Genomic DNA, 115,343 nt, shown 5'->3' with positions numbered 1-115,343 from the left:
CACCGTCGCATATATTGCATTGAATGATCCTTCTTTTATTGTAAATAATTTCTAAAAAATTGAAGTGGTCTAATATTTAGTTAATTAAAATCCTCTGTAGCCCAGTATTTACCGATCGGAGTTAAGAAAATAGCATCTGAGTAGCTCAATTCCTCTTCTGAGTAAGCAAAATACCCTTTTGAGTAGCCCCAATACCCGTCTGAGTTAACAAATACCCCGTCTGAGTAGCTAAAATACCCATTTGAGTAAGCTGTTACCCCGTCTGAGTAGCCAAGATACCTATCGGAGTAGCCAAACTACCCATCGGAGTTACCAAAATTGGTGTCTGAGTTAACTCATATTAGGAAAGATTAAACTCAGAAAGGTAAAATCCTAACTCAAATTGGAAAAAAGATTACTCAGAAGTTAAAAGTTGGTACTCAAAAAGCAAAATCCATAACTCATTCAACTAGAATATCAACAAGAAGACTATTGTATTAACACAATAAGCTACTTATTTATAATAATTCTAGCAAAAGTTTCATAAAATGATAAAGATAGGATGAATGGGAATTGTTAAATTTAGGGCTTATTCAACAACTTAATGATAATGTATTTGGTATTTGCCACAAGTCAGAGATTTGCAATAGTTGGCCTCAGGTTCTATTCTGTGATGAATTAATTCTTCTATCATTCACTGATGCTGTTGTTCAGTAAATTAAGGTACGCAATGAAGTATAATGATAAAATATTAAATGTGGTTTATACTACAATTATTATAGTCTCAATTATAGTAATTCTGATATATAAGCCATTATTAAGAAAATATAAGCTAAATAAGTTGGAACATGAAGGAGTTTATACAATTGGTTATATCTATGAAATAAGCGATCCGATTCGCTCTACGCCGTTTATATCATATTATTACTATATAAATGGTGCAAAGCTAAAAGGCATTAAGCCTATCGAGAAATATAGAGATGAATTTGTTGGTCATAAATACTATGTAAAAACATTAAGAGGTGACTTTAGTTTTAGTGAAATTCTTCTTTACAAGCCTGTGAAGAAAAAATACTTAACAGTTCCTTTGTATGGGTGGGAAGAACTGCCGGAATAAGTAATAATTGTCCTAGTTGGTGCGAATTTGCATTGCTAGCTTTAACTACCGCAAGTCTGCGACTTGTGGTAATAATGGCACAATGTAAAAATATATTTAAGAGAGCATAAATTTTGCATTATATAATAAAGGACAAAGAAATTAATAATACTTGGTAGCCACAAGTCTCAGACTTGCGGCAGCTAAGGATAATCGCAAAAAAATAAAACACATAACTACTGATTAATGAGAAACCTATTACTACTAATTGCCCTATTAACCACTTGCAATGTCTTGGCTCAGCAAAAACAAGCAACACTTTATCTTAGAAATGGTGAAGTATTGAAAGGTCTGGCCAGAATGAAAGCAGACCAAACTGTAAAGTTCAGAAAGGATAAGGAAAGCGAACCAGTAATTTATAATTTTCGAACTCTGAAAGGCTTGAAAATAAACACCACGCTGACCAAAAGGAAGGATGTAATTTTACTTGGGAGTTTTACCCTTTACAACAAGGATTTTTACACTTTTCATTACAAAATGATTAAAAAGAAAAGGTATACAACAAAACCCAAATTGTTGCGATTACTTGTTGAAGGCAAAATGGCATTGTATAGCGAAGTTTCTGCAGGTGCGCCACGAATGAATTCATCGGGAACGGCTATGGGTGGAACCGCAGGTGCACCGGTGGAACGATTTTACATCTGCAATGAGAACAAAGACTTTGTTACTTTCTTTTTGACTGATGGCGGAGGAATTGGAAAAAGCTTTAAGAAGGCAGCTTTGGCCGTATTTAAAAATTATCCGAAAATAGCAGATCGCATTCAAGACAAAACCTACAAGAGACGCGATATAGTTAAAATGTTTGAGGATTTTAATCGAATTTATGGAAGCGAATAAAGCGAGTTTGTAGCTCGTGCATTAACAATGTAAAAGAGAATTAGAAAGATGATCTAGATCTCATGACCAAATAACAAAAAATGACAAACAAAACAAAATTATTACCATTAATACCAGCCCTTTGGGCCAGTGTGTTCGATATTTTTATTACCACAGTTTATCAGCCAAAAGAATATTGGCAAGGAAACTTAAGCATTGCTAACGAGGGAAATCCCATAGGCGCTTTGTTCATGAAGCATCATGTTTCGGGATTGTTTGTAATATCAGGCATTTGGTTGATTTTGATTGTGCTTTTAGGATACCATCTGCCAAGGAAATTCTCAAGGGTATTTTTACTTTTTGCACTTATTGCTCATAGCTTTGGAGCATCTACCTGGTTGAGCATGCATTTGGGATTTACAAGTACAATGTTTTTTATTCTATTGAATAGTATTTTGTATCTGGCTGTTGATGAATATGTGAGAAAAAATGAAGAGGTTGATCATTATCGCGCCAATATAAATGTCACTGAGTAGAGATAACAGAGGTTTTTGAGATGGATAGAACAAAAATTATAGAAAATTTAATTGTTACGCTGGTATTAATTCTTCTATTACTGAAATTGGGAGTGGGAATTTATGAACAGGTAGATTATGTGCGAGCTTTTTATTCGGTGAAATATTTAATTGAACATCCAATGATCATTTTGAGATCTAACTTATTTTTTGATCCCATTGTTTGTGTGCTTGCAATAGCTGGTTTATTCATACGTAAACCAATAGGTTTTGTGTTGATGCTAATACTGCCATCATTGATGTTGTTTTACAGAACAATTCCGCTTTTATCGATTACTTTTTGGGTATTAGCATTACCTGTAATCCTATTTGTGTTGATCAACTTAAGTGTAATGCAAAAAAGATATCATATAGCATCGACAACCAAACAGGTGAAATTAAATGGAATTGCTTTAGCTATTGGTTTCTCAATTGCCTTGATAATGTTCTATTTTAAAGGAAATTTAATGTGGATGATTGAGAATGTTTTAAATTAAAAACAGAACAAAAAAATTAAAAAACTTATTGGCAGAATTTGAAGAATTGCTTGTGAGTTAGGTGTAAAAATTGAATAACCCATATATAAAATCCATAAGAAATGATAAAAAACCAAGTGAAACTATCCAAAGAATTTAAATCTCAAACTACCAAAGCAATTCTTTCAATTGCCTTTTTTACAATCACCTATTTTATATTATTAGTGCTTGCTTTGGGCATTACAGCATTGTGTGTGTTTGGCGGCGTAATGTTAATTATTACAATACCAAAGTTTATCACATTGGCATTGGGTGTAGGATTGGCTAGTTTAGGTTTTTTGATTCTGATTTTTCTTGTAAAGTTCATGTTTAAGTCGCATAAGGTTGATATGACTCATTTGAATGAAATAAAGAAAAGTGATGAGCCGGAATTATTTAATTTGATTGAGGAAATAGTTACAGAGGTAGATACAAAATTTCCCAAGAAAGTGTTTTTATCAGCAGATGTAAATGCATCAGTGTTTTATAATTCAAGTTTTTGGAGTATGTTTTTACCAGTTCGAAAGAATTTACAAATTGGGATGGGTTTAATGAATACCGTAACAAAACAAGAATTAAAGGCAATTCTTTCACACGAGTTTGGTCATTTTTCTCAAAGAACTATGAAGGTTGGGAGCTATGTTTACAATGTGAACCAGGTTATTTTTAATATGTTGTTCGATAATGAATCGTATGATCGATTGATTGAAACCTGGGCCAATGTAAGTGGTTATTTTTCGGTTTTTGTGGTAATAGCAGCCACAATAAATAAAGGGATTCAATGGGTGCTTCGAAAGTTATACAATGTGGTTAATAAAAGTTATATGGGACTTTCGAGAGAGATGGAGTTTCATGCTGATGAAATTGCTGCAAATGTTACGGGTTATGAGCCGTTAAAAAGTTCCTTGTTGCGTTTTTCTCTTGCCGATCATTCATTAAATACAGTAATGAATTTCTATCAGCAAAAATATGATGAGAATTTACGCAGTTCGAATATTTTTAAGGAACAGTTTTTTGTAATGAATTTTATTGCAAAAGATGATAATATTAAGATTACTGAAGAGTTTCCAGAGATTGAAGTGGAAGATTTAAATAAATTCAACAAGTCTAAATTGGTAATAAAGGACCAGTGGGCTTCTCATCCTAGTGTGGAAGATAGGATTGAACGATTAAGGCTTACTAAGCTTAGTATGAAAGATACTGATAAAACTCCTGCTGTTGATATATTAAAGGATTACGAAAATACACAAAGAGTAATAACAGAAAAGATATTTGCTGATATACAATTCAAAGATACTCCTACTAGCTTATCACTTTCCGACTTCAGTAATTCATTCGTAGAAGATTTTTCTAAGAATACCTTTGCCGAAATATACAATGGATATTATGACTCTAAAAATCCTGAATGTTTTGAAGTAGAATCTATTGGAGAGGGAGAGAATGTTTTGTTTGAAGAGCTGTTTAATGCTGAAAAACGAGATTTAATTTATAGGTTTTATGCCCTTGAAAATGATATAGAGGTGATTAAACAAATCATAAATAAAACCATTCCTAATAAATCATTCGATTATGATGGAATAAAGTATACTCGTAAAAAAGGGAAAGAATTAGTAGAAAAGTTAGAGCAGGAAAAACAAGCATTACACAAACAAATAAAAGAAAACGATATTGAAATCTATAAATACTTCTTCAATTTAGAGAAATCATTAGATCTTCCAAGTGCAATTAAAAATCTTTATATCAATTACTTTAAGTTTGATAAAGAACACAATAGGAAGTTTGATGTATATGCCAGAATAACTGAAGCGGTTCAATTTATGAATGTTGTAACACCTTTCGATCAGATAAGGGAGAATTTTAGACGAATGCACAGGTTAGAGCTTGACTTTAAAACTGAAATTCAAGATTTACTTAATGATCCATTATACACGGAAGAAATAGACTCAGAAATGAAGGCAAATTTCGAAAGGTATATTTCAAAGGATTGGCAGTATTTTAGAGAAGAGAATTATATTGATGACAATTTGGATATGCTCTTTAATTCAATTCATGCTTATGTGTATTTGATTACCAGGGGGTATTTTTTTACTAAGAAAGAGCTACTCGATCATCAAGCGAATTTGTTGCAAGTGAGTGGGGTGATGCAAAAAGAAGTCTATTAAATAAACATTAGTACCATGCAAAAAGATAAAAGCCCAGTAGTAACAGAACAAATCTTTACTAAAAGCAAAGAACAAGTTTGGAAAGCCATTACCGATCCAATTGAAATGAGACAATGGTTTTTTGCTGAAATGCCGGATCATAAGGCCGAAGTTGGTTTTAAAACCCAGTTTAATGTGGATGCTGGTGAAAGAGAGTTTATGCATTTGTGGAAAATTACCAAAGTTATTCCATTCGAGAAATTGGTTTGCCAATGGGAATACGAGGGATACGATGGAATTGCCATGGTAAGTTATGAACTGTTCGAAGAAACCGAAGGTTGCAAAATAAGAGTTACAGCAAGTGGAATAGATACCTTCTCAGATGATGTTCCTGAATTCAGAAGAGAGAGTTGTGAAGGTGGCTGGAGATATTTTATCAACCAGAGGTTAAAGGAGTATTTGGAGGAATAAAAAATCCGGGTCCCCACCCGGATTTCAATCTAACCACTAAATGTAACCTAAATCTAATCTATGAAAAAAACGTTTAAGGCTTTTTACAATACAAATATATGATCGCTTAGAGCGAAATGCATTAAGCTGATGTTAAGTAATTATAATGTTATTGTTTGATACCATATAACAAAGAAAAATCCCGAACGGGCGTCCGGGATTCTCTCTAACCACTAATTACTAACCTAAATCTTTAATCTATGAAAATACTATCTATTGTAGTACATTACAAAGGTATGGCAAGAATTGGTTAAGACCTGAGAATAAGTGTTAAAAAACCTTAAAGAGGTTTGATCTTCAAAGATATAGTGGTTAATAAGGGAGCTGAAAGTCTTTATTTGTGGGGAATTCGAGAAATTATTAAATAAAAATTTTTTTTTCATTGAAACTTAGAGTTTTAAATGATTACTTAAGACAATGCTAAATTTCTCTTTAAAACAGGAGTTTCCATAGCTCATTTTATTTATCTAAATTAGGCCTTGTCAAAACCAAATCAATTCCAAACCTAGACTATGAATGAATCATTACTGAAAGCCTTAATGAGACTTTTTGCCATTATTGTTGATGAGCAAAAGTTGGGATTTGAAACAGCAGCGAGAGATGTTGTGGAGGTATGGCTTCAGAAACAGTTTAGCAAGGAGTGGACCAAGAAATATCTACAGGATTTTGAGCGATACTTAAAAGATTCTCATTGTGATGAAACGGGAGAGGTTTGCTTTGTAAATAAGCATCCTCAGGTAAAAGATGTTTGTGAAAAACTAGTAGAAGAAGTAGAGCAGGAGCAGAAGGTTTGGATCATGCTTCAACTGCTCGAATTTATAGATGAAACAGAATACACGGGCCACGATGAATTGGATTTGGTAAAAACCGTTTCGAAGACCTTTAATATTCCTAAAAAAGAGTTCGAATTAGGTCGTCAATTTCTGATTGGCGATGAATTGTCTATTCCCTTTAACGAGCATCTCCTTTTAATTGACAATAATGAGGAATGGTCGCATGAGGTTGTGAAGCACATTTTCAGTGAAAAGCTTCGAGGGCGGATTTTTGTTCTGCATTTGGAAAGTACCAATACCTTCCTGATGAAATATTTTGGAGAGTATAACCTTTTCTTGAATGGACACAATATTAAAGTGGATAGGGCTTATATTCTATCGTATGGTTCTGTTGTTCGAAGTCCTAGAATTGATCCGATCTATTATTCACAGATTTCTTCCATTTTTATCGAGAAGAAAAACTTATCCGATCTTCAGTTTATTGCAAAAAATATAGAATTTAAGTTCCCTGGTTCTAATAATGGGATTCATCCGGTAAGCTTGGAAATGAATTCCGGACAATTGGTAGGAGTAATGGGGGGCAGCGGTACCGGAAAATCAACTTTGCTAAATGTACTAAATGGAAACTTATCCCTGCGTCAGGGAAATATCTATATCAATGGTTATGATCTTCACCTGGATAAAGATAAACTCGAAGGTGTGATTGGATATGTTCCTCAGGATGACTTATTGGTTGAAGAGCTTACCGTTTATGAAAACTTGTATTTTAATGCCAAACTTTGTTTCGATGGCACTTCGGATGAGAAAATAGAGGAAATCATTGACAAAACCATTGAGGATTTTGATTTGGTAGAAGCTAGAGATTTAAAGGTTGGTGACCCGATTAATAAAGTTTTAAGTGGAGGGCAAAGAAAGCGTTTAAATATCGCATTGGAATTAATGCGTGAACCTTCGGTGCTTTTCGTTGATGAACCTACTTCAGGTTTATCGAGCATGGATTCTGAAAAGGTAATGCTTCTTCTAAAACGTCAGGTTTTAAAAGGCAAGTTGGTGATTTGTAACATTCATCAACCGTCGTCTGATATTTTTAAGCTTTTGGATAAGCTAATCATGATGGATCAGGGAGGGAAGGTAATTTACTTTGGGAATCCTATTGATGCCGTTGTTTACTTTAAAACCCAATCGCATTACGTAAAAGCAGATGAAAGTGAATGCCTAACCTGCGGTAACGTTAACTCTGAACAGATTTTGCGAATTGTTGAAGCCAGAATGATGAACGAATATGGCAAGCAAATTCGTAAGCGCAAAAGAAGTTCTGATGATTGGTATGAACTCTATAAGGAGAATATTGAGAAGAAAAACAGGGTACATAAACCTGGCAGAAAAAAGCTGATTCCCAAGAATTTTTTTAGTATTCCAAAGCGATGGGAGCAATTGAAAATTTACCTATCAAGAGATTTTAAAGCCAAACTGAGTAATAGGCAGTACATGCTGATTACCTTGTTGGAGGCACCACTTTTAGCCATTATCTTGGGATATTTTACCAAGTACATTAGTGGTTCTGAGTCTCATCATCTGGATTATATATTTGCCAAGAATGAAAATATTCCCTCTTTTATTTTCATGGCAGTTGTTGTTGCCTTATTCCTTGGATTGATTATTTCTGCAGAAGAAATTCTTCACGATCGGAGAATGATGAAGCGTGAGAAGTTTCTGAATTTGAGTCGATCGAGCTACCTGAACTCCAAGGTTATTATCATGTTGATCATTTCGGCAATACAGAGTTTTCTTTTTGTTGTCCTTGCCACCTATATTTTGGAAATTAAAGGTTTAACCTGGGAGTATTGGTTAATCTTGTATACAGCTTCGGCATGTGCCAATTTAATCGGTTTAAACCTTTCGGCAGGATTGAATACTGTTGTGGCTGTTTATGTATCGATACCTTTTATTTTGGTTCCACAATTGTTGTTCTCAGGAGTAATTGTAAGCTTTAATAAATTGCATCCTGCCATTACAACACAAAAGTATGTTCCAATTGTTGGTGATTTAATGACTTCGCGATGGGCTTATGAGGCTTTGGTGGTTGAACAGTTTAAGAATAATCAATTTGAGAAGCAGTTTTTTCCATATGAGAAAGCAATGAGTGAATCATCTTTTCGTTCATCCTTCTTGATTCCTGCCATGCAACAGAGTTATAAGTCATGGTTGAAAGAAAATAACGACAGACATTATAGAGTATTTAAAAATGAACTGTTGAAGCTTTCTGATATTTATACCTTTCCAGCAGATTTGGAAGTGTCGAAGCAAGTTTTGCGGGATTCATCGGAAAGAGTGCAAATTTGGCTTGAGCATGTAAAGCAGGCTGGCTGGAAGGAATACAAAGAACAATCGAAGCATAGGGACCAGGTTTATGAAGAGATTATTGATGAGCTTGGTGACAGACAGAAAATCCTTGATTACAAAAATACCCATCACAACGAAGCTATTGAGCAAATTGTAACGAACAGAAGAGAAATTAATAAGCTGATAAGATACGAAGACGAATTTATTCAACTGAAAGATCCTATTTTTCAGACTCCTATTAGTCAGAATGGACGAGCTCACTTATTTGCCTCGCAAAAGCGAATAGGCAACTATTTGATTGATACCTTTTGGTTCAATGTGACAATAATTTGGTTAACAAGTATCATTTTCTATTTCTCATTGTACTTTGATGTGCTTCGTAGATTCCTACTTCTGATTGAAATTTTATGGGTGACCATATTGCCTGAAGGAGATATCCGAATTAGAAGAAAACGTCAGAAATAATGAAATATGTTGGGGATTAATCATGAATTAATCAAAATCTTAACCATGTAGGGTTTTATTTGCAGAATAAATGTAGAGGTATTGTATCCTAAAGCAATTTATTCATGAAGAAATTAATTCAAATATTCCTTTTGTTGTTTATTACATCTAGTCTTTTTGCGGATAATAAGCAACTGATTCAGTATGTCGATCCCATGATCGGAACCGATGGTCATGCCCATACATTTCCGGGGGCAACTTTGCCTTTTGGGATGGTCCAATTAAGCCCTAGTAATGACTTTAAAGCCTGGGATTGGTGTTCGGGTTATCATTATAGCGACTCTATATTAAAAGGATTTGCACATACCCATATTAGTGGAGCTGGTTTGGCTGGCTTAGGAGATATTTTGTTGATGCCAACTTTAGGGGAAGCAAAGGTACAGGCAGGTACAGAGGAAAATCCTGACAGTGGATTTCGCTCAAGATTTTCACACGAGAGAGAAGAGGCCTCTGCAGGATATTATTCCGTTGTTTTAGACGACTACAATGTGAAAGTGGAACTGACCTGCACTTCCAGAGTTGGATTTCACAGGTATACTTTTAATACCGCGGGGCAAGGAAATGTAATTCTTGATCCTACCCACAATATCATGGAGAATGTTCAGGAAACAGAAATTGAGATTTTATCGGATACTGAAATCAGAGGTTGGAAGCATTGCAATGGAGAAGGAGGAGACAGAAAGGTGTATTTCTATGCGAAATTTTCCAAAGCATTCGAAGAAAGTGGTATTGCTATATCTGATAAAATACAGGATGGTGAAAAGAGGGCAAGCGCTAAGCGAGTGAAGGCTTTTGTTAGCTTTGATGTGAACTCAGGGGAAGCTGTAGATGTTAAAGTGGCGCTTTCGCATGTAAGTTATGAAGGAGCCAAAGCCAATTTCGAAGCAGAAGCAAAAGGAGTATCATTTAAAAAAGTGCTTAGCAATGCTCAGAACCTTTGGGAAGAAAAAATGAATAAGTTTCACATCGAAACGGATCAGTTATCAGACAAAAGAAATTTCTACACGGCCCTTTATCACTCTATGATATCACCAAACTTGATATCAGATGTGACCGGAGAATACATGGTGGAAGGTGAAAAGTACCAGTCTGATTTCGATCAGTACAGTAACTTTTCTACTTGGGATACCTACCGTGCAGTTCACCCTTTGATGGCCATTGTGGAGCAGGAAAAAACCGTTGATTTTGTGAATTCACTTTCATCAAGATATACAGATTCAAAAGTTGGCTTGCCAGTATGGGAATGTTTGGGACATGATAATGTTTGTATGATTGGATACAGTACCGTTTCGGTAATGGCTGATGCCATATTAAAAGATATTGAAGGGATCGACAATCAGGCTGCCTATGATGCGATGAAGGATGCAGCTTTTAATTTGGAAAAGCATAGTAATAGCTACGATGTAAATGGAATGAACTTTTATATAGATATGGATTTTGTTCCAGGTGAAATTGGCAGTTCTGTTTCGAAAACTACCGAGTACAATTACTACGATTGGTGTTTGAGTCAGGTGGCTCATAAACTAGGAAAGACTGAAGACTTCTACTTGTTCCAGCAAAGATCGAAGGGATATCGAAATTTATTTGATGAGAAAACGGGATACTTATTACCTAAGCTGCAAAATGGAAAACTGGTAAATGTGGACAAAAGCAAGTGGGATGGATTGGTGAAGAATTATGTGTCGGGTAACATTTGGGGATACTCTTCTTATGTGCCTCATGATATGGCATACTTAATGCAATTGCACGGAGGAAAGGAGAAATTTGCTTCTTGGTTGGATACAATTTTTGCTGATGATTCAGAAATTGGAGGTTCACAGCATGTAGATATTTCGGGGTTTATTGGGAAGTATGGTCATGGTGATGAGCCATCTCACCAAATGCCTTACCTATATGTTTATGCTGGTCAGCCTTGGAAAACTCAGAAGTTGGTAAGGGAAATTCTTCCTCGCTTTTATCACGACCATCCTGCAGGTTTGGATAATAATGATGATTTGGGTCAAATGTCATCTTGGTATATTTTTGGCTCATTGGGATTTTATCCTGTTTGCCCAGGTAGTAACCAGTATCAAATTGGCTCTCCAGCCTATCAAAAAGCAAGCATCAATCTTGAGAATGGAAAGGTGTTTAGTATAGTTGCCAATAAGAATTCCGAAGAGAATGTTTACATCCAATCGGCTAAATTAAATGGTAAAGAATTTACCAAACCATTTATTACTTACGATCAAATTAAACATGGAGGTGAATTGGTTTTTGAAATGGGCAGCAAACCAAATAAAGAATGGGGTAATACAAAGGCTGATTTGGCAGACTTAAATGGTATGAAGCCATCAGAAGCCTACAAATTGCATGAGGAAAAGCAAGTTTTGATGCCATACGTAAATGATATCACTTTTAGTTTTGAGAAGAGAAAAACGGTGGAATTGCTATGTGACACAGAAGGAGCTGAGATTAGATATACAGTGGATGGATCTGAACCCAATGGCAATTCTAAAAAATATCAAAGTCCAATACACATCAGCGAAGATACCTTTATTAAAACAAGGGCTTTTAAAGCGGGATTAAAAGAGAGTGGAAACTTACATTTGCATTATCTGAAAGGAATTCCATTTAATTCCCAAACAGGTTATCCAAAAGTTCGGGTGGAAGGTAATGATATTGGTTATGGTGAAAAATCAGGAACTCAACTGATAGATGGAGGCTTTGGCTCAACCACTTTTAATGATGGATTTTGGACAGGTCTTGACTTGAAAGATCTACATGTTGAAATTGATCTGGGAGAATCCCAAAACATTTGTGAGGTGAAACCTGGAATTCTAATTTATCCAGGAGCATGGATATTTAATCCAGCTGAAATTGAGGTGCATGTTTCAAATGACCAAGAGAATTATCAACTGGTAAAAACCATACATATGGAATCTCCAAAAGATGAACGCAGATATGTTAGCAGACCTGCTATCAAATTTCCATCCGTTAATTGCCGATACTTGAAAATAACTTTTAAAAACGGCCCCATACCAGAATGGCATATGGCGGGAGGTAGAAAGCATTGGATTTTTGTTGATGAAATTCTAATCAATTAATTTTTTTTCATGGATTAACCAGTTTTTTACAGTATTAATCAGGAATTAAATCAGACTTAATCGACTTGGCTTTACTTTATTCCTAAATTAAGAAAACGAGGTTCAAAGCCTCCGAATAAAGAAAACCTGTATATCATGAAAAAACGAAATTATTTGTTGCTTGTTTTTGCTCTTGTCTTTGTTGCATGCCAACCTAAGCAAAGCAAAAAAGAAGAGGTGAAAATTAGTCCTTTGGCCGAGGAAGTTAAGAAGGAGTTTGTGCGTACCTGGGATGCTTATAAAAAGTACGCATGGGGACATGATGTGTTATTGCCTTTGTCAAAATCACATCAGGATTGGTACGAGGAATCGCTGCATATTTCTCCCATTGATGCCTACAGTACCATGAAGGTAATGGGGCTGGATGAACAAGCTAAAGAGGTTGAAGATTATTTGATTGATAGCATTAGCTGGGATAAAGATTTGTATGTAAAAACCTTTGAGGTGAACATTAGAATCATGGGAGGTTTGCTTGCTATGTATGAGTATACTTACGATCCTAAAATATTATTGAAAGCGGAGGATTTTGGAAAAAGAATGTTGAAGGCATTCGACTCGCCAACTGGATTGCCTTACTACTGGGTAAATCTGAAAACCGGTGAAACCAAAGGAGCGAAAATCAACTTGGCCGAAGCTGCTTCGTATATGATGGAGCTAGGAATTTTGAGTTATTATACTGGCAATCCAATTTATTATCAAACTGCTAAGAAGGCCAATATGGCCATATGGGAAAGAAGGTCAGACCTTAATTTAGTAGCCGATTTAATTGACGTTGAAACAGGAGAATGGTTGAATGATCATTCGAACATTTGTGCTGGAGCTGATTCATACTATGAGTACTTGTACAAAAGTATGTTATTGTTTGGCGATAAGGATTCACAGAAAATGTGGGATAAAAGTATTGAAGCCATTAATACCTATGTTGCAGAAGAAGACGAAAAGAGTTTATGGTATGGCCGTGTGAATATGCATACTGCGGCGCGCGATTGTATTGATCCACATTCTGGTCGTCAGTTTGCAAGTGTTGTAACCCTTTATGATGCATTTTTTCAGTCGATTCTTGCATTGGATGGAGATTTAAGACGAGCAGAAAAAACACAGGATACCTGGAACAACTTATGGAACAAGTATGGCTTGGAGCCAATGATTTACGATTATAAAGCAGGTGAGCCAACCTATCCAGTATATGATTTGAATCCAGAAATTATTGAGTCGGCTTACTACTTGTACCACATTACAGGAAAGCCAAAATATTATGATATGGTTGAGAAATACTGGTCGGACATTAAGAAATACTGTAGAACTGAGGTCGCATTCTCGTCGGTTGAAGATGTTAGAACCATGAAGAAAAAGGATTACATGCCAACATTCTTTTTTGCAGAAACATTTAAATATCTTTACCTAACATTTACAGAAGAAACTGGCGAGTTTAATTTGGATGATTACGTATTCAATACTGAAGCGCATCCTTTCGCTAAAAAATCTTTTGAGCCTGAGAAGGTGAAGAAGAACCTAGGTTTGAAATAAAACTTAGAAATTAGATTTTAATTTGGGGCTGTTTTAGAAATGCAGCCCCATTTTTGTTTACAAATGCTGCAATATATCTTTTGCATTTGATCTGCTTTTGTAATCAGGATCATATTGAACATACTTCACCTTACCGTCTTTTCCTATAATGTAAGTGGCTGGTACAGGTAAGAGTTGATCATTATTACCATTTGTAACACTAAGATCTACACCATAGTTCTTATATCTTTTTTGCAAGTGTTCAGGTAGCATGAATTCAACTCCAAATTTTTTCATGATTTTGCTGTTTTCATCAAATAATACCGGATAATCGGCATTTGTTTTTTCAACGGTTTTATCCACGTTAACTGGAATTTCAGGAGAAACCGCTACCAATTGTCCTCCTGCTTTCTTGAATTTACCAACGTTTTCTTGTAGGTGTGAAAGGTGTTTGTTACAGTATGGACACCACTCACCTCGGTAAAACACAACAATCAATTGATCATTTTTTAAGATGTCGGAACTTTTAACAAGATTCCCATTCTGATCTTTGGCTTCAAACACAGGCGCTTTATCGCCAACTTTAAGGGAGCTTGTTTCTCTTTGAGCATAGCTTGTAAGGCTAATTAGTAATATTAATAATCCAAATATTCTTTTCATGATTTAGAATTTAAAAATAAAATACAAAATAGTCTTTTATTCTTTGAATAGGCAAACAGTACAGGGAGTTAGAGCGTTAAAGATTTGTTAATTACAAATTTGATGTTTGCGGAAATCCATAATTGTGCAGATTATCAAAGCATAGATACGTTTGTGTTTTCTCTCAAAGCCTGTAGGTGTTTCAAACATGTTTCTAGGATTTTCATCCTAGGCGATTTCCAAATTGTAAAATGTGCTTGTATTTTCATCCGAGCCCCCTCTGTGTAACACTTACCCCCTTCGGATATTCGTCCGAGGTGATTTTTAAATTGTGAAATGTGCTTGTATTTTCGTCCGAGCCCCCTATGTGTAACACATACCCCCTTCGGATTTTCGTCCGAGGTGATTTTTAAATTGTGAAATGTGCTTGTATTTTCGTCCGAGCCCCCTATGTGTAACACATATACCCCTCGGAATTTCATCCGAACCCCCTGTGTGTGCTTTGAAAGGCTTGTAAATAAAGGAAAGTTATTATAATTGATGGTTAAGTACGATTATGGGAATCTACTTTCAGAGATATACAAAAATAAATCCCTCACCAAAAGGCAAGGGATTTAAATATTGTGATACAGACTGCTTATGCTTTCTGCATTTTTTCAATCTTATAAGTGGTGTTTACACCTGCTTGGTGGAAAAGAACTCCTACTGGACACATTTTTAAAGTTTGCTGAAGACATTTTTCGATTTTTTCGTCACTAGCTTCAGAATCAATTTTTAATTCAACTTCAACATCAGTAAAAGTTGGAGCACCATCTTTTTGAGAACCGATGGTATCTACAACCAATGCTTCGAATTCAATACGCATTTTCTTTGCTACAATGTTAAAGATTGTGTTTACACAACCAGAGTAGCTCATCAAGCATACTTCGAATGCTGTTGCACCTAGGTCTTCACCGCCTTTTGCTTCAGGTAAATCAATTGTGATTTCGTGACCTCTATTGTCTGTAATTACCGATGACATTCCTTTTGTCCAGGTAGTTGTTGCTTTCATATAATAATATTTTCTAATTGATTTTTGAATTTCAGTTGGTAAATATATATAAATATCCAGATATATCAGGTTTGCCTTCGGTTAAATTGTGTTAACATGAAAAAGTTTCATGGGAAAATTCAATAATATGTCAAATTGACTGAGAGCTAAGGTGTTTATGCGACATTATTTCAGCTTTTGTGGAATGGCAAATTATTTGAAATCCAATTGACGGATTAAAACAGAGAAAAAGAATAAAACAACATAGAATATGAACTTTAATAATTTCACAATTAAATCGCAGCAGGCAATCGAGAAAGCATTTCAGATTGCTCAAGGAAATCAGCAACAGGCTATCGAAACAGCACATTTGTTGAAAGGGATATTTTCGGAAGGAGAGAATGTTGCTGGTTTTTTGATGAATAAGCTTGGGGTGAATGTCCAAAACTTTAAAATGGTTTTGGATAAGATTCTGGAATCATTGCCTAAGGTAAGTGGTGGAGAACCATTTTTATCGAGAGAGGCAAGTGCTGTTTTGCAGGAAGCGGTTAGCGTATCAAGTAAAATGGGCGATCAGTTTGTTAGTGTCGAGCATATTTTATTGGCCTTGGTAAATGGCAAAGATCAAATTGCACAATTGTTTAAGGATAATGGTGTGTCGGAAAAAGATCTTACTGCAGCCATTCAAGACTTAAGAAAAGGAGCAAAGGTTGATTCACAAACGGCTGAGGATACTTTTAATTCTTTGAGTCGATTTGCTGTTGATTTGAATGAGAGAGCACGAAATGGAAAACTCGATCCGGTAATTGGTAGAGATGAGGAGATCAGAAGGATTTTGCAGATTCTGTCGAGAAGAACCAAGAACAACCCTATTCTAATTGGTGAACCAGGAGTTGGAAAAACAGCCATTGCAGAAGGTTTAGCACATAGAATTATAAAGGGTGATGTACCGGATAACTTAAAGAGTAAGAAAATCTTTTCACTTGATATGGGGGCTTTGGTGGCTGGTGCCAAATACAAAGGTGAATTCGAGGAACGTTTAAAATCGGTAGTGAAAGAGGTGGTTGAATCAGATGGAGAGATTGTACTCTTTATAGATGAAATTCACACTTTGGTAGGAGCAGGAAAAAGTGAAGGAGCCATGGATGCTGCCAATATTTTAAAACCAGCATTGGCCCGAGGTGATTTGCGTGCAATTGGGGCAACGACTTTAAATGAGTATCAAAAATATTTCGAGAAGGATAAGGCTCTTGAGCGTAGGTTTCAAAAGGTGATGGTTGATGAACCAGATACTCTTAGCGCGATTTCTATCCTTCGGGGATTGAAGGAGCGTTACGAAAATCACCATAAGGTTCAAATTCGTGATGAGGCTATTATTGCGGCTGTTGAGCTATCGCAACGTTACATTTCTGATCGTTTTCTTCCAGATAAGGCAATTGACTTGATAGATGAGTCAGCTGCCAAGCTTCGTTTGGAAATGAATTCATTGCCTGAAGAATTGGATGAAATCGAAAGGAAGATCAAGCAGTTGGAAATTGAAAAGCTGGCCATTCAGCGTGAGGGAGATTCGAAAAAACAGGATGAGTTGGCAAGAGAAATTGCTGAACTGAATGATGAAAGATTAAAATATCGTGCCAAGTGGGAAGCAGAGCGTGAGGTGATTGATGGAATCCAGAAGAATAAGGAGTTGTTGGAATCTTTGAAGTATGATGCTGAAAAAGCAGAGCGTGAAGGTGATTATGGTAGAGTTGCTGAAATCCGTTACGGAAAGCTTAAAGAGGTTGAAGAAGAAATTGAAGCTCTGAACGAAAAGTTAAAGCAAAACCAGAATTCTGACGCTTTAATCAAAGAAGAGGTGAGAAATGATGATATCGCTGAAGTTGTTTCCCGTTGGACAGGAATCCCTGTGAACAGAATGCTGAAGAGTGAACGTCAGAAGTTATTGTCCTTGGAAGAGGAATTACATAAAAGAGTTGTAGGGCAAGAGGAAGGAATTACTGCTGTGGCTGATGCAGTAAGAAGAAGTCGCGCTGGTTTGCAAGATGCGAAAAGGCCGATTGGTTCATTCATTTTCTTGGGTACAACAGGTGTCGGTAAAACCGAGCTGGCCAAAGCTTTGGCTGAATTTCTATTTGATGATGAGAATCAGATGACTCGAATTGATATGTCGGAATATCAGGAAAGACATTCTGTTTCAAGATTGATTGGAGCGCCTCCAGGGTATGTGGGATATGATGAGGGCGGTCAGCTAACAGAAGCTGTTCGCAGAAAACCGTACTCAGTTGTGCTTTTAGATGAAATTGAAAAGGCTCATCCTGATGTTTTCAATATTCTACTTCAGGTTTTAGATGATGGTAGGCTAACAGATAATAAAGGAAGAGTGGTTGATTTTAAGAATACCATTGTAATCATGACCTCAAATGTTGGATCTCATCTGATTCAAGAGAAAATAGAAAAGATGAATTCAATCAACAAAGAGGAAATGCTCTGGCAAGCCAAAAGTGAAGTCTTAGAGTTGTTGAAGAAGAGCATTCGACCAGAGTTTTTAAATAGAATAGATGAAACTATTGTGTTTACTCCTTTGGACAGAGAGGAAGTGAAAAGAATAGTTGGCTTGCAGTTTAAAACAGTTCAACAGATGCTTTCCAAGAATGATATCAGCATTGATTTAAGTGAATTGGCAGTTGAATATCTTGGAAATCTGGGCTTTGATCCGCAATTTGGTGCCAGACCAATTAAGCGAGTGCTGCAAAAACAGGTACTAAATGAACTGTCAAAGCAAATACTGTCCGAAAACATTACAGCCAATCAAAAAATAATGGTGGATGTAGAAGGTGAAGGTCTTGTGTTTAAGAATGTTTAGAGACTTTGTATAATGAGAAAACTTATAGAACAAGAAGCTCATCCTTATGGTGAGCTTTTTTGTTTTTAGTATAACATGTAAAAAAACAGGTTTCACGGTGTAAAAATTGTCTTAATCGAAAACGAACATAAAAATAATAGAGCTTTCAATTATAAATTATACTTTGGTCCTTGAATTAGAAAATCAATTAAACCAAATTAATTTATGATTGTATTAGGAGTTATTATTGTATTAGCGGGATTGGCAATGCTATTGTTAAAGCCATTGTTAGTTAGTAAAGCGCAAGCTTTTTCGAAACTTACTTCCAGATTTTCTCTTGGAGTTATAGGTTCGGGAGTTGTTATGATTATTTTGCCATTTATGTTTTTCTGGGCAGAGCCAGGGTATCAGTATTTTGTTGTTTATCCTAATGGAGGGAAAGATGCTGTAATGACAGAAGGGATTAAATGGAGAGGATTTGCAAAAATTATTCCTTGGCAGAAATATATTGATGTTAAGGTAGTAAGCAAGGGAGAAAAGAATGATGATATTGAAGGAGTGATGAATCCTATTCCTATTCGTTTTATCGATCAGGTAACTGCTTCTGCAAAATTGTCTACTCGTTTCCAATTGCCTACAGATAAGGAGTCATTTATAGAAATGGCAATTGAATTTAGATCATTGCAAAATCTTGCTAACAATACCTTGATTCCAACTGTTCGTGAGGTGGTATCAAATACAGGTTACATGTTTGCAGCACAAGATTATATTTCTGGATCTGCATCTGATTTTAGAGTAGCTATCGAGGATCAGTTGAAGGATGGTGCTTACAGTGTAGAAAAATTGGAATATCGCGATACCATAGTTTCTTCTATTGAGGATAGCAGTCGTGAGATTAAAGAAATCCAAACACGTTATGAGGTTAAGAAAAGAAAAGATCCGAATGGTAAATTTATTCGTATTCCACATGATATTAATGAGAATAATATTATTGTAGCTCAGGTGATTGTTGATGACGTGATACTTGAAGCAGTATTTAAGAAAAGATTGGAAGCACAGCGTGATGAATCTGCAAAAAGACAGTTGGAGCAACAGAAAATTAAGACTGCGAAAGATGCTCAGGCACGTATTGTAGCTGAAGGGGAGAGAGATAAAGCTGCAGAACGTGTTGCTCAGGAAAAAGAGCAGGTGAAAGCCTTGATCTCTATTGAAACAAAATTGAAGCAAGAAGAAACAAACAAAAGACTTGCAGCCATTGCATTAGAAACAGAAAAGCTTAAATCAGCGGCTAAAAAAGTTGCTGCCGATGCAGAATCTTATCAAAATGCGAAACTGGTTTCGGCAGGTTTAACACCTCAGGAAAGAGCTCAAATCGAAAAAGAAATAGCAATTGGTGTTGCCAAAGAGATTGCTAAAATTAAATTCCCAGATGTAATGATTACTGGTAATGATGGCAAAAATGGAAAAACACCACTTGAATCATTAATTGGTGCAGCTATGGCAAATCAGTTAATGGATACGAAATTGAAAAAATAGTCCTTTTAATTTTCGAAATTCAGTTATGGCCTTCGCAGAGAAATCTGCGGAGGTTTTTTTATTTGATTACTGCAAACCGTTGCGGTAAAATTTTGAACGAAAATTACTACGAGATTAAGTTTTTGATCAATAATTACATTAATTTGCTAGTTAAACTTGTGATTATAACTGAATAATAAAATAAAACATCTCAAATGTCAAAAAGTGAATTAAAAGCTGCCTGGCTTAAGAATTATAGTACAGCGCCTGAGCAATTGGAGAAAATGGGAGAGATTAAAGGTTTAATTAGTGCCTTTAATGCAAATGTTGATGCTGTAATTAAGGTAAGTGGAAAGGATGTAGAGAAGTTGGTTGAAAACAATAAGCTTGACACAAATTTAATTATATCTGAAGAAGAGAAGGCAATCAGAAAAAACGAGGATGCAATAAGAGGTATTCTTCACTGCTTCAAAGGTGGTATTGCTGAAGAATGGTTAATTGAAGATGTTGAAGTGTTTTATTGGTTGAATAAGAATGTTGGCTACGATAAATTGCAAATGGGAGGCCAGGGAGGAATTGTTGCCAATGCAATGGCCGTATGTGGTGTGCAAAATGTTTATGTGCATTGTGCATCTGCTCCTGAAGAGCAATCTCAATTGTTTTTGGATTTACCAAATTTATTAACAACTGATGAGAATGGAGAGCTAAAACAAGCCTTTAATGTAGATCGTAAGGATGACAATGCATTAATTCACTGGATTATTGAGTTTAATAAAGGAGATACTTTAACCATTGGAGGCGAAACTTACACTTGTCCTAAAGCAAATCGATTCATTGCAACCTATGATCCGCTGAACTTCAAACTTCATATTGATGATAACTTTAATAAAAGAATGGCTAAGGATGATGTAAATCCTGAGTACATCATTTTGTCTGGTTATCAGATGTTGCATGAAACCTTAGCTGATGGAAGTAAAGGAGCAGATCGCATTGAATTATCGAAAAAGATGATTGCTGAATGGAGAAAATCTTGTCCAAATAACCTTCTTCACCTTGAAGTTGCTTCAACTCAAGATAAAGTAGTAAGAAAACATTTGATTGATAGCTTGGTTCAGGATGTTGATAGCCTTGGGTTTAATGAGAGAGAATTAATCGATATTCTTGAAGTTATTGGGGAAGAAGAGCTGGCACACGAGTGTGATCAGAATACCAATGCATCAAACCTATTTAAAGGAATGTTAAAAGTATATGATTATACCAAGTGTCCGAGAATGCAATTGCATATGTTTGGTTTGTATGTAACTCTTCAGCAAAAAGGATTTAAGGTAACTCCATTGCAAAACAGAAACGGAATGCAGTTAGCAGCTACGGTTGCGGCAGCTAAAGCTGGAACTGGTGCAATTAACAGCAAAGATGTATTAATGTGGGCCAAAGATCATAAGGTATCAGATGTTGGTCTGAACGAATTGGAAGGGTTGAGCAATACGGTTAATAGCATTTTTGGCGAAAATGATTTGTTGTCTTCAGGTATATATTCTAATGAAGAAATTGAAGTAATTGCTGTTCCAACAATTTTAATTGAGAAACCTGTTACTTTGGTAGGAATGGGTGATACCATTTCATCAGTATCATTGGTTGGCGCTGTGTAAATAAAAATATAATTGTCAATGAAAAGGAGTTTTTGGGTTAATACCTAATTGCTCCTTTTTTTGTAAATAAAAATAGCCCATGTTGTGGTACAGGGCTATTCTAACTTTCATTCAAAACTGTTTGTGTGGAACAGTTTTAGCTAACTCTAACTTAATTATACTAATCTAATTTAATCTGTCATTTACTTATTTTTCTAGTACGAAATTAGATTCAGCACCTTAATTTTTAGCTTAATTGTTGATTAATGATATTATAAAAGCATTAATCAAGGACTTTATTTTAAGAATTGGATGAAAAATATGATGTGTAGTTTTTTTCTGAAAATATTAGAATTGACAATATTAACAGAAATATTTCTTTAATAGATACTTAAAAGCGGACAAGTAATTTTTTGAGTTAAAGACTAAATAAAAATAAAAAATACAATGAATAATTTTTCAGAAAACGTTTGCGGAAATAGAAAAAATAAACTTATATTGTGGCGTATTTAAAAAGTAAACACAATTACCATTTGTAACTTTACTAATCACACAACTGATTTTCTTGTTGTTAGACAAGTAAATTCTAACCACTAACTAATCACTAACAATTAAGGCTTCGCATTCGCGAAGCCTTTGTTGTTTTGTTCGGATTTATAATATTTCCATCTAAAATTGATAAATAACTTACATTTATGAGGGATAAATAATGATTTTTCATATTTAATCGAAAAAATAATTACCTGTTTAATTATGCGAATAGTAAGAAATGTAAATACTTACAAAGAATAGGTTGTTAATAACAGACTGATATGCAATCGTTTCCTGATTGTGTTTTATAACACTAACTAATTAACTACAAAAATCTTTAAAAGTGCTTTGATTTCTATCGAAAGACATTAAAATTTGCAAAATCAATTATTATAATTCTTACGGAATAACTAAACTAATATCATTAAACAATGACACCTAAGTTTAAAGCGCAAGCCGGAACTTTCGAATCAAGCGATATCATGGTCTTGATCGAACCTGTATCAGAGGAAGCCGGTCGCCAAATTGATATTTCATCTACTGTGATGTTGCAGTTCGAAGATGATATCAAAAATACAATTAATCAGGTATTGGATGATTTGGATATCCAAAATGTACACCTGATTGCAAAAGATAAGGGAGCTCTTACGCCAACTATTAAGGCTAGAGTTGAAGCTGCTGTTAAACGTTCTTTAGGTATTCAGGAGGGTACAATGTAATGGCTAGAAAGAAAAGAAGATCAATGTTGTACATTCCGGGAAATAATCCTGCAATGATTCAACAGGCCGGAGTTTATGGTTGCGATGCTGTATTGTTAGATTTGGAAGATGCCGTGGCATTGAATCAAAAAGATGCAGCAAGAATCTTGGTTCGTAACATGTTACAAACCGTTGAATTTTACGATACTGAAGTTTGCGTGCGTGTAAATAACATGCATACTCCTTTTGGTTTGGCAGATTTGGAAGAAATCGTGCCATTGCAACCTGATAATATCAGATTTCCAAAAACTGAGTCTGTTCAGGATGTGAAAGATTTCATGAAAGAAGTTCGTAGAATCGAGAAGGAACATGGAATTAAGAAGCCAACTATGACCATCCATGTAATGATCGAAACAGCTAAAGGTGTTGCAAATGTATACGAAATTGCAGGTGCTGATCCACGAATTGATGCAATTACAATTGGAGGACAGGATTTAACTGCAGACATGGGTATCGTAAAAACTCCTGATGGAGTAGGTATTGATTATGCTCGTAAGCGCATTGTAATGGCAGGTAAAGCACACGGTTTAGATGTTCTTGATACTGTATTTGCTGATGTTAACGATGAGGAAGGTCTTCGTGAAGAAACTGAGTACATTAAGAAGATTGGTTTCGCTGGAAAAGCATTGATCAATCCTCGTCAGGTAGATGGTGTACACGAAGTGTTTAATCCAACCGAAAACGAGGTAAGAAAAGCTTACCGTGTTTATTCAGAATTTATTCGAAATAAAAACGCTGGTATTGGAGTATTTGCAATTGACGGAAAAATGGTTGATGCTCCAGTTGTTCAGAGAGCAATTACAGTTCTTGAATATGCCAATATCGATTTAAAAGAAATCGAAGAGTCGGTTGCAAGTTAACAGTTATTCCTGTTTACAAAATTGATACTAATAAAGAAACAAAATGAAGAACGCATTAGGAGTTGAAATTCCTGAATATATAGAAGGTCTTGGTGAGTTGAAACCTTTCCAGGGCGTATGGGAAAGCATTATTGGTGATGAGATTCCATCAACTAATATTGTTCGAACATTAAAAGCAAAAAAAGCTCATACTTCAAAATTGTGTGGCGATTTAAAAGAAGCAGTACAAAAATGTAATCCTTTCGATGGAATGACTGTTACATTTCATCACCACCTTCGTGGAGGAGATGGTGTTTTGATGCAAACCATCGAAATTTTAGATGAAATGGGAATCAAAGACATTACTTTGGCTTCTTCTTCATTAACATCTGCGCATGATGGATTGGTTCCTTATGTAGAGAAAGGAATGATTACCAGAATTTTCTCTTCAGGTATTCGTGGTCGTTTGGGTGAGATTATCTCTATGGGTAAATTAAAGCATCCTGCAATTATTCACTCTCATGGAGGTCGTGTTAGAGATATCTTGACCGGACGCATCAAACCAGATTTGTCTGTTTTGGCTGCTTCAGCTGCCGATGAGGAAGGTAATGCTACCGGAGCTCACGGACCATCTGCTTTTGGTTCAATGGGATATGCCGATATTGATGCTCGTTACTCTAAAAATGTAATTATTGTAACAGATAACCTTGTAGATTATCCATGTGTTCCTGGTTCAATTCGTCAGCACTTTGTTGACCACGTTGTAAAGGTTGACAGTATTGGTGATGCTACCAAGATTGCATCGGGTACTACTCGTATTACAAAATCTCCAATGGATTTACGTATTGCTCGTATTGCTGCAACAGTTATCGAGCATTCTGGTTTGTTCAAAGATGGTATGTCGTTCCAGGTAGGAGCGGGTGGTGCTTCTTTGGCTGTAGCTAAGTTCCTTCGCGAGGATATGAAACGCAAAGACATCAAAGGTAGCTTCATGATTGGTGGTGTTACTTCTTACGGTGTTGATATGTTGGAAGAAGGATTGTTCCAGGCAATTTTTGATGTACAGTCTTTCGATGCTGCAGTAAGTACTTCAGTATTGAATAATCCACAGCACATCGAAATTACATGTGATCAATATGCAAATCCAAACAACTGTGGTGCAATGACCAACAAATTGGATGTAGTTGTGCTAGGTGCTTTGGAGGTAGATGTTGACTTTAATGTAAATGTAATTACAGGTTCATCAGGTGAGATTCGTGGTGCTTCTGGAGGTCACTCCGATACAGCTTCAGGTGCAAATCTAAGTGTAATTGTTTGTCCTTCTTTCCGTGGTCGTTTGCCAATCGTGAAAGATCGTGTTCACACAATTGTTACTCCTGGTGAAAGTGTTGACGTAATTGTTACTGAACGTGGAGTTTGTGTAAATCCTTCTAAACCAAACCTTGCAGCTGCATTGAAAAAAGCAGGTGTTAAAGTTGTTGACATTAAGGATTTGAAAAAAGAAGTAGATGCAATGACTGGTATTCCAGCGGAAAAACAATTGGGTGATAAAGTTGTTGCCTTGGTTGAATATCGCGATGGTACCATTATTGATGTGATTCACAATGTTGAAAATCTATCTTAACAGATAGTTGATATAAAGAAAAGTACACCCTAATTGTAATTTTACTTTTAGGGTGTAATTTTATAAGTCTTTAAAGAGATTTGCAGGAATGAGTGATGTGTTAGGGAAAATATTAAAGGCAAGAGATCAAAGATCTGTTTTGCGAAAAGGAATTTCAGAGTCTGGACAAGAATCTTTAAGTTTGAACCTGAATATTCCAGGATTTCCAAAGTCTGATGATAAAATTCATTCTTGTTTTAAGCAGGTATTGGCTGAACTTAAGCGCCATTTGTTATCGCATAGAATCTTGATTGATTCAAAGCAAGAGCACTGTGCTGTTGATGTAGCTGGCGATTTCTACTTGGTTCCACTTCTTGAAAATTCCTATTCAATCGATGAAATAAAGCAAATCACCGAAAAGTTTGAAGAAACACATTCTTTGGGTCGTTTGTTGGATGTGGACATCACCAATTCCAAAGGAGGTCCGGTATCTTCGGGCAAGGCAAAGTTGTGTTATTTCTGTAACGAAAAGCCAGCTTTGGTATGTATGCGAGAGCAGAATCATTCTTATGCTGACATTCGACAGAAGATTACTGAGGATATGGATCAATATCTATCCTTGATAAGGAAAGATGAGGTTTGTAAAAGTTTAGCATCGAATGCTTTGAAATCTTTATTGCACGAGGTGGCCTTATCACCCAAACCGGGTTTGGTCGATAGGAATTCCAATGGTTCGCATGACGACATGGACTTTTCTACTTTTATCGATTCCGCATCGGTTTTGTCGGTTTACTTTAAGGAGATTGCTGAATATGGTTTTTCCTATACAAATAAGGATTTGAAAGAAGCTCTTCCTGAGTTACGACGTATTGGTTTGCTCATGGAGGAAGATATGTTTCGTGAAACCAATGGAATAAATACACACAAAGGAGCAATCTTTTTGTTGGGATTCTCTTTGTTTGTGAGTGCGCATCTAATCGCAAAAAGAAGTTTTTCCTATCAAGCTTTTGTAGATCTGATTAAAGATTTAAATGGCAATTTGGTAGAGCGCGAGTTGGGAAGGAAGTTGTATAATGGAAACCAAACGCATGGTGAAGTTTGTTTCGAGAAATATGGAACGAAAGGACAAGGCATTCGTGGTGAAATACAGGCTGGTTTACCAAGTGTATTTCAGCATGCAATTCCGGTTTTAGAATCCCATTTGCAGAACAAGCAGCGCACCGATGATAAAATCTTACACAAATCTTTAACCCATGCCTTACTGGCTTTAATTGCCAATAACGACGATAGTAATATTCTATATCGAAAAGGAGTTGAGGTTTTAGATGGATTAAAGCAAAAAGCCAACGAAGCATTTTTGAATTTCGAGAATGATCAATTTGAAGTTCTATACAATGATTTGATCGATTACTGTGAAAAAAATCACATATCTCCGGGAGGTTCGGCTGATTTATTAGCGGTTTCTTATTTTATCTTTACCGCAAATAAGCAACATGCCTAATTTTCATTTATAACAAAACATTAAGATAAAACAAATAACATATATCATGATTTTGGATTCTTCTTATATCTCTGAAACATATCGAAAAAGCATTGATATTTGACAAAATCCAATAATATTGACTCTTGATTTAAAAACTATCACACACACCTAACAAAACTAAACTAACGGAAAAAATGGGAGTTGAAAATACTGATTACAGAGAAGAATCTTTGGATCTGAAGAACCCCTTCGATATAAAGCTGGTTACCGAGTTTTTGGAACCATTGGGATTTGATTTCAATAAGCATGAGGTTGATTATACAATGATTTTGTATAATCTAAACGATGAGGTTATTGGAACAGGATCGTATAAGGGGAGAGTTTTAAAGTATGTTGCTGTAGCGCCAAAATTTAGAGAAGGAGCTGCATTTGCACAAATTGTAACTCACCTTATTGATTTGGTAATATTAAAGCACAAGCACATTTTTGTTTACACAAAGCCACGTAACCTTGAGGTGTTTAAGGGGCTTGGTTTTACCGAGATTGCAACGGCAGAGCCATTGTTTTCTGTTTTGGAGTTTGGTTACGAAAACATCAAAACTTACCAGGACTACTTGCGATCGGTAAAAAAGGACGTGAGTGTTGGCGATATTGCAGCTGTTGTTGTTAACTGTAATCCATTTACCAAGGGACACAAGTATCTAATCGAGAAAGCATGCAAAGAGAATAGGTTGGTATACCTTTTTGTTGTTGAAGAAGATCGATCTTCATTTACCTTCGATATTAGATGGAGGTTAATTAAAGAAGAAATGGGCCATATCGATAATCTTGTAATGGTAAAAGGAGGGAACTATGTAGTTTCAGGAACCATTTTCCCATGTTATTTCTTAAAACAAGAAAAAGAAAGTGACATTTCTGCTAAACAAGCCGAGTTAGATGTAATCACTTTCTTAAGCTACATTGTTCCGGTTTTGAATATCAACAAGCGTTATGTAGGAACCGAAATGTATTCTCCGGTAACTGCTGCTTATAACGAAGCTATGATCAAATATCTTCCAAGCAATGGTGTTGATTTACTGGAAATACCAAGAATTACTTGCGGAGGAGAAGATAATTATATTTCAGCATCGAAAGTAAGACAGGCAATACGAGAAGATCGATTGCAAGAAGTTTTGGAATTCCTTCCTAATTCTACAAAGAACTTCTTACTTTCCGATGAGTCCTTAGAAGTAAGAACGAAAATTAAGAATACGGTTTCACGACATTAATATATCCCCTTTCGGGGAGATTGAAAATATTTAAGAGTTGTAATTGTTGAATTTTGTAATTCAATTGATTACAGCTCTTTTTGTTTTGATAATAGTTTGTGTCTAATTATAAAAGTCATCCCTAAATACCCAACCAAATTGCAAGAATATGTAGCTAAAAGTAATCGGAAAGTAGCAAAAGGGAATGTGTAAGTAAGAAGAAGGAACGAGAAAGTAGAAAGAAGTAATGTGAAAGTAAGCGATGGGAATATTTATGTCGATGAAACGACCGATATAAAAACAAAAAGGAATCGATAAGTAACAGTAAGTACTGTGAATGTAGAAGGAATGAACGAAAATGTAAGAAGAAGTAATGTGTAAGTGGAAAGAATGAATGGAAAAGTAAGAAGTATGAATGCGTAAGTAAGAAGAATGAATGAGAAAGTAGAAAGAAGCAATGCGTAAGTAGGAGAAATGAATGCTTTTATATCCATAAGGAATGGGGAAGTAACCAGAAGTAATATAAAAGCATTGTAAATAGTCCTACTATTTGTGATGTGTACAAACTCAAGGTATTATTTTCTAATTTTTTGAAAGAGTAATGCCAAGCCAGTAGGTTTACTGTTGTATGTATATTTGGCATATATCAGGTAAAACAAAAGTAACAAATTAAATAAGTAGTTAAAATAAAGAGGAATGTGGTAATTCTTACTGGTAATATCATCCACCAAAATGTAGGTAAATGTAAACACTTCACCCCAAAACCAAAGCCAAAGAAATATTTCGCTTACATCATCTGTTTTTCTGGTTTTAAAAGTGTGTATTACCTGTGGTAAAGCACAAATGGCAAATAATAAACTACCAATCCAGCCAACTACTTCATTCATTTTAATCCGTTTTTGATATTTAGGGCAAATGTGCTAAAAAAAACTTGAAAATTAATGAGGGGGAAACTAATTTCTCTGCACTAACAGAAGAGTGCGATCGTCGTCGAATTTAGATACATTGTAGGTTTTGGTAAGTTCTTCTTCTATGTCTTGTGGCTGCAGTTCACTATCTAGTTTAAACTTGTTTAATGAATGAAACAATGCATCATCTCCAATCATTTCATTGTTCTTGTCGTTAACCGCTTCGGTATAGCCATCCGTGTAGAATAAAACTTTATCTCCTTTGTTAAAATCATGAACCAAACTTTGATATTTGGTTGTTTTTATAACGCCTAATAAAGTTCCTACAATGTTTAATTGAGATATGGTACCTTCCGATTTGTTGTAGTAATATGGACGTAAGGCACCAGCAGAGGCAACGCTGATTTTGTTTCGCTTGGTGCAAATCGAAATCACACTTAGAGTAGTAAACACCTCGGTGAGCTGCATGTCTTTAAATATGTATTGATTGATGATATCCAGAAATTTTCCAGGAGACTTTACAAAATCAAATTCCTGACGATTCAGGAAAAAGTTGATTGTACTTCTGATATATGCAATATATGCTGGAACAAAGAACCATGCATCCCATTTTTTCCCCATTACATCGCCCAGTACAACAATTTTACAATGCTCATCCACATTAATAATTTCATAATAATCGCCACCAGGCAATTTATCGTATGGCTCGTGTAATATGCGGATCTGGAAATCATTTAATTCATCTGAAAACTCATTTTCAAATCGGATTGGCGATCTTTTGGCTGCTGTGTTTAAAGCATTAAGGTATTTGTTCTTCAGCTCATGCTCTCTTTGGATATTCGAGTTAATTTGATGGACAATTAGTTTAGCATCTAGGTTTTTATACAAAAAGGTGCTGATTTTTAACTTTAAAAATTCATCCATCTTTTCAGAATCTGCCGGATCTGAAATTAGCAAGCTCAAAGGTACGTGAGTCGATGTGATTTCAACAATTTTATCGAGAATCACCATTGCCCATGCAGCGGCATCATCGATAATGATTCCCCAATTATTAGCTCCCTGCAGAGCCATGAAAAAATCGGAATCGGTATAAACAACTTTAATATTGGTTTTTACAAGTTTGCGTGGAATTGGAAAAGGTCTGGTTCTGTTGGCGCAATAAATGATTGTACCCTTTTCGTAACTAATGTCCGACTTTTCTTTTCCTGCGATAATTTCTTTTCTGAGGAATGCCTTTTTTAAGTGCGAATTAATTTTTGAAACAAATACCTTTTGCTTGATTGGTTTTGTTATAAAATCATCGGCACCATCGTTTAGGTTTTTTATCCAGGTTTCTTCTTCGTTGTTACCTGATAAAAAGATGAAAGGCGTATGCTTGTATTCGGGGGTGTTCCTAAAATGACGCACCAACTCATTGCCATCCATAAGAGGCATGTAGAGGTCCGAAATTATTAGATCAAAATGCTCGGCTTTGGCTTTGTCAATGGCCTCAATACCATTCTTTGCCAATGTTGTTTTGTAGCTTAAGCCTTTTAGTGTAAACTCTATAAACTTAAGCACAACAACATCGTCATCTACAACGAGTATATGCGGTGAGGCCTTGGCCATATTGGCTTATTATTCTGCCGAGAAGCTGTTTACACAAGCGGTAGGATCCTGTAAAATTTCAAAAATAGAATCCAATTGCATTAATTCAATCAATTCCATTACATCTTTATTGATATTGCAAAGCTTTATTTTGCTTTGGTGCTCTTTTGATGTTTTTAGGGCAGAAATAAGTGCTCCAAATCCAGAACTATCAATAAAATTAATATCTTCAAAATCAACAACAAGTCTTGTTTGTGGCTGAGTTAAAACTTCGTTCATCTTATCTTTTGCAATGCCAGCATTTAAAGCATACAAACGATTGGTCTCGCAAAGTTTCATTATCGTAACAGAATCAATGTTTTTGGTTTCAATATTCATGGTAAGTATGGTTTAAAGTTTTTTTAGGTTTGATCTAAGTTCATCAACGGCCAGCGGACATTTTGAAAGAAAACACTCAACCAAGTCGGGAATGTGCTTCATTTCAACATCATTAGTCGTTTCGTGCATCACATTACTCCAGTTCTTTTCATCTTCAGGACTTAACTCAACACCCTTTTCTTTTTTTATCTGTAACTCAAATTTAAGATTTCCTTTTGAAAAATGCTCTAATTGTTCCAAACAATCTCCAATACTATCCATTCCCATCGTTCGAACTGATGATTTTGCTTTGTGTGCAACAGCTCCTAATCCTTCCCAGTTTTGTGTTTCAAAATAGTTCGAAACCTCTTCTGTAAATTCTGGAATCTGTTCGATAAAAATCTCGATCATTTCTTCGATAATACTAATGTCGTTACCTGACATTTCCTTTAAATAGGATAAATCGGTGAGTTGTTCTCCTTGAGTCATTCTGCAGGATAAAATAATAATCACAAATCAACAGGAGTATTTTAAAAGCCCTGTAAATCTGTGTGGTTTTTACTTCATATAATATTGCAATGATACTAATTTATTTTCAAATTACCTATCTGTTTTAGGATTGAGTAGAGGCATAAAATTCTGTTGTTTAGTGGATGTTTTGTTCCACTTTTCTCTTTTAAGGAAACATTTTGTTTTATTATCAGTATTAGTGTATAGAAAAATTAAATTTGCATTCGTTACCCATTAAACACAAATCGTTAACAAACTACTAATCTCTATGAATTGGAAATTTACTATCCTATCTGTTTTATTGCTTACTTTTTTTACCTCTGTACATGCTCAAGGTTTATTGCATGTTAAAAAATCGGACTACCTCGAAGGAGTTAAGGAAAGAAAAGCTACCTATAAGAAAATTCTGCATGCAATCGAACTTGGTCAAAAAGGTAAAGGTTTTGTGAGTCAGGCTATACCCCTGTTTAAGGAGGCGCATCAATTGAATTCTGAAAATGCGGAGTTGAATTACAATTTAGGTGTATGTTATTTGATTTCAGGTCCAAGAAATGAGGCTTTGACATATTTAAAATCTGCACAAAAGCTAAACGCCGACATTAGCGAAGATATTCACTTCTTACTCGGAATGGCATATCAATATCGCAATGATTTTAATAAGGCAATTGTGCAATTTAAAATCAATATTGAATTGGTTCAACAGAACAATTACAAGGACAAAAAAGACTTAATAGCATTAAGCGAAAAGCGAATAGGTGAGTGTAAGAATGGAAAGCAATTTTTGAATAACACTTCAGGTTTGGAGGTTGAGTTGATGGAGGATGTGAATTCTGCATATGATGAATTCAATCCGGTATTGAATGGTAATGACTTTTATTTTAGTTCAAGAAGGGGAAATGAGAAGAACTCAAGATCATTGGAAGATCAAAAGTTTTATGAGAAGATTTTTGTACAAGATACGTCTGAAAATATTTACAGCGTATCTGTAAATACACCAAGTAAATCCAACCTTGCTTTAATGTCTTTTATAGATACAGTTCCAATTATTTACCTAGGAGGAGAAGGAAATGGAGATGTGTATTTTGCAAAAACTTCAAGTGGAAAATGGGGAAAAGGTAAAGCGTTAAAGTTTATAAATGAGAGTAAATCCAGAGAAAGTTCGGTGTGTACAGGCAAAGATGGCAATGAGATTTACTTTATCAGTGATAGAAAAGGTGGTTTTGGAAGCTGCGATATTTATTACTGCACAAAAGAGGAGAATGGTAAATGGTCGAAACCAATAAATATTGGTGGAGATATTAATACCGAATTCGATGAAAGTGATGTTTTTATCTCCAATGATGGGAAGAGTTTGTACTTCAGTTCTAAAGGGCATAATTCCATGGGAGGGTATGATATTTTCAAGTGTGAAAGAAAAGAATCAGGAGAGTGGGGGCGACCTCAAAATTTAGGATTTCCAATAAATAGTACAGACAATGACATTACCTATTTTGAGGATGAAACTGGTCGATTCTATTTTGCTTCTGAAAGATCAGGTGGAGTAGGTGGTTTTGATATCTACAGAGAAAAGGAAATTCTTGAAAAAATTGAAGAACCTGTTATTCTTGCAGGGCAAGCAAGTATTCAAGAGGTTCCAAATGAAATAAATAATGAGAAAATGGGAGCTCCTCTAATGGCTAAACCGGTAGTCGTTTCTGATATTCCTGTAAAGAGACAGCCTGAAGTTATTGAAGAGATAAAAATGAAAGAGGAGCTGGTACAAGAAGATTTTGTTTACAGAGTTCAAATTGCTGCCTGTAAAAGAGAAATGGGACCAAAAGATTTATTTCAAAGGTACAAAGGCGGAGATGTTATAGAACACCTATATATTGAAGGTTGGCACAAATATACCATTGGAGGCTTCCCTACTTTCGAAGAAGCTGCTAAATATCGCGATTCATGCGGTGTACAAGATGCTTTTGTTGTAATTTTTAAAGGAGGATATCGATTGGGAATTGCAAAGAAAACAGGAGGGGTAAAGTAATTTCAGGATTGGGTTTTTATCTGAGAAAATTTTCTACATTTGCACTAACAATAACGCAAACATAATTCACTAAGTTTTTTCTTAGGTAAATATTAATGGGATTGATTTTATTCAATTGCTTGGTATTACCTTAAATACAAAATACAATGAAAAGAACAGCTTTCACTAGTTTTCATGAAGAACTAGGTGCAAAAATGGCACCATTTGCAGGCTATAACATGCCAATTGAATACACTGGAGTTAAAGATGAGCACGTATGTGTTCGTGAAAAACTAGGTGTTTTTGATGTATCTCACATGGGAGAGTTTTGGGTAAAAGGACCAAAAGCTTTCAGTTTCGTTCAAAAGCTTACAACAAATGATGTTGCTGCTTTATCTGATGGAAAAGTACAGTACAGCTGTTTTCCAAACGGTGAAGGTGGTATCGTAGATGATTTGTTGGTATACAGAATTGACGAAGAAACTTATCTTTTGGTAGTTAATGCTGCAAATATCGAGAAAGATTGGAACTGGTGTTGTAAGAATGCAGAAGAAATGGGCTTAGAAGTTGGTAAGGAGTTGTACAATGCTTCTGATGAAATTTGCCAGCTTGCAGTTCAAGGTCCATTGGCTCTTAAAGCAATGCAGAAAATTGTTGATGTTCCAGTTGAAGGTATGGAATATTACACTTTCAAGAAAGCTACTGTTGCAGGAATCGAAAATGCTATCTTCTCTACAACTGGTTATACTGGTTCTGGCGGATGTGAAATCTATGTAGCAAACGAAGATGGTGAGAAACTTTGGAATGCTGTAATGGAAGCAGGAAAAGAATTCGGTATTCAGCCAATTGGTTTAGCAGCTCGCGATACTTTAAGACTTGAAGTAGGTTTCTGTTTATATGGAAATGATATCGATGACAATCACACACCAATTGAAGCAGGTTTAGGTTGGATTACCAAATTTGTTGATGGTAACGATTTTATCGATCGTGAATTCTTCGAAAAACAAAAAGAAGAAAAACCTAAGCGTAGATTAAAAGGTTTTGAAATGATTGACAGAGGTATTCCTCGTCAAGGATACAAGATTGAAGATGCTGAAGGAAACGAAATTGGAGAAGTTACTTCTGGTACAATGGCTCCAATGGTAAACAAAGCAATTGGTATGGGATATGTAAAAGAAGGATTTTACAAAGCAGATACTGAAATCTTCATCCGTGTTCGTAAAAAAGCACTAAAAGCAAAAATTGTTAAAATCCCTTTCTATAAAGGATAATTTCAATTTCGAGATATTAAAAGCAGGTACTTATTTATAAGTATCTGCTTTTTTTGTGAAAAATAGGAGGAGAGTTATAACATAAATTCTTACATTTGTTTCTCTCTTTTGAGCAAGTGAAGAGGTAAATCTGACAGTTTCTGAGCTTTCTTGGGGTGATAAATCTCATGTTGTCCTTTCAGAATGTATCAAGAATTCGAAATATTGCCATTGACTTGATAAAAAAGAGAACAAAAATAAAATATTTTCTGCGGGTTAAATTGCTGTTTTTCAGACTGTAAATATTAATCTATATGAAGGGGGTGGAAATGATTATTTTTTTGTTGAAAAACATAGAAATTAAGAACTAAAATCATTTCTAAATAAATTTTTATTTGCAAATTTGCCTCAGGATATGGAATAATACAAAAATTTAAAACGTTTGAAAAAATGAAAGTACACAACTTTTCTGCAGGCCCTTCAATCCTTCCAGATTTTACAGTAGAAAAAACTGCTGAAGCTATCAAAAATTTTGCTGGTACAGGTCTTTCTGTTATGGAAGTATCTCACCGTAGCAAAGAGTTCGTAGCTGTAATGGATGAAGCTATCGCATTGTTCAAAGAATTATTGAACATTCCTGAAGGATATTCAGTATTGTTCGTAGGTGGAGGTGCATCTACTCAGTTCTGCATGATTCCTTACAACTTGATGGGAAAGAAAGCAGCTTACCTTAATACAGGTGCTTGGGCAAACAAAGCTCAAAAAGAAGCTAACCTTTTTGGTGAGGTTGTAGAAGTAGCATCTTCGAAAGAAACTGTTTACAACTACATCCCAAAAGGATACGAAATTCCTGCTGATGCAGATTATTTCCACATTACTACTAACAATACCATTTATGGTACTGAGATTAAAGAGGACATGGATGTAAATGTTCCATTGGTAGCTGATATGTCATCAGATATCTTCTCTCGTCCAGTTGATGTGTCTAAGTATGCGTTAATTTATGGTGGTGCTCAAAAGAACCTTGCTCCAGCAGGTGTTACTTTTGTAATCGTTAAAGATGAAATCTTAGGTAAAGTTGATCGTCAGATTCCTACAATGTTAGATTACAGAACTCACATTAAAGGAGAATCAATGTTCAATACTCCTCCTGTTGTTCCTGTATTTGCTGCTCTTCAAACATTGAAGTGGATCAAAGAACAAGGTGGTGTTGCTGCAATGCAGAAGATGAACGAAGAAAAAGCGGCAGTTCTTTACAACGAGATCGATCGTAACCCAATGTTCAAAGGTACTGTTGTTAACGAAGAAGATCGTTCATTAATGAACATCTGTTTTGTTATGGCTGATGAGTACAAAGAGTTGGAAAAAGAATTCTTCGCATTCGCTACTGAAAGAGGAATGTCTGGTATTAAAGGACACCGTTCGGTTGGTGGATTCCGTGCTTCTACGTACAATGCATTACCAAAAGCAAGTGTACAAGCTTTGGTTGACTGCATGAAAGAATTTGAAGCGTTACACGTAAAATAATTAAATCTAGATGAGCAGGATTTATTTCCTGCTTTTCGTCATTCAGATGCATGAGGAACGACTAAAGTAATTCAGATGAATTACTTCGATTTGGCTGGCAATGACATTTTATTTTTTTAATTCTAATTTTCAAATAAAATGACAAAAGTATTAATTGCAACCGAAAAGCCTTTTGCTCCTGCCGCCGTTAATGGTATCAGAGAAGTTGTGGAAGGCGCAGGTTACGAGTTGGCTTTGTTGGAATCTTATACTGATAAGGCTGATCTATTGGCTGCTGTAGCTGACGTAGATGCTATGATTATCCGAAGTGATAAAGCTACGCGTGAAGTTATCGAGGCTGCTAAAAATCTTAAAGTTATCGTTCGTGCTGGTGCGGGTTACGATAACATTGACCTAGAAGCTTGTACTGAGAAAGGAATTGTAGCTATGAATACTCCAGGACAGAATTCAAACGCTGTTGCTGAGTTGGTGTTGGGAATGATGGTATTCTTGGCAAGAAATGGTTACAACGGAAAAGCTGGTGTTGAGCTTAGAGGTAAGAAAATTGGTATCCATGCTTATGGTAACGTAGGTCGTTACGTTGGTGAAATTGCTAAAGGTTTTGGAATGGAAGTTTATGCTTTCGATCCATTTGTAGCTAAGGAAGCAATTGAAGCTGACGGTGTTAAAGTTGTTGAATCTGTAGAAGAATTGTATAGCACTTGTAACTACATTTCTTTGCATATTCCTGCTAACGACAAAACTAAAAAATCAATTAATTACGACTTGTTGAACAAGATGCCAGAAGGGGGAATCTTGGTAAATACTGCTCGTAAAGAAGTAATTGATGAAGAAGGATTGATTAAATTGATGGAAGATCGTAAAGATTTTGCATACATTTCTGATATCGCTCCTGATTGTAAAGATGAGATTGCTGCTAAATTTGAAGGCCGTTTCTTCTTTACTCCTAAAAAGATGGGTGCACAAACTGCTGAAGCAAATATCAATGCTGGTATTGCTGGTGCAAATCAAATTGTGAACTGTATCGAAAAAGGAGATACTACTTATAAAGTAAACTAGATAATATTAAAAGGAAGCAGGGGACTAGAATAGTTTGCCTTGTTTCCTTTTTTATGAAATTGTAAGCAAACGATTTCATCAAGATAATTAACAACACAACAAAAACATATTAACGATGGCTATAGTAAAACCATTCAGAGGCTTGCGCCCTACTCAAGATATCGCTAAAGATTTAGCATGTCTTCCATATGACGTAATGAATTCAGAAGAGGCTGCTCAAATGGCTGAAGGTAAAGATTGTTCTTTATTACACATTACAAGAGCAGAGATTGATTGTCCTGCAGGAACTGATGTTCACTCTGAAGAAGTATATGAAAAATCAGTATCTAACTTTAACTTGTGGCAAGAAAAAGGTTGGTTGAAGCAAGATGAAGAAGCTAAATTCTACATTTATGCTCAAACAATGGATGGTCGTACTCAGTACGGTATCGTTGCGAATGCTGCATGCGAAGATTACAAAACTGGTGTAATTAAAAAACACGAGTTAACTCGTCCGGATAAAGAGGAAGATCGTATGATTCTTACTCGTTACACTAAGGCAAACTTAGAGCCTGTGTTTTTCTCATACAAAGCTGTACCAGAAATCGATGCTATCGTAGAAAATATCGTTAAAAACGAAGAAGCTACTTACGATTTCGTTGCTGAAGATGGTTTCGGTCACCATTTCTGGCCAGTAAATGATCCTGCTACTAACAAAGAGTTGGAAGAGTTGTTTGCAACTAAAGTTCCTGCAACTTACGTAGCGGATGGTCACCACAGAACAGCAGCTGCTGCTCGTATTGGTGATGAGTTTGCTGCTAAAAATCCAAATCATACAGGTGATGAGGAGTACAACTACTTCATGGCAGTACACTTCCCAGATAACCAATTGAAAATTATTGACTACAACCGTGTAGTTAAGGATTTGAATGGTATGACTGCTGAAGAGTTCTTGGCTAAATTGGAAGCTACTTTTGAAGTAGAGTGCATGGGAGAAGAAATCTACAAGCCAGCTAAATTACACGAATTCTCTATGTATTTGGAAGGCAAGTGGTATAAAATGAATGCTAAAGAAGGTACTTACGATGATAAGGATCCTATTGGTGTTCTTGATGTAACTATCTTATCTAACCACGTTCTTGATAATCTTCTTGATATCAAAGATCTTCGTACTACTACACGTGCTGAATTTGTTGGTGGTATCCGTGGATTAGGTGAGTTGAAGAAGCGTGTTGATAGCGGTGATATGAAAGCTGCTTTTGCATTGTACGCAGTATCTATGCAGCAATTGATTGATATTGCTGATACTGGTAACATCATGCCTCCTAAAACAACTTGGTTCGAGCCTAAACTTCGTTCAGGTTTATTGATTCACAAGTTAGACTAATTTGAATCACAATATATTAGAAGAAGGAATGCAATTGCATTCCTTCTTTTTTTGTCCATAATCGAAAATTAAATGTGCGGAGGCGAACACTATGGGAGATAAGTGCTAGGGAGTATTGGTCAGTAAATAAGTGTGTTGTGGCTGGTGGCATATTGATTGATAATTTAAATGCATAACCTTTATCTACGTGTGATGATTTTGAATTTTTTTAAGGTTGCATTTCGCAACATGAAGAAGTATAAGGGGTATTCCTTTATAAATGTTGTTGGTTTAGCCATAGGTTTAGCTTGCGTGTTTCTGATATATCTATTTGTACAAGATGAGTTGAGCTATGATAAGTTTTATTCTCAATCAGAGAATATATATCGTGTTGCAACCAGAGCTAAAATGGGTGAAAGAAAAACAGATTATAACTCCATATGTGCTCCTTTTTCACCAGCAGCACAGTCCGATTTTCCAGAAGTAAAATATGCGGTTCGAACTCTCTTTAGGAATAATGTTCTTTTCTCATACGAAGAGAAGCAGTTTGTAGAAAATAAATTATTGAGGACAGATTCCACCTTCTTTGAAGTATTCGATCGACCGTTTATTTATGGTGACCCCAAGACTGCATTGCATGGTTCTGGGAATATTGTTATTACAGAAACGACATCGAAAAAATATTTCGGAAACTCCAATCCTTTGGGGAAAGTGATTAGAATGGGAGAAAAGACTTTATACACGGTAACAGGTGTAGTAGAGGATGTGCCTGAAAACTCTCACTTTCATTACAATTTGGTTTGTAATTTGAAGCTCAGTGCCGAAGAAGCTGATAATTGGTTTAGTGATTATATGCAAGCCTATTTTTTGCTGGAGCCAGGAACAGATTACAAAGAGTTGGAAGCAAAATTCAGAGATTTTACCTTAAAACACATGGGGCCAAAACTAAAGAGCATTCTTGGTATTGATATATATGAATGGGAAAAATCAGGAAATGAATTTAACTATTACCTTGAACCTCTTGAAAAGATTTATCTTCATTCCACTACAGATGGTCAGATAGAACCAATCAGTGATATCAAATACATATATATATTTTCGGCCATCGCATTTTTTATCCTGTTACTGGCCTGTGTAAATTTCCTAAATCTAACTACAGCCAGATCATTCACTCGTGCCAATGAAGTTGGGGTTCGAAAGGTTTTTGGTAGCAGTAGAGAGATGTTGATGTTGCAGTTTTATGCTGAAACATTAATCATGACCTTTTTTGCAGGAATATTGTCCTATTTTCTGATTGAACTGATATTGCCATCCTTTAATATGATTGCCAAGAAAAATATTTCCTCTTATTTATTGTGGCAACCTGATTACTTGTTGTTTGTATTGGGAGTGATCATATTTGTTGTCCTTTTTGCAGGAACATATACAGCGCTTTCATTGTCGGGATTTCGAGTGATGAGTGTATTGAGAGGAGAAGTTAGGAAAGGGAAAATAGGGCAAAGAATTAGAGCTTCTTTGGTAGTGTTCCAATTTACAGTGGCCATTGCGATATTAATTTCTGCCTTTGTAATGAAAGAGCAGGTTGATTTCATGCAAAACAAGAAGTTAGGCTTTGAGAAGGAAAGGATTATGGTGGTTGATCGTGCTTATACCTTTGATGCTAAAGAAAAGGAAACCATAAAGGAAATGCTCTTTAAATATTCAGGGGTTGATAATGTTTCCTTTTCAGGAATGGTTCCCGGGCGTGGAACAAATGGGTGGTCGATGTATAGAGAAGGGGCCAGCAATGAGGATATGATCAATTTTCGCTTGATGCATGTAGATGAAAACTTTGTTGACTTGCTGGACTTAAAAATGAAGGATGGAAGAAAGTTCGATAAAGACAGGTTGGCCGATACCTCAGTATTTATTGCCAATGAGGCTGCAATACATGCCTTAGGTTATACCGATTGTCCTGTAGGCAGGAATGTGTATCGACCTAACTTCTCTGATACCGGACGCACGCCAATCGAAATAATTGGGGTGGTGAAAAACTTCCATTTTGAATCGATGAGAGATAAGATTCTCCCTATGTTCCTGACTTATACACCTCAATATCATCAAAGGTACATGTTGGTGAAATTGAAGCAGGATAATATCATGGGAGGCATGAAAATGGTGAAGAAAATTTGGATGAAAATGACTAAAGGAGAACCATTTGAGTATTTCTTTTTAGATGCTGATTTCAATACCTTGTTCAAAGGAGAGGTTAGAGTTGCCAACATCTTAACATCCTTTACCATTTTGGCATTCATTATAGCCTTACTAGGTTTGTTGGGATTGGTCTCTTTTGAAATGCAACAACGTGTTAAAGAAATAGGAATTCGTAAAGTGCTTGGTAGTACAGAGGTGAACCTAATCGTATTGTTGAGTAAGAATTTATGTGTAAGTGTAATTATTGCGAATGTGATAGCTTGGCCATTAAGTTTTTATGCAATGCAACAATGGTTATCAAACTTTGTGTATAGAATAGATTTTCCTTGGTATTACTTCTTAATCGCACTAAGCATTTCTTTGCTGTTGGCCATCTTAACAGTAAGTGGACATTCGGTAAAAGTAGCCAATGCAAATCCTATTAAATCCTTAAGGTACGAGTAAGTAGGGTAGTTATTTGGATAAATTTTTCAAAGAAGTTCTTCATTCACCGATAAATATAGCGCTTTTGTCTATTTTTACTGGAGCAATCGATAAGATTCAATTTATTTTGAAGAACTCTAATCCAAATGTCTGTGAACTACTTTAAGTCAATTTATAATTCTGCTTGGAGAATCTTGATTATTGTAGCCGTGTTGCTACAAGTGAGTTTAATGCCCTTAGATTTCCTCTTTAATTTGAGGGGATTCGAATGGTATAAGACTCTTGACTTGTGTATATCCTTGCTTTACTTTCTTGACTTGCTTTTAAGTATTCTAAGATATCGTGGAATTAAAAATCATGCCTTTTTAAAAGATGTTTATTGGGATACCTATTCATCCAGCAAATACTTTATTGCTGATTTACTGGCCATATTGCCATATGCGGTAATGTTTTCAAATCCTGTATTTCAGTTGTTCAGATTGTTCAAATGGGTAAGAGTGATTCGAACGGCTCACTATTTTCAAAGTAGGAATTTAAGATATAGTACTGGGATCTCCTTTGGTCTGCTTTGGATTGGAACATTTTTATTTTCGCATTGGTTTGCTTGTATTTGGATACAAATACATGGAATGGAAGAGAGTTTGAGCAAGGTGGGTAATTATGTACGTGCACTTTATTATACGGTAACAACCCTGACTTCTGTTGGCTATGGTGATGTGGTACCGCATGGAAATGCCGAAATGCTTTATAATATCTTTCTTCAGTTTATAGGAGTTGGTTTTTTAGCTCTTCTTGTGGGGAATGTGGTTGGTATTTTCACAAAGAAAGATCCTGCAGAACAGCGCTTTTTAGAAAATATGGAAAAGCTAAGAGCGCTAATTCATTATCAGCACATTTCTAAAGATTTAGAGCGCAGAATTAGTGATTACTTTACCTACGAAAGGAAGCAAAAATTGGGGTATGATGAAACCGAATTGATGGAAATACTTCCTTTTGGACTTAGAAATGAGTTGCAGTTAGAGTTCAAAAAGAATACGATAAAAGATATTCCTTTGTTCTCTTCTGTTGACGATCATTTTGTCAGAGATATTGCGCAATACCTTAGCCCAAGAATCTTAACTCCTGGTGATTATTTGTTTCGAATAGGGGATTCGGCCAACTCAATGTTTTTTGTACAGAAAGGAAGTTTGAAGGTATTGTCGGCAGATGAATCAAAGCAATTGACACTTTTAAAGAAAGGTGATTTTATGGGAGAGATTGCCTTATTTAAAAAGACAACAAGAACAGCAACTGTGAAATCGGTAGGATATTCCGATTTGTATGAACTTCAAAAGAAAGAGTTCAATAAGGTGTTGAAAAAATATCCAGAAATTGCTGAGAAAATCAGAATGAAATCAAAATCAAGAGAAGAAAGATATATCTAATTTGTTAAGTTAAAATTTAGCAACATGTTCAATCATCACCATCAACGTTTTAATGAATCTTTACATATTGAGTTCCTTAAGATAGAACGCAAAAGAGTAGGGATCATTTTAGGCTTATTTGTTCTTGGTTCATTGGTAATTCCGGTAGCGCATTATTTGGCTCCAAACCTATTGCGCAATTACTTAAACCAGGATCAATATGGATTGAGTCTTTTGGTTTGGTGGCTTGTATTTTGCTTATTCCAATTGGGAGTTTACTTTAGATTAAGTCGTGCCATTAAGAATAATATTGATGTTCCTAAACGAATTATCATTCTTAACCTGTTTGTGGAATTTGTATTACCAGCCATTGTGTTGTATCACGTGGTAAAGTATGACTATTCTCTTTTGATATTGGAATACGATGGATTGATATTCTATTTTCTTTTGTTAATGCTTTCTGCCATGCACCTTGAATTCAAAATTTCTTTGGGAGCTGGAATTCTGGCAGGAACAGGTTATTTTACTGTTGCTTTTTGGGGGTTGAAATATCTGCAACCTGATACAGATGTTGATCAATTGCTGGAAATTTATACAATGAGAAGTATTGGTCTTTTCATAGCTGGAATAGTGGCAGGGGTAGTGGCATCCGAAATTAAAAAGAGGGTCAATAATTATTTGGGAAGCATCGAAGAGCAGAAAGAAATAGAATCCTTGCTTGGCCAGCAGTTGTCGAAAGGAGTAGCCAATGAGTTGATTGTTCACCGAAATAAAACCATCGGGCACAAAGTGGTTGGTTCCATCATGTTTCTGGATATTCGAAATTTTACGGTAATGGCAGATCATCAAAGTCCGGAAGAAACCATCGAATTTCAGAATGCCATATTCGATCCTCTTATTAGAATCATAGAAAAGAACAATGGGATCATACACCAGATTTTGGGTGATGGGTTTATGGCATCATTTGGGATTGCGGTAAAAAATGAAAATCATGCCAAGGATTCTTTAAGCGCGGGCTTGGAGATTATGGAAGCCATTAATCACCTAAGAACCGATCAGAATGGCAGTACCACCAAGGTGGGAATTGGTTTACATTCGGGTGAGGTGATTACAGGAAATATTGGGAATGAGATCAGAAAGCAGTTTTCCATTGCTGGTAAAAATGTAATTCTGGCTTCAAGAATAGAGCAATTGAATAAAACCTTTAAAACACAATTCCTGGTTAGTCGTCAGTTTGTTGATATGCTGAATTGCAAAGGTTGCTTTACCGATTTGGGCGAGGTGCAGGTAAAAGGTTTCGACGATCAGGTTCACATCTACCAGGTAGGAGAGAGCTGTTCCTGCAAGGAAAACTAAAAAATGTTGTAAGAAGTAAAATAATACAGAAAGGCCATCGTTATTACATTTTCGATGGCTTTTGTTTTGATATTAATATCAATAGTTTGCTGATATTGATTCTAAATTACGCAAATAAGGAGGATGTAATTGTTGTAAAGAGAAACTTTTTAGTGATTAAATAAGTTTATTTTAGGATTAATGAATAAATTATTGTTATTTTTAAAATGGTTCTAATTTAGAATTGAATTTCGAAAAAATATAAACATTTTTGTAGCGAATTGAGTAGAAAAGAACATGTTAACTTGTTGTTGGAATGAGTTGTGATGTTGGAAGTGCATGTTGAACGAATATTTATTGAATGGTAATAAGAAGAATATTTTCTTTCCTAATAGTATTGTTTCTGGTTTTTTGCAGCCGGAATTTTAGTTTCTCAAAACAAGGAACCGATGTCCTGGCCTTCGATAGTAGTATCGAGGCAGTATCTCACCGAATCTCAAATAGTCTTTCAGAAAGTGTAGAAACAGCTCGCGCTGACCGTTTGATTAAGCGATTCCTAAGAAAATGGGAAGTAGCTGGTGCAACGGTAGCAGTTGTTAAAGATCAAAAGCTTTTGTTTGCCAAAGGCTATGGTTACGCTGATATTGAAAATGAAGTAAAAGTTGAACCTTCTCATATTTTTAGAATTGCAAGTGTTTCAAAATTGATTACTGCTACGGCAATCATGAAATTGCAGGAAGAAGGAAAACTAAAACTGGATGATTATGTGTTTGGAGAGCATGGAATTTTAAATGACTCCATCTATTCCAATATTAGAGACAAGAGAACCAAACGAATTACAGTAGAGCACTTGTTGAGACATTCGGCAGGTTATTCAAGCAGATATGGCGATCCGATGTTCTTGCCATTGTCGATTGCTAAAAAAATGAAGGTGAAGCCGCCTATTTCGGCCGAAACTACCATTCAGTTTGCTTTATCGAGAAGGTTGCATTTTACTCCGGGAAGTAGAGGAGGTTATTCCAACCTGGGATATGTAATGCTTGAAAAGGTGGTGGAAAAAGCATCAGGTGAAAATTACGAAGACTACGTAAAAGCTCATGTGTTGAATCCAGCAGGAGTTTTCGATATGCATTTGGGTAAAAATCTGGAAGAGGATCATTTCCCGAATGAGGTGAAATATTACGAACAATCCAATGCCATTAAGATTTCAGCATTCGATGGATCAGGAAAAACAGTTTTCAGATCGAATGGAGGAAACAATATTGAAGAGCTTGGTGGCGCAGGAGGATGGGTTGCTTCAGCAGCCGAACTGATGAAGTTCCTATTGGCTATCGATGGGGATGATGCGCATCCGGATATTCTATCGACTAAAAGTATTGCTTACATGACCACTCCTAATAAAAATGGACAAAGTCCGATTGGCTGGAAGGGGACAAGATCTAAAACATGGTGGAGAACCGGTACATTGGCTGGATCTTCGGCACTGATGAAACACCAGGTTGGTGGATATAGCTTTGTGATCGTTACGAACTCATCTACCTGGCGTGGATCCGACTTTACCAGAGATTTGAGTGTTCTAATGAGCAGAGTATTGAGATCGGTAAAGCAATGGCCAGATCAGGATCTGTTCAATCATTTCGAGGCAAGGCCAGAACGAATGGCATTAGATAACTTACCAAAATATAAAGGATGGAGCTGATTATTTTAATCAGCTTTTTTTTGCACCTCATTCTATCTTTCTTCCCGATTCATCGGGACAGGCTCTCTAGGAGAAAGGAACGCGTCTCCGGGACTCGCACTTGTGGCATTAGTGCTGTGTTTAAAATAGGATAGATTCTGAATATCAATTGCTCTCTATTCCATTTGGGATACTTCCTCTCCTTCAGGAGAGGATTGAGGTGAGGTGATTAAAAAGATCAACCACAAAGGTCCTTCTACATTAAAGTTTCATCCGACTAAATCAAAAAAAGAGCCTGTAGGGCTCAAATCTTAATAACCTGGGGCAACGCCCCAGGTATAATTAGGTACTGCAACTCGTCGCAACTGCCATGTTGATATGAAATGACTCGCTTAATTGCGACGGAATATTTTGCTCTACTAATTTTCATGTGTTAAAAGACCGCTTTGCGAATAAAAAACACAGGCTTTACTTTATCTACTGATTACTTCCTCTCCTTCAAGATAGGATTGAGGTAAGGTGATTAAAAAGTTCAACCACAAAGGTCCTTCTACATTAAAGTTACAGCCGACTAAGTCAAACAAAGAGCCTGTAGGGCTCAAATCTTAATAGCCTGTGGCAACGCCCCAGGTATGATTAGGTTTTGCAATTCTTCGTAACTGCCATGCTGATATGAAATGACTCGCTTAATTGCGACGGAATATGCTACTCTTTATACACAAATCTGGAATTGGTATTTTGAATAGGTAATGATGAATCATTTATAATATTTGCAAGCTGAGTGTTTTCCTTATAGGGAACCGAAACGAAGTGTAGCTCGTGAACACATTAAGTGTGAACAAAATCCCGACAGGGAAAAGGGTGAGATCAGTTATAACTCCCGTTTATTGCGAGTTTTCCCTAATGGATATTAAACGATTTTCTCGAAATGGTATTAAATTGTAACTTAAAATCAATTTTAATTGTAAATTTGCATGTAAATACTGTGTAAATCCTATTAAATTCTAATTTGGTTTGATATTTTTGCACTCAATAATTACAACTTAAACACAAACATACTTTTATAACTAATGGAAACTCGTAGAATCTTAGCAATTAATCCCGGATCAACATCTACTAAAATTGCTGTATTTCAAGGTGATAAATCAGTTTTCTTGAAAAATATCAAGCATACCGCGGAAGAATTGGCAGAATTCAATCAGATAACAGAGCAATTCGAATTTCGCAAGAACATCATCATGAAAGAAATGGTGGATGCAGAAATTCAAATTGACCTAATTGAAGCTGTAGTTGGTCGTGGAGGATTGGTTAAGCCAATCGAATCTGGAATTTATGAAGTGAACGATCGTTTGAAAGAAGACCTAAGAGTGGGTATTCTTGGAGAGCACGCTAGTAACTTGGGAGGATTGATTGCAGACAATATTGCACAATCATTGCCTAAAGCAAAAGCTTACATCGCCGATCCTGTTGTGGTTGACGAAATGATTGATGTAGCTAGAGTTTCAGGTCACCCTGAATTCCAAAGAGTATCTATTTTCCATGCTTTGAACCAAAAAGCAATCGGACGTGCATTTGCTCAATCTATCGATAAAAAATACGAAGACATCAATGTAATTGTAGCACACTTGGGTGGTGGTATTTCTGTTGGTGCTCACTTGAAAGGAAAAGTTGTTGACGTAAACAACGCATTGGACGGAGAAGGACCTTTCTCACCAGAACGTTCAGGTTCATTGCCAACAGGAGCTTTGGCAAAGATGTGTTTCAGCGGAAAATACACCCTTGATGAGATCAAGAAGATGATCAAAGGAGAAGGTGGATTGGTAGCACACATGGGAACAAACGATGCTTACGAGATCGAGTTGAAAGCCAAAGATGGTGATGAAAAAGCAAAATTGATTCAGGATGCAATGTCGTACCAGGTAGCGAAATCAATTGGTGAAATGGCTGCAGTATTGAAAGGTGAAGTAGAAGGAATTCTATTAACTGGTGGTATTGCTCACAACCCTGATTTGGTGAACTACATCAAGGATATGGTATCATTTATTGCACCAGTAGTGGTTTATCCTGGAGAGGATGAAATGAAAGCTCTTGCAATGAACGGTTACATGGTTCTTAGAAACGAAATTGAGCCTAAAGTATACGTATAATCGAAAAGATATACCTTCATATAGAAAGCCTTCGGTAATCCCGAGGGCTTTTTTTGTGTTTAACCACAAATGCAAACGAAGGGATTTCACAAAGGACACAAAGGAGGAGCCTGTAGGGCTCAAATCATTATAGCCTGGGGCAGCGCCCCAGGTATGATTGACTACAGCAAATCGTCGCAACTGCAATGTTGATTTGGAGTAATTCGCTTTTAGAGACGGAATCTACTGGCTTGAGGATGGCTTGACAAATAACAAACACAGGCTTTGTTTCATCCAGTGACTACTTCCTCTCCTCAAGGAGAGGACTGAGGTGAGGTAATTAAAATGAGCATTACTTGAAAAGGTTAACCAGAATAAATACAAAGGACGAGCCCGTAAGGCGCAAATCATAATAGCCTGGGGCAGCGCCTCAGGTATGATTGACTACAGCAAATCGTCGCAACTGCAATGTTAATTTGGAGTAATTCGCTTTTTGCGACGAAATCTACTGACTTGAGTATGGCTTGACAAATAACAAATATTTGCATTGCTTCATCTGGTGGTTCTTAGACTCAAGAAATACCTCATTCTATCTTTCTTCCCGATTCACCGGGACAGGCTCTTTAGGAGAAAGGAACACCGCTTCACCAATAACAAACACAGGCTTTATTTCATTCAGTGACTACTTCCTCTCCTCAAGGAGAGGACCGAGGTGAGGTAATTAAAAAGAGTGCCATTTGAAAAAGGTAAACCAGAATAATCACAAAGGAGGAGCCTGTAGGGCTCAAATCACTATAGCCTGAGGCAGCGCCCCAGGTATGATTGTCTACAGCAAATCGTCGCAACTACAATGCAGATAAGGAATGATTCACTTTTTGCGACGGAATCTACTGGCTTGAGGATGGCTTGTCAAATAACAAACACCGGCTTTATTTCATCCTGTGACTACTTCCTCTCCTTGAGGAGAGGACCGAGGTGAGGTAATTAAAATGAGCATTACTTGAAAAGGCAAACCAGAATAAACAAAAAGGAAGAGCCTGTAGGGCTCAAATCATTATAACCTGGGGCAGCGCCCCAGGTATGATTGACTACAGCAAATCGTCGCAACTACAATGCAGATAAGGGATGGTTCGCTTTTTGCGACGAAATCTGTTGCCTTTCTTCAAAAAGAGGACCAAACTGAGGCAATAAAATGTGATATATTTCACACCAAAATCTAGTTTAAAATAAATTAAACTATTGACTCGTAAAGATTAATGGCATAAATTAGTACTTGTTCAATAGAGAAGGTGAAGGTCGAAAGAGGAGTAGAGCGAATGGCTTGAACACAGAACTAAAATTCCTTCTGATGAAAAACAGACAAGAACTACAGAAAACCGTTGACTGCGGTAGCTTAAAAATTTCAATCATCCCAATTTGCGCATCCCTTCTGGTGCGTAGGTGAGCCAATTCTATACCACAGAATTAGACTCACAATCTTCCCAAAAATCGTTTCAGATTCCAAAAATCACTCCTTAAAGCAGGATACCAACGTTCGTGTGCCATGTGCAATTGGACTACCAGCGGGAGGAAACGATTCAGAAGCACCCAATTCTCTTCCAGGAACTCCCGAAATCAATCAAAACTACAAAACAAATAGGGAGAAGCATTACAGAAATTGCTGAGCAGAGCTGACAAAAGAGTGGACTTACTATCCACAAAGAAGTTTAAACACCATCACAATTGGCTTAAGGAGGTATGGAAATCGACTTAATGGGTAGTAACAATCGACCTAAAGGGTAATGACAATTGAGTTAATGGGTAGTAACAATCAACCTAAAGGGTAATGACAAATGAGTTAATGGGTAGTAACAATCAACCTAAAGGGTAATGACAAATGAGTTAATGGGTAGTAACAATCGACCTAAGGGGTAATGACAATTGAGTTAGTGGGTAGTAACAATCGATCTAAGGGGTAATGACAATTGAGTTAATGGGTGGTAACAACCGACCTAAAGGGTAATGACAATTGAGTGAAGAGGTGTATGAAATCGACTTGAGGAAAATGTAAATAGTTAGTAATGAGTAATAATAATTGGTGATGCCCAATGTTGGGCTCGCTTTAAAAAGGAGAATTGTATGAATAATAATGAAAAAGTGATTTTCGAACAATTAATTAGATTAATTGCATTCAAAAATGAAAATGAAGAAGAATTGAAGTTGGTTCCGCTTTTGTGGGCAATGTTGGAAGATGCTGTGGCATACCACACAGATATAGCATTGAAAGTAAAGGAAGAGGAAAAAACCAGCAAGGTATTAACCCAGAACAAGGAGGATATCTTTAATGATTTAATTCTTGACACGGCAAATGCAGAAGGCATGTTGAGCAGTTATGGTAATTATAAAAAATTTGTTCCATTTCAGAAGATTGAACACTGTAAAAAATCTGAATTGATTAGAACTAAGGATGAGGATATTCTTACCAATGTGGACAAAATGATTACGGTAATGAAGGATGCTCCTGCCGAAAGGGCCGAAGCGGGAATTACCGATGAGCGCCTGGCTGCCTTGGAGGCAAAGCATGCTGCGGCATTGGACATATTGTTTGGCCCTGAAGAATTTAGGTTGCGACAGAAGGATCTAAACAAAAAGATTGATGCAGAATTAAAGGCATTTAAGCGTTTGTTGTGCGATTCTATAAAGCCTAACATGCATTCGAATTTTGCCGATGCCAATCCCGACTTGTACAATGCATTCCGAAATGCCATACATACCGATGCCTTGCCAAAGAAGACCAAGGTGATTACAGGCAGCTTTAAAAATGAAAAAGGTGAGCCAGTAAGTGATGTGTGGATACAGTTGGATGAGGAGAAACCAGTAAAGAAGGGTGGCAAAAAAGGCCAGTTCTACTTCTACAATGTGGCAGCCGGACAGCACAGCTTACAGTTCACTAAAGAATCCTACAAACAGGAGAAAAGGGTGTTCATGTTAGAAGCCGACCACTGCATGCATTTCGACATTACCTTCATATTGGAGGAAGTGCAGGTGGAAAGTGAAACGGAAGCTTAAAGCATTCATTGCTAAAACTCTCTGAAAGCCCCATTAAATGGGGCTTTTTTTATATGTACAACTGTAATTGAATAATAGATTTTAAAAGGTTAAATAAATTTAGATTGATTCTAAGCAAATAAACTAGAATATGTAAATAAAATTTGGGTGAATAGTTTTAAATTTATTGGGCTGATTGGGAAGCATAATAATATATCAAAAGGATAGGGAGGTGCACAATACTGACCTATATGGTGTGTATTGTGCACCTTTTTGATGTGAGATAAGTAAAATAAGTGCACCAGTACACATATATAAAGTTGGCAACCATATAAGGAGTAACCCTAAATAATAATTAAATGGCAAAGAAAAAAGTAGCACAAGTTTCGTTAATATCAGAAAATCCTGAAATTGAAAATCCTAGACTAACAAAACTAATAATTAGAAATTATCGTTGCATTGGCTCAACCCCAGTTGAATTAGAACTAGATGAAATTGTAGTTTTAGTTGGTGCTAATAATGTTGGAAAAAGTTCAATACTTAAAGCATATGAACTTGCAATGTCACAAGGGTCTAAAAATGCAGATTTAAAAATAGAGGATTTTCCTAATAATGTTATCGATACTGAAAATTTACCTGAAATAGAGCTGCATACAATTGTTTACGATAACACACCCGGTGATAGGTGGATACAAACACTTGAGAATGGCGAAATGTTAGTTCGTGAAAGATGGATATGGGAAGCCCCTGGAAAGCCAAAAAGGGAAGGGTTTGATGTTTCGGAAGGAGATTGGAGTGAAAATGTACCTTGGGGTGCTCCTAATGTTGCAAACACAAGAAGACCTGAACCTCATAAGGTTGATGCTTTTGATTCCCCAGAAGAACAGGCAAAGGCAATAAAAGCTTTATTGATGCAAGCATTAAATGAGAGAGTAAAGAACTTGAAAAATGGTTCTGAAGAAGCGGATGGAGAAGAAAATGATTATCAAAAATTACTCACTAAGGTAAAAGAGCTTCAAACGAAAATTGTTTCTGAAGCACAAGAACAGATAGATGCCGTGAATAGTGAGTTAACAGATGTAGTTGAAAAGATATTCCCTAATTATAAGATTGACTTTGATGCTAAACCTGAAGATGACTTAGATAAGACGATTAATTTATTTAAAGCAGACACTCAGTTGTTAATGGGTCCCAATGACGGATATTTGTCAACAGTTGATAGACAAGGTAGCGGAGCAAGAAGAACTTTACTATGGACTGCAATAAAATTTATATCCGAAAATAATGAAAAGGCAAAATCTGACACTGCTATAAAAAGGCCTCATTTGTTATTAATAGACGAGCCAGAGATATGTTTGCACCCTACAGCAATTAGAGAGGCGTGTAATGTATTGTATGATTTACCTAATTCGGGGAAATGGCAAGTTATGGTAACTACTCATTCTCCTATATTTATTGATTTCTCGAAAGATAACACAACAATTATTAAGGTTGAAAAAACTTCAACTGGTGAAATTACTGGTACTACAGTATTTAGACCTGAAAAAGCAAAACTTGATGATGATGATAAAAAGAATTTGAAGTTATTAAATATCTGTGACCCATATGTAGCAGAATTTTTCTTTGGAGGTAAAGTTATTGTTGTAGAAGGCGATACAGAATACACAGCGTTTAGTTATATAAAAAATAGAAAGCCAGAACAATACAAAGATGTCCATATTATTAGAGCTAGAGGTAAAGCTACAATAGTATCACTGGTTAAAGTACTAAATCATTTTGGTTCTCAATATTCAGTATTACATGATAGTGATAGTCCTAGAATTATAACAAAAACTGGTCGTGAAATGGCTAATCCTGCTTGGGGTAATAATAGAAATATTTTAGCAGCTGTTCAAGCTAAAACTGCAGATACATCTGTTAGGTTATTAGCTTCACTACCTAATTTTGAAGAGGCATATTTTGGAGAGGAGATTGATAGTGAAAAACCATATAATGCCCTGAGAACATTGGAGTCTGATGAAGAGAAATTTAATAATGTCGAAACTCTTTTACAGTCTTTAATCGACCATTCTTTACCAACTGCTATAAACTGTACAGAATGGAATACAATTGAAGAATTAGAAGAACAATTAAATGGAGTATTAGTATAAATACGGTTGCCAACAATGTGTCATACGTAATAGCCCTGCCGCAGGCGCAACACAGGGCTACTACGCATACACTAACCGTTAGGGCCAATACAAACTGACGAAATAGGAGTAAGAAGCATATGATAGAAATCAAAACAGGAATCTATACTCAGAAAGAGTTTCAGGAAAAAATAAAGAATCCATATACAACCTTTCTTAAAGGAAAAGGAAATAACGTTTGTGTTGGCGAAGGCTTTCTAGTCAAAGTTGCTACAAATATTGGTGTTTCGGAGATTTCAAATCACCAAAATGAGATAAATAAGCTGGATAAGCTTGAACAATTGCCATATTCACCCGACATAATTATGGATCATACAATTGTAAAACTGAAAAAACCTTTTTGGAAAACAATTGTCAATACGTTTTCAGGACCAGTCGGAACTCTTCCTCATTATTTGTCATATGATTCCGAAAAAGGAATATGTGAAACGGAGTTTTTAGAAAGACTTCACGAGATGGCTGAATTTGGAGTTAGTTTTGTAACACTACATCCTACAGCAAACGAAAAACTACTTGAGATTGCAAAAAAAACTAGAGTTTTACCAACGACCGCAAGAGGTGGAGGCATAATATTATCAGATAACAAAATTAACCAAAGAAACGAAAATATTATTTCAAAGAATTTTGACTCCATTTTAGAAATATTGAAAAAACACAATATGGCTATTAGTATTGGTACTACCTTTCGTCCGTCTAATATTTTTGAGGCTTTAGATGAAGTACATATTGAGGAAACTAAACTTCAATCGGAATTTGTGTCAAAAGCGAGAGAAAGAGGTGTTGATACGATGATGGAAGGTGTTGGCCATATTAGACTAAGTCAAATTCAAGAATATGGTGATATTATTAAAAAAATAAAAGTGCCCTTTATGCCGTTAGGTCCTATACCAACAGATGCTTCCATCTCTTTTGACCATGTAGCTTCTGCAATTGGAGCATCTCATCTTGGCATGCAGGGAGTTGCAAAAGTTTTCCATTCAGTAACAAGAGAAGAACACACTGGCAACGTGCCGAATTTTGAATCAATTATTGAAGGATTAAAATCGGCTAGAGTTGCTGCACATTCCGTTAATATTAGTTTATTTCCTGAATATGCTCAAATTGATAAAAATGTAGCCTTGACTCGCTCATATAATAAAACATGTGTTACAAATCAAGGACTTTTTCTAGAAAACGAATCTGATAAATTTGAACCTGGCTGCATGAGATGTAATAATGAATGTCCACTTACTTTAAAATATTGATATTATGATAGAATTTCACTACAATTTTCCAACAAGAATTATTTTCGGAGAAAATAAAATCGATGAAATCTCAAATCTAATTACTCCGTTTGGGAATAAGGTATTAATTATTTGTGGTTCTAAAAGCAATCAAGCTTCTGGGACACTAGAAAGGTTACAAAAGCTTCTAACAAGCCATAATATATCCTTTACTGTTTTTGAAGGCGTGACCACAAATCCAACAGAAGAAATTATTAAATCGGGTGCCACTAAGCTAAAGGAATCCAAATCTGATTTGATAATTTCTATTGGAGGAGGGAGTGTTCATGATGCTGCAAAAGCGATTAATTTATCTTTATCACATGAAGATAAATTAATTGACTATACAGTTACAGGAAAACATAGTGTCCCAGGTATTAAAAATGAGTTATTACCATTAATTACCATTCCAACAATTACAGGTACTGGAGCAGAAATTTCACCAGCTTCCCTTGTGAGATTAAATTTACAGAAACATATAATATTTAGCCCATTTTTATTCCCGTTTGCTTCGATTTATGACATAAGTGTTATGACTTGTTCTGAAAGGTCAACAATTTCAAAAGTTGGTATCGATGCATTTTTCCAAGGATTAGAAGCATATCTGGCTAAAAATTCTAATCCATTTTCAGACAAATTTGCATTAGAAGCTATTAAGAATAGCATACTATACCTACCTGCGTTATCGAAACAGCCAGATGATTTAAAAGCTAAATCCTACGTAGCATTATCTGCACTAGATAGTCTTTTAGGCGTTTCGAATTCTGGTGTAGGTGCTATACATGCTTTATCCGACCCTCTAAGTGGTCGATACAATATACATCACGGGGTAGCTCAAACAATTGTTGCGAAAGGTATATTATCTTATTATAAATCAATTAAACTACCAAAGCTTAAATTGCTTGAAGATGAATTGGTAAAACTTATCACCCCACTTCACAAATCATTTCCAAAGGATATTATTGCACAATATGAGTGGTTCTTGGAAAAATTAGACGTTAATATCACCGAAGATTTAGAAATATTACGTGCAAAAAAAGTTGATATGTATAAACTGACTGAGGAATCTCAAAATCCAGACATGGCTACTGCACCTGTGGAATTGACAAGTGATATTATTGAAAATATTTTCCATAATTCTATTAAGTAGTTATGGAAAATAAAAAATCATTACAAACAAGAATTGAAAAGGCTATTAATATGTCTAAGGTTGTTCTACACTCAACAAAAGGAACAACAACTATAGAAAAGAACACTACTTCGTTTTGGCCTCTTTTTTTATTCACAGATTCAGAGCCTGATGTCCCTTTTCATGATGACCTTATTGACACCTGTGCAACCGCAATGGGTCTAATATCTACTCAAATACTTTTTTCACAAAATATTAATCCTGACACGAAAAAAATAATAAATGAAGGAGCCAATTCTCTTTTGTTTATGAGAAATACAGATGGTTCTTGGCCATCATTTATTATTGTCGATAGCAAAGAAGATATACAGCTCGAAGGGATAATAAATGATACAAGTTTTGCAATTAATGCATTAATACGTCTAGACTTTTTATCAGAAAATCCAATTATTGACAAACCAATACTTGATAGGTACGAATTAGGTCCCTTAAAAAATCGTCTTAATTATATCAATCAATCAATCAATTGGCTAAGTGAAAATAGGGCAAATAAAGCTTGGTCATATACAGGTATTGAAAGATTTAATAATAAAGCTAGTGTAATATCAACGACTTCTGCCACTGTCAGCGTGTTAAACACACTTCAGCTTGTTTATGACAAGATAAAAGACCATGACAGTGTTCAAAATGAGAATCTAAGATTAATTAAATTGTTAATTGAAGAAGCATCAGAGGAACTTCTAGTGTCTCAGTCCGCTAAAGGAGGTTTTTCCAGACAGCGTGGGGAATTTGAAAGTATTGCTCATACTTGTAGTGCATTATCATTCTTTTTAAGTTCAGATTATGATTTACACAAAGATAATCTTATCAAAGCGGTGAAATGGCTACTAAATAATAAAAACGTTTACACTCCCGATAAGATTAATAACTCAGATTATTTTGATGAATATGCACAATTTGTTAATTCCGACAAGAAAGTCTTCAAAAAGAATCTAATTCACCATGAAACTTTTATCGATGCAATTATATTCTATACAGCTTTACTTATTAATGACGATAAATTAAAAAAGGAGCTTAACATTTTCTATAAATTGAAGCTATCAAAATTACTTTCTGTAGGTTTTGAAAATTTGCTGAAACGTCAATCTTATAGTGGAAAATATTTAGGAGCTTTTAAATGCAGAAGACAAATACCTTCAGAAGACTATCCGATTTATGGCATTCAAAATGGAGTGAAAGCACTTAACTATGCCAAAGATAATTTTGATAGTTATGTAAATATGACATTTTTTCGAAGGAAATTTTGGACAGTTTTAGCAGTTTTAGCAGTAATTCTTCTTTCGGGGAGTTTTTTATTTTTCAATATTTTTAAGGATAAAAGCATAACAGAAAGTGTTTCATTTGCTTTCGGATTGTCAATTATTGGTAGTATTATAGCAACAGTCATCTATGAATCAATAAAGAAGTACTGGCCCTAACCCCCCGTTGCCGCAAGAATCCTTTCTTGTGGCTTACTGGATATTTAGAGTTTATAAAACATTAATGGTACACTCACTTCGTTTGTTAAAATCAATCCATGTAAATGGTAAGTAAAAAGAATGCCAATCAATTAAGAATAGAAGAATGTCAGAAGATAAAACAAGTGCCTCTTGGCCATTGCCTAAGTTCTACTTTGAAGTAAAGCTGGAGTCAGGTGTTGAAGCAAAATTTCAAGAAGTTGCAGGATTAGATCTTGCTAGTGAAGGAGGTTTGCAATCTGCGAATGTAAGCTTGAAAAAAGGGATTTTTACAAAAACTGACAACTTTTTTAAATGGTATGATTCCATTAAAATGAATACCATGAATAAATGTACTGTGCTCATTCGTTTGTTGGATGAAAGTGGTGAACCGGCAATGAGTTGAAAATTGCATAATGCCTGGCCAACTAAGATTACGGGCACGGATTTAAAGGAAGAGGGAGATGAAGTTGCAATAGAATTGCTGGAAATGGCTTATGAAGGGATAGAGACTGATGGTTCAGGAGCTAACCAAGAATATCGCTTAAAGTAATGGGTACTACAAAATCATTGGCAAGAGTTAATAGTAATTAATAAGAAGATCATTTCATGAGAATATTATTGTTGGCAGTAGCTGGCTTGTTGTTACTGTCTAATCAGCTTTTTGGACAGGATAAAATTGATTCCAAATTGTTACAGGAAGAGCTGGAAATACTGGGAGATATTGTTATTGGAATTTCTCCAAAATTGAGTAAGGAGGAGAGAAACCAAATTTCTAAGCTGATAGAAGAAAAGAAAAGTACCATTGAGGGTAAGGCTATGACTAGCCTGGAGTATTTTAATTTCCTGGCTGAATTGGATCTGCCCACCCAGTTCGATGAGCATGCTAGCATTCAGATTGATGAAGATGTTTTGACTCCTCTGCTTAAAGAAGCAAAACTGTTTCCTTTGCCCATAAAAATCTTGAAAGATCGTGTGGTGGTGAATGGAAAGAGAGGAATGTTGCCCTATGCCAGTATCATCCATTCCATTAATGGTCAAGCTATCGATTCGGTTTTAAGAATGATCTCAACGGATTCAGGTAATCTCTCGAAAAGAAGAATAGAATGGCAATTTTCCATTGACTATTGTATAAAAAAGCCTTTCACGCGATCTTATTCTGTTGCCTATTCAGAACCATCTGCCCCGGAAATAAACTTAAAAAAGAAGATTGATGGGTTGGATCGAAGCGAATGCGTGAAGCAACTAAATGAGCTGCTTGTTTATCCATTGAATAGAGATTCTTTGAAAAACTTCATTAATACCAAATATTATCCCAAGCACAAAGCATATTACTTTCAGCTGAATAGCTTTAGTTGGGATGAGAATTCTAATTTGGGGAGGTTTGAAAGATTTAGTAATAAGAAGGCTAAGTTTGATAAGTGCTTCAAAAAAATATTTAAAGAAGTTGGTAAGCTTGGAGCTGAGAACCTCATAATTGACCTAAGGCATAATGGAGGTGGGGAAATCCACAATCCCGGACTTTTATACTCTTATATCGCTAAAAATAAGTTTGTACAGCATGCTCGACTTGAAATTCCAGACTTCTTATTGCCACAAGAGGAATATATTATAAAGTTGGATGATAAAGAATGTAAGGGAGAAGAAGATATAGCGGATTTTATGAATGCTTATCGTTCAAATTTTGAAAAGGGCGAATCAAGTTTTTTCTCTGAAGCTATTAAAGAGCAGGAAATGTTACCAAACAAACATGCTTTTCGGGGAAATGTATATTTGTTGGTAGGAGGTTATACTTGTTCCGCATCATCTTACTTTACAGCTTTGTTTAAGGGGGAGAAACGTGGTGTCATCATCGGAGAACAAATTGGAGGATCTCACCATTCAATTACGGCAGGTACCAATATTACTTATCAAATGCCTCATACGGGATTTAAAGTGAAAGTTCCGTTAATGGTCGTGAACTTTTCCGATGAACTTTATGAAAAAGTACCTGAGTTAAAAGTCAATCCCGACATAGAACTTGGGGGTGAAATATATTATCAATATGTTCTAAATAAGCAGGATCCGGAACTTGAGACCGTTTTTCAACTGATTGCTGAAGGTGATAAAAATTGATGCACGATTCAGAAGTAGAATAATTGCATCAACTGGTATTTGATAACTAAACGAATTAGAAACAAATTTCAGAAGCTAAAAAACTTAAAGTATTCATAAAGAAAGCCTTCGGATAATTATCGAAGGCTTTCTTTATGACTTTTGTCATGTTTATCATAGTTTAAAAGGAGTCTAAATACAAATTACATATGTTTTGCGACACTTTATGTTGAACGTATTGAAAAATTATTATAGATACAAATCTTCCAGAAGCCTTTTGTTTGCTGATGTTGGAGAGTTATGGATTTCTTAAGTTAAGCTTTATTATTGTTTGTTTTGGTAATGAATTGACTGTTAAGGTTTTTTAAATAAATAGAGAAATATTTCTTTAATTTTTTTATATTCATAGTGTTATGCCATTTATACTAAGAAGTTGGTGGTGGTATAATGCCGATATATTAATGAATGGCTTTTAGGAGTTGGTGAACTAAAAGCTAAAGTCATTAAATAATCGGTGTTACTCTATTAATATTAACCCTAAAACCTACAGTGTATGGATTTTCAAGAAAAATTAGTGCATGATTTAGTTGCCAAGCATGGTACTGATCGCGAAAATTTGCTTCCCATTCTTCAGGGAGTGATTGATCAGGAAAGATTCCTATCGGAAGAGGCAATTTTGAAGATTGCCAAAGAAATGAGCATACCTGCTGCTGATGTTTACGGAACGGCTACCTTCTATTCCTTCCTCGACACAGATCCAAGAGGCAAGTATGTAATTCGAGTATGCAAAACAATTACCTGTGCCATGAAAGGCAAAAATCAAATTATACAGGCAATTGAGAACTTCTTAAAGATTAAGGTTGGTGAAACCACGGTAGATAAAAAGTTTACCATTCTTCAGACCAACTGTTTGGGATGGTGTCATAAGGCGCCTGCCATGCTGGTGAACGACGATGTTTATACGGAGCTTACACCAGAATCGGTGGTGGATATTTTAAGAGAATATCGCGAAGAAAACTAAGCTAGTATTAGATAAAGCAAAACTAACAATCTAAATACCCTTTGGTATGACAACAACTAAAAAACAACTTCATAGAATCGATCTTATCTTTAAAAACGAGCAAGATTGTAAAGAGATTCTTAGAAATGCATTGGCAAGGTCCAATCAGGAAGTAATCAATGAGATGGTGAATTCCGGTCTCAAGGGTAGAGGGGGAGCAGGATTTCCAACAGGACTAAAATGGAAATTGACTGCCGAGCAAAAAGTAGATGAAAAATTTGTGATTTGTAATGCCGACGAAGGCGAACCGGGAACCTTTAAGGACAGGGAAATCTTAACCCGAGTTCCTCATAAAGTTCTATCCGGTATGGCGGTTTGTGCTAAAATTATTGGTGCAAGAAAAGGCTACATTTATTTAAGAGGAGAATACAAATTCTTGGTTCCAAATCTGAAAAAGGAATTGAGAAGATTTCACGATATATTAGACGAATTGGGATTGGATTTCCGTGTTGAAATTTTCATGGGAAGTGGAGCATACATCTGTGGTGAGGAGAGTGCTCTGTTTGAATCTATGGAAGGAAAGCGTGGGGAGCCTAGAAATAAGCCTCCTTTCCCAACCGAAATTGGTTATATGAACAAGCCAACGGTAATCAACAATGTGGAGACATTGGCACATTCCTATACCATATTAAAGTATGGAGCGAAGAAATTCCGTGAACTGGGTGTGAAAGATTCTCGTGGATCGAAGGTGTTCTCGGTTTCGGGTGATACGCCAATTCCAGGCATCTATGAATTGGAGCTGGGAATGTCGGTTCAGGATTTCGTTGACGATTTTGGTGATGGTGACACCAAAGCAGTTCAGGTGGGTGGAGCCTCTGGTTTCCTTGTGCCACGTAAACGATTTGGAAAGACTTCCATTGGTTATCAAGGAAAGTTAACGGGTATTTCATTGCCTACAGGAGGGTCGATGATGATTTTCAACTCTTCTCGTTCCATGTACAATGTATTGAACAACTATCTGGATTTCTTCGAGGAGGAATCATGCGGACAATGTACTCCATGTAGAGTGGGCTGTCAGCAACTACTAAAAGGCATTAAAGCCGTGAAGCGCGGTGAGAAGCCAGCCTCTTATTTAGACAAATTGCTTAAGCTTACCGATACGATGAAGTTGACAGCTAAATGTGGTTTGGGCCAGTCTGTGGCAAATTCATTCTCTTCTATTGTAGAAAATTTCCGTGAGGAAATGATTTACTAAGAAAGAGCTAATTCCAATTTATTTTAAACCATTAAAAAGAAATTTGATATGTCAAACATGGTAAATTTAACAATCAATGGAATAGCTGTAAGTGTAGAAGAGGGACAAACCATTCTTGAAGCAGCTGAAAAACTCCATATCAAAATACCAACATTATGCTATCACAAAGATTTATGCGTTGCAGGTAACTGTCGTGTTTGTGTGGTAGAACAGGTTGGAAATAATAAACTTGTAGCATCTTGTGCTATGCCTGTTTCCGAAGGCATGGAAATTAATACAAATACACTTAAGGTTCGTAACTGTCGTAAGCACATTATCGAATTATTGCTTACTGAACACAACGAAGAGTGTACCAAGTGTTATCGCAACGGACATTGTGAATTGCAGGAATTGGCAGCAGAATATCAGATTACCAACCAGGATTTTATTGATTTGGTTCCTGATAAAAATTATACAGTTGATAGAATTTCTCCGGCCTTGGAGAAAGATGACTCGAAATGTATTCGTTGCCAGAGATGTGTACGCACATGTGCCGAAATTCAAAGTGTTGGGGCCATTGCAGTAGCTCACAAAGGTTCTGAGATGAAGATCTCAACCGTTTTTGATCGCGCATTGGACGAGGTGGTTTGTACCAACTGTGGTCAGTGTATCGTTCACTGTCCAACGGGTGCTTTGGTTGAGAAATCCTATGTAGAGAAAGTTTGGGATGCCATTGCTGATCCTGATACACACGTTGTGGTGCAAACAGCTCCTGCAGTTCGCATCGGTTTAGGTGAAGAACTTGGATTTGGGGCAGGTAGCAGAGTAACAGGTAAAATGGTTTCTGCACTTCGTCGTTTGGGTTTTGATTCGGTATTGGATACTGATTTTACTGCTGACCTTACCATTATGGAGGAAGGAACCGAGTTGTTGACCAGATTGAAGCGTGCATTGGTAGAGGATGATCCTGATGTTGCATTGCCTATGGCAACCTCTTGTTCTCCAGGATGGGTGAAGTACATCGAGCACAAATACCCGGAATATCTTCCTAACCTGTCTACTTGTAAATCGCCTCAGCAGATGTTTGGTGCTTTGGCAAAGACTTATTATGCGAAGAATATTGGAGTAGATCCTCAAAATATTATTTCTGTTTCCATCATGCCTTGTACGGCAAAGAAATATGAGGCCAACCGTCCTGAGATGAAGGATAGCGGTTACAAGGATGTTGATTTTGTATTGACTACCAGAGAACTTGCTGTAATGATTCGTCAAGCGGGTATTGAGTTTGAAAAACTAAACGATGAATCCTTTGATTCCATCATGGGAACAGGATCGGGTGCTGGTGTCATATTTGGTGCAACCGGTGGAGTAATGGAAGCGGCTCTTCGTACAGCCTACGAAATTATAACGGGTCGCGAAGTTCCATTCGAAAATCTGGAAATTCTTCCTGTTCGTGGTCTGGATGGTGTGAAAGAGGCGAGCATTAAGATTGAAGGAACTGTTGATGATTGGAAATTCCTTGAGGGAGTTGAGCTGAAGTGTGCAATTACCAATGGATTGGAAAATGCACATCGATTGATGGATGACATCAAGAAGGGTGAAAGATTTTATCACTTTTTAGAAATAATGGCTTGTCCTGGAGGTTGTCTGGGAGGTGGTGGTCAGCCTTATCCAGTAGATGATGAGGTACGTATGAAACGTATGGAAGCCATATATGCTGAAGATTGTGATCTTCCAATCAGAAAGTCACATGAAAATCCTGAAATCGTTCAGATATACAAAGATTTCTTAGAGGAACCTTTGAGTCATAAATCTCACAAATTACTTCACACCTCATATGTGAAGCGTGAGCAATATTAGTAATAGGTAATTTTGTGTAAAAAGAAAGATCCGGCCTTGGTCGGATCTTTTGTTTTATACAAAATGCATTATATATCAGGCTGAAAGCCTAATTTAGTTCAGCCTGAGGCAAGGCCTCAGGATAATAAATCATTGTTAAAAGCGTCCTGAAAGGGCAATTTAATATTAAACTGTCCTTTCAGGACGTTCACTTGCCTTAAATAAATTACCTAAGGCGTTGCCTTGAGGCTGAACTAAACTGCCACTTTGTGGCGATTTTTTTAAAATGATTTAAAGAGATAGAATTTGTATTAAAAAACAAGAAAGTTATATGTGTATATTGAACTTAACAGCTCTGCACTTCTAGGGGAGAATTTAGAATTTAAAGATTATATCTATTATTCTCTTTCAAATTATATTTTTGATAATTGGTGTATAAAGAGAAGAGTTCAAGATGATGGGTATCAATCATTAATACCCTGTATAAAACAACAGAGAGCATCACTTGAAGTGATACTCTCAGGACCCTATGGGAATTTCTTAATGATTTCGATATTAGAACTGATTGATTGTTTTTCGAATTGCAACCAATTTTGTAAGTAGATCTTCCAAATAATCCAAGTGTAGCATGTTTGCACCATCTGACTTTGCATTTGCAGGATCAGGATGCGTTTCGATGAAAATACCATCAGCACCAACTGCAATACCTGCCTTGGCAACTGTTTCGATTAGTTCAGGACGTCCACCGGTTACACCACCAGCCTGGTTTGGCTGCTGCAAAGAGTGAGTGATATCCAAAACCACAGGGCAATTGTTTTCTTGCATTACCGGAATACCCCTGTAATCAACAATCATATCCTGGTATCCAAACATGTTTCCTCTATCGGTAAGCACCACTTGATCGTTACCTGATTCACGAACTTTGTTTACAGCAAACTTCATAGATTCAGCAGCCAAAAATTGTCCTTTTTTGATGTTGACAACCTTACCTGTTTTTGCAGCAGCTACCAAAAGATCTGTCTGACGACATAGGAATGCTGGAATCTGCAATACATCTACATACTCAGCAGCAATGGCAGCTTCTTCAGGATTGTGGATATCAGTAACGGTTGGAACTCCGAAAGTATCACTTACTTTCTTAAGGATTTTTAGTGCTTTTTCGTCACCAATACCTGCAAAAGAATCCAATCTTGAACGGTTGGCTTTGCGGTATGATCCCTTAAAGATGTAAGGAATTTCAAGTTTGTTGGTGATTTCAACAACTCTTTCGGCAATTCTCATGGCAATCTCTTCGCCCTCAATTGCGCAAGGACCAGCTAAAAGAAAGAAGTTACCACTATCGGTATGTTTAATATTTGGAATATTTTTAATCATGATTTTCGGTTTTATTTAATGGCAAAAGTAAGCAATTTTAGAATCTATTCTTCCACCAATTTTTTAATCTCTCCCAAATTTTTGCTTCTTGAGCATTTTGTTGTGGGATATACAAGCGTTGATTTTTAATTTCTTTGGGTAAATAATCCTGTTCTACAAAGTTACCCGGATAATCGTGTGAGTATTTGTAGTTCTTTCCGTAGTCCAAATTCTTCATCAATTTGGTAGGCGCATTTCTCAAATGTAAAGGTACAGACAAATTACCTGTTTCTCTTACCAATGCTTGCGCTTTGCCTATTGCAAGGTAGGAAGCATTACTTTTTGGCGATGTAGCAAGGTAAATGGCAGTTTCCGATAAAATGATTCTGGATTCGGGCATTCCAACCAGGTTAACGGCCTGAAAGCATGCATTGGCAAGCAATAAGGCATTGGGATTGGCCAATCCAATATCTTCGCTGGATGAAATTACCAGTCGACGGGCAATAAATTTTGGATCCTCACCACCTTCCAACATTCGTGCCAACCAATACACAGCTGCATCAGGATCACTACCTCTGATGGATTTGATCATTGCCGAGGCAATGTCGTAATGTTGCTCTCCATCTTTGTCGTACATCGATGGATTTTCCTGAAGCTCCTTGGTCACCAATTCATTGGTGATGATGATCTCATCACTGGTTTGTGAATTGATTACCAGTTCAAGAATATTTAAGAGTTTTCTTGCATCACCACCCGAAAACTTTAGCAGCGCATCCTTTTCTTTGACGCTGATGTTTCTTTCTTTTAGGTAGCTATCGTTCTCAATCGCATGATCGATCAAGTGTTCCAACTCTTCTTTTTCCTGTGCTTTAAGTACGTAAACCTGGCATCTTGAAAGAAGTGGAGAAATTACCTCGAAGGAAGGGTTTTCGGTAGTAGCACCAATTAAGGTTACAGTTCCATTCTCAACTGCACCTAACAATGAATCTTGTTGCGATTTGCTAAATCGATGAATCTCATCGATAAACAGAATCGGGTTAGGAGAAGAGAAAAACCTTTGGCTCTCTGCTTTGGCAATCACTTCTCGAACATCCTTAACACCAGAGTTAACTGCCGATAAAGTATAGAACGGACGATTCAGCTGATTCGCAATGATTTTTGCCAGAGTGGTTTTACCAACTCCAGGAGGTCCCCACAAAATGAAAGAGGAGATGTTTCCTGATTCTATCATTTTACGCAGTACGGCTTTTTCGCCAACCAAATGTTTTTGTCCAAGATAATTGCTTAAATCTTTTGGACGCAGGCGTTCAGCTAAAGGTTGATTTGGTGTCATTTATTTTATCATTCTATCCTGATATCAGGATAATTTTTAATAGGAAACTTTGAATAATCACAAAATTAAAATACTAATTCAAAGTCTTCTAATCTTGTTTGTTACAGTATCGTTTGATCACATTGTATGCATCAATTAATCCAAGCTCACCAGCCTTGCTCAAATCTTCGTATGCCAATGTTTTATCGTTTAGGAAAAGATAAATTAGCCCACGATTGTAATATGCTTCTTTAAAGTTAGGATCCAATTGTAAGGCCCAATCATAATCGGCAATGGCTTTCTTGAATTGTTTAGACTTGGCATATGCATTCGCCCTGTTGAAAATTGCAAAACCGAAGCTTGGGTCCAGTTGAATCACCTTGCTGTAATCTTTAATTGCGCTGGAGTAATCAATAATTACTTCGTTTTTATCTTTTTTATCATCTGGTTTTAAGCTAACCACCGATTCATTTCCAGTTCCAATGGATTGAATGTAATCGGTCATCGCCACCAATGCGTTGGCGCGATTGAAATATGCAAAAATCTGGTTTTTATCTTTCGCCAAAGCTTTGTTAAAGTCATCTATGGCATTGTTGTATTTCTTGTCCATCAGCTGATAGGTTCCCCTGTGGAAGTATGCTTTGGCCGAATTGGATTGAATTTGATTCTGCGCAGCTGCAATCTGCTTTTCAATCAATGATTTTGGATATCTTCTTATGTGATTGGAAATGGTGAATGCAGGACTGTAATTGTGCTGCTGATTGTATTTCATGATCGTTTGATCGTAGTATTGAATCTTTCCTGCACGCAAGCTATCCATGCTTAAGTGTGTGATGTGAAAGTTCTCTTCCAATTCGATGCTTACGCGTTTATCCTGAACTCGTCCTTTAATCACCTCTTCAGTAAATGATTCTCTGGAGTTCAAGTCAATCAAACGCTGAAAGTTTTCTGTTGTATCAACGAATGCAGACATTTTGCCCTCGTTTTTCATTTTCTTGTACCTGTCGATAATCTGTAATGCCTGGTGTCTATCTTTCATGGCACCTTGCTCATCATTTAAATCACGCTTTACGGATGCCCTGGCTAGATAGGCTTTGGCAAAATCAGGATAGATTCGAATGGCAGTACTAAAATCGGCCATGGCACCATACAGATCTCCAATGTCGGTCTTTACAAATCCTCTGTTGAAATAGATTAACATGTTGTCGGGATTCATTTCCAAAACATTGTTGAAATCATCAATAGCAGAATTGTAGTCTCCAATTTCGGATTTTAACAAGGCTCTGTTGTAGTAGCAGTGAGCATTGTTGGGATCAATTTCAAGTACTTTGTTGTAATCTTCCATGGTGCCCTTTAAATCTTTCAAGCGGTAATTTGCGAAAGCTCTTGCCATAAGAACTCTTGTGTTCTCCGGTTCAAGTTTTAAAGCACGGTTGTAATCTTTTATGGCTTCGTCGTAATCTTCTTTTTTGAATTTCAGATACCCTCTGTTTCCAAAGGCGTGAGCCGAAAAGTTATTCAATTGAATGGCTTTGTTGCAGTCTTTTATTGCGCCATCTATATCATCCAGGTTTTCACGTGCGATGGATCGATTTAAATAAACGCCCAATATTTCCGGATCAATTTGAATGGCTTTGTTAAAGTTTTCCTCTGCACTTTTGTATTGTTTTAAGGATAGTAAGCTATTTCCCTTGCTAAAATAGATGTCTGCCATATTGGGTTTAAGAAGCATGGCCTTATCGAAATCTATAATCGCATTCTGGAATTGTTTAAGTGCATTTTTAGCAACTCCCCTGTACAGAAAAGCAAAAGTGTAATTGGGATTCAGTTCAATCGCTTTGGTATAATCAACAATTGCTCCATTGTAATCTTCAAGGTGAGATTTTGCCAATCCTCGGAAGAAATAGGGTTCAGGTAAATAAGGTTTTACCCTGATGATGTCGTTGAATTTGTTGATTGCTTCGGTGTAGTCATCGAAATAAATTGCACTTCTACCTTTATCGAAAATGTTGTTGGTGTTTAATTGTGCCTTTAAAACTATGGGACAGGATAATATAATCAGAGTGATAATAAGCTGAACAAATCTATTGCGCATTGTATTCTTTTTTGGTGAGCTTGAATTATGAATTACAAATTTATAAAAATAAAAAAACCTTCTTTTAAATAATCACTCTATATAACAAGAACCGAGCCATTTCATTTTTATATGTTCTTAAAAAATCTTAAATTATAAAGAGATAAACTAACTAATTAGGAGGTGGATATGGACAATATTTTGTTAAAGTACATGGAAAAAAGGTATGAATCAAAAATTATCGATCCTAAAAAGGAGATGTTTTGTGAAGGACCTGTTGTTACCATCTCTCGTGAGTGCGGATGCACAGCAATTAACATTGCCAATAGCCTGGCAGCAAAGTTAAGTGCAAAAACCGGAAAGAGATGGACTGTTTTGACCAAGGAAATTCTTGAGCGATCGGCAAAGGAATTAAATTTGGATCCCGCTAAAATTGAATACGTTTTTAATTCTATGGAAAAGTCAACATGGGATGAAATTCTGGCAGCTCTATCGAGTAAGTATTATCAAAGTGATAGAAAAATTAAAAAGACAATTGCAGAAGTGGTAAGGTCGTTTGCATGCAAAGGCAACTGTATTATTATTGGTAGGGGAGGTGTGGTACTAACCAATGATATTGAAAGATCCTTTCATGTAAAATTGCATGCTCCTTTGGAATGGAGGGCTTCTCAGCTGCAGAAAATTTATAAGCTAAGTATGGAAGAGATGCTTAAGTATGCAGAAGAAATTGACAAGAAAAGAGAGATTCTGAGAAATTACTTTAACAAGGAACCATTGTCAACAACTGTTTTCGATGTGATATACAATTCAAAGAAGCTGCGTGATGAGGATATTGTAGATTCCTGTATTGATCTGATGGAGAAAAAAGGAGTGTTGGGCAAACAAATTGTGATGGGATAATTCACTCCGAATACATCATATAAAAAGAGAGTATGTTTCTGCATACTCTCTTTTTTATTAGGGAAAACCAGAAAAATAACGGGTTTATCTAAAACATGTGTTAAACTGACAATAGTTCTTGTTTAAGGTTTTGCTTTTGCTAAATTTGCAAGCGTTTGAATACATTTATAACAAAATACATAAATGTTCATGATCAATTGATCAATAGTACTATAGGGGATGAATTGATTTTATGGAGTTGTTTTCCATGTGAACACAAAATTATTAACAAATGAAACTAAAATTCTTAAGCGTTGGACTTTTGGCAGCAGGGTTGGCATTTTCTGCTACTGCTGGTGTTAAAAAGGATGAGAAGAAAAAAGAAGCATATCAGTTTTCTGATATCAAAAGATTACCTGCAACATCTGTAAAAGATCAGCACAGATCAGGAACATGTTGGTCATTCTCAGGTTTGTCATTCATCGAGTCAGAAATGATTAGAATGGGTAAGCCAGAAGTAGATTTGTCTGAAATGTTCGTAGTATACAACTGCTATTCAGATAAAGCGAAAAGACATGTTAGAATGCATGGGAACTTCAACTTTGGTGGCGGTGGAGCATTCCACGATGTTACTTATGTGTTGAAAAACTATGGTATTGTACCAGAGGGAGTTTACGAAGGATTAAACTATGGTGAATCAGGACATACACATGGTGAATTGGATGCTGTTTTGAATGACTACGTTACTGCTGTAATCAAGAACAGAAACAAAAGATTAACTCCAGTTTGGCACAAAGGTTTCGATGGAATTCTAGATTCTTATTTGGGAGAGAAGCCAGAGAAATTCGAGTACGAAGGAAAAGAGTATACTCCAAAGTCATTTGCTAAGGATTTTGTAGGTGTGAATGCTGATGATTATATCGAGATTTCATCATACACTCACCACCCATTCTATGAAAAATTCATTATTGAAGTGCCAGATAACTGGTTGTGGGATGAAGTTTACAATGTGCCATTGAATGAAATGATGGAAATCATGGAGAAAGCAATCATGGATGGTTATACCATTGGTTGGGCTTCTGACGTAAGTGAAAAAGGTTTCATGTACAGAAAAGGTATCGCTATTGTTCCTGAAACTGAAACTAAAAACATGACAGATTCTGAAATTTCAAAATGGGAATCTCTTTCAAAAACTGAAAAAGCAGCTAAATTAAGCGGTGATGCAGGTCCGGTTAAAGAGAAAGAAATTACTCAGGAATTGCGTCAAATTGCATACGATAACTACACAACTACTGATGATCACGGTATGCACATTGTAGGTATTGCAAAAGATCAAAAAGATAACAAATACTTTATTGTGAAGAACTCATGGGCTGATGATAGCAACAAGTACAACGGATACTTTTATGCATCATTCCCATTTGTAGCATACAAAACCATGTCTTTCATGATTCACAAGGATGCATTGTCGAAAGAAATGAAAAAGAAATTGGGATTGTAATCCTATCATAACAAAATATTAAACCCGGCTTTGAGTCGGGTTTTTTTGTGTTTATTCGGTTTATTTTGTAGTGAATGCATTACTTTAAGGCATTAATAATTTTAAATTAATGATTAATGTTAAAAAAACTCTTAAATTAGTGTTTCTAAAAATTGAAAATAATTTAACTATGAAGAAATTAATCTTATTAGCAGTAATCTGTTTGTTCAGTTCTGCATTGTTCGCACAGTTGTCGTCTCCTGTAAATTTTGGTTTACATGCAGGTTTGGTAAGTACTAAAATGGATACGAAAATGCCATCGGTATCAGAAGTTAAAGATAAGGCTGATAATGGAATGATGTTAGGTGCCTTTTTAAGAATTAATTTGAACAAATGGTATCTACAGCCAGAATTGAACTATGTATCTAGAAAAAGTGAAGTTGTTGTTAGTGGAGTTAGTGGAGACGTTAAAACTAAGAGCATGGATATTCCTATGCTATTAGGTTACAAGCTTGTAAAACTTCCTGCTTTTAAATTAAGAGCATTTGCTGGACCTGTTGCATCATTTAATATTGATGATAGCTTTTCTTCAGCTTTGAAGCAACGATTTGAAGATGAAGATTTGAAAGGTGCTGTTTGGAATGCAAAAGTAGGAGCGGGTGTTGATGTTTGGAAATTGACTTTAGATGTAGATTATGAGTTTGGATTAAGTGATGTTTCATCAGAGTTCCTAAAGAAGAACAAGATGTTTAATGTAACATTAGGATTTAAATTGTTCTAATTAGATCATATAAAAGAATTGAAACTGCTGATAATTTCAGCAGTTTTTTTTGTCTTTATTTTTCAGATTTTATTTATTTGAACGATAAAGAGATAAATTTGTAGTCGATCAAACCACGACCTAAAATGATTTTACCTTCTGAGAGCAAGATTTCATTGTTAAGAAAATTAGATTTCCTGGCGGAGCAGGATGACAAAGTTTTTGCTTACCTGTCTGAAATTGTAGAAATTAAGAATGTGCCCGCAGGTGACTGCATTTTTACCATAGGTGATCCGGGAGGAGCAGTTTATGTAATTGCAGAAGGATGTGTACAAATTCATGATGAGGACCACATTTTTATTGAATTAGACGAGACCAGAAGTTTTGGGGAGTACGCATTAATTGATACGGATACACGTTCGGCCTCGGCTAGGGCTAAGGTTGATAGTGTGTTGTTACTGTGTACGCAAGCCAATTTGAGAGAAGTTGAGATCAAATTCAATATTAAAATTATTGATACGGTTCTGATTCCTTTGCAGAATATTAGAAAACGTATGATGGTGAAAGATCAGTTGGAGGAAGAACTGACTAGTCAGAAGGTGATGATCGAAAGGCAAAGAAAAGAACTGGAACGTTTGAATGCGACCAAAGATAAATTCTTTTCCATTATTGCACATGATTTAAAGAATCCATTTGCTTCATTGATTGGAGCTTCTGATTTTCTGGTGAATAGTTCTAATGAACTTGGTAAGGAACAACTTCATAATTTTCATGAAATTATTAATCAATCAGCCAGAAGGGGATATAAATTATTGGAAAACCTTTTGGAGTGGGCCCGAATGCAAACGGGCAATATCAAATTTAAACCTAAAGAGGTTGATCTATGGAATTTGGTCAATGAAGTTGTCAATTTGCTAACAGGAAGTGCAGAGAACAAAGAGATTCGTTTATCAGCAGAGATTGATGAAAACCTTAAGGCTTTTGTTGATGAAAACATGATCGATACAGTTGTGCGAAATTTGGTGAGCAATGCAATAAAATTCACACCTCGAGGAGGTGAGATTAAAGTAAGCTCGCAAGTTGTAGGTCAGTTTATTGAAATTACCGTAGCGGATAATGGAATAGGGATTACGCCAGAGAACATTAGCAAACTGTTTAAGATTGACGAGAAGGTCACTAAGAACGGAACAGAAAATGAGACAGGAACCGGACTTGGCTTAATTTTGTGTAAAGAGTTTGTTGAGAGACATGGAGGTGAAATAAAAGTTGAAAGTGAATTGGGCAAGGGAAGTAAATTTATTTTTACGATTGCTGTTTGATAACCTCTTTAAATCTTCTGCGTAACATCTTAGGAAGTGCCTAAAATGTTGATATTTCCCTTATATTGGGCATGTATTTCTTATCAATCAAATATGATATGAGGTGTTTACGCAATTTATTAATCATTTTTTTTCTGTTTAGTTCAATTATTGCTTATTCCAATGGCAGGAAAAAAATACTAGTTCTTCATTCTTATCATCAAGGTTTGCGTTGGACCGATAATGTAAACCTAGGTATTCAATCTGTTATGGATTCCGTTGGGAATAAATACGAGCTTGATTACGAGTATCTTGATACCAAAAGGAACCCATCTCCCGAATACCTTGAGAAGCTAATTGAATTGTATGATTTGAAGCTGATGAAGGAAAAATATGATGCTATTATTGTTTCCGACAATAATGCTCTCTCTTTCGTTCGAAATAATGGGGACAAATACTTTAAGAATACACCAATAGTTTTTTGTGGGATTAATCATTTTAAAGATGAAATGATTGAAGGAATGCAAAATATAACAGGTGTTGCCGAGGAAGTGGACTGGGATGGAGTAATTGATCTTATTTTAAAGACAAGGCCCAATACCAAACAACTTGTTGTAGTCAATGATAATATTACTACAACGGGAAAGCTCAACAAGTTGTCTATGGTAGATGTACAAAAAAAGTATAGAGATCAACTGGAGTTTATCTATTACGAAGATAAAACCATGGATGAATTGGTTACGGATGTTAAAAAAGTGCGGGGGGATACATCTATTTTGCTACTTACTTTTAATAAGGATAAGGAAGGGAAGTTTATTAGCTTTCAGGATAACCTGGACCTTTTAATTCCTGCCAGTAAGGTTCCCGTTTATATTGTTTGGTCATTCTATGTTAACGATGGTGTAATAGGAGGGAAAATTGTAAAAGGAAGTTTTCAGGGAGAGATGGCTGCCAAAATGGTGGATGACATTCTGAATGGAACACCCATTGATTCAATTCCTATTTACCGAGAACCATTGGACCAATATGTTGTAAACTACAATGAAATAAAACGCTTCAATATTGATGATGACGTTTTGCCAAAGGGAACATTTCTTCGAAATTCTCCTCGGTCGTTCTATAGTGAACACAAGGAGTGGGTTCATATTGTTCTGGGAATCATATCTATTTCTACCCTTATTATTGTAGTTCTATCAAGAGCAATCATCAGAAGAATAAGAGCTGAACGAGCTTTGATCAAAGAGAAAGAAAGGTTAAAAATATCAGTCAAGCATGAGCGATTGTTGGGTATAATTGGACGTCTACTGAATGCTTCCGCCGATTTTAAACATGTTTTAGATGATGTTCTAAAATTGATGACAGAAGAATTGAATGTAGCCAGAATTAGTCTTTATTCGATTCAATCATCTGATGACTTTGCTGTAAAAATTAAAAGTAGAATATCTACCAAAGGGAAAAATATAAAAGATGTTGACCAGTTCTATTTTTCGGAATTGGAGGATGTTATTGCACGTTTGCAAAAACACAGGAGTATTGTATCGAATGACCTTTCTAATTTAGGTGATAAGGCAAGAGAATTCTATCGCAAAAGAAATATCAAATCTGTGGTAATATTGCCTGTTGTTGTTGAGAAAAAGGTACTTGGCCTAATGGGGTTTTCTCAAAATCAGCAATACAAATGGACAAGAGATGAAATTTCTATCTTTTTTAGTACTGTTAATATGATTGCCAATGCATGGGAGCGAAATTCGTTGATGGAGGCAAGAATTGAGGCGGAACAAAAAAATCTGGATGCCATACGATTATTGGAAGAGTCATCCCGATTGGCCTCTATTGGAGTTATGGCAGCGGGAATTACGCATGAAATCAATCAGCCATTAAATGCAATAAAAATTACCGCAGATAGTGTTTTGTTCTGGCAAAAAAGAAATCCAGGTGAATTACCTGAAATGTTTACCCGAAAAATTAAGACCATATCTGAAGGGACAGAGCGAATAGATTCCATTATCAAGCACATGCGTAAATTTTGGGAGAAACCAAGGGATATTGAAAGTGAGACCGTTGATATGCTAAGTGCGGTTAATAGTGCATTGTCTTTGGTGGAAAGACAAGTTTACGATCACAGTATTGAGTTACAAAGTGATTTGCCTACAGAGAAGATCTTAGTGCATTCCAACTTTATCCAGTTTGAGCAAATTGTTGTTAATTTGATTGTAAATTCGATTCATTCATTGGATAAGGTGAAAAAGGAATCCAAACGAATTTCAATCAGATTGAGCAAGGACAAGGATTATGGTATTTTTGAAATCCATGACAATGGAACAGGAATAGATGAAGAAATTCAAGATAAGATTTATGATCCATTGTTTACCACCAAAGGACCTGAATCGGGAAGTGGTTTGGGAATGGCCATCGTAAAATCTTTTATCGATCGATTCCAAGGAGACATTTCCAACTATAACAATGCAGATGGAGGTGCAAGTTTTATCGTTAAATTTAAATTACAATAGTAAGTTTTTTATATAAAAGCTATTAATCATGAGGATATTAATTGTTGATGATGATATTTCCAGTGGTGCTGCAGTTGCCGAATTTATTGAGGAGCAATTGGGACATCAGATTAGTTTATGCCATAATGGAGAAGAAGCATTAAGATTGATGCAAACGGAAGATTATCGAATGGTAATATCCGACATGAGAATGCCTGGTATTTCTGGTTTGGAATTGTTGAAGAGAATTAAAAGTACACAAGAAGGTAAAGCTATTGAAGTGGTGATTATGACTGGCTTTGGTGATATGGAAACCTCTATAGAAGCCTTACGTGGAGGTGCTTATGATTATCTTTTAAAACCTGTTAATATTGAAGAATTGGCAATTCTAATTGAAAGGGTTGCTGAAAATATTAGACTGAAAACTGAAAATCGGGATTTAAAGGAGAATTTCGAAAGAGAAATTACTTCGGTAAAAAAGGATGAGGCAGAGAGAATTCATTATTACGAAACTACCATTAGAGAGATTACCTCTGTGGGTAAAATTGGTGTATTCTCGGATGCAATGCGTGGTGTTGTGCGTATGGCAGAGCAATTTCACGAAGATCGATCGGTTCCTGTGTTGATTGAAGGTGAAACAGGTACTGGTAAGGAGGTCATGGCAAGATTGGTTCATTTTGGTCAGGAATCAGATACGCTGAAGCCTTTCATTTCAATAAACTGTTCGGCAATCTCTCCAACCTTATTCGAGAGTGAACTGTTTGGTTATGCCGATGGTGCTTTTACAGGAGCTAAAAAAGAGGGTAAACCAGGTAAATTGGAGTTGGCACAAGGAGGCACATTATTTCTTGATGAAATTGGAGAAATGCCTCTGGATATGCAACCAAAGCTGTTGAGAGTTCTGCAGCAAAAAGAAATGTACCGTGTTGGAGGTAGTCAGGCCATTGAATTGGATGTGCGAATTATTTGTGCAACCAATCGAAATTTAAAAGAAATGGTTTCTGAAAAGACCTTCCGAAGCGATTTGTATTATCGTTTAAATACTGGCCGCTTATACATTCCAGCATTAAAGGAACGAAAAGAGGCTATTCTATCATTTTCACAGATCTTTTTGGATCAATATGCCAAAAAGCGCGGTCGTAAATTCAAGTTCATAAGCAAAGACGCTCAATCGATATTGAAGGATTACGATTGGCCAGGTAATATTCGTGAACTAAAAAATACCATCGAAAGAGCGACACTTTTGTATAATGATATCGAACTAAAACCTGAGCACATTAGATTTCTTCAGGCAGAAGATGAAGAGATTGCAGCAGGAGATCAACCTCTTATTCCAGGAAGAATCATACTGCCAGAAAATGAACTTCATATTGAACAATTGGAATTGGAGATTGTAAGAAAGGCTCTAAAAAAGTTTGATAACAATAAATCTAAAACTGCAGAATATTTGGGAATAACCAGAAGTGCACTCCGAAGCAGAATGAATAAATTGTAGTGTTTTTAAGCTTTCTTAAAATGTGAAAAAAATCCACAGTCGGGGAGAAAATTCACACTTTTAAATCGGCAGTTAATGTGCAATTTGGACCGATTGTGCGAATTTGCCACAAGCATAGAATTAAGTGTGCAAAATTGAACACTTTTAGTATGAATAGATAGTGTGTAAGCTAGTTGTTAATGTGCAGTAAATCAACTGTGTAACAAAACTTGAGTTTTCTTAACTTTTACAATCATTTTTTGGCATTCCTTTTGCCTTTTAGATGACAGTTTTAATTAAAATCTAAAAGGTATGGAAGTCAGAACATTTACACAGAAGCAAAATTTATTTTCGACAGAAAACAGGAGAGACCTTTTGGATTCATTTTTAGCGAATTCAAACCAATTGGGGAATGACTCTCTTAAAGTAGATCAGGAATTATTTATTGAAGCAGCAAGCAAGGAAAACGTTCAGTTTGAATTTATACGCTTGAGTAGTATTGACCTGCACAAAAAGTCATTTGAGATCAGTAATGCTAAAAATGCAATAATTGAAGCAGAATATGCAATTGCTGATTCAGGAAGATTGATCATTGATACTCAAGATTCAGATCAATTGTTGACCATATTTTTGGCAGAGACCTTACACATTATTGTTCCTTCAAGTAAAATATTACACTCAATGGATGATTTGGAATTGATTAAAGGAAAAAAAGCCATTGATGTGGGTAGGGGAATTGCTAGCTTAACAAGTTCTGGCAGCAATAAGGGTTTAAGCTTTTCATCCAAAGTAATTAAGACTTTGGTCTACGTAATAGAAGATTTGTAAAAATCAGACGAAATAATAAAAAAAGGAGATGTTTAATAAATACATCTCCTTTTGTATTTTATGCCTCTTCCTTAAAAGATTATAGACTCCATTTCTGAATTATTGAATCTATTTTTTGTTTTGCATTTGTGACTTCTAATTCGATGCTATCAGGATTTCCACTGCTTGCATGAACAAAGTCGTATTCTTTAATGCCCATGAAGTCGAGCTCTATTTTTAGAAGTGTTTTTACATTATCTAAAAATTCATAATCACCCAGATACTTACCTGCACTGGTGTAAAGTGTTACAAATTTCATTTTATCCATTAATCCAACGGGAGTTCCATTTTCATATCTAAATACTTTACCGCTTTGCATGATCGCATCTAAATATACTTTTACGATTCCTGGCAATGAAAAATTGTGCATAGGAAGAGCTAGTACTATCAAATCTGCATTTACAAATTGTTCATTTAGGTCATCAAGTGGTTTTATAGCTTCTGATTCTTTTGAATCAAGTTCCATTTCGCCAAAGTTTCTTTTGGCATAAGCACCTAATGTAAGCTCATCGAAATATTTTGGAGGCGATTTAAGCAAGTCAACTTCCGTGATAGTATGTTTTGAATTTAAATTTTCTGTAAAATGGTTTAATAAACCTAAAGTGTTTGATTTGCTACCTGATGGTAGGTATTTTACTATTAAAATATTCATGATCTTCTTGTTTTTAATTGGAACGGTATGGTATTAATCCCACACAATACTTGATGAAGAATTAAATACTAAGTGTAATATCTAGAGTAAAGATATCTCCAATAGCCTTATCGCCTAGGTTGTCGAAGAATGAATTTGAACCATATCGAACATCAAATTTTGAACGGTCGATCTTAAGTTGTGCAGTATAGTTGCTTCCATCTTTAAAAACATCAAAACTTAAGCTTTCTGTTTTGCCTTTAATGGTAAGCTCACCTGTTACTTCAGCTTTACCATTGTTAAACTTTGTGGCTTTAGTTACCACAAACTTCGAATTTGAATATTTTTCCACTCCAAAGAAATCATCTGACTTTAAATGGCCAACTAACTTTTGATTGTACCCTTGATCTTTAATGTCGGAAACAGTAATGCTGTTCATATCCATTACGATTTCACCGCCAACAATTTTATCGCTCTTTAAAGAAAGAAATCCATATTCAATTTTGATTTCCCCATTATGAGATCCACCTATTTTTGTTCCAGTCCATTTAACTTGAGATTCATTAATCTTAACTTCGCTTTTTTGTGCGAATACCGATATGCCAGTTACAAACACTAGCGCTAATAATAAACTTACCTTTTTCATGACTTATAATTTATTTATTGTATTAAAATTGTATTCTTCTGTTTTGAATATCTTTTAATACAAATGTAAATGCATGAAAGCTTGAAGTACTTGACCTGTGTTAAGAAATAAAATTGATCTATGTCAAGTGAAGTTTAGAAAAAATAAATAATGGGGTATTGAAAAATCAGGAGTCTATTGATTATTTTTTTTTCTGATTCGACTAAGACTTTCTGGTGTTATACCAAGATAAGAGGCAATATAGGTAAGAGGAACTCTTTGAAACATATCAGGATGTTCTTTAAGCATATCGTTGTATCTATCAATCGCCGGTTCCCACATATTAGCATTTAAGCGCTTTAATGTGTTTACATAGGCCTTTTGAAAAAGGATTCTAAAATAACGATCAAAGGCAGGAACTTCATCATATAACTGATCCAAACGATCTTTAGAAATGCGAATATATTGAGTGTCCTCTAGTGCTTCTATATAATATTTCGAAGGTTTCTGACTGAAAAAGCTTTCAAGATCACCAATCCAATTATTATCAAACCTAAGGTGATAGATGTGTTCCACTCCTTTATCATCTATATAATAAGTCCGCATGCATCCGTTTACAATAAAATAATTGTACTTGCAAATTTCTCCTGGTACCAATAAATCTTTTTTCTTTCTAATTGTGGCTTGTTCAAATGCGGATAAAATAGCAGATTCATCATCCCTAGTGATGTTCACCCATTTCTTAACGTAGTAGATAAGTTTGTTTTCTTCAGGAGTTGTCATTACAATTGATTTCTTTCTTGAACTTTAAAAATATATGTGAGAGTTGAATTATGCAAGAAGGCAACTTCCAGAATTGGAAATTGCCTATTAATATCTTGTTTTATTTCAAACTTATTCCTGATTCTCAAAAACGTGCTTTGCGTAATTCAAGCCCAATTCGTCATAATTGTTTTTGAAGGTGGATAATCTCACTTTAAAATCATCCCAGTTTTTCAATTTTTTCTGCGACCACAATGATTCAGAAAGAGCTGTTAGTCGTGGCAAGAGCATATACTCGGCATACTCTTCAGTTCCGATGTATTCTGTCCATAAGTTTGCTTGTCCACCCAAAATGTATTTGTGCTTACTTGCTTCCAATTCATCAGGAGTAGGATCGAAAGAATAAACCTTTTCTACAGGAAGAAATCCACCAATTGCAATGGGTTCGTTTGTTCTGTCTTTGGCTTGATAATGATCAAAGTAGCAATGGGAATTTGGCGACATGATCACATTGTGCTCTGCATTAGCTGCTTCAATTCCTCCTTTATTGCCTCTCCACGACATCACAGTAGCATTTGGAGCCAAGCCTCCTTCCAGAATTTCATCCCATCCAATGATGTTTTTTCCTTTGCTGTTCACAAATTTTTCGATTCTATGAATGAAATAGCTTTGTAGTTCATGTTCATCCTTTAAGCCATGCTCTTTTTTCCTTTTCTGACAAAGAGGACACCTTTTCCAGTTTCCTTTCGGACATTCATCGCCACCAATGTGGATGTATTTCGAAGGGAACAATTCAATTACCTCACTTAGGATATTTTCAAGAACTTCAAATGTTTCTTCTTTCCCAGCGCAATAGACATCATCATATACGCCCCATGATTCCTGTACGATTTTAGGTTTGCCATTTTTTTGAGCTTCTTTTGATCCTTGGGAAATCCTATCTTTTGGAACAGTACTGTTTTCTTTTGGAAAACAGCTTAGGTTTGGATACGCTGCAATAGTGGCACTACTGTGACCAGGAAGTTCAATTTCGGGAATTACAGTGATGTGATTTTGGGCTGCATAAGCAATCACTTCCTTAACTTCTTCCTGAGTGTAATAACCTCCATACCTAAGGTTGTCATTTTCACTTCCCGGGTAATTGCCCACAATGGTTCCATTCCTCCAAGCTCCTACTTCAGTTAGCTTTGGATATTTCTTGATTTCAATTCGCCAGCCTTGATCTTCGGTTAAATGCCAATGAAACGAATTCAATTTGTGCATCGCTAAAATATCAATATATCGTTTGATAAAATCTACCGAGAAGAAATGTCGGGCTACATCCAAATGCATGCCTCTGTATGCATATCTTGGAGCATCCGTGATAAGAGTAGATGGAATGCTGGAAATTGCAGATTCATTTTCCCACAGCACTTTATTTTGAATTAGTTGACGTAAACTTTGTATTCCATAGAATATACCTTTGGCAGTTTTACCACTAATTTGAACCTTGTTGTAATCAACAGATAGTGTGTAAGCTTCTTCAGATACCAATGCAGAATCTATAATTAAATTGATATTGCCCGAGGTTTTATCTGTAAATTGGATTTCCTTTCCTGTTGAAAGTGATAAAATCTCTGCAAGATATTGCCCTTCGACTTTCAGACCTTTATTAGCTGTTATTATTGTGTTTTGATCTATAATAAACCGACCATTTTTAACTTGTAAATCAATTGGCTTAGGAATAATTGCATAATCCTGATTAGAATTTACGTAATCCTTCATTTTATTTTGGCAGGATGCTAAAGTAAAAAGGCACGCCAAGCTTAAGAGTAGATTCTTCATTATTATTATCTAAAAGATTGAATTGTAAAATATGATACCTTTAAAACTTCCTTCCCCATATTTTAACAGCGCCACCCATACCAATATTCATTAATCGTTTGCCGGCATGTCCAAGTACAATACCACAGATTAATGCTATAGTACCACAAATCAATAATAAAATCTTAGACTGTAAATCATCAATTCCTTTCCATGCTAAAAATGGAGTGAAAAAAGATGCAATAAGCATTATGGTACTGTAAATGATTTTCTTTTTAAGAATAGGAGTGGTTACCGATTTAAAACGCAATTTTCCATCAATCATTCCACTTAAAAAGGCACCAAAAACAGTAAATGGAAAGATTACTGCTGAAAATTTGGCTGTACCCAATAATATTTCAGGGTAGAAATTTGGAAAGAATAGATTGATCAATAATGCCTGTAGTGCAAAAACCAAAGTGGTTTGAGGGAAATGAACTGCAATAGGATGTAAATCGAGATGTAAGATTTTACTACGCCCAGGAGACATTCTTTCTTTGTATTGTTCGAATACTTTTTTTGGCAAACCACAAGCAGGGCACACATCCTGTAGTTCGCTTTCTTTCATTACATAGCCACAAGGTTTACAGATATACAGTTTTTCTTCTTGCTTTTCTTTCATAGTTGGTTAATTTTTTTAGGTTATAGAACGCCTAAATTTACCAAATCATACAAAACAATATGTCAAAACATATATTGGACTAAATATAAATTAACTATTAATGAAGTTATCTTTTTTGCTATTACACGGATTTTAGTGGCTTGAATTATGAATTTTACCTGAATATTTTGGATTGATTACCCACAAATAAGTAAATAATTGAACCTAATAAAGGCACGAATAAAACAAGAAGTAAGAATAATAGCTTACCGGTTTCCGTTAATTGTTTGTTTCTAATGATATGAACGATTGCAAATAGCCATGCAAAAAGTACGATGATTATAAAAGATAAAAATATCCAAATAGATGTTCCCAATTCTGGTGTTACAAGTTCCATAATCTTAATTTTTAAATTTCCTTTCAATTTGTTGTCCAATAAAGTAGGCAACTAGAATTGGAATTAATGCATAGCCAATATAATTCTCGAGTAATTCGAAGTGGTCCAATCCTGTTAGAATAAGTGTTGTTAATATGACAAATAATACATCAATTATTATCTTATTTCTTCTCATATTTCTATAATTTAAACTTGTAAGCTCAATTGTTTTCTGGTTTTTCTGATTCCATAAGTAACAAATCCAAGCCCAACAATAATGTAAGGTATACTTAATAATTGTCCCATGTTGAATTGCATGCTGGATTCAAAGGCTACCTGATTTTCCTTAATAAACTCAATAAAAAATCGAGCTGCAAATATCAGAAACAGTACGGTTCCAAAGAATACACCATTTTTGAATTGCTCTCTCTTGGTTTTATACAAAAACAGCATAAAGGCAAGAATCAAAAAGTAACAGATTGCTTCGTACAACTGTGCTGGATGTCGGGGAATATTATCGATTCTTTTGAAAATGAAAGCCCATGGTTTTGTGCTTGGCATACCAACAATCTCCGAGTTCATTAAATTGGCCAAGCGGATAAAACCAGCAGCCAAACCAGTAACAACAGCAATCAAATCGATGGTGTCGAGCATAGCATGTTTGGTTTTGCGAGAATACACAAATAAGGCAATGATTAAGCCCAGTGCACCTCCATGGCTGGCTAAACCTCTATAGCCTGTAAACTCAAATCCACCATTGGATGTAAACTGAATTGGCAATAATATTTCCAAAGGATGATTAAAGTAATAGCCAGGCTCGTAAAAAAAACAATGTCCTAGTCGGGCACCAAGCAGAATACCTATTACTCCATACATAGATAGTTTTTCTAAATTGGCTTCAGGGAGTTTTTCCTCTTTAAAGATCCATTTCAAAACAGTAATCGATAAGAGGATACCACTAAGAAATAGTACACTATAATATCGTATGGATAAACCTAAAATATTGACAATTTCAGGATCTGGATTCCAGTTTATTTGGGTTAAAATCATTTTTTCGTTAAAGTATTATTCTTGAATTGTAATTATTGACACACTTTTGAAATCAAGCTTTTAAAAATTTCTAGTATAATTTCAAATTCTTCAGTCTCATCTATATGTCGATCTGCTAAAATAAAAAGCTCACCGTTAGCAAGATGAAAGTTGGAAATATTATTCTTTAGTAGAAGATTTTTTAAATTACTATCCGACAAAATATCCTTCATTTTGCTTTCATTATTTGTAGTAATCAGATATCTATCATCAAATTCTTTGTCACCAATTTCAATTTCTTGGTTATAAATCGATTTTATAATTTTTTCAATTAAATCTTCGAATGTGATATAGAAGCGGAAATCCTTTATTCCTAAATGGCAGGTAACTCTTAAAAGATTAATGTCTGATTCCTCAAACCGAATGATGTAATTTTTAATTGGAATCTCCATGATCAAACGACTAAAGGTATTATCGCCTGTTCGTTTTATTTGTAGTGTACCATTGTTTTCTTTGGAAAACTCTTCCCAGGTTTTAATTTTTTTCTCAACGTCGATGTATGGTGTTGCAGAAGGAATAAAAGCACGCATCACTCTTTCTATTTTCTCGATCAAATCAGGCATATCTATGTTTAGTTTTTGAATTTTCTAAATTACAAATTCAACTAAACATTAAAAATGATTTGGTAAAATTATTTTTCCTAAAAACCGTAAACTGTTTTCGTGCGCCATATAATGGAGAATAATCAAATTTTGGACTATATCATTTGATTAAAACCAAAATGAAAATAAGGGTAAATGATCAGAAGTACATTATTGATTGCTTTTTCACTTCTACCTGTTTTTAAACTCAGTTTTACAGTCCTTACATAAATAGGTACTGTTAATGTTATTAAAAGGAACAGCATAAAATAAAGAGAACACAATAACAATTGTTTTTTTTAACCAGTTTTTGCCCAAACTAATTTTAATATTACTTGAGTTGCAGTTAGGGCAGGTTACTTCTTTCTGAGAGTTCAGTTCGAGTATCTCTGCGGCTTTTACGTAATCATCCTGATCGATCATAAGCTCGGCTCCAGAACCCAATATTCTATTGTAATGAGGCATTAAATTAGAGAAGTTTTCATTCGTCACAAAGCATCTAATTCCCTCATTTTCTAATCGCCCTTTTATGATATTGGCTTCTATTGGCGATTCGCATGTCATTAATCGTATTGTTTTCACTTTATTTCAATTTTTTCACCAAGAAACTTAGGCTGTTTACCAATAACCAAATCAATTACCATTTTAACTCTGGCAAGTTTCTCTCTAAGCTGAGTTTTAAAACCATAATGCACACTTACATCTTTAGCATTAAAACCAATTGCATGAATATCTTTGTTATTGGCAATATAAATGGCTCTTTCATTGTGAAATTGTTGTGAGATAATGGTGATGCTATTCTGACCAAAAATCTTTTTACACCGAACAACAGAATCTAGAGTTCTAAACCCTGCATAATCAAGGTATATTTTGTTGGCAGGGATGCCTTTACTAACCAAATCTTCTTTTATGGTTGATGGCTCATCATACTCCTTGGTTGAATTGTCTCCACTAACAAGTATAAATTTCACTTTACCAGCTTTGAATAATGCTACAGCGGCATCAATTCTGTACTTGTAGTAAAGATTAATCTGGCCATTTGATACATACTTTGCCGTACCAAGAAATAGGCCTACTTTATTATGAGGAATTTTCGTTGTACTATCGTAGATTTTATCAGCGGCAGCTTTTTCAACCAATTTATTAGATCCATAGATACCAATTAAAAATAGAATACCTATGAAAAACAAAGTTTTAAATGTTTTTTTTATATATTTCATTTATCTATAAAATAAATCTATAGTCATGCAGAAATAGATTGTTGAATTTAGAATTGACAACCTCTATGTTTTAGTCTCCCAAGTTACCAAATCAATTAAACATTAAAAATATATCGCTTATATTATTTGTAAAGAATACCCCCTCACCAACACCAATTATAATTTGATGTTAGCAAGGGGGTATATTTAATTTGCTGAATCCAAGTAGAATCACTTTCTGCTGTCGTACATATAGAAGCCAATCACATTTTTGTCCTTGTCAATTCTGAGTTTTTTGTAAACTCTCTGAAAATGATGCTCAGAAGTTAAAGCTGCTGATGGAATGGTATTTTTATTGGTGTCTTCCACCAAATAGGATACTACAATTTCCCAAATGTCTTCCTCTTTTAATAGTTCTGCTTGTTCTAATCTAAAATCAGGTGTATCCAGATCGGTTAAATCTTGGAGTTGTAACTTTGCGATGTCGAATAATTCTTTTAATGTCATGCTGTTGTGTTTTATAGAGCTTAAATGATGAATTGCAAAATTAACTTCGGTATGCTACAAGGTACTTAAAAAAGATAACAATCAGAATGTACATGTTTCTATATGCTATTACCCTTGTCTATTCCCCCGTTGTAAAATCCAATTCAAAACTATCTTGTAGCGGAAAACCTTTTTTATCAACATTAAAAGGAGGATGAAAATGAAGTAAATATTTTGTTTTTGGTTTTAGTTCTACCTTGATGCAAAGAAGAGTTCTTTCCTCGTTTTGCCATTCTAAATCCATTTTGGGCTGTTTGCCTTTATCGCTTATTCCGTAGCTGGCCATTGGTTTATCATACTCTATAATAATCTCTTTTAATGCAGTGCTAACATTCTTGGTTTGCTGTTTTAATGATGTACGAATAATCTTTGGACAATTGCTCTTAAATTCGCTCAACAAATCATCTGCTATTAGATTGTTCTGCACCTTAACAATTTCGGGCATAAAATCATCTAGGGTATGATATTTGGTTCTGTTCGATGAATATCGTTCCAAAGCTGCATACAATTCATCTATCCATAGAAAACCATTTGCTTTTTCAGTATTGATTAGCTTTTTTACAACTTCTTTGCTGGCTCCATTGTCCTCAAAATACCTGATGGTTGAGGCTCTCACCAGTATTTCATAAATCATGGTTTTGGCCGATCCATAGGCTTGTCTTCTCATTAAACTTGAAACAGAAGTAAATAAATCGGAAGCTTTCGATTTCATATCAGGGTAATATTTATCGCCCAATGGGTTACAAAACGAGTGGCAGAATTCATGAACCAATGTTCCCTTTTGGTACTTCTCAAAAACTGGATATCCAGTGCTGTCAATCTTGTAAGCACTCAATATGGAATAGATGTTCTCTTCGCCCGATTTGGTCTCATATTTTGGACCATAATTGCCACGGTGTAGCAAACCTACAACAATATGGTATTGACCTTTGGGTTTGTAGCCAAAAAACTCTTCGAACCACCCAGTTTTAATTTCATTGGAAACGATTTGAAAGTGCTCACAGGCCAAATCGTACATTTGTTGATTGGCTTTGTAAAATGCATTAAAATTACTTTCCTGGTAAAAACGTCGAAGAGCTAGTACAAATTCATCAGCATAATTTCCCCAACGATCATCCAAGCCATCTTTATTCAATTGTGGATTAAAATAGACCGAGCCATTTTTAATTTCCAGATGAATGGCCATCGACATTACCGCATCAAAAGATACCCCGTTTTTCTTTCTAAGTTTTTTTGTAAGCTTCACTACTTCATGATTGCTATACTTGCTAAAATATTTATCAGTTGCATCGGCATGAGTTTTAACGGTATTATTAATGTATTCAGGCGATTGAGCCAAACGGAACACCACACTTAGCAATTCAACTCGTTCATCGTATTTCGGACTTAAATTGTTTTGCGCAAAAGAGCTGATACCTGTTATCATCAGCAGCAATAGTGTTAATAATCTTGTTTTAGGTTTCATGTTAAGGTATTTGTAGGTTATTTTTTCTTTATGATTCGTCGAAAATGAGTATTCGTTTCACTAATCGTTTTTTATTTTTTAACCAAATTATAATTCATATCATTCAAGCCACTGATAAAAGAATCTATTTGTCCATCTTCATTTTCCATACCATCATTAAATCCATCAATATTTAAACTCTGTATATTCTTGATACCTACAACTTCAAACATCCTAATTAATTCAGGCCAATGTTCTTTGTCAATTTTAAAAAGAGTGCTCAATCGGTCAATCTTCCAATAACTGATATCCGACCTGTTCATACCGGTAAACTCTTTTAATCTATCACCTTCAGGTGTGGCGCTGTGTGTGATAAACAAAAAAGTTCTGACCACTAACATATCATCAATCACATTGCAAAATAGGTAACCTACCCGAACACCACCTGGTTCAATAGGTATTAGTAGGTAGCCTCGATATGATTCTAAGGATTTTAAATGCGGAAAGGTAATGGTAAGCATAAAATTTCTACTAAAAGCACCCATGGCATCCAAACGCTCCTCCATTCTTTTTAAAGCATGGGCCTGAATATAAACATCCAACTCCTTTCTTTCGCCATTGTAATGATCACCCAGTAAGGAGGAATTAATCTTTGCCCATTTATGAACATTTGCATTAGAGGGTAATCCCACTTTATAAATCGGCCTTCTAATGCCATTAATACTGATACTTTTTTTAATAGGCAAAAATGCAGTAACCTCAGGAATGTACTCAGCCATGCAAGCTCCATCTTTTCTAAGCGAGAGACAGAATATCTTCTTACTAACATCAGTAAGTGAACTAATCACTTTTATAAATACCATATTGTTATGAGCATTAAACAAATTCTCATAAGCCTCACAATCGTACTCATAATCCGGTCCTGCAAACTCAATCAGTTTTTTTCTTCTATGTTCACTTTTAACCTCTTTCTGAACAAAAAACAAGTATACCGAAAATACATTCAATTCAAAAAGTGATACTTTTTTACCATCTAAGGAGATATTTTCCTTACGCAATAATTGCTGATATAATCGGTCTACTTGTTTCAATTCAGCTTTACTAACCATGCTGTTACCAAATTTTCGGGCTGCCTTTATATGATGTACCAGCATTTGCATGTGTTCCAATTCTCTTTTGGTAAATAAATGCATAGGAAAATCGTCGCCCAGCATCTTATGCAGAACTGCTTTCATCCTCTTTTCAAATACCGATAAAGCATTTCCAGCCTTGGCACAAGTACCATTATTTTTGCGTTTCGATTTTCTTTTTTTTCCCATTGGTAAAGCTTAGTTGTATAATGATTTTTCCTATGAAGATTCTGGATCTAACGCCCCAAGTTACTTTGTCAAGGGGCGCAGCCCTAACATTTATACATTATCATACCATTCGAATAGATATTTTGAATTATAATCGACTTCAAACTTTTTCAAAAACGATAAATATTCAACTTTAAATGTCTGTTTTTTATGATGTTCTTTTTGGTTTAAAACATACTTAACTACCATGTCTATATGCGATTTTGAATAAGTAAAAGCACCATAACCATCCTGCCAAGAAAACTTTCCGGGGATATATTTTTTGTCATTCAACCAATTTGAAGAACCAGATTTTACCTGTTCCATCAATTTAGCAGGAGAGATGGTTGGATGCATTCCCACAAAAACATGTGTATGGTCGGGATTGCAATAGATAGCGTAGGTTTTACAATTGTGATTGCTAATAATGCCACACATCATTTTTTCCAGCTCATCCTTAAAATAATTTTTGATTAGGTTTTCTCGACCTTTTACAGAAAAAATGTATTGAATGTACAATTGAGTGTATGTGTTTGCCATGGTTTATAAATTAGATGTCAGGGCTATGCCCCTTTCGTTATTTACATGAACTGATGTTGCTACGAAGATTTTAGGGCTAACGCCCCATAGCTGTTTTGTTAAGGGACGTAGTCCTGCACTCTTCGTAGAATATGCAATGCGAATTGTGCTTTAGGGGCGTAGCCCTGATATCTAAATATCTTTATATCCTTCAAAAGAATGTTGCGAACCTACACCTTTAAATTTTCAATGTGTTTTTTCAATTTCTCCTCCAAATGTCCTTTGCTGTACCCCATCCATTTGTCGATAATCTTACCATCAGGATCAATTAAAATATAGGTTGGAAAGGCTGTTATGCCATATACCGAAGAAATTCCAGAGAAAGTAGATTTACCATCCGATAGGTTAACCCAAGAAATGTTTTTCTTTATAGAGACATCTTTCCATGTTTCTTCGCTACTTGCCATATTAAGGCCAATAATGCATAGTTGATCTCTATTTAGCGAATCTAATTTTTTTGTTTCAGGCATGGCCATCATGCAAGGGCCACATCCCATACTCCAAAAATCAAGTAAAAGGTATTTTCCCTTGTACTCGCTTAGCGAGTGATTTTTTCCATCGGTATCATGAGCAACAAAATCAATCATCTTATCCCCAATTTCAGGAGCTTTACGATCCTCTAAGCATGTTAAAATTCCCTGAGCATGTAATGTGTTTTTATATTCTTCATCAATTCTATTGTAAATCTCTCGAACTTCCTCTTTTGGAGTGCTTTTATCGAATTTTATTTTGTAGTACAATTTGTTTAAAGCAGTTCGACTGTTTGGATTCTCCTTGATCAGATCATACTCAATATTTTGTTTTCTCTTGTATAATGAATCTATCTCATGCATCATTTCCGATGCAATTTCTCTATTATTTATGCTTTTCATTCGTGCAATACTCAAACTATCTATTGTTGCATCCATAGTTCTAGTAGCCTCCACAAACTTATTCAACACAATTTGTTCTTTAATATTGCTGACAACCTGCCATGTAGCCAAATACTTACCGTCTCCATTTACCGTAATTTTTTCATGTTCAACCCACAGATCGCATTGTCCATAAAAATTTTGCCAATCTTTCATTCTTAGGTTCATCTTACTTGGTTGTTTTACCAGAGAATCCGAGAATTCGAAATATCCATTAATAACGGTATCGGTAGCAATACGTTTTCCCATATCACCATAGTCAATGTATAGATTTATTATGGAACTATCGGGAATGTTTGTAAGATTACCCGTTATAAGATAAGTGTCACGTTGATGCTGACATGACATTAATAGTGCAACGAAGGCAATTAATAGAATTTGTTTCATGTAATTAGTTCTTTAAAATTAGGGTTATGAAAATCTCTTTTTGTTATTGTATGTGAATTAGATTTCAGGGCTAACGCCCCTCAGCTTGCTTCAAAGCTTTTTATCTACTATGATTTTAGCGCTAACGCGCCATAGCTGTTTTGTTAATGGACGCAGTCCTAAAATCTTCCTAGAAATTAAATTGCGAATTAAGCATAGGGGCGTAGCCCTGATAACTAAATAAATCCTTCACGCTAAGTATGATGTTAAGCGTAACCTTACATTTGTAGTTAGCATCCGATCTTAATTCATTAGTGTATAATTTTCGATATACATTTTCCAATTCACTCCATGTGGAATTTTTATATAATTGCCACTAGGAGTAATCAAAATCTTAGTTGGATATGCTGATATTTCAAATAAATTATTCGTTTTTTTATCTATTTCGCTTACTGGAAATGTATATTTATTTTTAGACATAAAGTTTGATAAATTTTTGGATCCAAACGAGAGGGTATAGATTTTAAGTTTTGAATTTGAAACGTCCTGGTTAGCTAAATAAAATGATTGTAGTTGTGGTAATTCTTTGCAACATGGTTTGCACCAAGTACCCCATACATCTATGTATATCCATTCATCAGATTTTTTTGTCAAATCTAATTCCTCGTTTTCAAACTTAATCGTAACAGCTGGAACGGCTTTACCTTTTCCATTTACATATTTTTCCCAATAAGTTTTGAATTCGCCATCACTATTAATTTTCACAAAGCATTCCTGAAGTGCTTCAATGTTATTCTCAGAAGGATTGCTAAAAGCTATTTCACTAAGTAAATCTAAGGTTTCTGTTTCACTATTATTGTTGGCTATATATTTTTGATATTTAGTTTTAAATTCAAGAATGGGGCCATTTTCATTTAGTATATTTGCATCATAAAAATAGGTAGATTCGTACAATCTATCGTTAAGATCTGGGCTATAATCTGAAGCCATTTTTAGGTACTCTTCTTTGTGATCTATATTGGTATAGAGATAATCATAGCAGAACGCTAATATATACCTATGCCATGCACGTTTTTTAGATTCCTTTCTATTTGATGGGATATCAACAAGAAAAGAATATGTTTCTAGTTTTTGAATTATTCTTATTATTAGGTTCTCTCTTGTTTTATTGTCAATAGAATTTTTCTCGGCCAACTCATTTAATATTAAAATATAATACCTTTCTGCACGAGAATTATAATTAGAACTATCCTTTAATAGTGAATTTAGTTCTTTAACAATTGACTTTAATACTGTTTTGTTATTTGTGTTTACTGTTTTGCTCCAAAGATACATTGGTGCGATTATTTTATTTATTTCCTGGTTGTCTTCATTGTATAATTTCTCAAAATATTTCAATCGATATTGGTTAGGATCATTTTTAATTTGGAAAGCTAAAGTATTGTGGATTCTTTCAACTAACATTGGAGGGTCAATTCTGTATAACTCTAAAGATAATTCTGTGGCTTTATCAATTTTTCCTTTGTCCCATAGTTTATATAATGAGTTCGATAATTTGCATGCTTTTTTTGATGTTTGTGCTAAATTTGAACCAATCATGCATGAGCTAATAATTAATGTCAAGAATATTTTTTTCATAATCATTTTGATATTTCTTTATAAAGGACCAGTAAAATTTTTTACCATTAAAAACACCCCACACCAAAGCGTGGGATGTTTCGACCGTTAGTTATTTATAGAGTGCTAATGAGAAGCCAGGCCTCTCATGGGGTAAAATACTAGTCTGTAGCAGGATTCAATACTTCTGTAGTGAATTTTATACGCCTGTAGTCAAATAGAGTACTTCTGTAGCGAAAAAAGAGCTCCTGTAGCCAAATTTTATATGTCTGTAGCCTAAAATACCCTTCTGTAGCGAAATGTACTAGCCTGTAGCCAAAATTATCCTCCTGTAGCAAAACAGCCTAACAGATTTAGGGTGTTCAGCTAGTTTTCAGTTTCTTCTTCTTTTTTATTTCGCTCGTTTTTTTGTCTTGCGTACTCACTCGCATACCTTCTTTGTTTTTCTTCATCGTTCCAAAATGCATACTTACCGTAAGCTCTAATTTCATCAACCAATTGTTTCAAGTAAGTGTAAGCCCTGTCGCGCATATCCTTTTCAGGTCTTTCCGAACTGTTCTGTACTCCATCTGCTTTTTCTTGCAGAACCATTAGTTCTTCAGCAAGGGCTGAAGCTCTTACCAATTTGTTTTGATCAAATTTTATATCTTCAAGCTCTTCTGGATATTGCTTGGCAATTTTAGGGTAACTACCTAAATCTACTATGGTATCCGAATCACGATTTCCATCTAAAGTAATTTGTAAAACTTGTAATGCTTTGGCATTCTTTCTAAGCGCAAACTGGAAATCGTGTTGCAATTCGCGTTGTAAAAGTCTGCCTTCCTCAATCTTCTTGCTCCATTCCTTTGTGTTAGAAAGAGAGGATTGGTAAACAGCAACCCAGATGTTTTGCTTCGCCAATAAAAACCTTGATCTTACACCAATATCAGTAATCATTTCTTCAGTAAGGCCTTTTGCAATTAACGCCTCTTTGTCTTGACTTGCGTATGCGTGCAATTTATTTGCCTCCTGAATGGCAACATCTACCGGAATAGTTGGTTTCACAACTTGCTCAACAGGAATTTCCATTACCAATTCTTCCATGCTTTTGGTTGTAGTTGTATCTGTCATTTTTTTGGGTTTTATGGCCGAATAATACGACCGGTTAGTATTAAAAATCATTTTTTCGACATTTGAATTTATGAAATATATGTTAATGTGCAAAAAGGTTCTTAAAAAATTTTCTGTTAAAAATTGTAAAGCACCCCATTTTACTGAGTATTCGAATACTGATAAATAAAATAAGACTTTTTACTCTTTAATTAGTTGAGATGTTCTCTTTGGAATTTATCCATTCTGTCACTTTTGCTCACTTTTTAAAATGAGGTGTAGATTGCTGTGCATAATTGCACAGCTGTTCAAAACGGCACAGCTTACAAAGACTTGCTGTTCAATATTGCACACTTTCGAAATCGATTGAAATGAGTCTTTTGCAAACCTTTTAAATCTCCTAAATAGCAGGAAATCAACTATAAATATTTTGAATGATTCTGAATAGTCTTGTGTTGATTTTTTTGGCATCAGGCTTGGTTAGAGAGTTGACAACAATAATTCGAACCTAACGATTTATTCAAACAATAACTTAATCCGATGAATGATTTAGAAAGATTTATAGAAAAGTCAGAGCTAGTAGGTAGTGAGAATTTAGTTCTATCGAACGACGAATTTTCAATGATACTTAAGAAGGAGAGATTTGACTACGTTGATGTACCAAGTTTTAATCTTAAAAAAGACATTAGAGCTGGTGAAGAAGGAATTGGAACTGCACTGGTAGAAGTTGATTATGGTATAGCAGAAACCGGAACAGTTGTAGTTGATAGTTGCGAAGAAAATAAAAGACTGGCTACTTGTCTTGCTGAAAAACTTTTGGTGGTTATGCCACTTAGTAAATTGGTAAGCACTTTAAATCATGTTGCCGATTTTTTGGAAGAAAGAACAACAGATATGGGCGGATATGTTGCATTCATTACCGGAGCGAGTAGAACAGCCGATATTGAGCGAGTACTAACAGTGGGAGTACACGGACCAAAGGAAATGACAGTTTATATTTTGAATGATTTATAAGAAGCAGCTATGAAAATACACGATCAGATAAACGAGAAATTGAAAGATGAGGTTTTGTACAAAAACCTTAAAAACTTTGCTACTGCTTATAAGGCATCAAAGGAAAATGCATATAAAGGACTGGATTTTGAATCGTTAAGAACTCGTGTTCACGATTTAAAGGACAGAGATTTAAATAAAGTAATGCAGCAATTCAACCAGTTTCGCGAAAATGTAGAGAAACATGGTTGTAAGGTATTTCAGGCAAAAACCGGTGAGGACGCTTGTAAATACATTGCTGATGTAATGAAAAAACACAATGCCAAATACATGGTGAAGTCAAAATCGATGACTTCGGAAGAGATTCTATTGAACCATCATTTGGAAAAAGAAGGGTTGCAACCAATCGAGACCGATTTGGGAGAGTGGATTCTACAGTTGGCCAACGAGCATCCTTCGCATATGGTAATGCCTGCCATTCACAAAACTCGCCAGCAAGTGGCTAAAATCTTTGCCGATTACACAGGCGAAGAAGTTGATCCGGATGACATTAAGGCAATGGTTGAAATCGCACGTCGTTTCTTGCGCGATTCTTATTTCAAATCAGGAGTTGGTATGACTGGAGCTAATGTTGCTGTAGCTAGTACAGGAACCATTGGTTTGGTTACCAACGAGGGTAACGCTCGTTTGTCATCAACTGTTCCTCCGGTACACATTGTATTGGTTGGTTACGAAAAATTGTGTGATGATTTTAACCAGGCATTGGATATTGTACGTGTATTGCCAAAGAGTGCAACCGGACAAACCATTACCTCATATACAACATGGATTAAAGGACGTACTCCATCCTATAAAAACGAAGAAGGTATTAAGGAAACTCACTATGTATTCTTAGACAACGGACGTTTGGCATTTTTCGAGCATCCAAAATTTAAAGAAGCATTAAAGTGTGTACGTTGTGGTAGTTGTGCCAACATTTGTCCGGCTTACGAAATGGTAGGTGGTCATGTTTACGGCGATCGTTACATCGGTTCTATTGGATTGATTTTAACGGCTCTTTACCAGGGCGACGAAGCAGCAAAAGATATTCTGAAAATGTGTATTGGTTGTAGAGCTTGTTCTTTCAACTGTCCATCGGGTATCGATTTGCAAACCTTAATTTCTGATTTGAAATTGGTAGTAGGGAAGAAGTATGGAATCAATCCTGTGAAGAAGAAAGTATTTAAGAACTTGGTAGCGAAGCCGGATAGAATGAAATCTGTTCTTTCGATGGGGGCAAATTTCCAATTTCCATTAACAAAGACTTGCAAAACCAATGATGAAAAAATTATTGGTACAGTTCCAATGTTACCGAAGGAAATGGACTTCAGAAAATTCCCGGCATTGGCTTCTAAAACTTTTAGCAAGCGATTCTACAAAGATGGTTACGATCAATTTACTTCAGATCGAAAAGTATTCTTTTACCCAGGTTGTGCGGTAGAGTATTTCTATCCTGAAATGGGATTGGCCATGGTAAAACTATTGCAGAAGAGCGGTATTCAGGTTGATATTCCTAAAAAAGCAGCATGCTGTGGTATTCCTGCAATCGCTTCGGGCGATCCTGATAATGCCAAAACCATGATTTTTAATACGCTTGATAACCTACAAGGACCTAAGGATTACGAAGCATTGTTAGTGTTATGTCCTACTTGTGGTGGCGCCATTAAGCATGAGTTTTTAGATTTTACAAAAGAAGACCCAAATAGATATAAGAAAGCTTCGATGTTAGGCGATATGGTAACTCCAATTGGTAAGTTCCTGGAGGAAAATAACATCAAGTTCAAAGTGAAAGGAAACATGAAAGTGACTTATCACACTCCTTGTCACGATTCTCGCTCACTAGATTATTCAGCGGAATCATTCCTTTCAAATTTAATAGGAAAACAATTTGTTCCACTTACCGATAGCAATGTGTGTTGTGGATTTGGTGGTACTTATTCTCTTGATTTTGCACGCATTTCCAATGGTATTTTAGATAAGAAAATTGAGAACATTCAGGCTAGCCAAGCTGAACTATTGGTTACCGATTGTCCGGGTTGTGTGATGCAAATTAACGGTGGCTTGATGCACAAGAAAGTACCTGTAAAAGTACTTCACTTAACAGAGTTTATCGAGAACTACCTGGAAATTGTTTAAATGTTAAAATATTCGAATTATGGATTTAAAAAGCAATAGAATACATCTTGAAGAGAGTTTGAAAGACTTAAAACAAAAGTTAGTGGCTCTTGATATGCTAATGCACAATACTACAATTGTAGGAGATCCGCTTCGAAATAGCAATTCAATACTAAAAAACTATAGTAAATCTAACCCATTTGCTACAGATAATAAATCTAGTACAAATCAACGTCTTTGAAAAGATTATCGTTTTTATAACACCTTTGTTAGCAGTTAGTGACATAACTATTGAGTTTTAAAAGGAGCCTGCCAAGGGCAGGCCCTTTTTTTAATCAAATGCTAAAATAGGTTTACTGGAAATTTCTTGTCAAGGCAAACTAAAACCTAAATTATTTTATTATGAATGCATTATTAGCTTTTTCGCCAATTCTTTTAACCATTGTGTTAATGGTTGGCTTTAACTGGGGAGCCAAGAAGGCTTTGCCGCTATCTTTACTAGTGGCAATAGCAGTGGCGTTTGGAGTATGGAAAATTGATATTCACCACATTCTTGGATATTCGGTATTTGGCTTCCTAAAAGCTTTCGATATTCTAATCATTATTTTCGGAGCGATTTTAATTTTGAATACCATGAAACTGTCGGGTGCTATGACCACGATCAACAATGGTTTTAATGGTATCACAAACGATAGACGTATACAAGCAATTATTATCGGTTTCATGTTCGGTGCTTTTATCGAAGGTGCTGCCGGTTTTGGTACTCCAGCTGCTTTGGCGGGACCGCTTTTGGTAGGTTTAGGATTCCCGCCTTTGGCCGCTGCCATGGTTGCTCTTATTTTTAACTCGGTTCCTGTTCCTTATGGTGCGGTTGGTACTCCAATTAGTGGTGGTGCTATGGTTACTCTGGAACAAAATCTTGCCGATGTAGCTGCTAACCCTGAGGTGTTTAAATTGGCCTTAACAAAGTGGATTGCTATCCCTAATGCTTTGGTTGGTATTTTTATTCCTCTTTTGGGTATTGCTATTATGACCAAATTTTTTGGTAAGGAAAGATCTATTAAACCAGCTTTGGCTGCAGCTCCTTTTGCAATTTTTGCAGGTTTAGCATTTGGTATTCCTTACGTATTAATTGCATCAACTTTAGGTCCTGATCTACCATCTCTACTGGGAGCATTTATCGGATTAGGTATTGTTGTGTTTGCAGCGAAACGTGGATTCTTAGTTCCTAAGAAAACATGGGATTTCCCTCCAAAATCAGAGTGGGAAGCAAGTTGGAAATCGAATGACAATGGTGGTGATACCGGTGAGGCTAAAATGGGCTTGGTAAAAGCATGGATGCCATATGTACTTATTGCTATTATTTTGGTTGTGACTCGTATTCCATCTCTTGGATTAAAAGGGTGGTTAGCAGCGCAAACAATTACTTTATCAAACGTATTGGGTATTGAAGGATTAACCTACGTATTAAAGTGGGCTTATCTTCCAGGTACCATTCCATTCATATTGGTTGCATTAATTACAAATGTAATGCACGGAATGAATAAAGAACAAATTGTAACATCCTGGAAAACTACTTTCAAGCAATTGAGTGGTGCTGCTATAGCCTTACTAGCGGGTGTTGCAATGGTTCAATTAATGTTAAAATCAGGTACAAACGGAGCAGGTTTAGATAGTATGCTAACTACCATGGCAACTGCCATTGCTGATTTATCAGGTAATGCGTATCCGGTTATTTCACCAATTGTAGGGGTATTAGGTTCTTTTATGTCGGGTTCAGCGACTGTGTCCAATTTGTTGTTTGCTTCCCTACAATTTGAAACAGCTACTATTCTGGGAATTCCTCAGGTACTAATTGTAGCAGTTCAGACTATTGGTGCTGCCTTGGGTAACATGATTTGTGTAAACAATGTTGTGGCAGTTTGTGCTACGGTAGGATGTATAGGTGCAGAAGGTACAATTATCAGACGTAACGCAATTCCTGCATTTGTATATTATTTAATGGTAATGATTGTAGTTGTAGTACTAATTTCTACAGGATTTAATCCATTGCCATTATAGTAATTTAGAGCTTATCCAGAAAGTAATTTTAGGGTGTGATTATTGTGTTGAAGAAGCCTTGAAGTGTTTGTTGTTTCGTGTTTAGGGTTCAAAAGGTTTCACCAGCAAGAATAGAGAGGAAGGTCAAACTTTTTGGATAAGCTCAATTACTGAATTAAGAAAAAAACGTACATTTGTCATACAAGTTACCAGTTGGATTTGTGTGTCATAAATTGAAAAAAAATGAAGGCTATGTTGGAAGGAAATTATAAGAAGTTTTACGACGAGGTTCAATCAGATATTGAAAAATCAAGATTATATACGGATGAAATTAGAAATTTGGCCTATGGTACCGATGCTGGTTTCTATCGTTTGACTCCTAAAATTGTTGTTAGAGCACAGAATGAGAAAGAGGTTACAAGAGCTCTTTCTTTAGCTAATAAATATAGTTTACCTGTTACTTTTAGAGCAGCAGGAACCAGTTTAGCGGGTCAGGCAATTACCGATTCTATTTTAGTTATTGCTGGAAAACACTGGGAAGGATATGAGATCTTAAAAGGTGGAGAAGAGATAAAAATGCAACCAGGTTTGGTAGGAGCTCGCATTAATCAGGTTTTGGCGCCTTATGGAAAGAAATTAGGTCCCGATCCTGCTTCGATTAACTCTGCAATGATTGGTGGTATTGTGATGAACAATGCTTCGGGGATGAATTGTGGTACACACGAAAATGCATATAAAACAATTCGTTCGGCTCGTTTGGTATTTGCCGATGGAACGGTTTTGGATACTGGTGATGAGACAAGTCGAAAAGATTTTATGAATTCTCATGGCGATTTTGTTGGAAAAATAGAGGAAATTCGCGACCGTGTGAGAGCCAATAAAACTTTGGCTGATAGAATTCGTCATAAATACAGCATTAAAAATACTACTGGTCTAAGTATTAATCCTTTTATCGATTATGATGATCCTTTCCAAATTATAGTGAATTTAATGGTAGGTTCAGAAGGAACCTTGGCTTTTATGTCTGAATTAACCATGAAAACTGTAATAAATCATAAGCACAAAGCTAGTGCGATGATCTATTTTCCTGATATTGTTACTGCCTGTGAATCGGTGGTTACAATGAAACCAGGTCCAGTACATGGTGCCGAAATGTTGGATCGTGTAGCTTTGCGTGCTGTTGAGGATTCTGATGGAATTCCAGCCTTTATAAAAGATTTTCCTGATGGAGTTACTGCAATATTGGTTGAAACTTTGGCCAATAGTCAGGAAGAATTAGATAATAATATTAAAGAAATTAAAAATCTGCTTTCTGCTTACGAAACGGTTAAGCCAATTGAGTTTACCGATAAGCCTGAGGAATATTCGAAATATTGGAATATTCGAAAAGGAGTTTTCCCTGCAGTAGGTGGTTTGCGCGAAACAGGTACAACTTGTATTATCGAAGATGTTGCCTTCCATATTGAAGATTTACCAAAAGCGACTGCTGAATTGCAAGAATTAATTGCAAAATATGGATACAAAGATGGTGTGATTTATGGTCATGCTTTGGAAGGAAATTTCCATTTTATTTTCAACCAAAATTTTGATAAGGCTGAAGAATTGGAGCAGTATGTGAACTTCATGAAAGAGGTTGATTATTTAGTTGTTGATAAATATGATGGTTCGTTAAAGGCTGAGCATGGTACGGGGCGTAATATGGCTCCTTTTGTAAAACATGAATGGGGAGAAGAAGCTTATGAATTAATGAAAGAAGTAAAGACTCTCTTCGATCCTAAGAATTTGTTGAACCCAGGAGTGATTATCAATGATGATCCTAATTGCTATATTAAAGATTTTAAAACATTAAAGCCTGTTCACGATATCGTAGACAAATGTATTGAGTGTGGTTTTTGTGAGGTGAATTGTTTGACAACTGGTTTCTCACTTTCTGCACGTCAGCGTACGGTTGTACAACGAGAAATCAAACGTTTGGAAAGTACGGGGGAAAATCCAGATATGCTGAAGAAGTTGAAAAAAGGATTTGTTTACCTTGGTGAGCAAACTTGTGCAGGAGATGGCCTATGTGCAACTTCTTGTCCAGTAGGAATCGATACGGGTAAATACATTAAATATCTTCGATCATTGAACGTTAATACTGCCGGAGCTCAAAAAATTAGTGGAATGGTTGCCAATAACTTCTCAACTGTTGGTTCTACTATTCGTACCGGTTTAAAATTTGTGAATGGTGTACATACCGTAATGGGATCTACTTTATTGGGTGCTGTTGCTGGAGGATTCAGAACATTGAGTGGAAACAGTATTCCAGCATGGACTCCTGCAATGCCTAAAGGGGTAAATGGACCGAAACCAAAGGCGATTAATCAGGAAAATCCACTAAAAGTTGTTTATTTCCCATCTTGTATTGCTCAAACCATGGGTCCAGCTAAAGGTGATCCATACAAAGAGCCTTTGCATAAGGTAACTCAAAAGCTATTAGAAAAGGCTGGTTATGAGGTAATCTTCCCTGAAAAAATGAGTTCACTTTGTTGTGGTACTCCATGGGAAAGTAAAGGCTTGATAGAGCATGCCAATCAGAAATCATCAGAATTGGAAGCTGCATTGTTAAAAGCCTCGGAAAATGGTAAATATCCTGTTCTATGTGATACTTCGCCTTGTTTGTATCGTATGAGAAATGTGATGGAGAAATCCCTAAAATTATACGAACCTGTTGAATTTATTCATGAATTTCTAATGGATAAGTTGAAGTATAACAAGGTTGACGAAGTCGTAGCTGTGCATCCAACATGTACAACCACAAAAATGGGTTTAACTGCTAAATTGAAAGCCGTTGCCGAAGCTTGTGCTTCTCATGTTGTTCTTCCTGAAGAAGTAGGATGCTGTGGTTTTGCAGGTGATAGAGGTTTTAACTATCCGGAAGTAAACAAGTATGCACTTCGAAAGCTTCATCCTGTTATTGAGAAAGAGAAGGTTGTAGCAGGTTATTCAAATAGCAGAACTTGTGAAATTGGATTAACTTCAAATGCAGGAGTTCCTTACATGTCAATTATTTATTTGGTTGATAGAGTAACTGAAGCGATTAAGGCAACTCCGAATTATAAGAAAAAACCAGCTAAAAAGGAGAGGGCAGCCATTTAATTGGTGGTGATAAATCAATCTACCCAAAAACTGAGTTATTATTGGCTAATCCAGTATTATGCCTATATAATATATTATAAAATATTGGAACAGGCGTATTCTAATAAAGATATTTACTTGCATGCCGAATCGGGGTACGTCCTGTTTCCAGTTTTAACCTATGAAAACACTATGAAGAAATTATTAGTAATAGCATTGAGTTTGTTGCCGTTGGCATCTTTTGCTCAAAAAAAAGAAGATATAAAAGTTAAGCTTAGTGGATTCGTTTCTGCAGAAGCAATTTTTGATACAAGAAAAACAGTAAATGCCCGCGAAGGTGAAGTAATCCTTTATCCAGCAGCCAAAGATTACGATATCAATGGAGAAGATTTAAATGATCGTTCTGAATTGTTTATGACTTCTATTCACTCTCGATTAAATGTTGGTGTTACAGGATTCCAGGCATTTGGAGCTAAAGGTTCTGCTACAATCCAAGGAGATTTTGTAGGAACATCAAATGATAAATCAGGTTTATTCCGTTTAAGACATGCATTTGTGAAATTGGATTGGGGAAAAGACGAATTACTGGTTGGGAAGTATTGGCATCCTATGTTTGTTACTTCTTGTTTCCCTAAAGTACAGCACTGGGGTGGAGGTATTCCATTTAATGTATTGGGAAGAGCACCTCAATTCCGCTACACTCGTAAATTCGATAAGGGATATGCGATGATTGCTGCCTTGTCTGAATTGGATTTTAAATCTCCGGGACCTGATGGAGCAAATGTAAAGTATGTACAACAAGCAAGTATTCCTGAATTATCAGCTCAGGTAAAATACGACTTTGCAAAAGGATTTACTTTAGGTGCAACTGCAGGAGTTAAATTCCTAAAACCGATGATTGAAAATCCATTGGGAACTAAAACTGATGAAATGTTATCAAGCGTTCAGATGAATGCCTGGATGACGGTTAAGTCTGATAAAGTAGTTTGGAACTTACATACCATTTACGGTCAAAACATGTACAACTTTGTAATGTTAGGAGGTTATGGAGTGAAAAATGTTAAAGCAAATGGAGATTACGAATTCACCAATATCACTACACAATCGATTTGGTCTGATGTTTACACAACGACAGGTAATGTTCGCTATGGTTTATTTGCAGGATATACAAAGAATCTTGGTGCAAGCGACGATTTAGCTACAGATGCCAATGGTTTTGTTGGATTGTATAGTCGTGGTTCTAATATCGATTACGTTTATCAGTTTGGTCCAAGAGTAGAGTGGTATTCTGGTAAGTTCATGATTGGTACTCAAGCTTTATATACTGCAGCTGCTTACGGAACTACTCAGGTAAATGGTAAGGTTTCAGACTCTTCAGAAGTAGGAAGTGCTCGTTTCATGGTACACCTAAAATATTCTTTCTAAAAGATATAAGACTAAGAAAGCCTGTTTTCAATTTTTGTACGTTTAGCTAGTATAAAATATACTGGTGGTTTTTTACAAAGCCTCAAGCTTAATGCTTGGGGCTTTTATGTTGTTTAAATTTAAATCATAGTATAAAAACTTGTATTATAATAAAGAAAAATATTGTATTAATCTGTTTCTCGGGAGTGTTAGAGAAAAATATTTGTTCATTATGGTTTCTTTAGAATAAATTTAAACGCTTAAATAATTGTTTAAAAATGTTAAAATTTGAAAAATTCTGTTATCTTTAAAGTCTAATTCCTACCGAAAGGTAGTAATGAGTTAAAGGTTCAACCGTAAGGTTGGTTAGTAGGTTAATTAACCCTTTAGAATTGTTGCCCGTGATTCCCCTATGTCACGGGCTTTTTCTTTTTTATAGTCCAATAGAATTTTATCGAATAAAAATAACTTAAACTAAGCCTTTAATTCATCGTTAATAATAATTATACTATCGGATAATAAAAAATAAAAGGGCAATCCATAATGAAATGAATCGCCCTTTTGTTTATTATCGAAGGTTTAATTATTCTTCTCTTCTGCAAAGTGGATCAGCACCAATAGTACCTACTAGGCTTTCAAGGTATTCAGCAGTTTTAACATGCTCTAAATCCTTCTTCGCTTTTGCATATCTGTCCGCAAGACTTAAGTCTTCACTCCATTCAGTATTCAACTTCTCAGCCATGAACGACTCGATATATGCAAGTTGTTTTTCGTAGAATTCGATATCGATTTGCTGCTTGCGCTCCAATCTTTCTTTGTACCAGTCAGAATTGATTACTACATCACGATCGAATTGTTTACGCAATTCAGGATCTGAAATCTCTTTTCCTTCAAATTTTCCATAAGCCATGATGCTTAAAAGAATCTTCAATGGTGGAATTGCAGCGTCAACACTGTTATCGTTAAAGTAGTTGATAGCAACTTTTTCCTGAGCTTCGCAGATGTTCTTGATACCATCTACATATGATTCCATATCTTGAATCTCTGGCTTCAACATTCTTTCGTTGAATACGTTTTGAGGCTCATCGAAAATACGGTTCATATAACGGAACAAGAATTCTTCGGTAATACGGTATCCTAAACGAGATGCATAGATTTTTTCTCCTTCATATTCGAAATCATCTAATTTCTCCAATGATCCTTCGTTGATTAATAATTTAGGATCGCGGTTCTCTTCTTTCAAACGACACCACAATTCAGGAATCAACAATGAAACATCATGATCAAATCTGTTTTCGTTTCCTACGTGACCTGCTGCCGATGAGAATCCTTGATATCCGGTAAGGATATAAGAAAGTAAGGCATTGTTCAAGTCGGTAGTTGGTGATAACATGTTGAAAGGACCTTTGGTTAAAGCACCCTCTGTACCAGCACCAGTAGTCGATGGAGATTTACCAGTTAAACTGCAGATAAAGTCCATGAACAACTCAGGCAACTCTTGGTAGTGAATTGGGTTGTAAACACTCAATGCACGGATACCAACTTCTTTCTCAGCCGGATTATTTCTACGTCCTGGAAGAACTGCATTTACTGGATGGTGTACAGCCTGATCCAATGGAATTCTTCTTGCCAAACGGATACCAACATCAGCCAAACGATCATCAATTGGGTTCACCAAGTCAGGTCTGATTTGCAAGTATCTTGGGTTCTTGGTAGGAGCACCATTTACAATTCTTGGATGAGAAGGAGAGATAAAGTAGTTTGTTTTCTTACTGTCAGCTCCTTGCTTAATAACATCTTGAATTGGCTTAGTATACATATCAAAACCAATAGCATCAGCGATCAAATCCTTACCATCTTCAGTTGTCAATGGTTCGTAGTTCGATGTAAAGTTATTTCTCATCGATAGATCTGCCTCAGCTTCTTTATCGTAACCTCTGTGAATTGCTTCATCAGGACGCTGGAAGAATCTCTTCTCACAGTTGGTAGTGATTTTCACACTCTTATTGTCGTATGCTTCGTTAAGGTTCTTCAATCGGTTGGCAGGAAGTACAACAGAAGCTGTAATATCATCCTCCATTTGAATTTTAGCAGCAGCAATAAAGTCCTGGCGCAATTTGTTCAAGTACCATGAGTTGTCATCAGCAAAACCTACACGCAGGTAACTTGCTACAATCTTACGGTTGTTGAATAACAATTCATGCCCTTTTCTACCGTTGATAACGTCAACTGAGAAGTAATCTCTCCAGTTGCTATCAGTACGCTCTGGGCGATAGAATCTCTTCACGAATAATACCAATGCCTTAACGTGATCTGGAATTGTATCCAAAAATGCATTGTACTCGTCAGTATAATATTTCGATGGAGTTAATAGTTTCACCACAGACCCTAACGAACGATCAGAGCTTAATAAAGATCTTGATGGTTCTGTTCTATCTGGATGATCTTTCCAACGTTTTGTGTAATCGTGGTTAATTACTTTATCTGCCAGGTTAAAGTCTTTTTCCATGTCTTGTACATAGAAAGAGCTATAAATAATTGCATTTAGAAGTGATTTTGAAATTTCTGATTTACCACCACCTGATACAGTACATGGCTTGTGACAGAATGTTCCTTCAGATGCAGTACTTACCAATCTCCAAGACGGTGCAGTTGGATGTTTTTCCATGTGCATTTTGTATCCTGATGGATGCACATAGTAATGATCTGGTAATAATCTGATGCTTTCTTCTTTTCCATCTTTTTCCCAGCTTACCTTGCTTTCGTAAAGATCGATATTAGCATTTTCGTTGATATAGTAAATGTTTGGATACTCCTTATCGGTAGCGAATCCTTCTGGATACACATCCATTGTAGAACCAAATTCTTTTACTACATCATCGTAGCTGTATTGCTTTTTCAAAACATTTTTCATGAACAATGATCCGCTAAAGCTATCTCCTAAGTTCTTTCTTGGAAAAGCAATTGCACCACCAGCATGTTCTTCTTCAGCTAAACCATAAAGGTTAGCAGAGAAACTGATTTGTGTTTTGATCTCTTTTTTCGAGTATCCGAAATAGTTATCAGCAATTAAAGTAACTACCACACCGTTTTCGCTGCGACAAGTTAATTTAAATGCAGTACCATTATTGTATAGTTCGTCTTCTTTGATCCAACAAACACCATCTCTTCTCTGACGCTCAGTTGCATCATCGTAGTGAGGTAATCCTAACTCTTTTTTGGTTAGTTTGGTCAAGTGTGGAGCCAAAATAATACATCCTGAATGACCTGTCCAGTGTTCAATATCTAAACCAGCATCGTTAGCAGGAATATTTGGATCTCCAGCATTTCCGAAGATTGATTCAACAAAGTCAAGGTTACTTACCAAACTACCTGGAGCGAAGAATCTAACTTCCATGGTTTTTTGACTGATTACATCTTTTACTTCAGGACAAACAATTGGACGAAGTAGCAGAGAAACCATCAATTCAGCATTGTCTTCCTGCGCAGATGTAAACGGTAAACGCGTTGTTTCAACAGGAGGATTAAGAGCTGCTTTTAAGAATCTTGAAAATGCTATTCTAGGAACTTCGATTTTATCCAATGGTACAGGAAGATTACCTTCTACAATGTGGAATGATCCTTTAGTAGTTCTTCTGTCATGCTTTGGGTTATGAAGTACACCTTGTTTTATTCTATACGAACTTAAAAGTTCTGTAATGTGTTCATCCTTGTTTGGAGGCAAACTTAATTCTCTTGCAATTCCAGGTTGGTCAAGAATAAATGTATCAGTAGGAAGTTGAGCAACTTCATCATCAACATCTTTTAAATAATCATTCAGAAAGTTCTGTATACGTTGGTCGGCAGGGCAAAGATGATCTGCTAATAAACGAGATTTAGCTCGATAGTTTTGGATTAAACTATCCGTCAATTCGATAAATTTAGGATCAGATAATTGCTTTTTCCCCTCTTGGGAATCTCCTTTGTAAATAGGTTGCCCCATAGAAGCCAATTGAAGGTTGATATAACGGATTAAGTCTTTTTGACTACCCTTAACCTTCTTTTTAATTTCGCTTGGTTTTTTACTTTGCATATGTCTCCAATTTTTGTTTGCTTAGGGAATGACGGAATCAAAAATACTTTATTTTTTCACTTGGCAAAAATTCCTACATTCCACACTATAGCCCCAATCCCTCCAATTTAACCTTGCTATTTTTAGTTAGATAAAATTGCATGAATCGAAAACGATTTAATCTTGATAGTTTGTGCTTAATATAGACTTAATCTAAATTATAGAATTTTTAGAGATTTATTAAAAACAGGCTTGCGAGAATCGATTTTATACAAAATTAGATCAATTTTTTTATATGGACTTAGAAAAAATAGGACCCAAATTGAAGATTTTCGAAATTCGTTGGTCATTTTCTAATAATTTTGAAGCATTGGTTTTAATTGAATATGTAATGAGAAAAGTATACACCATAGGAGATTGCGTTCTGGATCTGTTTTTTGAAGATGATAAACCTATCGAGGCTAGGCCTGGAGGTTCATTCTTAAACTCATCTGTTAGTTTGGGGCGATTTGGAATTAAGGTTTCTTTGATTAGTGAGTTGGGAGAGGATCGTGTAGGAATGCAAATTATCAAGTTTCTTGAGCAGAATGGAGTAGATACTCAGAACATTTCTCGATTTACGGATACAAATTCAAACCTGGCCTTGGCTTTCCTCGATGAACACAAAAATGCCGACTATGCCTTTTATAAAACCCGTTCCGGTAAGAAGTCGTGTATTGTATTTCCTGATGATGTTAAAAAGGATGATGTAATTCTTTTTGGTTCTTTTTTGGCGATAAAGCAAGAATTTAGACCTGATTTGCTTAGTTTTCTAAAATCCTGTAAAGAAAAAGGAGCTATAATCATTTACGATCCTAATTTTAGAGCACAACATTTGCCATTGCTAAATGATGTACTTCCATATATTAAGGAAAATATGGCCTTAGCAGATATTGTAAAGGCTTCTAATGAAGATTTTGAATTGATATGTGGAGTAAAATCTGCAGCAGAAGCGAAGGATTGGTTGAAAGGATTTTCATCAGCCGTATTGATTTATACAGCAAATAAAAATGGAGTATCTGTATTTACAGACAAGTTACATTCATTTGCAGTACCACAAATTCAACCAGTAAGTACTGTAGGAGCTGGGGATACCTTTAATGCTTGCATTGCTCACTTTATTGTTGCCAATAATATTGGTAAAAAGGATATTGATATTCTGTCTCAAGAACAAATACAAAAAATGGTTGATTTTGCAGTTTCTTGTTCTCAACATGTGTGCATGAGTTTTGATAATTTTATTTCGTTTGATATTGCAAGTAAGTTCAATAAATAAAAACACCCTTCCTGGACAGGGAAGGGTGAATTTACTACATACAATTTACTGAGTGAGAAAAATTCGTTTAGGTAATTAATCTCATCATTTTATTCTTGAAATGAGTAAAAGGTAACCCTGAGAAAGTTGATTTTCTAGATTTATTGTACTAACGACTTTATAGTGGTGACGAATGTTGATTTTTAAGGGGCAAGTCTTCGGTGAATCCACGCTTTTTTCTCAAATTTGTATTCAATTCTGTCGTTTAATCTATTTTTTCTTCCTTGCCAGAATTCAAATAAATCAGGAATCAATTTGTAGCCTCCCCAAAAATCTGGTCGCTTCAAATTCTCTCCATGCTTTTCTGAGAATTCCTGAACCATCTTATCCAGTTCTTCTCTGTTTGCAATCACCTCACTTTGTGGTGATACTGCTGCTGCTGTTCTGCTACCAATTGGTCTTTCATTGAAATAAGCATCGGATTTTTTAGTATCCAGCTTTTCAATTATTCCTTCTATTCTGATCTGACGTTCCAGTTCAGGCCAAAAGAATACCATGCTGCCATAAGGATTATTCTCGAGCTCTATGCCTTTCCTGCTATCGTAATTGGTAAAAAAACAAAACCCACTCTCATCAAAATCTTTTAGTAATAATATTCTTGATGATGGTCTTCCTTGGCCTGATACCGTTGACAAGCACATTGCATTAGAATCAGGTAGGTTTTGTTCCACTGCCTCAGAAAACCAAATTGTAAACTGTTCGAATGGATTTGATTTGATGTCCGATTCTAGCAACTCTTTTTTTCCATATTCGTGCCTGATGCGCTTAAATTCTTCCTTCATTGTCATAAGCTCAATCTTAATTATTGCTTGGATCAAGCAGGATATTTGGTTCTATGGTTAATCCTGTGTAATTGATATAGTATTGACCATCTTTTTCTGGGAATTGCATTCCCGATTCATCTTTGGCATCAGCATTGGCTACACCAACATGAGCGAAAAGAATTTTAGCTTTGTGTTTGTCGGCGTGTTTAATAATTTCTTCCGCTGCAATCGGAGTCAGTGAGCCAACATCAGGATATGTGCTGGTTTTTACAACGATAAAATGCATTTCATCGTCCTTTTTTGCTAAAATCTGGGGATTCTTATCAAATTCAATATTTACCGATAGCACTTCAAACTCATCTTTGATGTGTTTGTAAACCCACTTGATTCCCAATTCGTGAAGTTCTTCTCCCGTCAATCTTCTCTTACTCATATTCCGATTTGTTGTTGTTTAGTGCGAATATCTTCTTTAATTAAAACAAATCCAAATAGAATAAGTTTAATCCTTTTTCTATGGATACAAATAAGCATGGCAATCGGTACAATTGTAATCTTTCCAATCGGTTCCAATATCAATAGGATGTTTAAATTCTAGTTGTTTGCCATAAAGGGCATGTTGTAAAGAATCCGGTTTCCCTTGTTCGGTAATGATATGACACAAATTACAATCTTTGGAAATGACTCTTCCATCTTTTGTGCTGTGATAATTATCATGACATCTGAAGCAACCATTAGATTCCAAATGACCTTTGTGATTAGGATATACATCCCATTTTACCCGCATTTCGGGAAATGAATTTTGATGATAAGCCTCTTTTATTTTTTCGATTGAAGTTAAAATATCATCAGCTTTGTCTTTAGCAATATCAGGATGATTCGTGGCATAGTATTCCTTTACTTTTTGAGCAATCATTAGGTTTGCACTATCCTTGGTAAAGTAAGAATCTTTTAATGCTTCCATTGCAGCCATTTTTATAAAAGGTAAGCTTTTGTCAATTTTTCCAGCTGCTAAATATTCATCGATATAATCAGGTGGAGATAGGTATACATGCGATGGGCGATTGTGGCAATCCATACAGTCCATTGTTCTGAGTTTGGCATCTGCATAAAAAGTAGAATCGGGCTCCATCATCATGTCTTCATAAATATGAACTTCTCCAGTTTTTAGGTTGGTATATTTTACCCATTGTATGAATTCATTTTTGTCATCAGCCGACATGAATTCAATTTTTATATCAGGATTAATATGCCAGTGAATTCCTTCTGACAATTGCTGTGTATGATGATCTGGTCCAATTTTCATGAGCTGAGTAATGTTCCATTCTGTATTATTTTTATCGGTAAGAAAATTTCTTTGAAACTTGGTGCGCTTGGAATAGAATTTCTCTGGCCAGTGACAATGTTCACAGGTTTCTTGTGCTGGTCGTAGGTTAGCAATTGGTGTTGGAATTGGTCTCGGAAAATTATTGGTAGTTACTGCATATACCTGATACAGACCGCTCAGTTTTGAACGTACAAACCAATCGGCACCTTCGCCAACATGACACTCCACACAAGCAACTCTGGCGTGTGCCGACTTTTGGTAAGTAGTATATTCGGGTTCCATAACCGAGTGGCAAAGTGTACCACAGAATTGATTAGATTCACTATATACAAATGCTTCGTAACTTCCAATTGATGATAGGAACAGGAATATAAAACTTACGATCACAAAAAGGGTAAAAGCATTTCTGTGTTTTTGATCATTCAGATCTACCTTGGGCCATTTCATTCCTTCAGAAATGAACAATTGCTTGTTTCTTCTTCTGATTTGAATAATCATACCAATCGGAATTAGTAGCATCCCTATGATCATTACTATTGGCAATACAATGTAAATTACTAAACCCAAATAGGAACCACCTTGGTTGAAAAGGACAGATACGCAGAAAAAGAAAACAATTAAAAAGAATGCGGTAATTGCAATGCTGGTTCCAACTATTGATGTCCAATTGTAAAATGACTTAGGAAGTTTCATGACTTTTAAAATTGGTTGATACAATAATTTATGGAAAAGTCTGAATATTATCCATTTACTTGCTTAGTTTAAAATTATTCTTAGTATATGAGATAGATTTAGGCGATTATTCTGAAATACCATTAAACATTAAGGTTAAGATCATTTTTGGGACTAGGAAGAGAGCAATAAATCGATAATTGTCGATATCATATCGATATGTTCGTTGGGGATGAGCTACTATGGAGAAACCAAAGTTAATCCATTCATACCTATTTTATTAAATGCTTTCTTGGTCCTCAGGTTTAACAAATCGACCTGTTAAAATGCGATTCCGGAAGTCCAACGGAGCATTTCTACGTATTGAAATGCTTCCTTGGTTCTCCGTATTTGTAAATCGATATGTAAAAATGCGATTCTGGAAGTCCAACGGAGCCTTTTTACGCATTGAATTGCTTCCTTGGTTTTCAGGAATTGTAAATCAATCAGTAAAAATGCGATTCCGGAAGTCCAACGGAGCATTTCTACGTATTGAAATGCTTCCTTGGTTCTCAGGATTTGTAAATCAACATGTAAAAATGCAATGTTGGTTTTGACCTTAAGCCATATATGTACTACATTGTATTATCAATTGACGAATTCTAACAGTTTAAATTCATACCTATGCTAAATATTGCCTTGTTTGGTCCTCCAGGTGCGGGAAAAGGAACGCAATCAGAATTCCTGATTAAGAAGTACAATCTGTTCTACATTTCAACGGGTGACCTATTGAGAAAAGAAATAAAGGAAAGGAGTAAGCTAGGACTGGAAGCCCAAAATATAATTGCTTCCGGTGGTTTGGTTTCCGATGAGATTATTGTGCAGATTATTGAAAAAACCATTACTGAAAATCCAGATGCAAACGGATTCTTGTTTGATGGTTTTCCTAGAACTTACATTCAGACCTATATTCTGGAAGGCTTGATGATCAAATTAAACACATCTTTAAATTGCTTGATAAGTTTGGAAGTGGAAGAGGAAATTTCGGTTTCGAGATTGTTGAATAGAGGAAAAACTTCTGGCAGATCAGACGATAATGAAGCTGTGATTAGAAATAGGTTAAGAGAATATAGAGATAAGACTTTACCTATTCTGAAATTCTACAAAGATAAGGGAATTTATCATGGAATTCATGGAAATCAATCCATTGATAAAGTCAATCTTGAAATCCAGAAAGTAATTAATGAAGAACTCGCAAAGAGCTTGTACAATGTTGTGCTGTTTGGATATCCAGGATCAGGGAGAGGTTCGCAGGGGATCGCTTTGGCCAAAGAGTTTGGATTGGAATATGTTGCTACTGGACAAATGTTGGATCATGAAATTAAAAGTGGATCGGAAATTGGCAAACACATTATTCAATTGTATGAGAATGGAGAATTGGTGCCAGATGAAATTGTGGTTCAGTTGATTGAAAAGAAAATAGAAAACTCTAATGGGGTGAAAGGCTTTATTTTTAAAGGTTTTCCAAGGACTCTAGTGCAATCCTATATATTAGACGGTTTATTAAAAAAACACAATTCGTCCATTAGTAAGATTATAGAAATTGAGGTTCCTACTTTGGAATTGATTCAGAGGTTAGATGCCAGAAGTAAAACAGATAGGTGTATGCCTTATGATACTGAAACCTCGAAAATTGTGAAGCGTTTACAAGAGCATGAACACAAAACGGTTCCTGTAATTGAGAAATACAATCAGCTTCATGGAGTGATGAAAGTGGATGGGGTAGGTGAGTTTGATGAGGTTTTTGATCGGATTGCTAATGAGATTAAGGATGATATTCAGTAAAGATGACTAAAATAAAATCCCCGAAACACAGGTTTCAGGGATTTTTATTTTGAATTAATTATTCATATCGCAAAGCCTCTACAGGATCTTTTTTGGTGGCCAACCATGCCTGCCAACTAATGGTTGCCATTGCCAATATCATGGCAGTAGCACCGGAAATAATAAAAATATACCATTCAATCGTCGTGCGATAGGCAAACGCCTCTAGCCAGTTGTTCATGATATACCAAGCCAACGGACTTGTAATAATAATGGCAAATAACATCCACTTTAAAATGTCTTTGTTTAGCATTTTCAGGATGCTAAAATTACTGGCTCCTAATATTTTTCTTACCCCAATCTCTTTGGTTCTCTGCTCGGTTGTAAATGAACTTAAACCTAACAAACCAAGACAGGTAATCAAGATTGATAGTATTGAAAATATTGAGAATAGCAGCATGGTGTTGTTTTCACTTTTATGCAGGCTTGCAAATTTATCATCCATAAAGAAGTAATCCAGAGGAAAGCCTGATGCTTGTTGATCCCAATTGTACTTTAATAGATTTAGTACCTCTTTTTTCTGATGTTTATGGAATTTAATTGCCAAATGTGATTGCGGTAATCCTTCAGGATGCAAAAATATTAGAGAACCAATTTTCATGTGTAAGGATACAAAATGGAAATCTTTCACAACGCCAATAATTGTTTTTATTCCCATAGGAGTTTTTAGAACCGTTCCGATCGGATTTGTAAGGTTCATGTCTTTGACCAAAGCTTCATTTACAACAAGGCCAGCTTTATCCGAGGCTCTATCTTTCGAAAAATAATGCCCTTTAGCCATTTTAATACCCATTGTTTTTGCAAAATCAAAATCGGCAGTTGTGAATCTGGTTGAGTAGGGTTTTTTATCATCTCCACTGGTTTTCCACAATGAGCATCCATCATAAAAACTTCCAGGAATATTGTTCGATAGTGAGGCGTCGATAACATAGCTACTATTTAAGAAAGCAGTTTTGAATACTTCTTTAGAACGAAGTTTTTGTACGTTTCTCACAATTAATAGATCTTCTTTGTCAAAACCTAAATTCTTCTGTTTGATGTACTCCATTTGTTGGTGTGCAATTAGAGTACTAACAAAAAGGAATATGGTAATACAAAACTGAAAACTAACCAAACTTTGACGAAGAGGAGATTTGCCATTGCCTGATTTTAGATTACCTTTTAATACTTTGGCAGGATCAAACTTAGATAGGTAGAATGCCGAATAACTCCCAGCAAACAGCCCAGTGAATAAGGCAATTCCTAGAAATAATAATATCAAATTAGGCGTTGAGTAATACAGTTCACCCAATTCTTTATCCAGTAATGAATTGACTATTGGAATCATAAGTTCCACAAGTAAAAGTGCTACCAATAAGGCAACAAAACTTAAAAGAATAGATTCGGACAGAAACTGCATGATTAATCTCTTGCGGCTGGATCCAAGGCTTTTTCGTACACCAATTTCTTTTGCTCGTTGAGCGGATTTTGCTGTACTTAAGTTTGTAAAGTTGATACATGCAATTAATAAAATCAGGATTGAGCTGAACAAGAAGATGTATACATTGTTGATATCGCCATTTTTTTCCAACTCATATATAGAATTTGAATGTAAATGAATATCAGTTAATGGCATGGCAAACATTCGGTAATAATCTCCTTGCTTTTCCAGATCTTCAAGACTCATTTTTTTATAAGCTTTTAAACTGGGTTCGATGTACTTTTTTACAAGTCCGGGAACTTTTTCTACAAAGGCTTCTGCATTTGCTTTTTCGTCCAGTAGCACATAAGTGTAAGCGCCATCATTATTATAACTTGTTACTTCATTTTTAAAATGTGTTTTGATTGAAGTTAAAAAATGAAAGTGGAAGTGTGAATTGTATGGCAAATCTTTGGCTACTGCACTTATGGTATAAGCTTGAGACTCTCCCGAATCGTCCATTTTAACTTGTTTGCCAATTACATCAATCGATCCAAAGTATTTTAAAGCGGTTTTTTCAGAAATAATTACCTGATACAAATTTTTCAAGCTCTGTTCTCCATTTCCTTTAAGAATTTGTAAGTCAAATATCTTGATTATAGATGGATCCGTCCAATAAAAGTTATTTTCAGTAAACCCTCTGCCATCTGCCTCGATTACGGTTGGCTCAAAAAGTTGGAGTATTCTTGTAGCATCAATTACTTCAGGAAAATCCTCTATTAAGGTTGCTGCCAATACAGGTGAGGAAGTAGGATGTGTTAACTCGAACTCATTCATTTTAACTGAGGTGTTCATCCTGTAAATTCGGCTGTGGTTTTTGTTGTGTTTGTCGTAACTGTATTCGTCAATAACATATAAAGACAGTACAATGCAACCAGCCAAACCAATGGCCAATCCAAAAAGATTTATGAAAGAGTATATTTTATTTCGCCAAAGGTTTCTAAAGGCTATTTTAAGGTTATTCCAGATCATATTTAAAGTTGTCGGTGGTTAGTAATCAGTGAAATTTTGTAATACATTGTTTATTCGTAACGCAAAGATTCAACAGGATTTTGATTGGCTGCTTTCCAGGTTTGAATGGAAATGGTTGTTATAGCTATTAATATAGATAATAGGCCGGAGGCAATAAAAATCCAAATATCTAAATTTGCACGATAGGCAAAGTTTTCGAGCCATTTCGACATAAAGAAGTAGGCTAGTGGAGACGAGATCAAAATTGAGATAAGTATCCATTGCAAAAAGTCTTTGTTCATCATTTTAATGATATCTTCAACCGATGATCCTAAGGTTTTTCTTATGCCAATTTCTTTTATCCTTTGTTCAGTGGTGTAAGAGCTTAATCCCAGTAGACCAAGAATAGCAATTAATATGGACAAGCATGCAAAAGCTGAAAATGTTCGCATAGTAGCATATTCTTTCTTGTGCAAATCGTGAATAAGATTATTCAAATGATAATATTCGAATGGAATATTGGTAGTGTAGTTGTTCCATTCTTTTTTGATGATCCCAAGGATTGCGTTTTTATTACCGGCATGATATCGAATGGCCAAACGTGTTTGA

General features: G+C 35.7%; 85 protein-coding genes and 1 pseudogene (1 of these 86 only partly in view). 53 read left to right on the top strand and 33 right to left on the bottom strand.

What is annotated here, in order from left to right:
* Window positions 1–709: 709 nt before the first annotated feature.
* The 9 genes from DF185_RS10915 (at window position 710) to DF185_RS10875 (ending at window position 13,940) form a co-directional block, all read left to right on the top strand.
* On the top strand, window positions 710–1,096 hold the full coding sequence (locus DF185_RS10915; RefSeq protein ID WP_133250019.1) for a hypothetical protein: 387 nt from the start codon (window positions 710–712) through the stop codon (window positions 1,094–1,096).
* A gap of 225 nt (window positions 1,097–1,321) precedes the next feature.
* Window positions 1,322–1,972: a hypothetical protein gene (locus DF185_RS10910; protein ID WP_110360783.1), complete on the top strand. Its 651-nt coding sequence runs from the start codon at window positions 1,322–1,324 to the stop codon at window positions 1,970–1,972.
* A gap of 80 nt (window positions 1,973–2,052) precedes the next feature.
* Entirely contained in the window at window positions 2,053–2,487 is a 435-nt protein-coding gene (locus DF185_RS10905) for a hypothetical protein (RefSeq protein WP_110360782.1), read from the top strand.
* A gap of 20 nt (window positions 2,488–2,507) precedes the next feature.
* Window positions 2,508–3,002, top strand: coding sequence for a hypothetical protein (locus tag DF185_RS10900; protein ID WP_110360781.1), 495 nt, complete (start codon window positions 2,508–2,510; stop codon window positions 3,000–3,002).
* A gap of 101 nt (window positions 3,003–3,103) precedes the next feature.
* A complete protein-coding gene (locus tag DF185_RS10895) occupies window positions 3,104–5,182 on the top strand; it encodes a M48 family metalloprotease (RefSeq protein WP_110360780.1) in 2,079 nt (692 codons plus the stop codon).
* Window positions 5,183–5,197: 15 nt separating this feature from the next.
* Window positions 5,198–5,632 (top strand): SRPBCC family protein, encoded by a 435-nt coding sequence (locus tag DF185_RS10890; RefSeq protein WP_110360779.1) that lies wholly within the window; start codon window positions 5,198–5,200, stop codon window positions 5,630–5,632.
* Window positions 5,633–6,183: 551 nt separating this feature from the next.
* Complete coding sequence (locus DF185_RS10885) at window positions 6,184–9,252, top strand: ATP-binding cassette domain-containing protein (protein WP_110360778.1); 3,069 nt, start codon at window positions 6,184–6,186, stop codon at window positions 9,250–9,252.
* A 104-nt stretch (window positions 9,253–9,356) separates the two neighbouring features.
* Window positions 9,357–12,374: a GH92 family glycosyl hydrolase gene (locus DF185_RS10880; RefSeq protein ID WP_110360777.1), complete on the top strand. Its 3,018-nt coding sequence runs from the start codon at window positions 9,357–9,359 to the stop codon at window positions 12,372–12,374.
* Window positions 12,375–12,509: 135 nt separating this feature from the next.
* Complete coding sequence (locus DF185_RS10875) at window positions 12,510–13,940, top strand: glycoside hydrolase family 47 protein (RefSeq protein WP_110360776.1); 1,431 nt, start codon at window positions 12,510–12,512, stop codon at window positions 13,938–13,940.
* A gap of 57 nt (window positions 13,941–13,997) precedes the next feature.
* Here DF185_RS10875 and DF185_RS10870 read toward each other — a convergent pair whose 3' ends face one another.
* Both DF185_RS10870 and DF185_RS10860 read right to left on the bottom strand, forming a co-directional pair.
* On the bottom strand, window positions 13,998–14,579 hold the full coding sequence (locus DF185_RS10870; protein ID WP_110360775.1) for a peroxiredoxin-like family protein: 582 nt from the start codon (window positions 14,577–14,579) through the stop codon (window positions 13,998–14,000).
* A gap of 616 nt (window positions 14,580–15,195) precedes the next feature.
* The gene (locus tag DF185_RS10860) at window positions 15,196–15,609 is read right to left on the bottom strand and encodes an OsmC family protein (RefSeq protein ID WP_110360773.1); all 414 of its coding nucleotides are present in this window, start codon (window positions 15,607–15,609) and stop codon (window positions 15,196–15,198) included.
* Window positions 15,610–15,859: 250 nt separating this feature from the next.
* On the opposite strand from DF185_RS10860, the gene clpB reads away from it, so the two are divergent.
* From clpB to citC, 8 genes are all read left to right on the top strand, one after another.
* A complete protein-coding gene (gene clpB / locus DF185_RS10855) occupies window positions 15,860–18,451 on the top strand; it encodes an ATP-dependent chaperone ClpB (RefSeq protein ID WP_110360772.1) in 2,592 nt (863 codons plus the stop codon).
* Window positions 18,452–18,655: 204 nt separating this feature from the next.
* Window positions 18,656–19,966 (top strand): cell envelope integrity TolA family protein, encoded by a 1,311-nt coding sequence (locus tag DF185_RS10850; RefSeq protein WP_110360771.1) that lies wholly within the window; start codon window positions 18,656–18,658, stop codon window positions 19,964–19,966.
* A gap of 194 nt (window positions 19,967–20,160) precedes the next feature.
* Window positions 20,161–21,594 carry an ADP-dependent glucokinase/phosphofructokinase gene (locus DF185_RS10845; RefSeq protein ID WP_110360770.1) on the top strand — a complete coding sequence of 478 codons (1,434 nt, stop codon included), beginning with the start codon at window positions 20,161–20,163 and terminating at the stop codon, window positions 21,592–21,594.
* 941 nt (window positions 21,595–22,535) lie between these two features.
* Window positions 22,536–22,823 carry a citrate lyase acyl carrier protein gene (citD, locus tag DF185_RS10840; protein WP_110360769.1) on the top strand — a complete coding sequence of 96 codons (288 nt, stop codon included), beginning with the start codon at window positions 22,536–22,538 and terminating at the stop codon, window positions 22,821–22,823.
* Window positions 22,823–23,722, top strand: a complete 900-nt coding sequence (locus tag DF185_RS10835; RefSeq protein WP_110360768.1) for an HpcH/HpaI aldolase/citrate lyase family protein — start codon at window positions 22,823–22,825, stop codon at window positions 23,720–23,722. Before citD ends, DF185_RS10835 begins: the two co-directional genes overlap by 1 nt.
* A 43-nt stretch (window positions 23,723–23,765) precedes the next feature.
* Window positions 23,766–25,325, top strand: coding sequence for a citrate lyase subunit alpha (citF, locus tag DF185_RS10830; RefSeq protein WP_110360767.1), 1,560 nt, complete (start codon window positions 23,766–23,768; stop codon window positions 25,323–25,325).
* Between the two features lie 88 nt (window positions 25,326–25,413).
* A complete protein-coding gene (locus tag DF185_RS10825) occupies window positions 25,414–26,805 on the top strand; it encodes a triphosphoribosyl-dephospho-CoA synthase (protein ID WP_110360766.1) in 1,392 nt (463 codons plus the stop codon).
* A 176-nt stretch (window positions 26,806–26,981) separates the two neighbouring features.
* Complete coding sequence (gene citC, locus DF185_RS10820) at window positions 26,982–28,055, top strand: [citrate (pro-3S)-lyase] ligase (protein WP_110360765.1); 1,074 nt, start codon at window positions 26,982–26,984, stop codon at window positions 28,053–28,055.
* A 554-nt stretch (window positions 28,056–28,609) separates the two neighbouring features.
* On the opposite strand, the gene DF185_RS10815 is transcribed toward citC, so the two are convergent.
* From DF185_RS10815 to DF185_RS10800, 4 genes are all read right to left on the bottom strand, one after another.
* On the bottom strand, window positions 28,610–28,921 hold the full coding sequence (locus DF185_RS10815; RefSeq protein WP_110360764.1) for a PQ-loop repeat-containing protein: 312 nt from the start codon (window positions 28,919–28,921) through the stop codon (window positions 28,610–28,612).
* Window positions 28,922–28,987: 66 nt separating this feature from the next.
* Window positions 28,988–30,550, bottom strand: a complete 1,563-nt coding sequence (locus DF185_RS10810) for a response regulator (RefSeq protein ID WP_110360763.1) — start codon at window positions 30,548–30,550, stop codon at window positions 28,988–28,990.
* 9 nt (window positions 30,551–30,559) lie between these two features.
* Window positions 30,560–30,907, bottom strand: coding sequence for an STAS domain-containing protein (locus DF185_RS10805; protein WP_110360762.1), 348 nt, complete (start codon window positions 30,905–30,907; stop codon window positions 30,560–30,562).
* Window positions 30,908–30,919: 12 nt separating this feature from the next.
* Window positions 30,920–31,375, bottom strand: a complete 456-nt coding sequence (locus tag DF185_RS10800; RefSeq protein ID WP_110360761.1) for an Hpt domain-containing protein — start codon at window positions 31,373–31,375, stop codon at window positions 30,920–30,922.
* A gap of 289 nt (window positions 31,376–31,664) precedes the next feature.
* Between DF185_RS10800 and DF185_RS10795 the strand changes: the two genes are divergently transcribed.
* From DF185_RS10795 to DF185_RS10700, 20 genes and pseudogenes are all read left to right on the top strand, one after another.
* On the top strand, window positions 31,665–33,419 hold the full coding sequence (locus DF185_RS10795; RefSeq protein WP_110360760.1) for a tetratricopeptide repeat protein: 1,755 nt from the start codon (window positions 31,665–31,667) through the stop codon (window positions 33,417–33,419).
* 146 nt (window positions 33,420–33,565) lie between these two features.
* Window positions 33,566–34,669, top strand: a complete 1,104-nt coding sequence (gene gcvT / locus DF185_RS10790) for a glycine cleavage system aminomethyltransferase GcvT (protein WP_110360759.1) — start codon at window positions 33,566–33,568, stop codon at window positions 34,667–34,669.
* Window positions 34,670–35,098: 429 nt separating this feature from the next.
* Window positions 35,099–36,175: a 3-phosphoserine/phosphohydroxythreonine transaminase gene (gene serC / locus DF185_RS10785; RefSeq protein ID WP_110360758.1), complete on the top strand. Its 1,077-nt coding sequence runs from the start codon at window positions 35,099–35,101 to the stop codon at window positions 36,173–36,175.
* Window positions 36,176–36,313: 138 nt separating this feature from the next.
* A complete protein-coding gene (locus DF185_RS10780; protein ID WP_110360757.1) occupies window positions 36,314–37,234 on the top strand; it encodes a 3-phosphoglycerate dehydrogenase in 921 nt (306 codons plus the stop codon).
* 115 nt (window positions 37,235–37,349) lie between these two features.
* Window positions 37,350–38,600, top strand: a complete 1,251-nt coding sequence (locus DF185_RS10775; RefSeq protein WP_110360756.1) for a DUF1015 domain-containing protein — start codon at window positions 37,350–37,352, stop codon at window positions 38,598–38,600.
* Window positions 38,601–38,828: 228 nt separating this feature from the next.
* Complete coding sequence (locus tag DF185_RS10770) at window positions 38,829–41,216, top strand: ABC transporter permease (protein WP_165836010.1); 2,388 nt, start codon at window positions 38,829–38,831, stop codon at window positions 41,214–41,216.
* Between the two features lie 131 nt (window positions 41,217–41,347).
* Window positions 41,348–42,619 carry a cyclic nucleotide-gated ion channel gene (locus DF185_RS10765; protein WP_165836009.1) on the top strand — a complete coding sequence of 424 codons (1,272 nt, stop codon included), beginning with the start codon at window positions 41,348–41,350 and terminating at the stop codon, window positions 42,617–42,619.
* A gap of 24 nt (window positions 42,620–42,643) precedes the next feature.
* The gene (locus DF185_RS10760) at window positions 42,644–43,954 is read left to right on the top strand and encodes an adenylate/guanylate cyclase domain-containing protein (RefSeq protein ID WP_110360753.1); all 1,311 of its coding nucleotides are present in this window, start codon (window positions 42,644–42,646) and stop codon (window positions 43,952–43,954) included.
* Window positions 43,955–44,294: 340 nt separating this feature from the next.
* Window positions 44,295–45,632 (top strand): serine hydrolase domain-containing protein, encoded by a 1,338-nt coding sequence (locus DF185_RS10755; protein WP_110360752.1) that lies wholly within the window; start codon window positions 44,295–44,297, stop codon window positions 45,630–45,632.
* Window positions 45,633–46,681: 1,049 nt separating this feature from the next.
* Window positions 46,682–47,758, top strand: coding sequence for a butyrate kinase (gene buk / locus DF185_RS10750; RefSeq protein WP_110360751.1), 1,077 nt, complete (start codon window positions 46,682–46,684; stop codon window positions 47,756–47,758).
* Window positions 47,759–49,855: 2,097 nt separating this feature from the next.
* Window positions 49,856–50,785: a hypothetical protein gene (locus tag DF185_RS10745; RefSeq protein ID WP_110360750.1), complete on the top strand. Its 930-nt coding sequence runs from the start codon at window positions 49,856–49,858 to the stop codon at window positions 50,783–50,785.
* A 338-nt stretch (window positions 50,786–51,123) separates the two neighbouring features.
* Window positions 51,124–52,914 (top strand): ATP-dependent nuclease, encoded by a 1,791-nt coding sequence (locus DF185_RS10740; protein WP_110360749.1) that lies wholly within the window; start codon window positions 51,124–51,126, stop codon window positions 52,912–52,914.
* A 119-nt stretch (window positions 52,915–53,033) separates the two neighbouring features.
* Window positions 53,034–54,197 carry a phosphomethylpyrimidine synthase ThiC gene (locus tag DF185_RS10735; RefSeq protein ID WP_110360748.1) on the top strand — a complete coding sequence of 388 codons (1,164 nt, stop codon included), beginning with the start codon at window positions 53,034–53,036 and terminating at the stop codon, window positions 54,195–54,197.
* A 4-nt stretch (window positions 54,198–54,201) separates the two neighbouring features.
* Window positions 54,202–55,365 carry an iron-containing alcohol dehydrogenase family protein gene (locus DF185_RS10730; RefSeq protein WP_110360747.1) on the top strand — a complete coding sequence of 388 codons (1,164 nt, stop codon included), beginning with the start codon at window positions 54,202–54,204 and terminating at the stop codon, window positions 55,363–55,365.
* Between the two features lie 2 nt (window positions 55,366–55,367).
* A complete protein-coding gene (locus DF185_RS10725; protein ID WP_110360746.1) occupies window positions 55,368–56,822 on the top strand; it encodes a prenyltransferase/squalene oxidase repeat-containing protein in 1,455 nt (484 codons plus the stop codon).
* Window positions 56,823–56,967: 145 nt separating this feature from the next.
* Window positions 56,968–57,393 (top strand): annotated as a pseudogene (locus tag DF185_RS10720) (phage tail protein).
* 56 nt (window positions 57,394–57,449) lie between these two features.
* Window positions 57,450–58,955, top strand: a complete 1,506-nt coding sequence (locus DF185_RS10715; RefSeq protein ID WP_110360745.1) for a S41 family peptidase — start codon at window positions 57,450–57,452, stop codon at window positions 58,953–58,955.
* 532 nt (window positions 58,956–59,487) lie between these two features.
* Window positions 59,488–59,955: an NADH-quinone oxidoreductase subunit NuoE gene (nuoE, locus tag DF185_RS10710; RefSeq protein WP_110360744.1), complete on the top strand. Its 468-nt coding sequence runs from the start codon at window positions 59,488–59,490 to the stop codon at window positions 59,953–59,955.
* Between the two features lie 46 nt (window positions 59,956–60,001).
* Window positions 60,002–61,189 carry an NADH-ubiquinone oxidoreductase-F iron-sulfur binding region domain-containing protein gene (locus DF185_RS10705; protein WP_110360743.1) on the top strand — a complete coding sequence of 396 codons (1,188 nt, stop codon included), beginning with the start codon at window positions 60,002–60,004 and terminating at the stop codon, window positions 61,187–61,189.
* A gap of 48 nt (window positions 61,190–61,237) precedes the next feature.
* Window positions 61,238–63,028, top strand: a complete 1,791-nt coding sequence (locus tag DF185_RS10700) for an NADH-dependent [FeFe] hydrogenase, group A6 (protein ID WP_110360742.1) — start codon at window positions 61,238–61,240, stop codon at window positions 63,026–63,028.
* 534 nt (window positions 63,029–63,562) lie between these two features.
* On the opposite strand, the gene kdsA is transcribed toward DF185_RS10700, so the two are convergent.
* The 3 genes from kdsA to DF185_RS10685 form a co-directional block, all read right to left on the bottom strand.
* The gene (kdsA, locus tag DF185_RS10695) at window positions 63,563–64,381 is read right to left on the bottom strand and encodes a 3-deoxy-8-phosphooctulonate synthase (RefSeq protein WP_165836008.1); all 819 of its coding nucleotides are present in this window, start codon (window positions 64,379–64,381) and stop codon (window positions 63,563–63,565) included.
* A gap of 37 nt (window positions 64,382–64,418) precedes the next feature.
* Window positions 64,419–65,693, bottom strand: coding sequence for a replication-associated recombination protein A (locus DF185_RS10690; RefSeq protein ID WP_110360740.1), 1,275 nt, complete (start codon window positions 65,691–65,693; stop codon window positions 64,419–64,421).
* Window positions 65,694–65,781: 88 nt separating this feature from the next.
* A complete protein-coding gene (locus tag DF185_RS10685) occupies window positions 65,782–67,767 on the bottom strand; it encodes a tetratricopeptide repeat protein (RefSeq protein WP_110360739.1) in 1,986 nt (661 codons plus the stop codon).
* A 168-nt stretch (window positions 67,768–67,935) separates the two neighbouring features.
* On the opposite strand from DF185_RS10685, the gene DF185_RS10680 reads away from it, so the two are divergent.
* From DF185_RS10680 to DF185_RS10650, 7 genes are all read left to right on the top strand, one after another.
* Window positions 67,936–68,646: a cytidylate kinase-like family protein gene (locus DF185_RS10680; RefSeq protein ID WP_110360738.1), complete on the top strand. Its 711-nt coding sequence runs from the start codon at window positions 67,936–67,938 to the stop codon at window positions 68,644–68,646.
* A gap of 271 nt (window positions 68,647–68,917) precedes the next feature.
* The gene (locus DF185_RS10675) at window positions 68,918–70,126 is read left to right on the top strand and encodes a C1 family peptidase (protein ID WP_110360737.1); all 1,209 of its coding nucleotides are present in this window, start codon (window positions 68,918–68,920) and stop codon (window positions 70,124–70,126) included.
* A 169-nt stretch (window positions 70,127–70,295) separates the two neighbouring features.
* Window positions 70,296–70,886: a porin family protein gene (locus DF185_RS10670; protein ID WP_165836007.1), complete on the top strand. Its 591-nt coding sequence runs from the start codon at window positions 70,296–70,298 to the stop codon at window positions 70,884–70,886.
* Window positions 70,887–71,011: 125 nt separating this feature from the next.
* Window positions 71,012–72,184, top strand: a complete 1,173-nt coding sequence (locus tag DF185_RS10665) for an ATP-binding protein (protein ID WP_110360735.1) — start codon at window positions 71,012–71,014, stop codon at window positions 72,182–72,184.
* Between the two features lie 98 nt (window positions 72,185–72,282).
* Window positions 72,283–74,673 (top strand): ABC transporter substrate binding protein, encoded by a 2,391-nt coding sequence (locus DF185_RS10660; RefSeq protein ID WP_165836006.1) that lies wholly within the window; start codon window positions 72,283–72,285, stop codon window positions 74,671–74,673.
* 28 nt (window positions 74,674–74,701) lie between these two features.
* Window positions 74,702–76,147, top strand: coding sequence for a sigma-54-dependent transcriptional regulator (locus DF185_RS10655; protein ID WP_110360733.1), 1,446 nt, complete (start codon window positions 74,702–74,704; stop codon window positions 76,145–76,147).
* A gap of 291 nt (window positions 76,148–76,438) precedes the next feature.
* Window positions 76,439–76,954, top strand: a complete 516-nt coding sequence (locus tag DF185_RS10650; RefSeq protein ID WP_110360732.1) for an LUD domain-containing protein — start codon at window positions 76,439–76,441, stop codon at window positions 76,952–76,954.
* Between the two features lie 79 nt (window positions 76,955–77,033).
* On the opposite strand, the gene DF185_RS10645 is transcribed toward DF185_RS10650, so the two are convergent.
* The 18 genes from DF185_RS10645 to DF185_RS10565 form a co-directional block, all read right to left on the bottom strand.
* Window positions 77,034–77,645, bottom strand: coding sequence for an FMN-dependent NADH-azoreductase (locus DF185_RS10645; protein WP_110360731.1), 612 nt, complete (start codon window positions 77,643–77,645; stop codon window positions 77,034–77,036).
* A 61-nt stretch (window positions 77,646–77,706) separates the two neighbouring features.
* Window positions 77,707–78,270 (bottom strand): YceI family protein, encoded by a 564-nt coding sequence (locus tag DF185_RS10640; protein ID WP_110360730.1) that lies wholly within the window; start codon window positions 78,268–78,270, stop codon window positions 77,707–77,709.
* A gap of 174 nt (window positions 78,271–78,444) precedes the next feature.
* A complete protein-coding gene (locus DF185_RS10635) occupies window positions 78,445–79,032 on the bottom strand; it encodes a Crp/Fnr family transcriptional regulator (protein WP_110360729.1) in 588 nt (195 codons plus the stop codon).
* Between the two features lie 111 nt (window positions 79,033–79,143).
* Window positions 79,144–80,835, bottom strand: a complete 1,692-nt coding sequence (locus DF185_RS10630; RefSeq protein ID WP_110360728.1) for a beta-N-acetylhexosaminidase — start codon at window positions 80,833–80,835, stop codon at window positions 79,144–79,146.
* Window positions 80,836–80,875: 40 nt separating this feature from the next.
* Entirely contained in the window at window positions 80,876–81,475 is a 600-nt protein-coding gene (locus DF185_RS10625) for a rubredoxin-like domain-containing protein (RefSeq protein ID WP_110360727.1), read from the bottom strand.
* Between the two features lie 154 nt (window positions 81,476–81,629).
* Window positions 81,630–81,851, bottom strand: coding sequence for a PLDc N-terminal domain-containing protein (locus DF185_RS24210; RefSeq protein ID WP_110360726.1), 222 nt, complete (start codon window positions 81,849–81,851; stop codon window positions 81,630–81,632).
* Between the two features lie 4 nt (window positions 81,852–81,855).
* Window positions 81,856–82,026 carry a hypothetical protein gene (locus DF185_RS23585; protein WP_165836005.1) on the bottom strand — a complete coding sequence of 57 codons (171 nt, stop codon included), beginning with the start codon at window positions 82,024–82,026 and terminating at the stop codon, window positions 81,856–81,858.
* Window positions 82,027–82,037: 11 nt separating this feature from the next.
* The gene (gene lgt / locus DF185_RS10615) at window positions 82,038–82,880 is read right to left on the bottom strand and encodes a prolipoprotein diacylglyceryl transferase (RefSeq protein WP_110360725.1); all 843 of its coding nucleotides are present in this window, start codon (window positions 82,878–82,880) and stop codon (window positions 82,038–82,040) included.
* Between the two features lie 32 nt (window positions 82,881–82,912).
* Complete coding sequence (locus DF185_RS10610) at window positions 82,913–83,482, bottom strand: hypothetical protein (protein WP_110360724.1); 570 nt, start codon at window positions 83,480–83,482, stop codon at window positions 82,913–82,915.
* Between the two features lie 210 nt (window positions 83,483–83,692).
* Window positions 83,693–84,082 carry a putative signal transducing protein gene (locus DF185_RS10605; RefSeq protein ID WP_133250017.1) on the bottom strand — a complete coding sequence of 130 codons (390 nt, stop codon included), beginning with the start codon at window positions 84,080–84,082 and terminating at the stop codon, window positions 83,693–83,695.
* The gene (locus tag DF185_RS10600) at window positions 84,079–84,720 is read right to left on the bottom strand and encodes a SanA/YdcF family protein (protein ID WP_207784627.1); all 642 of its coding nucleotides are present in this window, start codon (window positions 84,718–84,720) and stop codon (window positions 84,079–84,081) included. The genes DF185_RS10605 and DF185_RS10600 overlap by 4 nt, the downstream gene beginning before the upstream one ends.
* A gap of 210 nt (window positions 84,721–84,930) precedes the next feature.
* Window positions 84,931–85,206: a hypothetical protein gene (locus tag DF185_RS10595; protein ID WP_110360722.1), complete on the bottom strand. Its 276-nt coding sequence runs from the start codon at window positions 85,204–85,206 to the stop codon at window positions 84,931–84,933.
* A gap of 118 nt (window positions 85,207–85,324) precedes the next feature.
* Window positions 85,325–86,710, bottom strand: a complete 1,386-nt coding sequence (locus DF185_RS10590; protein ID WP_110360721.1) for a DUF4932 domain-containing protein — start codon at window positions 86,708–86,710, stop codon at window positions 85,325–85,327.
* Between the two features lie 71 nt (window positions 86,711–86,781).
* The gene (locus DF185_RS10585) at window positions 86,782–88,008 is read right to left on the bottom strand and encodes a hypothetical protein (RefSeq protein ID WP_110360720.1); all 1,227 of its coding nucleotides are present in this window, start codon (window positions 88,006–88,008) and stop codon (window positions 86,782–86,784) included.
* Between the two features lie 90 nt (window positions 88,009–88,098).
* On the bottom strand, window positions 88,099–88,566 hold the full coding sequence (gene tnpA / locus DF185_RS10580; RefSeq protein WP_110360719.1) for an IS200/IS605 family transposase: 468 nt from the start codon (window positions 88,564–88,566) through the stop codon (window positions 88,099–88,101).
* Between the two features lie 209 nt (window positions 88,567–88,775).
* On the bottom strand, window positions 88,776–89,903 hold the full coding sequence (locus DF185_RS10575) for a TlpA disulfide reductase family protein (RefSeq protein ID WP_110360718.1): 1,128 nt from the start codon (window positions 89,901–89,903) through the stop codon (window positions 88,776–88,778).
* 282 nt (window positions 89,904–90,185) lie between these two features.
* Complete coding sequence (locus DF185_RS10570; RefSeq protein ID WP_165836004.1) at window positions 90,186–91,520, bottom strand: TlpA family protein disulfide reductase; 1,335 nt, start codon at window positions 91,518–91,520, stop codon at window positions 90,186–90,188.
* A gap of 345 nt (window positions 91,521–91,865) precedes the next feature.
* Window positions 91,866–92,609, bottom strand: coding sequence for a hypothetical protein (locus DF185_RS10565; protein WP_110360716.1), 744 nt, complete (start codon window positions 92,607–92,609; stop codon window positions 91,866–91,868).
* A gap of 519 nt (window positions 92,610–93,128) precedes the next feature.
* On the opposite strand from DF185_RS10565, the gene DF185_RS10560 reads away from it, so the two are divergent.
* From DF185_RS10560 to DF185_RS10535, 6 genes are all read left to right on the top strand, one after another.
* Complete coding sequence (locus DF185_RS10560) at window positions 93,129–93,602, top strand: LutC/YkgG family protein (RefSeq protein ID WP_110360715.1); 474 nt, start codon at window positions 93,129–93,131, stop codon at window positions 93,600–93,602.
* Window positions 93,603–93,611: 9 nt separating this feature from the next.
* Window positions 93,612–95,756, top strand: a complete 2,145-nt coding sequence (ldhH, locus tag DF185_RS10555; protein ID WP_110360714.1) for an L-lactate dehydrogenase (quinone) large subunit LdhH — start codon at window positions 93,612–93,614, stop codon at window positions 95,754–95,756.
* Between the two features lie 19 nt (window positions 95,757–95,775).
* A complete protein-coding gene (locus tag DF185_RS10550; protein ID WP_110360713.1) occupies window positions 95,776–95,976 on the top strand; it encodes a hypothetical protein in 201 nt (66 codons plus the stop codon).
* Window positions 95,977–96,137: 161 nt separating this feature from the next.
* Entirely contained in the window at window positions 96,138–97,796 is a 1,659-nt protein-coding gene (locus DF185_RS10545; protein WP_110360712.1) for an L-lactate permease, read from the top strand.
* Window positions 97,797–98,018: 222 nt separating this feature from the next.
* Window positions 98,019–100,913, top strand: coding sequence for an FAD-binding and (Fe-S)-binding domain-containing protein (locus DF185_RS10540; protein ID WP_207784626.1), 2,895 nt, complete (start codon window positions 98,019–98,021; stop codon window positions 100,911–100,913).
* Window positions 100,914–101,084: 171 nt separating this feature from the next.
* Window positions 101,085–102,317: a DcaP family trimeric outer membrane transporter gene (locus tag DF185_RS10535; protein ID WP_110360711.1), complete on the top strand. Its 1,233-nt coding sequence runs from the start codon at window positions 101,085–101,087 to the stop codon at window positions 102,315–102,317.
* Between the two features lie 562 nt (window positions 102,318–102,879).
* Here the strand turns inward: DF185_RS10535 and DF185_RS10530 are convergent.
* Window positions 102,880–106,368, bottom strand: a complete 3,489-nt coding sequence (locus tag DF185_RS10530) for a PPi-type phosphoenolpyruvate carboxykinase family protein (RefSeq protein WP_110360710.1) — start codon at window positions 106,366–106,368, stop codon at window positions 102,880–102,882.
* 274 nt (window positions 106,369–106,642) lie between these two features.
* Between DF185_RS10530 and DF185_RS10525 the strand changes: the two genes are divergently transcribed.
* A complete protein-coding gene (locus tag DF185_RS10525; RefSeq protein ID WP_110360709.1) occupies window positions 106,643–107,662 on the top strand; it encodes a PfkB family carbohydrate kinase in 1,020 nt (339 codons plus the stop codon).
* 182 nt (window positions 107,663–107,844) lie between these two features.
* Here DF185_RS10525 and pdxH read toward each other — a convergent pair whose 3' ends face one another.
* The 3 genes from pdxH to DF185_RS10510 all read right to left on the bottom strand — a co-directional run bounded on the left by pdxH (window position 107,845) and on the right by DF185_RS10510 (window position 110,482).
* A complete protein-coding gene (gene pdxH, locus DF185_RS10520; protein ID WP_243421767.1) occupies window positions 107,845–108,489 on the bottom strand; it encodes a pyridoxamine 5'-phosphate oxidase in 645 nt (214 codons plus the stop codon).
* Between the two features lie 10 nt (window positions 108,490–108,499).
* Entirely contained in the window at window positions 108,500–108,898 is a 399-nt protein-coding gene (locus DF185_RS10515) for a DUF8840 domain-containing protein (protein ID WP_110360707.1), read from the bottom strand.
* 78 nt (window positions 108,899–108,976) lie between these two features.
* A complete protein-coding gene (locus DF185_RS10510; RefSeq protein WP_110360706.1) occupies window positions 108,977–110,482 on the bottom strand; it encodes a NapC/NirT family cytochrome c in 1,506 nt (501 codons plus the stop codon).
* 305 nt (window positions 110,483–110,787) lie between these two features.
* Here DF185_RS10510 and DF185_RS10505 point away from each other — a divergent pair, with 305 nt between their 5' ends.
* Both DF185_RS10505 and DF185_RS10500 read left to right on the top strand, forming a co-directional pair.
* Complete coding sequence (locus tag DF185_RS10505; protein ID WP_133250016.1) at window positions 110,788–111,057, top strand: hypothetical protein; 270 nt, start codon at window positions 110,788–110,790, stop codon at window positions 111,055–111,057.
* A 67-nt stretch (window positions 111,058–111,124) separates the two neighbouring features.
* Window positions 111,125–112,285, top strand: coding sequence for an adenylate kinase (locus DF185_RS10500; protein ID WP_110360704.1), 1,161 nt, complete (start codon window positions 111,125–111,127; stop codon window positions 112,283–112,285).
* Window positions 112,286–112,343: 58 nt separating this feature from the next.
* Here DF185_RS10500 and DF185_RS10495 read toward each other — a convergent pair whose 3' ends face one another.
* Window positions 112,344–114,755 carry an ABC transporter permease gene (locus DF185_RS10495; protein WP_110360703.1) on the bottom strand — a complete coding sequence of 804 codons (2,412 nt, stop codon included), beginning with the start codon at window positions 114,753–114,755 and terminating at the stop codon, window positions 112,344–112,346.
* 50 nt (window positions 114,756–114,805) lie between these two features.
* A protein-coding gene (locus DF185_RS10490) for an ABC transporter permease (RefSeq protein WP_110360702.1) crosses the window boundary here: on the bottom strand, window positions 114,806–115,343 show its final stretch. 1,862 nt of this gene lie beyond the right edge of the window; 538 of the gene's 2,400 nt are visible here — the last part of the coding sequence; the start codon falls outside the window, past its right edge — the gene reads right to left on this strand; its stop codon occupies window positions 114,806–114,808.

The sequence above is a fragment of the Marinifilum breve genome (assembly GCF_003202155.1).
GTDB classification, from domain to species: domain Bacteria; phylum Bacteroidota; class Bacteroidia; order Bacteroidales; family Marinifilaceae; genus Marinifilum; species Marinifilum breve.
Note: the sequence above shows the minus strand (reverse complement) of the source record. Positions and strands in the feature narration are given on the sequence as shown.

Bases quoted from the DNA above. Each gene is read 5' to 3' on its own strand.
- DF185_RS10915 (WP_133250019.1), top strand. From the start codon at position 710: ATGAAGTATAATGATAAAATATTAAATGTGGTTTATACTACAATTATT.
- DF185_RS10910 (WP_110360783.1), top strand. From the start codon at position 1,322: ATGAGAAACCTATTACTACTAATTGCCCTATTAACCACTTGCAATGTC.
- DF185_RS10905 (WP_110360782.1), top strand. From the start codon at position 2,053: ATGACAAACAAAACAAAATTATTACCATTAATACCAGCCCTTTGGGCC.
- DF185_RS10900 (WP_110360781.1), top strand. From the start codon at position 2,508: ATGGATAGAACAAAAATTATAGAAAATTTAATTGTTACGCTGGTATTA.
- DF185_RS10895 (WP_110360780.1), top strand. From the start codon at position 3,104: ATGATAAAAAACCAAGTGAAACTATCCAAAGAATTTAAATCTCAAACT.
- DF185_RS10890 (WP_110360779.1), top strand. From the start codon at position 5,198: ATGCAAAAAGATAAAAGCCCAGTAGTAACAGAACAAATCTTTACTAAA.
- DF185_RS10885 (WP_110360778.1), top strand. From the start codon at position 6,184: ATGAATGAATCATTACTGAAAGCCTTAATGAGACTTTTTGCCATTATT.
- DF185_RS10880 (WP_110360777.1), top strand. From the start codon at position 9,357: ATGAAGAAATTAATTCAAATATTCCTTTTGTTGTTTATTACATCTAGT.
- DF185_RS10875 (WP_110360776.1), top strand. From the start codon at position 12,510: ATGAAAAAACGAAATTATTTGTTGCTTGTTTTTGCTCTTGTCTTTGTT.
- DF185_RS10870 (WP_110360775.1), bottom strand. From the start codon at position 14,579: ATGAAAAGAATATTTGGATTATTAATATTACTAATTAGCCTTACAAGC.
- DF185_RS10860 (WP_110360773.1), bottom strand. From the start codon at position 15,609: ATGAAAGCAACAACTACCTGGACAAAAGGAATGTCATCGGTAATTACA.
- clpB (WP_110360772.1), top strand. From the start codon at position 15,860: ATGAACTTTAATAATTTCACAATTAAATCGCAGCAGGCAATCGAGAAA.
- DF185_RS10850 (WP_110360771.1), top strand. From the start codon at position 18,656: ATGATTGTATTAGGAGTTATTATTGTATTAGCGGGATTGGCAATGCTA.
- DF185_RS10845 (WP_110360770.1), top strand. From the start codon at position 20,161: ATGTCAAAAAGTGAATTAAAAGCTGCCTGGCTTAAGAATTATAGTACA.
- citD (WP_110360769.1), top strand. From the start codon at position 22,536: ATGACACCTAAGTTTAAAGCGCAAGCCGGAACTTTCGAATCAAGCGAT.
- DF185_RS10835 (WP_110360768.1), top strand. From the start codon at position 22,823: ATGGCTAGAAAGAAAAGAAGATCAATGTTGTACATTCCGGGAAATAAT.
- citF (WP_110360767.1), top strand. From the start codon at position 23,766: ATGAAGAACGCATTAGGAGTTGAAATTCCTGAATATATAGAAGGTCTT.
- DF185_RS10825 (WP_110360766.1), top strand. From the start codon at position 25,414: ATGAGTGATGTGTTAGGGAAAATATTAAAGGCAAGAGATCAAAGATCT.
- citC (WP_110360765.1), top strand. From the start codon at position 26,982: ATGGGAGTTGAAAATACTGATTACAGAGAAGAATCTTTGGATCTGAAG.
- DF185_RS10815 (WP_110360764.1), bottom strand. From the start codon at position 28,921: ATGAATGAAGTAGTTGGCTGGATTGGTAGTTTATTATTTGCCATTTGT.
- DF185_RS10810 (WP_110360763.1), bottom strand. From the start codon at position 30,550: ATGGCCAAGGCCTCACCGCATATACTCGTTGTAGATGACGATGTTGTT.
- DF185_RS10805 (WP_110360762.1), bottom strand. From the start codon at position 30,907: ATGAATATTGAAACCAAAAACATTGATTCTGTTACGATAATGAAACTT.
- DF185_RS10800 (WP_110360761.1), bottom strand. From the start codon at position 31,375: ATGACTCAAGGAGAACAACTCACCGATTTATCCTATTTAAAGGAAATG.
- DF185_RS10795 (WP_110360760.1), top strand. From the start codon at position 31,665: ATGAATTGGAAATTTACTATCCTATCTGTTTTATTGCTTACTTTTTTT.
- gcvT (WP_110360759.1), top strand. From the start codon at position 33,566: ATGAAAAGAACAGCTTTCACTAGTTTTCATGAAGAACTAGGTGCAAAA.
- serC (WP_110360758.1), top strand. From the start codon at position 35,099: ATGAAAGTACACAACTTTTCTGCAGGCCCTTCAATCCTTCCAGATTTT.
- DF185_RS10780 (WP_110360757.1), top strand. From the start codon at position 36,314: ATGACAAAAGTATTAATTGCAACCGAAAAGCCTTTTGCTCCTGCCGCC.
- DF185_RS10775 (WP_110360756.1), top strand. From the start codon at position 37,350: ATGGCTATAGTAAAACCATTCAGAGGCTTGCGCCCTACTCAAGATATC.
- DF185_RS10770 (WP_165836010.1), top strand. From the start codon at position 38,829: ATGAAGAAGTATAAGGGGTATTCCTTTATAAATGTTGTTGGTTTAGCC.
- DF185_RS10760 (WP_110360753.1), top strand. From the start codon at position 42,644: ATGTTCAATCATCACCATCAACGTTTTAATGAATCTTTACATATTGAG.
- DF185_RS10755 (WP_110360752.1), top strand. From the start codon at position 44,295: ATGGTAATAAGAAGAATATTTTCTTTCCTAATAGTATTGTTTCTGGTT.
- buk (WP_110360751.1), top strand. From the start codon at position 46,682: ATGGAAACTCGTAGAATCTTAGCAATTAATCCCGGATCAACATCTACT.
- DF185_RS10745 (WP_110360750.1), top strand. From the start codon at position 49,856: ATGAATAATAATGAAAAAGTGATTTTCGAACAATTAATTAGATTAATT.
- DF185_RS10740 (WP_110360749.1), top strand. From the start codon at position 51,124: ATGGCAAAGAAAAAAGTAGCACAAGTTTCGTTAATATCAGAAAATCCT.
- DF185_RS10735 (WP_110360748.1), top strand. From the start codon at position 53,034: ATGATAGAAATCAAAACAGGAATCTATACTCAGAAAGAGTTTCAGGAA.
- DF185_RS10730 (WP_110360747.1), top strand. From the start codon at position 54,202: ATGATAGAATTTCACTACAATTTTCCAACAAGAATTATTTTCGGAGAA.
- DF185_RS10725 (WP_110360746.1), top strand. From the start codon at position 55,368: ATGGAAAATAAAAAATCATTACAAACAAGAATTGAAAAGGCTATTAAT.
- DF185_RS10715 (WP_110360745.1), top strand. From the start codon at position 57,450: ATGAGAATATTATTGTTGGCAGTAGCTGGCTTGTTGTTACTGTCTAAT.
- nuoE (WP_110360744.1), top strand. From the start codon at position 59,488: ATGGATTTTCAAGAAAAATTAGTGCATGATTTAGTTGCCAAGCATGGT.
- DF185_RS10705 (WP_110360743.1), top strand. From the start codon at position 60,002: ATGACAACAACTAAAAAACAACTTCATAGAATCGATCTTATCTTTAAA.
- DF185_RS10700 (WP_110360742.1), top strand. From the start codon at position 61,238: ATGTCAAACATGGTAAATTTAACAATCAATGGAATAGCTGTAAGTGTA.
- kdsA (WP_165836008.1), bottom strand. From the start codon at position 64,381: ATGATTAAAAATATTCCAAATATTAAACATACCGATAGTGGTAACTTC.
- DF185_RS10690 (WP_110360740.1), bottom strand. From the start codon at position 65,693: ATGACACCAAATCAACCTTTAGCTGAACGCCTGCGTCCAAAAGATTTA.
- DF185_RS10685 (WP_110360739.1), bottom strand. From the start codon at position 67,767: ATGCGCAATAGATTTGTTCAGCTTATTATCACTCTGATTATATTATCC.
- DF185_RS10680 (WP_110360738.1), top strand. From the start codon at position 67,936: ATGGACAATATTTTGTTAAAGTACATGGAAAAAAGGTATGAATCAAAA.
- DF185_RS10675 (WP_110360737.1), top strand. From the start codon at position 68,918: ATGAAACTAAAATTCTTAAGCGTTGGACTTTTGGCAGCAGGGTTGGCA.
- DF185_RS10670 (WP_165836007.1), top strand. From the start codon at position 70,296: ATGAAGAAATTAATCTTATTAGCAGTAATCTGTTTGTTCAGTTCTGCA.
- DF185_RS10665 (WP_110360735.1), top strand. From the start codon at position 71,012: ATGATTTTACCTTCTGAGAGCAAGATTTCATTGTTAAGAAAATTAGAT.
- DF185_RS10660 (WP_165836006.1), top strand. From the start codon at position 72,283: ATGAGGTGTTTACGCAATTTATTAATCATTTTTTTTCTGTTTAGTTCA.
- DF185_RS10655 (WP_110360733.1), top strand. From the start codon at position 74,702: ATGAGGATATTAATTGTTGATGATGATATTTCCAGTGGTGCTGCAGTT.
- DF185_RS10650 (WP_110360732.1), top strand. From the start codon at position 76,439: ATGGAAGTCAGAACATTTACACAGAAGCAAAATTTATTTTCGACAGAA.
- DF185_RS10645 (WP_110360731.1), bottom strand. From the start codon at position 77,645: ATGAATATTTTAATAGTAAAATACCTACCATCAGGTAGCAAATCAAAC.
- DF185_RS10640 (WP_110360730.1), bottom strand. From the start codon at position 78,270: ATGAAAAAGGTAAGTTTATTATTAGCGCTAGTGTTTGTAACTGGCATA.
- DF185_RS10635 (WP_110360729.1), bottom strand. From the start codon at position 79,032: ATGACAACTCCTGAAGAAAACAAACTTATCTACTACGTTAAGAAATGG.
- DF185_RS10630 (WP_110360728.1), bottom strand. From the start codon at position 80,835: ATGAAGAATCTACTCTTAAGCTTGGCGTGCCTTTTTACTTTAGCATCC.
- DF185_RS10625 (WP_110360727.1), bottom strand. From the start codon at position 81,475: ATGAAAGAAAAGCAAGAAGAAAAACTGTATATCTGTAAACCTTGTGGC.
- DF185_RS24210 (WP_110360726.1), bottom strand. From the start codon at position 81,851: ATGGAACTTGTAACACCAGAATTGGGAACATCTATTTGGATATTTTTA.
- DF185_RS23585 (WP_165836005.1), bottom strand. From the start codon at position 82,026: ATGAGAAGAAATAAGATAATAATTGATGTATTATTTGTCATATTAACA.
- lgt (WP_110360725.1), bottom strand. From the start codon at position 82,880: ATGATTTTAACCCAAATAAACTGGAATCCAGATCCTGAAATTGTCAAT.
- DF185_RS10610 (WP_110360724.1), bottom strand. From the start codon at position 83,482: ATGCCTGATTTGATCGAGAAAATAGAAAGAGTGATGCGTGCTTTTATT.
- DF185_RS10600 (WP_207784627.1), bottom strand. From the start codon at position 84,720: ATGAAATATATAAAAAAAACATTTAAAACTTTGTTTTTCATAGGTATT.
- DF185_RS10595 (WP_110360722.1), bottom strand. From the start codon at position 85,206: ATGACATTAAAAGAATTATTCGACATCGCAAAGTTACAACTCCAAGAT.
- DF185_RS10590 (WP_110360721.1), bottom strand. From the start codon at position 86,710: ATGAAACCTAAAACAAGATTATTAACACTATTGCTGCTGATGATAACA.
- DF185_RS10585 (WP_110360720.1), bottom strand. From the start codon at position 88,008: ATGGGAAAAAAAAGAAAATCGAAACGCAAAAATAATGGTACTTGTGCC.
- tnpA (WP_110360719.1), bottom strand. From the start codon at position 88,566: ATGGCAAACACATACACTCAATTGTACATTCAATACATTTTTTCTGTA.
- DF185_RS10575 (WP_110360718.1), bottom strand. From the start codon at position 89,903: ATGAAACAAATTCTATTAATTGCCTTCGTTGCACTATTAATGTCATGT.
- DF185_RS10570 (WP_165836004.1), bottom strand. From the start codon at position 91,520: ATGAAAAAAATATTCTTGACATTAATTATTAGCTCATGCATGATTGGT.
- DF185_RS10565 (WP_110360716.1), bottom strand. From the start codon at position 92,609: ATGACAGATACAACTACAACCAAAAGCATGGAAGAATTGGTAATGGAA.
- DF185_RS10560 (WP_110360715.1), top strand. From the start codon at position 93,129: ATGAATGATTTAGAAAGATTTATAGAAAAGTCAGAGCTAGTAGGTAGT.
- ldhH (WP_110360714.1), top strand. From the start codon at position 93,612: ATGAAAATACACGATCAGATAAACGAGAAATTGAAAGATGAGGTTTTG.
- DF185_RS10550 (WP_110360713.1), top strand. From the start codon at position 95,776: ATGGATTTAAAAAGCAATAGAATACATCTTGAAGAGAGTTTGAAAGAC.
- DF185_RS10545 (WP_110360712.1), top strand. From the start codon at position 96,138: ATGAATGCATTATTAGCTTTTTCGCCAATTCTTTTAACCATTGTGTTA.
- DF185_RS10540 (WP_207784626.1), top strand. From the start codon at position 98,019: ATGAAGGCTATGTTGGAAGGAAATTATAAGAAGTTTTACGACGAGGTT.
- DF185_RS10535 (WP_110360711.1), top strand. From the start codon at position 101,085: ATGAAGAAATTATTAGTAATAGCATTGAGTTTGTTGCCGTTGGCATCT.
- DF185_RS10530 (WP_110360710.1), bottom strand. From the start codon at position 106,368: ATGCAAAGTAAAAAACCAAGCGAAATTAAAAAGAAGGTTAAGGGTAGT.
- DF185_RS10525 (WP_110360709.1), top strand. From the start codon at position 106,643: ATGGACTTAGAAAAAATAGGACCCAAATTGAAGATTTTCGAAATTCGT.
- pdxH (WP_243421767.1), bottom strand. From the start codon at position 108,489: ATGACAATGAAGGAAGAATTTAAGCGCATCAGGCACGAATATGGAAAA.
- DF185_RS10515 (WP_110360707.1), bottom strand. From the start codon at position 108,898: ATGAGTAAGAGAAGATTGACGGGAGAAGAACTTCACGAATTGGGAATC.
- DF185_RS10510 (WP_110360706.1), bottom strand. From the start codon at position 110,482: ATGAAACTTCCTAAGTCATTTTACAATTGGACATCAATAGTTGGAACC.
- DF185_RS10505 (WP_133250016.1), top strand. From the start codon at position 110,788: ATGCGATTCCGGAAGTCCAACGGAGCATTTCTACGTATTGAAATGCTT.
- DF185_RS10500 (WP_110360704.1), top strand. From the start codon at position 111,125: ATGCTAAATATTGCCTTGTTTGGTCCTCCAGGTGCGGGAAAAGGAACG.
- DF185_RS10495 (WP_110360703.1), bottom strand. From the start codon at position 114,755: ATGATCTGGAATAACCTTAAAATAGCCTTTAGAAACCTTTGGCGAAAT.